Genomic DNA, 114,586 nt, shown 5'->3' on the forward strand with positions numbered 1-114,586 from the left:
GGTCGGGCCAGGTGCCGCCGAGGAAGCCGGTGCCGAGGTAGTTGAAGGACTGGTTCTTGCCGAAGGCGGTCGCGCTCTTGATGGAGATGGTGCCCGTGCGGGAGCCGACCTTGGCGTTGTCCAGGTAGAGGGACTGGGAGTTGCCGGCCGCGGACAGCACGACGTGGTGCCACCTGCCGTCCGCGACCGAGGCGGACGACACGATCGGGTTGATGCCGCCGCTGTACCAGAACTCGGCGTTCAGCTTGCCGTCGCTGCCGACGTAGATGGACGGCGTGTAGAAGCCCGCCGCCTGGCCCGAGCCGATGGGCTGGGAGGCGTAGGAGTAGAGGACCCCCGGTCCGGCGGACGTCTTGAACCACAGCGAGATCGCGCCGGAGTCGGTGTCGTTGCCGAGGTTCTTCGGGAGGGAGACGTCGGAGGTCGTCCCGTTGAAGGTGGCCACCTTCGCGGAGGAACCGGTCAGCGGGCCGCCGCTCTGGCCGACGGTGACGTTCTCGTACGTGGCGTTCGTCGTGCCCTCGTTGGCGACGACCGCGTCCTTGGCGGTGGTGCCGGAGGTCTCCGACAGCGGCCAGAAGGCGTGCGGGTCGAGGTCGAGCGCCGCGTTCTGGTAGCCGGAGCCGGTGGTGTAGCCGTATGTCGTGCACTTCGTCGTCGACAACGGCGAGCACACCTTGGTGAGCTGGTCGCCGGTGTAGCCGTAGGTCCAGGTCTGGACGGTGCTCGTGTCGCCGGCCGTGACCGGGTCGGTGACGACGGTCGCCACGTGCGCGGCGAGCGCCCCGGACGGTGTGGACCAGGTGAGACCGAGGGAGCGGCCGGAGACCGCGGAGGTCATCCTGGTGATGTGACCGCTGGTCCAGGTGAGGGTGAGGGCACGGCCGTTGGCGTCGGTGACGGAGGTCAGTCCGTAGGCGCCGGAGCCCAGGGACTGGGTGAAGGTGTAGAGGGTGTCGTCCTTGTCGGTGAGGGTGTAGCCGCCGGTGACCGACTTGAAGGTGGCGAACCGTCCGTTGCCCGCGGTGAAGGTGCCGTCGCCGTTCTTGCCGTATCCGGCCTGGGAGCCGTCGGGGTAGGTGACCTGCACGCTGGCGACCGCGCCGGACGCCGTGTACTGCTCGGTGGCCCGCGCGTCGAAGATGCTGGACCAGCCGGCGCCGAAGGCGCCCGTCCAGCGCGGGTCGCGGGAGTTGTAGTCGCGGTCGACGTCCAGGGAGGGGCCGACGACGGAGATCGAGGCGTCGGTGTCGGAGGTGGTGTAGTTGCCGATGGACGCGTCGAAGCCGTGGTCGCTGCTGTTCTGGGACAGGCCGGAGGTGATGACGGTCTGCGGGACCTGGATCGACATCTCGTAGGGGTCGGCCGGGGAATACAGGTTGGTGGCCGAGTCGTAGGCCTGGACGGTCCAGCTGTAGTTCTTGCCCCAGGCCAGCTTGCCGGAGGGGACGGTCCAGTCGCCGGTGGAGACGAGCCCCGAGTCGGCGACCTTGGTGCCGGAGGCGTCGTAGACGCGGAAGAGGTACTGGTTGCTGCTGCCGGAGGTGGAGTTGGCGCCACCGGCCCAGGCCGTGAACTCGGGGGTGGTGGTGCCGACGACCGCGTTGTCCGCCGGGAACTGCTCGTACAGCTGCGGGGCGGTGTTGCCGGTGTAGGTGACCTCGATCCAGGGGCCCTTGCCCGGGTCGTTGAAGGAGCCGAACTGCTTCCAGTGCAGGGCGTCGGTGGTGGACGCGTAGACGGCTAGGCCGTGGTCGGCGGTGGAGCCGCTGAACCAGCCCTGGATCGCGGAGGTGGAGAGGGAGACGCTCACCCAGTCGCCGACGCTGCGGTCGCCGCCGGTGTTCGCGCACGCGTTGGGGACGCTGGGGGTGGCGCTGCCGATCGACGACCCCTTGGAGGGACCGGGGTAGCTGGTGACGCCCTCGGGGGTCCAGGCGCTGGTCACGAGCGCGACGTCGAAACGTTCCGGCGCCGTGCAGGTGGACGCCCAGGTGTCGAAGAGGTGCAGGGTCGCGGCGGTGACGGTGGCGTTGCTGCCGTCCCAGGCGGTGTCCCAGTGGTTGACGAAGCTGTTCGCGGAGTGGGTGCCGGAGTCGTAGGAGCCGACCTTGATGGTCTGCTCGTAGGAGTGGTCGATGTTGTTTCCGGAGCCGGACTCGGCGTAGGTGGTGGTCCAGCCGTCGTCGACGGTGGGGTCGACGGTGACGGGGAAGACGCGGTGGCCGTCGTGCAGCCAGCCGGCGTCGAGGGTGATCTCGAGCGCGTAGCCGTCGCCGCTCTCGACGAGGTGGGTGGTGACGGCGTGGGTGGTGGCCGGGTCACCGGAGCGCGGGTTCACCCTGGAGTCGTAGGCGTACGCCGGGGGGATGCGCTCGACGGTCTTGCCGGAGGAGTCGCGGAGGTCGATCCAGCCGCCGTCGTCCTGGCTGGGCGTGAGGCCCTTGAGGGTGAGGGGGAAGGTCCAGGTGTTGCCCGCGTCCGCGTCGTCGAGGACGACGGACTCCTTCATACCGGTGGCGGTGGGACGGAGCTTCAGGTCGGTGCCGGGGAGGACCTGGTCGTAGGTGACGGTCGAGCCGTCGGCGGTGCCCCTGACGGGGGCGGCGCCGCGCAGGGCGTAGGCGACGCGGTGCGACGCGTCGGTCGCGAGGGAGGCGAGCGCGGGGTCGGTGGCCTTCGGCGCGAAGTCGACGTCGAGGGAGTTGGCCCTCTCGTACCAGCGCCCGTCCGGCCCGGCCCGTACGTCCACGTCGATGGGCGCCCATCGGCCCTTGCCGACCTGGTAGTTCACCGGGTTCTGGGAGATCCGGCGGGTGACGGACCCGTCGGCGTTGTCGTAGACGGTCTCGGTGCGCGTGGACTTGGTGGCGCTGCGCTTGCTGGTCTTGGCGTTGAACCCGGCGGCGCCGGCGCTGCGGCCCTTCGGGGTGGCCGGCTTGTGCGCCTGGTAGGCGGGGAGTTCGCCCTTCGCCCTGCCGGGGGCGTGGCCCTCGCCGCGGTGGGCGGCGGTCACGGCGGCGGAGACCTGGTGACGGCGGCCGGCCGCGGTACCGGACTGCTGGTGCGGCAGCTTGCCCCAGTGCGGGTCGGTGAACCAGTGCGCGAAGGAGGCCAGGCTCATGCTCGGCAGATCCACGCTGCCGAGTTCGAGTCCCTCCGCCACCGCCTGGTCCGTGGTCAGCATCAGGGCGAGGGAGGTGAGCAGGAGCCCGGCCAGGAATCTGAGGACGCGGCGGGAACGGAAAGCGCCGACCGGCCGTCTTGAACGGTACGAAGACCTGGAGTGACTCGAACGGCTCAGCAGCCGGAAGCGCAGCACGACGCGGACCCCCACCAGCGATCGGAAAGCGACACAGAAGCGCGCCGATCATGCCCGCTGTGAACAGACTGTGGACAGGCTCACGGCGCGATCTTGTCTCCCCCTTGACCGGCCCTTACTGAAGCTGACCGATTTGCTGAGCCCGGTCCGTTTGCGCCCTGTGAACTCTTTACCGGCTCATCGGTCCCTTCGCACCAAGTGTTCACACCGGGGGCCCTGTTCAAAGAGCGTGCCGCATCCACACATTCGGCTCGACGTACACCGCGTAGTCCCGTTCCGGCTCACACCGCACCGGTACCAGCGCACCGGGCACCTCGATGTCGCCCCGGGTGTCGAAGGGCAGCCCGGTCCAGCGGCGCCACTCCGCCAGCGAGGCGGACACCGTCATCGACGCCGGCGCCACCCGCTCGATGCTCGCCCCGGCCCGGGCGTGCACCCTCAGCCACGGGTCGTACGGCAGCCCGTCCTCCCGCACCCGGCGGGCGTACTCCTCGATCGGGGTGTGCGGTTCCAGATGCTTGGCGTTCGGCCGGACCGGCGCGACGACCTCGCCGAACCCCTTCGCCCGGGCGCCCTCCCGCATCGCCGCCAGCATCCGCCCCGACAGCCCCAGGCCCAGGGCGTGCGGGGCGACCACGATCGAGATCGCGCTCACCGTGTCCGGCCGCGCCCCACGCCGACGGTCGGCGAAGGCCCAGGTGAGCACCTCGTCCCAGCCCCGGGCCGGCAACTCGCCCCGCCCCTCGGCATGCAGCACGAAGGGCACGCTGTGGGCATGCGCGACGACCTCGCCCCGCTCGTCCCGCGCGAACAGCACATGCTCCGGGAACTCCACCGGGATCTGCCCGTAGTACGCGTTGCCCACGGGGTCCTGGATCGTGAACTCCGGCCAGGTGTCGGGCATCTCCCGAACCGGCCCGAGCATCTCCGGACACTCGGCGAGACTGGCTATCTTCCATTCCATGAGGTCACGGTAGGCCGACGAACGAGCAGGCGGGAACGGGTTTTCCGGTGGCGCTCACCCCGCGTGGAAGCGTCCCGGCGCGTTCGTCGGGTTGCCGCCCGTGGGGAGCTTCTGGTTCGGGCAGGACGAGAGGACCTTCTCCATCGCGGACTTCTCCGCCGCGGTGACCCACAGTCCGTACTTCTTCTTCACGGCGACCTGCGCCGCGACATACGTGCACCGGTAGCCCTTGTTGGGCGGCAGCCAGGTCGCCGTGTCGCCGTCACCCTTGGAACGGTTGGTGCTCGCGTCGACCGCCAGGAGGTTCAGGGGATCGTTGGCGAGGGCTATCCGCTTACTGGCGTCCCAGTACTTGGCGCCCTTCTGCCAGGCGTCGGACAGCGCGACGACATGGTCGATGTCGACCTTGCTCGCGCCACGCCGGTACGTCACGTCCTTGCCGGAGTAGGGGTCCGACTCCAGCACGCCGTAGGACACCTTGCAGGAACCGCCGGTGAACCTCACCTTCTCCAGGTCGCGTTTCAGGATGTCGTCGCGGGTTATCTCTATCGCCCTCATCCATGTGATGCACATGAGGCACAGCCGTAACTCATTTCTGTCCCTCGCTGTTATCAGTCACACCATGAGGCACATGAGTGACATCGGAGACAGGGAGCAGATCCCGTGACGTTACGCACAGAGAAGGCCGTATCGCCCACCACCGGAGAGACCACCTGGCTTTTGGTCGACGAGGAGACGTACGCGCCTCATCCCGAGGCCCGCGAGTTCTCCCTGTATCTGCGTGGAGCCGGTCGATCGCCACAGACACAGCGCGCGTACATCCCCAGAATCGGTCGCTTCCTCAACTGGTGCGCGGAGCGAGGCACCGACTGGAAGACCGTCCGGCTCGGCGACATGAGCCTGTTCAAGTTTCACATCGAACGGACACCGACACGCCATGGGCGGCCTCCGTCCGGCAAGACGGTCAACGCCACACTCACTGCGGTGTGCGAGTTTCTCCGCTTCTGCGCGGTCCAGGGCCGTGTGGATCACGAGGTCGCAGCGCGTCTCAGCGAACCGCGCTTCCTCACCCATGCCCCGGCCGGCTTCGACCCCGGCGAGGGTGGCCAGCATCTGATGGTCAAAGCCCGTGTCCTCAAAACGCCGGAGATCGAGCGGGCACCACAGACTCTCACCGGTGCCCAGATGGATCAGATTCTCGATGCCGCTCGCACCGCGCGTGACCGGCTGCTGCTGACCGTCCTGGTGGAGGCGGGCCTCCGCATCGGCGAAGCCCTCGGGCTGCGGCGTGAGGACATGCACCTACTCCCGGACTCCACACATCTCGGCTGCCGGACCGGTGGCGCCCACCTGCACGTCCGCCCCCGCCAGGACAACGAGAACGGGGCACGCGCCAAGGCCGGCCGGCACCGTGCGGTGCCCCTCGCTCAGAACGCCGTTCACCGGTACCGCGAGTATCTGGCCGAGCGGGAAGACGTTTCCGGAGCGGCAGGCTGTGACTACGTATTCGTGAATCTCGTCGGCCGCTGGGCGGGCCGTCCGATGTCGTACTCGAACGCAAAGCAGGTCATCGAGCGCATCGGTGACCGTTGCGGCCTGCGCGCCCGGCCGCACATGATGCGGCACACAGCCGCAACCCGCTGGATCCGCAGTGGCGTGGCGCCCGATGTCGTACAGACCTTGCTGGGGCATGCGTCGTCGGCCAGCACCGCTGTCTATCTCCACGCTCAGGACGAGGACCTTCGATCGGCCGTCGACAGCCTCACCCTGGAGATCGCGCGATGACATCGAGCACCGTGCTCGCCTCGGTTCCCTCGCAGTCAACCGCGCTCACCGACTGGTCCGCCTGGCTCGCAGAACGCCTCGCTCCCGGTTGGCGAGCGACCGAATGGGATCCGACCAAGGCACTGTTCACAGCTGATCCAGACAATCCGACGACCCACGTATTCACCTGCGTAGTCGCGGCTTGCTCCACGCACGTCGGAAACAACGGCAGTCGCTGCGACGCCTGCCGCAAAGCCCGTCTCCTCAGAGGAAATCCTGCGGACTTCGACACGACGTACACCCCGGTGGTGGCTCGTCGACGGCCGAACGTCACGGACGGAGTGAAGCCAGGGGTCTCCCAGTTCTCTTTGGCACAAGTTTCCCCAGCCGTGCGACACGAGATTCTGTATGGGCTTCAGCAACGCGACGACGCTGGAATCAGCCTCGTCCCCCAACGCATGCGCCGCATTGTGGCCGACCTCCCGCAGGAGCTCGACTCCCTCCTGAGCCTTGGCTCCGGCTTCTCCTCCGAACTCCCCGCTGCCGCCAGAGGCGTTCTCAACGACGTCCTCCTTCACATCCGACGTGCCCGGGCAGAATTCGAAGGCGCCGACCCCACCTCGGGCGACGTCTGGGAATGCGCGCTGGTAGGCCTCACGGCGGGGCGGGGAAGGAAGTACAAAGCCGTTCACGGCGTGATCGATTTCCGACCCGTGCGACAGACGTGGCTGCGGGATCTCGTCAAGGAGTACGGGCGCGCTACGCGTCCCGATGTTCTGGAGCTGAGGCAGACCGTGTACGCCGCGACGATCGCGTCGGCCGCGCTGTCTCACCGCCCCGAGGGAGACGCCCCTGAGCGGCTGTCGATGGCGGACATGAACGCCGTAGTGGACCACTTCCGCGTCACCAAACGCCCCGAGGACGGGCACGACCACTCGACAAGCCACAGGCGAGCACTGCTGCGGCGCTGGCGTGCGTTCCTGGAGTTCGCCCGGCAAGCCGGGATGATGGACCACATCCCCGGCGGGTTCGCCGTCAATCCCCGCTTTCACACCATCGCGGCGATCGAGGTGACCGAGGACGACATCGGCCGAGCAGTTCCCGAGCATGTCATCGCCCAACTCGATGCGCACATCGACCTGCTGGGCAGTTCCACGGCCTACGAGAGCGGCGGTTGGACCACTGCTGACTTCGCCCGTATGTACCAGGTGGTCTACACAGTCCTGAGGGACACAGGTCGCCGACCGGGCGAGGTCACCAGCCTGCGGCGGGACTGCCTGGAGTGGATCGACGGCAAACCGACGCTGATCTACGACAATCACAAACGGCGCCGCCACGGCCGCCGCCTGCCGATCTCCGAGAGCACCGCCCGGGAGATCGGGGCCTGGCAGAGGGAGCTGGAGGCTCTCCCTCCGGTGCCGGCCTGCACCCAGTGGCTGTTCCCCTCCCCCGGTCAACGCAACCGCCCCCGCCGTCGCCACCTCACCTCGGCGCAGTTCTGCAGCCGCATCTTCCGCATCTGGGTCGACGAGCTCATCCCCGGCATCTGGGACGAGCGCCTGGACGACAACGGCGAACCACTGGCATACGACCGCACCAAAATCGTCCCCTACGGCTTCCGCCACGCCTACGCCCAGCGTCACGCGGACGCCGGAACCCGGCCGGACGTCCTCCGGGAACTCATGGACCACCGGTCGCTGGACGTCACCATGGGGTACTACAAGGTCTCCCTCAGCCGGAAACAGGAAGCCGTGCGAACGGTCGCGGCGCTCGCCGTCGACCGGCACGGGGAATCCCGTGGCTTCAGCGACCCACTGGCCTACGAAGTGGAGAGCGTCGGGGTTCCGTACGGCGGCTGTACCGAACCGAGCAACGTCAAGGCCGGAGGCGGGCACTGCCGCATCCGCTTCCAGTGCGCCGGCTGCGACTTCTACCGGCCCGACCCCTCCTACCTACCGGCCCTGGAACAGCAGATCGCGGACCTGCGGGCAGACAAGGAGGCCGCTCTGGCGATGGAGGCCGCGGACTGGGTTGTTCGCAATCTCGACGACCAGATCCGCGCGTACTCGAAGTCGGCCGACGAGATGCGGAGGAAGCTCGACGCGCTGCCCGCCGAGGAGCGCGCAGTCGTCGAATCCGCCTCACGCGAGCTGCGCAGGGCCCGCTCCGCAGCGGCCTTCGTCCCCTTGCAGGCACTGACAGCACGGAGCCCCGAATGAAGAGTCCCGCCGCTTCAGGCCCCAATGACCGGAACTCACGGGTCGAGCGCCTGCGCGCCAGCCGCGCCAAGGACAGCGAGGAGAAGACCAGGCGGGCGCTCGATGCAGTGGCCGGCCTTCTCCGCTCGGGACGGCGTATCACCGTCAGCCAGGTGGCGCGGGACGCGGCGGTGTCCACGTGGTTCGTCTACAACCAGCCCCAGGTGCACCAGGCCGTTCACGACGGCATCACCGCCCAGCGAGAGCAGGTACCCCAGGGCGCCCCCGTTCCGGCGGCGCGGCAGGTGTCCCCTGCCGGGCTGCAGACGGACCTCGCCTTGGCACGCGAAGAGATCAAGGATCTCAAGAAGGAACGTGACCGGCTCTTGAACCGGGTCCGGCTGTCTCTCGGTGCCGAGTTGGACGGAGTGGACCAGAACGCGCTGACCCAGCGGGTGCAACAACTGGAGCAGCGGAACACCGCCGTGAACGAGGAGCTGTCAGAGGCCAGAAGTCGGATCGCCGCCCTGGAGGGCAGGCTGAGTGAGACGGAAGACGATCTCACCGCCGCCCGGGCCAGTCTCCGCCGCGCCATGCGGGCTGTTCCGTCCCTGTAGCCCGCGCTCCGCCCCCGCTGCTGTCCGACCTGCGTGTCGCCTGCCCGGGCAGCCGCGGGGGCGAACTCTCCGATTTAGAAGGGAGGTTCGGTGGAGAGCAAGCCGGTCGAGGTGGGTGTATCCGGCTCGTTCTTGCGTTGCTGAAGCAGTACGACAGCGTCTTCGATGCGGCCCAGGTCAATGAGGTGGCCCGCCAGCAGACCGCTGTTGGCGGGGGCGTGCCGTTCGAGGACGGCGACGGCCTCCTCGGTCCGACCAGTCTCGGCGAGAAGGTCGGAGATGGTCCAGGCCGCGTACCAGGTGTCACCCTCGGGGTGCGCCCGCGCCTGCTCGATTGCCTCATCGAGCAGGCCATCGTCGGCCATGAGACGAAGCCGCAACCTGAAGAAGTCCCAATCCTCTTCGCCATCACGGCGATCCTTGAGAGCGTCGAGGCAGGCCAGACCATCCCGAGCGCGGCCGTGGTCGGAGTACAGGGTGCACAGCGTGTCGACGAGCCAGTCCTCCGCGCCGCCGGGTGAGTCCACAAGCACGCGCATCACCTCGATCGCCTCGTCGCCCCGGCCATGCCAAGACAGGAGCTGTGCCAGTTGGACCGCACCATGGCACTCGCGGACTGGTGAGTCACCCGGCTGCCGGTACACGGCGATCGCGCCTTCCACGTCGCCGCGCTCCTCTAGCGCCTCGGCCAAACGCCGCGCGGCATGACCGAGGTACTCGGATGCCGCGTACGCACGCAGTTCCTCGATCCGATCGTGCCTCGCCAGCAAATCAGCCAGCTGGTCGTGATTGTTGACGGAGGTGATGTGCTGCCGGGTGTGCAGCAGGGCGATCGCTTCGTCGATGCGGCCCTGACGTTCGCGGATCGTGGCAAGCAGCCCGATTGCCATGTCGGGGTCGAGACCTCGGCAGCACCATGGGCTGTCACACCGGTGCTGATCCGGGATCCGGGCGGCCAGCAGCGCAGCAATGTCTTCGTCCCGACCTGCTCCCTCGGCGATGTCGACCAGGGCTGTGGCAAGGAACCAGTCCTCGACCCCGGCGCTCAGCCGACTGATCGCCTCGTCCGTACGTCCGTGCCGGGCCAGCAGCCGCGCGAAGAACTCGAGCGGAAGCCCTCCGACCTCTGTGTACGGCCGGGCCAGGATGATCGCCTCCTCAGCCCGCCCCCAGCTCTCCAGTAGTTCCGCCTGGGCCTGGGCGGCCGGCCACCAGCGCGTGGCGACGTACGGAGCAAGCACCTCCAACGCCTCGGCCCGCCGACTTTGGTCGCCGAGCAGCCGCGCCCACTCCCGCGCGCAGAACCACTCCCCACGGCCGGCCTGGAACTCCACCTCCTCCGTGTGACCCAGCTCAAGAAGTCGGGTGACCAGGAGCGGAGGAATGCAGCCGGACAACGTCCGGGTCCGGTAGTCAAGATCAGCAGCGTCCACGGCAGTGCACCCTAGCCACCACCTACGACACCGCTATCAGTCGTCGCACTGCTTCAGCATCATGTCCTTGTCCGCCGTCGTCACCGCAAGGTCGTACTTGAGGACCACCTGCGCGAAGCGGATCGCGTAAGAGCACCTCACCTGCTTGTCCGGGGGCAGCCAGGATGCCGGTCCCGAATCGCCCTTGGCCGAGTTGGCCCGGCCCTGGACCGGGATCAAATTGAGCACGTCGTTGGCGAACTGCTCGCGCTTGCTCTTCGGCCAGCGCGACGAACCCATCTGCCAGCTGTACGACAGTGGCACCACGTGGTCTATCTGCACCTCGGAGGCCTGCTGCTTGCGCCACTCGATGGTCGTCCCGGTGTACGGGTCGTGCAGTGTCATGGCGATGACCACACAGTCGGAGCCGCTTCGAAAACGAAGGTTCTCACCATCCCGATGAATGAGATCATTTCGAGTGTCACACCCGTTCCTCGCGAGCGGCACCCCGTCGGCCGTGTCCATCCACGCGTAGCCGAACTTGTCGCGGTCGTAGCCCGTCTTCGGTCCCCGCCCCTTCGTGGTCAGCGCCTCGATGAGCTTGCGGGCCGCGGCCTTGTCCGCGTCCGTCGTCACCGGAGCGAGCCCGGGCTTCGTACCGTCCGGGTTCTCGAGCGGACTGACCGCCCGCCCGTCCGGCGCAGCCGGCCCGGACCCCGCGGAGGAGCCATCTTCACCGAGTCCCTCACAGCCTGAGACGAGAAGCACGGCAGTCGCCGCCACCGCCACCCCACGGAAGCAGCGCACGCTAAGCGCCCCCCTGTGACTCACGTGCCTCTCAGTGAGCACAACTCACCATCCCCTCCATGAGCTGCGAAAATGCCTCAGCCACCCGGCGAAGCATAGAGATAACGCGGGTGTCACAGCCGTTCGAGTCCGTGTCCGCCCACGGCGTGCCGAACTTGTCGCGCTCGTAGCCGGTCTTGGGCGCGCGTCCCTTCACGGTGAGCGACTCGGCGGCCGTCAGCGCCGCTCCCCCGCTCGCCGTCGCCCCCGCTCCGGCGGAACCGTCTCCCGCGATCTCGGGCGTACAGCCGACGGTGACCGCGGCCACCGTGCCCATCAGCATGGCGGCGCTCGCCGCCGCACCCCTCAGACGCATCCCGAGCGCCCCTCCCCTTGCCGGCCCGCTGCCACCCCGCACAGGGCGGTTTCCCCGCCGGACGCTGGTGCACACCGTACCTACGGCGTGCGACGGCATCCGGGGGGTCCGGACCACCACCGTCTCCCCGTGGGCATCCTTCACATCCCGGGAATGCCGTCGGTGATGAGTCACCCTCGGAAGGAGCTCCGGTTTTTACGACCCCAGCACCGTTGCCAGGAACTCCCCCACCCAGCCCAGCAGGTCCCGTCCGACCAGCGGCTTGCCGCCGACCTTCGCGGTCTTCGGGCGGGGTACGAGGATCTGGTGGACGGCCGGCTTGATGACGGAGCCGGGGTACAGGCGCTTCAGGCGCAGCTCCTGCGACTCCCTCAACTCCACCGGAGCGAAGCGGATGTTGGTGCCCTGCAGGACGATCTCGCCGACGCCGCACGCGCGTGCCAGCATGCGCAGACCCGCGACCAGCAGCAGGTTCTCCACCGGCTCGGGCAGCTTGCCGTAGCGGTCGACGAGTTCCTCGCGTACGGCCTTGATGTCGTTTTCCGAGTTGGCGGAGGCGATGGCCCGGTAGGCCTGGAGGCGCAGCCGCTCGCCGGGGGCGTAGTCGTGCGGGACGTGTGCGTCGACGGGCAGCTCGATCTTGACCTCGAGCGGGGGCTCCTCCTCGATCTCACCGGTCTCCAGCTGGCGCCGGTAGTCCGCGACGGCCTCGCCCACCATCCGGACGTACAGGTCGAATCCGACGCCCGCGATATGGCCGGACTGCTCGCCGCCCAGCAGGTTGCCCGCGCCGCGGATCTCCAGGTCCTTCATCGCCACGTACATGCCCGCACCCATCTCGGTGTGCTGGGCGATCGTCGCGAGCCGCTCGTGGGCGGTCTCCGTGAGGGGCTTCTCCGGCGGGTAGAGGAAGTAGGCGTAGCCGCGTTCCCGGCCCCGGCCCACGCGGCCGCGCAGCTGGTGCAGCTGGGACAGGCCGAAGGTGTCGCCGCGCTCCACGATCAGGGTGTTCGCGTTGGAGATGTCGATGCCGGACTCGACGATCGTCGTCGAGACGAGCACGTCGAACTTCTTCTCCCAGAAGTCGACGACGACCTGTTCGAGCGCCGACTCCGACATCTGGCCGTGGGCCGTCGCGATGCGCGCCTCGGGGACGAACTCGCGCAGGCGGGCGGCCGCGCGGTCGATCGACTCGACCCGGTTGTGGATGTAGAAGACCTGGCCCTCCCGGAGGAGTTCGCGGCGGATGGCGGCGCCGATCTGCTTCTCCTCGTACGGCCCCACGAAGGTGAGCACCGGGTGGCGCTCCTCCGGCGGGGTCGTGATCGTCGACATCTCGCGGATGCCGGTGACCGCCATCTCCAGGGTGCGCGGGATGGGGGTCGCGGACATCGTCAGGACGTCGACGTTCGCGCGGAGCTTCTTCAGCTGCTCCTTGTGCTCGACACCGAAACGCTGCTCCTCGTCGACGATGACGAGACCGAGGTCCTTGAACTTCGTCTCCGAGGAGAACAGGCGGTGGGTGCCGATGACGACGTCCACGGACCCCTCGCGCAGGCCCTCCAGGACCGCCTTGGCCTCGGTGTCCGTCTGGAAGCGGGACAGGGCGCGCACGTTCACCGGGAACTGCGAGTACCGCTCGCTGAACGTGCCGAAGTGCTGCTGGACGAGGAGCGTCGTCGGGACGAGCACGGCGACCTGCTTGCCGTCCTGGACGGCCTTGAACGCGGCGCGGACCGCGATCTCCGTCTTGCCGTAGCCGACGTCGCCGCAGATCAGGCGGTCCATGGGGACCGTCTTCTCCATGTCGTCCTTGACCTCGGCGATGGTGGTGAGCTGGTCGGGGGTCTCCGCGTACGGGAAGGCGTCCTCCAGCTCGCGCTGCCACGGGGTGTCCGCGCCGAAGGCGTGACCGGGGGCCGCCATACGGGCGCTGTACAGCTTGATCAGGTCGGCGGCGATCTCCTTGACGGCCTTCTTCGCGCGCGCCTTGGTCTTGGTCCAGTCCGCGCCGCCGAGGCGGTGCAGGGTGGGCGCCTCGCCGCCGACGTACTTGGTGATCTGCTCCAGCTGGTCGGTGGGGATGTAGAGGCGGTCGCCGGGCTGGCCGCGCTTGGCGGGGGCGTACTCGACGACCAGGTACTCGCGGGTGGCGCCCTGCACGGTGCGCTGCACCATCTCGATGTAGCGGCCCACGCCGTGCTGCTCGTGGACGATGTAGTCGCCCGCTTCCAGGGTGAGCGGGTCGATGGTCTTCCTGCGGCGCGCGGGCATGCGCGCGCCGTCCTTGCCGGCCGCCTTCTGGCCCGACAGGTCGGTCTCGGTGAGGACGGCGAGGCGGAGGGCCGGGTCGACGAAGCCGTAGTCGATCGAGCCGCAGGAGACGTGGACGACGGAGGGGCCGAGTTCGGTCAGGTCGGCGTCCAGGCGGGCGGCGACGCCCTCGCCGCCGAGCACCTCGACCGTGCGGGCCGCCGGTCCGTGGGCCTCGGTGACGAAGACGACGCGCCAGCCGTCCGCGAGCCAGCCCTTGGTGTCCGCGAGGGCCTTCGCGGTGTCGCCGCGGTAGGTCTCGGGGGCGTGCATGCCGAGCTGGAGGGTGTCCGCCTCCAGCTCGAGGTCCGCGGCGAACGGCGACACCGACCACCACATCATGTCCAGCTCGCGCGCGCGGTCGCGGACGTCCGCGATCGACCACAGGGAGGCCGCGCCGACGTCGATGGGCGCCTCGCCGCCGCCGGCCGTCGCCGCCCAGGACGCCTGCAGGAACTCCTGGGAGGTCGCCACGAGGTCCGCGGCACGCGTGCGTACCCGCTCCGGGTCGCACACGACGGCCATCGCGCCCTTGGGCAGGACGTCGATCAGCAGCTCCATGTCGTCGACCAGGACGGGGGCGAGGGACTCCATGCCCTCCACCGCGATCCCCTCGGCGATCTTGTTCAGGAGCTCGCCGAGTTCCGGGTGCTGTTCGGCGAGGGCACGCGCGCGTGAACGGACGTCGTCGGTGAGGAGGAGTTCGCGGCAGGGGGGCGCCCACAGGCCGTGTTCGGCCACCTCCAGGGAGCGCTGGTCGGCGACCTTGAAGTAACGGATCTCCTCGACGTCGTCGCCCCAGAACTCGACGCGCAGGGGGTGTTCCTCGGTGGGCGGGAACACGTCGAGGATGCCGCCGCGTACGGCGAACTCGCCGCGCTTCTCCACGAGCTCCACGCGCGCGTAGGCGGCGGCCGCGAGGGCTTCGACGATCTCGTTCAGGTCGGCCTGCTGCCCTGTCCTCAGGGCCACCGGTTCCAGGTCGCCGAGGCCCTTGACCTGGGGCTGGAGGACGGAGCGTACGGGCGCCACGACGACCGAGACCGGGCCCGTCTCGGGGTCGTCGGGGCGTGGGTGGGCCAGGCGGCGCAGGACGGCCAGGCGGCGGCCCACGGTGTCGCTGCGGGGGCTGAGGCGTTCGTGCGGGAGGGTCTCCCAGGAGGGGTACTCCGCGACGCCGTCCGGGGGGAGCAGTGAGCGCAGGGCCGCTGCAAGGTCCTCGGCCTCGCGGCCGGTGGCCGTCACCGCGAGGACCGTCCGGCCGGTCTCGCGGGCGAGGGCGGCGATCGCGAAGGGGCGGGCCGCCGGGGGGCCGACCAGGTCGACATGCATGCGGTTGCCGTCCGCGGCCGCGGGGATCGCTTCCGCGAGGGCGGTGTCCTTGACGACGGCGTCGAGCAGACCGTGCAGGCTCATGGAGGGGGCTTTCCGTCCGAGGGGTCGGGGGCTTCGGGTAGGGGTGTAGCGGGTCGGGTGGGCAACGCGAAGGGCCCGACGCGTGTCACGGGCCGGGGGTGTCCAGGGTACGACTTGGCCACGCGGTGTGCCCGGGGCTGTGGACAACTCCCGGTGCACGGTCACCGCGTCTTGTCCACAGGCGCGGCGGCGCCCCGGACTGATCGATAAAGTGCGTCGGAGCGCGGAACGTGTGACGGGGACGAGGGGGAACTGTGCAGGACTCAGGAGGATCGGCGGCCGGGGGATCCTTGCCGGAGACTCCCGCGGAGGTTTTCCGCCGCATGGAGGCCTCGTACTCGCAGGCGTCGACGGGCCGCCCGCGCAGCATCCACGAGGGCTTCTCGGTGCTCGACTTCGAGCTGCGTTTCCTGGCCCTTCTGGCAGCGATGACCGTGCGCGCCGCCGGGCAGGCGCCGGCGGTGGTCGGCCGTTCCCCCGGCCTCGGCGAGTGGGTCGGTTACCTGAAACTCGCCCGTCAGCAGCTGGACGGCTGCGGGACGGTGCCGGCCGACCGCGTGGGCCAGGCCGTCGCCAGGGCCCTGGACCTCTACACGGACGGCGTTCCGGGAGCGCCCAATCTCAAGCAGCTGCGCGACCACCTCAGCCATGGGGGACCGCTGCCCACCGGTGAGACGGAACTGGCCACGCTGGACGGCTTGGTCCATGCCATCGCCGACGCCGTCGTGGAGTCCCTCGGCGACGCGGAGCTGTCGGTCCGGCGGGCCGACTCCGGGGAACTGCGGCCATCGTTCGTCTGGGCCGGGCACGAGGTGGCGCTGTGGCCGTTCCTGTACGCGGAGCCGAACGGCGTCTGGCATCTCTTCTCCAGGTTCGTCGGCGCTCAGCCCACCTTCCTCCGTTTCGGCGGTGGACCGGGGAGCGGTTCACCCTCCGGCGAGGCGGTCCGGGCCGCGCTGCATCCCCTCCTCAAACCGAAGAAGACGGACCGCACACGGGCCGACTTCGTCAGGGACGTCGAGCAGGATCTTCGCGGCTTCGCCGATGACGACTCCGAGCCCGTCTACGCCGACCACGACCAGGGCTTCGAGTTCTACTGGGACAAGGCGACCGGTGAGGGCACCGGAACCCAGCCCCGCCGGGACTACTTCCGGCTGGGCCCCGACTACGCCCGCCAGTGGCGCGCGGAGTCCGGCTGGGTCCCCTACTCCGATTACCTGCGCTCCCTGGCCAACTGGCAGGTGGTCGCGACTCGTCTGCGGCAGAAGCTGGAGCAGCTGGAGAACCAGCTGGCGAAGGAGGAACACGACACTCTGGGCTGGGCCTCCCGGGAACACCGGATCACCCGGATGGCCAAGGTCGTCGTCTCCGACATGGACGGCAGCGACGCGCAGCCCGCCCGTACCTTCGCCGAACTCATCGACGGCGTCGACGAGTACCTCCAGGCCGATCGCGGCCAGACGCAAGTGGTCTTCATCAACGGCGAAGCAGGCATCGGCAAGACCAGGGCGATGCTCGACGCCGCGAAGACCCGTACCCGGGAGGTCGAACAGGCGCTGCAGGCGGGCCAGCCGTCGGACAAGGCCCTCTTCCTGTACGTCCGGTCCACCGGCCAGGTGCTCGACAGTCTCCGCACCGTCGTGGACAGCGCCGTCGCGTCGACCCGGAACCTCACCGACAAGGGCGTGAAGGCCCTGTGCCGCAACGGGCTGATGACCCTGCTCATCGACGGGTTCGACGAGTTGCTCGGTGGAGTGGGGTACAGCGACGCGATCGGGTCGCTCCGGCCCTGGCTCGACGAACTCGGCGGCCGAGGCGTGGTGGTGGTGTCGGCTCGCTCCTCCTACTACATGGGTCAGTACCGCTCCAGCGTCGAGCGCGCCAACGAGCAGGGCATGCCCTACGTGCGCCACCGCGTCGCAGCGGTGCAGCGGTGGTCGCCCGAGGACGTGGCGGCGTTCCTGGACGAGTACGGGGTGCCGCCCGAGAGTCTGGCCCGGCTGTCCGAGGGCGACCGCCACCTGCTGGGACTGCCGTTCTTCGCCCACGCGCTCGCGGAGATGACGCTCGATCCGGAGGAGGGCGAGATCACCGGCAACACGCTCGCCGAGCGACTGCTCACCAAGTATGTGGCGCGCGAGGAACGCAAGTTGGTGATGGGGCAGGGGGACGCCGCCCTCCTGAGCAGTGCCGAGTTGCGGCGTATGTTCGAGTACGTCGCGGAATTCATGGCGAGCCGCGAAGAGCGCGAGGCGGACATCGGCGAACTGCAGGACGCGGCCGAGCTGGCCATCGACGACGAGTTGTCCAGTCGGCGCCATCTCAAGCAACGGCTGCCCGTGCTCTGCGGACTCGCCGCGGCTTCGGACGACACGTCCGCCTCACGTTTCCGTTTCCAGCACGAGCTGTTCTTCGACCAGTTCCTGGCCGGCGCCGCGAGCCACTACCTCCTGGACGGGAAGCGCTCCGTGTTCCAGGCGATGCTCAAGCAGTCCCCCTGGCGCTCGGCCACCGTCACGGGAGTCGTCACCGCGGCCGGAGCGCAGCGTGTCGTCCAGGCCGTCGCCGACTTCGCGCCCCGCCTGCGGCGCACACAGGAGCAGATCGAGTCCACGGTGGCGGCCACCAACCTCGGCGCCCTGTGGTCGGCCGTCATCGACGAAACGGGCCGCATGCCGGAGGCGGACCTGCTCAACGCCGTCTTCGCGGACGAACTCGACCTCTCGCGGGTGCGTGGCGTGAACTCCCGCATCGCCGGATGCGAACTCTCGGGGCTGGTGCTGCCTGCGGCGGGAGGCTGGTCCCTGCGGCTCGAGAACACCAGCGTCAAGAAGATCAGGGTGACCGGCTCGCCCGCCGACCTGGCCGGACTGCGCGGCGTGCGCCACGCCGATCTGGTGGAACTGCAGCTGCCCAACGAATTCCTCTACCGCAGGGAGCGCATTCTCGAAAAACTGGAGCACTACGGGGCAGAGGTCGTCGACGCCGAGGGCAGGGACAAGGCCCTGCCGCCCGTCGAGGCGCTGGCCGCACGCCACTATCTGACCACCATGGCACGGCGCGTGGAGAAGTCCGTCATCCTCCGCAGCGACCACCAGCCGGAGGACAACCGGCTGAAGTGGGCTCAGGAGTACGGCCCGGACGTCTGGAAGCGATTCGTCAAGGAGCTCCTGGACTCGAAGCTGGCCTCGGACGATCCGTTCTCGGCCAGCGGGGAACGCAAGGTCCGGCTCCGGCTGAAGTGCAGCGCCGCCGCGATCCTCGCCAACGACGGGACGCGTCCCGGAACGCGGGAGTTCTGGAGCCGGCTCGAAGGGAACTGACCCGGAAGGCGGACGACCCGGCGCCGAGAAGCCCCCCGTGGCTTCTCGGTGCCGGGTCGGTTGTTCGCGGTTGGTCGGTCAGTCGGTCGCGATGGCGTTCAGGACGTTCATGCGGCCGGCCCGGAAGGCGGGGATCAGGGCGGCGAAGAGGCCCACGAAGGCCGAGCCGATGAAGACCCCGGTGATGGTCGGCCAGGGGATCTCGAGGACGTTCAGGCCCTCCAGGGCGAGGAGCTGCTGGGCGGTGGCGCCCCAGCCCATGCCCAGGCCGAGGCCGAGGAGGGCGCCGAAGAGGGCGATGACGACCGACTCCATGCGGATCATGCGGCGGAGCTGACGGCGGGAGAGGCCGATGGCCCGCATCAGGCCGATCTCCCTGGTGCGTTCCACCACCGACAGGGCCAGGGTGTTCACCACTCCCAGGATCGCCACCACGATCGCGAGGGCGAGAAGGCCGTAGATCAGGTTCAGGAGCTGGCCGATCTGGTCCTTGAGCGCCTGCTTGTAGTCGGTCTGGTCGCGGACCGTGTACTGGGGGTAGTCGTGCAGGGCGGATTTGAGTGAGGTGTAGGCCGTGTCCTGCTGACCGTCCTTCGCCGTGGCGAAGACCAGCTGGTCGAGCGGCATCCTGTCGGCGGGGACGTACTTCGCGACGGTCGCGATCGACGCGTACATCGCGCCCTTGTCGATCACGACGTCGTCACTGGTGATCGCGCGGACCGTGAGCGTCGCGGTGGTGCCGTCCTTGAAGTCGACGTCGACCTTCGAGCCGAGCTCGAGGCCGTGCTCCTTGGCGAAGCCCTCGAAGACGGACATCGAGTCGGGCCGGTAGGCGTCCGCGAGGTCACCGGCCACCGTCTCGGTGCGCAGGTCCTTCGCGTACGTCGGGTCGGCCGCGTTGACGGTCTCCTTCGCCGACGTCTTGCCGTCGGGGGTCTTGAGGTCGGCGTCCAGGACCTTGTACTCGGTGACGCGCTCCAGGCCCGGCGTGGACTTCACGGCTTGCACGGCCTGCGGGGTGATCTGCTGGCCGCCGTCGTTCTGGATGATGAAGTCGGTGCCGACGGACTTGTCGAGCTGCTCGGTCGCGGAGGCGACCATGGAGGAGCCGACCACCGACAGGCAGGCGACCAGCGCGAGACCGATCATCAGCGCGGCGCCCGTGGCGCCGGTGCGGCGCGGGTTGCGCAGGGCGTTGCGTTCCGCCATGCGGCCGACGGGGCCGAAGGCCCTCAGCAGGACCGCGCCCAGGATCCGGACCACTCCGCCTGCCAGCAGGGGGCCGATCACCACGAAGCCGATGAGGCTCAGCACCACCCCCATGCCCAGCCACATCGAGCCCTCGCTCGCCTTGTCGGCCGACCCCGCCGCATAGAGGCCGTAGGCGCCGGCGCCGGTCAGCAGCGCGCCCAGCACGGCCCGTACGGCTCCGGCCTTGGCGTCGGCGGGGGCGCCCGCGTCGCGCAGGGCGGCCATCGGGGAGACCTTGCCGGCGCGGCGGGCGGGGAGGTAGGCCGCCAGGACCGTGACGACGACGCCGAGGACCATGCCGATCACCGGGGTCGTCCACGCCACCGTCAGGTCGTCGGTGGACAGGTTCATGCCGGTCATGCCCATGAGCTTCATCAGGCCGACGGCGATGCCGACGCCGGCGCCGACCCCGAGGACCGAACCGACCACGCCGAGGAACAGTGCCTCGGCCAGCACCGAGCGGTTGACCTGACTGCGGCTGGAGCCGATGGCCCGCATCAGGCCGATCTCGCGGGTGCGCTGGGCGACCAGCATCGAGAAGGTGTTGATGATCAGGAAGATGCCGACGAGGAAGGCGATCCCGGCGAACCCGAGCATCGCGTACTTCATCACGTCGAGGAACTCGCCGACGTCCTTCTGGTTGGCGTCGGCCGTCTCCTTGGCGGTCTGCACCTTGTAGCCGGTGCCGATCTCGGCCGCGACGTCCTTCTTCAGCTGTGCGTCGCTCACCCCGGCCGCGGCCGTGACGTTGACGTTCGTGTAGACGCCCGTCTCGCCGACCAGTGTCTGCTGGGCGGTCCTCGTGTCCAGGTAGAAGATCGCCGCGCCGGGGTTGGTGACGGTGAAGGTGGCGATGCCGGAGATCCTCGCGGTGTGCGTGCCGACCGCGCTGATCACGCCGATCTCGTCGCCGAGCTTCAGATGGTGCTTGTCGGCGGTGTCCGCGTCCACCACGACCTGGTCGGAGCCCTTCGGCGCCGCACCGGAGGTGATCTTCATGGTGCGGGCCTCGTTGGCGTTCCAGCTGCCCACGATGGTCGGCGCGCCGCTGGACGGCGACAGGTTGTCCTTGTCGGCGTCGACGACGGTCACCGCGCTCGAGAAGACGGACCCCTCGGCCGACTGCACGCCCCGCGCCTGGCGCACCTTGTCGAGCACGGAGGCCGGCATGACCGGCGGCTTGCCGTTGCCGGAGGTGGTCTCACCGGTGTCCGAGGCGTCCTGCGCGCTCACCGTCACATCGGAGGAGGTAGCCGCGAAGAGTTTGTCGAAAGTGGTGTTCATGGTGTCGGTGAACACCAGCGTCCCGCAGACGAACGCCACCGAGAGCAGGACCGCCACGGCCGACAGGGCCATACGTCCCTTGTGCGCGAAGAAGTTGCGCATCGAGGTCTTCATGACGGTCATGACGTACGCCCCCGCGCGTCGAAGTCCTTCATGCGGTCGAGGACGGTGTCGGCGGTCGGCTTGAACATCTCGTCGACGATCCGGCCGTCGGCGAGGTACAGCACACGGTCCGCGTAGGAGGCCGCCACCGGGTCGTGCGTGACCATCACGATGGTCTGGCCCAGGTCGTCCACCGAGCGGCGCAGGAAGCCCAGGACCTCGGCGCCCGCGCGCGAGTCGAGATTTCCGGTGGGCTCGTCACCGAAGATGATCTCCGGGCGGGCCGCCAGGGCGCGGGCCACGGCGACGCGCTGCTGCTGTCCGCCGGAGAGCTGGGTGGGGCGGTGCTTGAGCCGGTCCGCGAGGCCGACGGTCTCCACGACCCGGTCCAGCCACGCCTTGTCGGGCTTGCGGCCGGCGATGTCCATGGGCAGCGTGATGTTCTCGATCGCGTTGAGCGTCGGCAGCAGGTTGAACGCCTGGAAGATGAACCCGATCCGGTCCCGGCGCAGTTGGGTGAGCTTCTTGTCCTTCAGGCCGGTGATCTCGGTCTCGTCCAGGTGGATCTGGCCGCTCGTCACGGTGTCGAGACCGGCGAGGCAGTGCATCAGCGTGGACTTGCCGGACCCCGAGGGGCCCATGATCGCGGTGAACTGGCCGCGGGCGATGTCCACGTCGACGTGGTCGAGGGCGACGACGCGGGTCTCGCCGGACCCGTACGCCTTGACGACCTGCCGCGCCCGCGCGGCGACGGCCGTACGCCCTCCAGTGCCCCCGTGCCTGGGAATGGTTACAGCCGAAGTCACGGTAAGTCTCCAATGTCGGAAGTGGGTGAGTCACGCTCCGCCTCGGTGGTGGCTGAGTGGGGAAGAGCGCTACGTCGAAGAGTCTGGCGGCGGGAGAGGGTCCGGCGCGCTGGGGCCGGGACCCGTCTTCTCGGGGGGTTAACCCCACCCTCCGCCGCTGGGGCTGGCCACCCCCAGCGGCGTAAAGCCAGGTTAAGGAGGCACCCCGGGCCGTCTCGTCCTCCGCCGGTACGACACCTCCCCGAGACGTAGTACGGAGGTTCCCCTAGGGGCTCTCCACCGCCGGGTGGAGCGTCTCTCGGGGCTCCCTCCACCCTTCGGCCCGACCAGGCTCCACCCTGCCGCGACGTGAGGGTCAAGTGGGAAGCTGCTCCTCGGCAGATGGATGCAGGGGGAAGGAATCCGCGTGGGCGGGACGAAACCGGCGATACGGCAGTCAACCGAGCGCACCGCGCGGCACCGGCGGGGTGCCGTCGTCGCCGCGCTCATGCTCTCCATGGCGCTGGCCGCCCTCGACTCCACCGTCGTCTCCACGGCCGTACCGCAGATCGTCGGCGACCTGGGTGGGTTCTCGGTCTTCTCCTGGCTGTTCTCCGGCTATCTGCTCGCGGTGACGGTCACCCTGCCCGTGTACGGCAAGCTCTCCGACACCTTCGGCCGCAAGCCGGTGCTGGTCGTCGGCGCCTCGCTGTTCCTCCTGGGCTCGCTGCTGTGCGCGCTGGCCTGGAACATGGGGGCGCTGATCGCGTTCCGGATCGTGCAGGGTCTGGGCGGCGGGGCGTTGCAGGGCACGGTGCAGACGCTCGCCGCCGACCTGTACCCGTTGGCGGAGCGTCCGAGGATCCAGTCGAAGCTGTCCACGGTGTGGGCGGTGTCGGCGGTCGCGGGGCCGGGCATCGGCGGGGTGCTGGCGGCGTACGCGGACTGGCGCTGGATCTTCCTCGTCAACCTCCCCATCGGGGCGGCGGCGTTGTGGCTGATCGTCCGTCATCTGCACGAGCCGCACAGGGAGTCCGCGGGGAAGGCGGCTGCACGCGCGCGTGTCGACTGGGCGGGTGCGCTGGCCGTGTTCGCGTGCGGCGGGGTGCTGCTGACCGCGCTGGTGCAGGGCGGGGTGGCCTGGGCGTGGCTTTCGGTGCCGTCGTTCGCGCTGTTCGGTGCGGGGCTGGCGCTGGCCGGGCTCGTCGTCGTCATCGAACGCCGGGCGGCGGAGCCGATCATCCCCGGGTGGGTGTGGCGTCGCCGTACGATCGCGGCGGTCAATCTGGCGCTGGGCGCGCTGGGGCTGCTGATGGTGGCGCCGTCGGTGTTCCTGCCTACGTACGCGCAGGCGGTGCTGGGGCTGGGGCCGGTGACCGCCGGGTTCGTGCTGTCGGTGTGGACGCTGAGCTGGCCGCTGTCCGCCGCGCTCAGCCAGCACGTCTACCGGCGCATCGGCTTCCGTGACACCGCGCTGCTCGGCATCGGGGCGGCGGCGCTGGTCCTGGTGGCGTTCCCGCTCCTGCCGTATCCCGGCGAGGCCTGGCAGCCGACGCTGCTGATGCTGCTGCTCGGCGCCGCGCTGGGGCTGTTCCAGTTGCCGCTGATCGTGGGGGTGCAGTCGACGGTCGGCTGGTCGGAGCGCGGTACGACGACGGCGTCCGTGCTGTTCTGCCGGCAGACCGGGCAGACGATCGGCGCGTCGGTGTTCGGCGCGGTCGCCAACGGAGTGCTGGCGGCACGACTGGGCGGCGCGGGCGACCTGGACTCCGTCACCCGCGCGCTCGACGCCGGCACTGCGCCCGAGTCCGTCCGGCACGCCGTCGCGAGCGCCGTGCACGCCGTGTATCTGGGAGCGGCGTGCGCGGCCGCGCTCGCCTTCCTGGTGCTGCTGTGCGTGGCACCGCGGCGCTTTCCGGTGCTCGACGACCACGAGGGTCTGCCGTCACCCAAGGCTGGGGGTTAACGTCGGTAACACCGCAGGTCAGCGCCCTGGTCGTACAGTAAGCGCATACCGACCGACCAGTTTGGTGAAAACACTTCGCGCTGGGCGTACTCCCGAGTAACGTGCGTGGCTCGCCCCCCCACCTCCCTGCGGTCCGCCGCCACGGACCCGAGCCGCGCAAGGAGCGGGATGTCCCACGACCCGTCACGTCCTCATCGGTACCAGCCACCACCCTCGTCCCCCAGGACGTACCCCTGGCAGCCGCCACCGCCCGCACCGGCCCGACACCCCGCCCACCACACCCCGCTGGGCCACCACAGCGACCTGCGCGTCCTGCGCGGCGCCTACCGCCGCCAGCGGCGCGTGGCGACGCTCACCGCACTCGGCTACTTCGTGCTCTTCCTGGTCCTCTCCGCGTACGCACCGTCCCTGATGACGGCCACCGTCACCACCGGACTGCCCGCCGGACTGCTCCTCGCCCTGATCCAGCTTCCCGTCGCCTGGCTGGCGATCGCCGTCTACGAGCGCACCGCCCGACGCCGGGTCGACCCGCTCGCGGACCGCATCCGCCGACAGTCGGAGATCGACTCGAGACGGGGGACGACCCGATGAGGGCCGCTTCCCTCACGGAGTTCAGCGGCGACGCGCAGACCATGTCCCTCGTCGCCTTCACCGCCGTCGCCACCGTCACCCTGCTGCTGTGCGTGATGACCGGCCCCGACCGCGACGACCTCGACGAGTTCTACACCGGCTACCGCTCCCTGTCCCCGCTGCGCAACGGCCTCGCCATCGCCGGCGACTACATCTCCGCCGCCACCGTCCTCGGCACCGGCGGCGTCATCGCCCTGTGCGGCTACGACGGCGTCGTCCTCGCCCTCAGCACGGCCCTGTCCCTGATGCTGCTGATGTTCCTGCTGGCCGAACCGCTGCGCAACGCGGGCCGGTTCACCATGGGCGACGCGCTGGCCCGCCGGATGCCCGGCCGCGCCGTACGGATCACGGCCTGCGCGGTCACCCTCACCGCACTGCTGCCGATGATGCTGGTGCAACTAGCAGGAACCGGACAGCTCCTCGCCTTCATCCTCGGCTTCTCCGGCGACGCCGTGGAGACCGGCTGTGTCGTGGTGATGGGCGCGCTGATGATCAGCTACGCGGCGATCGGCGGCATGAAGGGCACCGCCCTCATCCAGATCCTGAAGATCGTGACACTGCTCGGCTCCGGCACCGCCGTCGCCCTCGTCGTCCTCGGCCGCTTCGACTGGAACCCGGGCGCCCTGTTCGACGCGGCCGCCGAGGGCAGCGGCGTCGGCGACGCCTTCCTGCGCTCCGGCCTGGAGTTCGCCGACGGCCCCTGTCCCCGCCTCGACATGATCACCGCGCAGCTGTCGGTGGTCCTGGGCGGCGCCTGCCTGCCCCACATCACCATGCGCATGTACACCGCCTCCAGCGCCCGCCAGGTGCGCCGCTCGCTGTCCTGGGCGGTGTCGGGGGTGGCCGTGTTCGTCCTGGTCATCACGGTCGTCGGATTCGGCGCCACGGCCCTGATCGGCCGCGCGGTCATCGCCCGGGCCGACCCGCAGGGCAACACCGCCTATCTGCTGGGCTCCCGGGCCGCCCTCGGCGCGGACGTCTCCACGGCGGAGACCCTGCTGTTCACGACGGTCACCACGGCGATCTTCCTCACGGTCCTCGCCTCGGTCGCCGGCATGATCCTCGCCTGCGCCAACTCCCTCGCCCACGACGTCTTCGCCACACGCGCGCGTGAGACGTCCCCGCGCCGCGAGATGCTGCTGGCCCGTCTGTCCGCGCTGGCCGTCGGCGTCCCGACGATCCTGCTGGCCACCCAGGTCCAGCACCGCAGCCTCCAGCCGCTGGTCACCCTCTCCTTCTGCCTCGGCGCCTCGGCCCTCGCGCCCGCCCTCGTCTACAGCCTCTTCTGGCGCCGCTACACCCGAACGGGCCTCCTGTGGACCCTCATCGGCGGCACCCTGGCGGTCCTGCTGCTGATGCCGGGCACGAACCTGGTCTCCGGCTCGCCCGTCTCCGCCTTCCCCGAGGCCGACTTCAACTGGTTCCCCTTCACCACCACCGGCATCCTCACCGTCCCCCTGGGCTTCGCCTTCGGCTGGCTCGGCACCCTCGCCTCGGGCCGGCGCGGCGCCGAGGAACAGCGCCGCCAGTACGAGGCGGTGGAGGGATGGATCCTCGCCGGGGCGACGCGCAAGGGGAACTGACGTTCACTCCGCCGGGCGGCCCGTCAGGGCCTGCAGGCTGTCCTGCACCTGATCCATGTGCGCCCGCACCTCGTCCGAGCGCTCGCCGTGCTTGCGCAGCACCCGTTCCGTCTCCTGGGCGATACGGTCCTCCCGGAGGCGGGCCTCGGAGAGGATCTGGGCGGCACGCGCGCGTGCCTCCTCGTCGCGCCGGCGGGACGCCTCCTCGGCCGCGGCGACCTCCCGCTGCGCCTCCGCAAGGGCCTCCTCGGCACGGGCCATCGCCCGGGCGTGGTTCGCCTCGAGAGCGGCGACCCGTTCGGCGGCCTCGCGCTCCATCGCGGCCCACTGCTCGGCCTGCTCCTTCTTCGGTTCGACGAGCAGGCCGGAGGTCTTCCTCCGCACCTCGCGCAGCTCCGCGAGCGCCTCGCCGCGGAACTCCTTCACCTTGCGCCGGGCACCCACCCGGATCCCCTGGGCCTCGGCGCGTGCGGTGAGCAGCCGCCGACGGGCGTACTCCTCCGCCTCCGCGCGGATCGCGTCCGCCTGTTCCTGCGCCACCCGGCGCACCGTCGCAGCACGCTCCTCGGCCTCCGCGACCTCCTCCGCCGCCTCGCGCCGCGCGTTTTCGCGCACCGCCGCCGCCTCTTCCTGGACAAGCCGGAAGACGCTCCGGGCCCCCTCCCCGAGGCTGTCGTACGTCTGCGGCCCGAGCCCCTTCACGGCCTCGCGCAACTCCTTGACCTCGCCCACCATCTCCTTGGCGAGAACGGTGAGCCGAGCGACCCGCTCCCAGGCGGCGTCGCGTTCGGCGGAGAGCGCGGCGGTGAAGGCCTCGACCTCCTTGGGCCGGTAGCCGCGCCCGAGAACGGTCGCGAACCCCGGCGATGACACCCGTGCGCTGCTCATGCTGTAGCCCCTCTCCACCAGACGGACGCGAAATAATGATTTCCCGCATATCTTGATGTATAGGACTTAAGTGTTCATAACGCGACACTCCGGACACGGGGGGCGGGCCGTCCCGCACACAGAAGCGGACACTCCCGCACACGAAAGGGCCGGGCCCGGTCATACGACCCGGCCCGGCCCTCGACACCCGCGGTGTCAGCGGCGCGTACGCCTCACAGCAGCCCGTCCCACATCTGCTCCAGCAGCACCGACCACCAGCTCTCCGGCGAACCCAGCGCCGCCGGATCCAGCGAGGCCAACTGCGCCTGGAAATCCACGGTCCAGCGACCCGCCTGCTCCTGGTTCAGCCCGAACCGCAGCCGCCACATCCGCCCCAGCAACGCGAGGCAGCGCGCGAACTCCGGCAGACCCGTGTTCACGAACTGCGGCGGTACGGACACCCCGCCCGGCCCCGCCTCCACCGGCACGGCGACGATGTTCGCCGTCCCGTACTGCACACAGAGCGCCTTGCCGAAGTCGCTGCCCATGACGAGATAGGAACCCGCGTCCGGCGCCGGCTGCACACCCCGCTCCGCCGCCAGCTCCGCCAGCGTCGGCACCGGCCGCCCCGGCTGGGCCTGCGCCCAGAAGAACGGCCCCATGTCCATCGGCAGACCCGCCACCACCAGCGTGTGCGCCACCACCGGCGGCACACCCTGCCGCGACACCGCCGCCTGCTCGAACCGGAAGACACCCGGACCGAACACCGCGCCCAGCTCCTGCGCGATCCCCTCCGGCGCGATCGGCGGCGCCGGCTGCACCGGCGGCAACGGCGCCCGCACCGGCGCGGGCCTCGCGGGGCCGTCGGCCACCTGGTGCAACTCGCCCTGATGCGCCAGCAACTGCTGCATGCCCTGCTGCCGGCTCGCGTGATCCGTGCCGTACGGCGCGATGCTCGCGAGCCGCGCCTGCGGCCACTGCTCCCGGATCATCCGCGCACAGTACGCACCCGGCAGCTCGCACGACTCCAACTCGGTGTGCAGCTCCAGCACCTGGTCCGGCGGCACATTCATGGCCCGCAGCTCGTGGAAGATCTGCCACTCCGGGTGGGGCGTACCCGGCGCCGAACGCCGGATCAGCTGCTGCTCCGACCCGTCCTGCGCGCGATAGCGCAACACGGCCTGGTAGCCCGGACCGACCGTCGGCATCCCCTGCTGCTGCGGAAACCCGTACGCCGCCGGCTGCCCGGCACCGGGCACGCCCGGCGCGGGCATCGCACCGGGCGGAGGCATCGCACCCGGCGGCATGCCCTGAGGGGCGCCCGGAACGGCACCGGGGGCGCCGGGCATCCCCGGGGCGGGCGGGGGCGGAGGCGCGCCGGGGGCGCCGAGCGGGGGCCCGACCGGCGCGCTCTGCGCGTGATGAGCACCACCCTGCGCACCCTGCGCCCCTGGACCGCCCGGCGCATGGGGCGCACCCGGAGCACCCGGAGCACCCGGCCCCATCCGGCCAGGGTCGGCAAGCATCGTCGGGGCCTGGTGAACGCCACCGGGAGGGGTGCCCCCTGGCGGGTTCGGCCCAGCGGGCGGGTTCGGCGCACCAGGAGCACCCGGAGCACCCGGAGCACCCGGGGCCTGCGGCGCACCACCCGGACCGTCCGGCCCCAGAGCCGACACCATCTGCGTGGGCACATAACCCCCCGCCGCGGCCCCGGGCGCACCCTGACCGGGCGGCGGAGGCGGAGGCGTGGTGCCCGGCCGGGCACCCGGCGCACCCGGCGCACCCGGCGGGGGCGGAGGCGTCGCCCCACCACGCGCACGACGCGGAGGCGGCGCCGCCTTGCTGGTCGCGGCGTCGGCGATGTCACCGGCGTTCGGCGCGAGCGGCCGCCCCGGCGCACCCGGCCCCTGCGGATACCCGTAGGAGGCCGCGGCCGGACCGGCCGACGGCATGCCCTGCGGACCACCCGAAGACGGAGCCCCCGGCCCACCCGGAGCACCGGCCCCCCGCGAAGACCCGTACGACGACGACTCACCCGGCGACGAAGGCGCGGGCGGAGGCGTAACCCCCGGCCCCTGCGGATAACCGTACGAGGACCCCGCCGGCCCCTGCGGCGGCGGAGGCGGCTTAGCCCCCGACCCGGCAGCCGGAGCACCGGCCCCGGACACACCCGGCCCACCCTGCCCCGGCCCCTGCGGATAACCGTACGAGGACCCGGCCGGCCCGCGCGGCGGCGGAGGCGGCGCGCTCCCCGGCGCATTCCCCGCCCCGGGCGCGCCCGGCTCGTCCAGTGCCGGGGCGACCGCCGTCGGCGGGAGCTGGCTGCCGCCCTCCATCAGCGCCGTCTCGGCGTCCGGCAGACCCCCGGACGGCGGCACCTGGCCAGGACCGCTCAACTGCGGCGAGAAGACCGTCGCCGGCAGCGGCACGGAACGGTCCTCACCGGCGTCGCCGTTGGTGTCCGTGCCCGCCCAGGGCGTGGCCCCGGCAGGCGCCACCGCCCCGGAACCCCCGGCCCCCGTCGGCACCCCTGCCTGCGTCTCGGGCAGCCCACCCCCCGGCACCCCGGCCTGCGTCCGTGCCAACGACGGATCCGGCGTCACCCCACCGGCACCACCCGTACCAGCGGCAGCGGCAGCGGCACCCGCAGAATCCCCCCGCCGCTCCCCGATCCCCAACTTGTCCGCCGCCTCCTGCAACCACTCCGGCGGCGACAACAAGAACGACGTCTGATTCAGATCCACCCGAGCCGCAGGCGCCGGCACCGCGTCCCGCGGCTCGTCCGGACGGCCGTACTCCTCCTCGTACCGGCGAATCACCTCACCCACCGGCAACGCGGGCCACAACGTGGCCTCCCCGCTGTCCCGGGCGATCACCAGCCGCTGCGCACCCCCGTCCGACCGCGGACCCTCCGCACGGTCCTCCGCCCACACCACGAACCCGAGCTCGAACTCCCGCACCCGCACCTCACGATGCTGGTACGCCGGCACATCCCCGTTGATCCACTCTTCCGCACGCTCCTGCGCCTGCGCGAACGTCACCATCGCCGAACTCACTCCCCCACGCCGACGGACGCCACGGACACCGCACGCGCGAACCCGCCGTCCACCATCAGATTCGCCACCGTCTCCAACTCCGGCGGATTACCGGCCAACCGCGACAAGAACACATCGAAGTCCTCACCGCACGGCAACAGCAACCGCCCCGTACGCTCCGCAGGCGACCACCCCGGATCAACGTCCCGCACGTCGTCGTACGCGCAGAACCACACCGAACCGGCACGCTCGCCCCGCACCTTCACGGCCAGCAGCCCGCCCTGCACGAACCCGACGCACAGATAGTCCTTCGTCAGGTGGTCCCGCAGACACTTGTTGACGTACACGAGATCATTGACCGCCGCCTCGTCCCGCACCGTGAAGAACGGCTGGTCCACCAGCAGCCCCAACTCCGCGTCCAGCGCGGCACCCACAGGCGCACACCCGCCCGCCGCCTTCAGGAACGACCGATACGCCCCCGGCAACCGGTACCCCAGGTCCTCCTCGACCCCCTGCACCTGCTGCTCCGTCACCGCACCACCCGACTTCGGCAACCCGAAATGCGCCGGACGCGTCTCCTGCAACGGCCGCGTCCCCCGCTTCGACTGATCCACCACCGACGTCGCCAGACCACCGTGATGCCGCAACAACGCCTTCACCTCGACCGGAACCAACTCCAGCCGCCGCGAACCCACCACGTGATGCCACGTCCAACCATGCGGAGTCGCCACATTCGGCACCGTGTCCCACAACTCATGACCCGAAGCCGCCAGCGCCGCATTCGCCGACACGTAGTCCGTCAGCCGCAACTCGTCGACCCCGAACCCCTCCGGCGGCTCCGCGATCTCCGCGGCCGCCCGCGCATACGGCGAGAAATCCGGGTAACCCCGCTCGTCCACCCGCACCCCCCTCGGGTGCCGTGCGGCCCGCACCGGATCCGGGAAGTGCACGACCTGCCCGGCATAGGCCGCGTTGGGCGGCGCGGCTTGCTGCCCGAGCCGACTCGTCGTCATGGCGGTTGCCCCCTGCGGCACTCTGGTACGGACCGCAGCGGCCGGTTCCGCTCCCGGATCCGACCCACCACGCCCCGTATCGACTGTCTCCAACGGTCTCCAACACGCGCCCACCGCGCGCATCACGGTGCCGACAGCCTATGCGGTACGACGACACGGGTCACCGGCCCTCCACTTCCGGCCCCCACTTCCGTGACCAGCCGTCACCCCACCCTTACGGACCGCCCAAACACGGGCGTGTCGCACCGCCCCAGCTTCCGCACCAGCAACACCATTTGGCACTCTGTGACCTCCGAGGGCACGCTCGGGAGGGGATGACGATCATGAACGCAACACAAACGGGGCAGCACAACGGGCCACACACGGCCACAAGCGGCGACCCCCGCTCCGGCGACCCCCGCATCGGCTGGTCCACCACCGAAACCCCCCACGCCCCCACCCTCCGCCACCGCCGCGACGGCATACTCCCCACCATCGCCGCAGCCCTCTCCGTCCGCGGCGCCACCCTCACCGGCACCGCCGCCCGCGGCGACCAGCCCCCACCCCTGCACCACCTCGTCCAGGACTTCCTCGACACCCTCACCAGCGGGGAACGCGACCGCTTCACCGGCCGCTGCGCCGAAGCACTCCTCATCTCCCGCCACATCGCCGCCGCCGACGCCGCCCGCAGCAGACGCGCCGCCCGCAAACCCATGACCAACGGCGAAGCCCGCAGAGCCCTCAAACAGGCAAAACTCACCGCCCGCCGCATCCGCGAGGACGGCGACCCCCTCCACGGCAGCTTCGCCACCCCCTGCCGCGCCTGCACCGCCCTCAGCGCCCACTTCGGCGTCCGCATCGTCGACCCGGAAGCGACCGAATAAGCCCCACGGCCGCCCTCAGCACCCCGCACAGCTCGACGAACGACGAACGAAGGCCGATGCACCCCGACCACCGCACCTCCACCACCCGCTTCCCCGTCCCCGTCGACGCCGCACTCCGCGCCGCAGGCTGGCACCCCGGACGCTGGGACATCAAACAAGCCGAGATCTGGGCCGACACCCTCCGCGACCACACCTCACCCGCAGGCCACCGCCACGCCGTCTTCCCCGCCGCCGTGGAAGCCTGGGCCGAATTCGGCGGCCTCACCATCACCCCCACCGGACCCGGCCGCCAAGTCGCCCCCACCCCCCTCCACCTCGACCCCCTCCACGGCCTCCACATGGCCCGGACCCTCGCCGACCTCGGCCGCGCCCTCGACACCGACGTCAGCCCCCTCGGCACCGAGACCGACACCCACTCCCTCCTCGCCATCGACGCCGAAGGCCGCGTCTACGCCCTCGACCACACCGGCGACTGGTACCTCGGCCCCGACATCGACCAAGCCCTCGGCGCCCTCGTCTCCGGCATCGAACCCGTCCGCCTCACCGCGGGGTGACCCCCGCCACGACCTTCACGACGCCGGAATCACCGCCGACACCCGAAAACCCCCCGCCTCCGTCGGCCCCGACACAAACACCCCGCCCAACGCCACCACCCGCTCCTTCATCCCCACCAGCCCGTTCCCCCCCGACGGCAGCCCCGCCGAACCGGCCGACCCCACCTCCGGCGGCGGCTCGTTCTCCACCTGCATCGCGATCTCCGCCACCCGATGCGCCAACCGCACATGCGTCTTCGCCCCCGCCGCATGCTTGTGCACGTTCGTCAACGCCTCCTGCACCACCCGGTACGCCGTCTGCTCCACCTCCGCCGCATACGGCCGCACCTCCCCCTCCACCGACAGATCCACCACCATCCCCGCAGCCGCCGACTGCCCGACCAACTCCTCCAGCTCCTCCAGAGACGGCCCCTCCCCCGACTCCTCCACCACCCGGGAAGCCGCGGCCGCCGCAGCCACCCCCACCGCCGCCAACGGCACCGACGCCGACCGCTCCCGCGGCCCACCACTGCGCAGCACCCCCAGCATCTCCCGCAACTCCGTCAACGCCTGCCGCCCCATGTCCCCCACCAGAGCGGCATTCCGTACGGCCTTCTCCGGATCCTTGCGAGCGACCGCCTGCAACGCCGCAGCATGCACGACCATCAGACTCACCCGATGCGCGACCACGTCGTGCATCTCCCGCGCGATCCGCGTCCGCTCCTCACCACGCGCCCACTCCGCCCGCTCCTCCGCCCGCTCGGCCAGCAACTGCAACTCCCGCTCGAGACTGTCGGCCCGCTCCCGCAGGCTCTCCATCAGCCGCCGCCGAGCACCCACGTACAGCCCCAGGAGCAGAGGCGGCGCCGTCAGCCCCAACGACGTCGCGATCGCGGCGAACGGAATGAACCAGTCCCCGACCGTCAGACGCCCCTGGTCCATGCTCTGCCGAACCCGCACGAACGTCACGATCAACGTCCCCACCAGCTGCATCCCCGCCAGCGCGCCGATGATCCGACGCGGGAACTCCGTCGCGGCGAGCGTATACAGCCCGACGATCCCCATCAGGAACCCCATCTGGGCCGGCGTGATGGCGATCGCGACCAGCACGACCGCGATCGGCCACTGCCTCCGCACCACCAGCACGGACCCGGCGAGCAACCCGAAGACAACCCCCGCCGCCACCGGAATCCCCGCGTCCCGCGCGAACGGCACCCCCTCCACCGCGCACTCCACGGCAGACGCGGCGGCCAGACCCATGTCGAACGCGGCGCTGCGCCACCTGCCCCACCACAACGGCCCCCTCCGGGCCGTCGTGGTCTCTTCCCCCGTCGTGGTCATGCCCCCAGCCTACGGGCGCGACCCCCACCCTTTCCGGCGAGTTTCGCCGACCGTATCCGGGCACTTTCCCTCGAACAGGTGAACCGCGACTGTTCGACCCCGGAACCCGTCATTCCGCCCGGACGGTATGCGTATGGCACATTCACGTGGCAAGTACGCGGACTTCGAGGGGTTGCGGGAGCGGGCGGTGGCGTTGCGGCGGGAGGGCTACAGCCTCCGGCAGATCCGCGACGAGCTGAAGATCTTCAACAACGACATCCTCAACAGGCTGGTGAAGGGGGAACCGCCGCCGGAGTGGACGAAGCGCCCGAACGCGAAGGACGACCTGCGGGCGAAGGCACGCGAGCTTCGGCTCCAGGGGTGGACATACGACCAGATCGAGACGGAGCTGGGCTGCTCGAGGAGCTCGGTGTCGCTGTGGGTGCGGGACCTGCCGAGGCCGGACCGGAGGCGGACCCCGGAGGAGGCCTCGGCGATCGCACGGCGCGGCTGGGAAGCGAAGCTACGCGTCAAGGACGAGGAGCGACGACGCACGAAGGAAACCGCCAGGAAGGCGATCGGCGACCTGTCACCGCGGGAATTGTTCCTTCTGGGTGTAGGCCTGTACTGGGCAGAGGGCGGCAAGGACAAGCCGTATGAACGCCGCGAGAACGTCGCCTTCGTCAACAGTGACCCCGGGATGATCGAGGTTTTCCTCGCCTGGCTCCGCCTGCTGGGCGTCGAGCGCGAACGCCTGCGCTACTGCGTCATGATCCACGAGACCGCCGATGTCGCCGGCGCCGAGCGCTACTGGGCCGACCTCGTCGGCGCCGACCGCTCCAGGTTCAACAAGACGACCCTCAAGAAGCACAATCCCAAAACCGTCCGCAAGAACATCGGCGACTCCTACCGCGGTTGCCTGGTCATCAAAGTCCTCAAGGGTGCCGACTTGTACCGTCGCATCGAGGGCTCCTGGTACGGCATAGTGGAGTCCGCACGCGAAGCCGATCAACGAAATCGGGCATAGCGGGCAAACCGTCCCGGATCGTCTAAGGGCAGGACAAACGGTTTTGGTCCGTTGAATGAGGGTTCGAATCCTTCTCCGGGAGCCCACGACACACAAATCCCTGGTTCGGGCCCTGACCTCGCAAGGTCAGGGCCCACTCTCATGTCCCCCAGGAAACGCCCCGGTATCCTTCGGATGTCCCCACCTTCTCCACAGCCGAAGGGCAACTTCCGTGAGCGCCATTCGCCCGGCAGCCGTCGTCGTTCTCGCAGCGGGTGAGGGCACCCGTATGAAGTCGGCCACACCGAAGGTCCTGCACGAGATCTGCGGCCGCAGCCTCGTGGGGCATGTACTGGCCGCCGCCCGTGAGTTGGCCCCCGAGAACCTGGTCGTGGTCGTCGGGCACGCCCGGGAGAAGGTCACCGCCCACCTCAGCGACATCGACCCGGGCGTCCGCACCGCCGTCCAGGAGGAGCAGAACGGCACCGGGCACGCCGTCCGCATCGCCCTCGAACAGCTCGGGGGCGGCATCGACGGCACGGTCGTGGTCGTGTGCGGGGACACTCCCCTGCTCACCGGCGCCACGCTCTCCGCGCTGGCCGCCACCCACCACACCGACGGCAACGCGGTCACCGTGCTGACCGCCGAGGTGCCGGACGCGACCGGGTACGGGCGGATCGTGCGGGACGAGACCGGTGCCGTCACCGCGATCGTCGAGCACAAGGACGCCACCGACGCCCAGCGGGCGATCCGTGAGATCAACTCCGGGGTGTTCGCGTTCGACGGCGCGCTGCTGGCCGACGCGTTGAAGAAGGTGCGGACGGACAACAGTCAGGGTGAGGAGTACCTCACGGACGTCCTCGGGATCCTCCGGGAGGCCGGTCACCGGGTCGGGGCGTCCGTCGCGGCCGATCACCGCGAGATCGCCGGCATCAACAACCGGGTGCAGCTGAGCGAGGCGCGCCGGATCCTCAACGACCGGCTGCTGACCGCCGCCATGCTGTCCGGCGTGACCGTGATCGACCCGGCGACGACGTGGGTCGATGTGACCGTCGCCTTCGGGCAGGACGTCACCGTGCACCCGGGCACCCAGCTGCACGGTTCCACGCGTCTGGGCGAGGGCTCGGAGGTCGGCCCGAACTGCCGGCTCAAGGACACGGTCGTCGACGCCGGCGCTCGTGTCGACACCACCGTCTCGGACGGCGCCCACATCGGTCCGAACGCGACTGTCGGGCCGTACGCCTATCTCCGGCCGGGTACCCGCCTGGGCGCGAAGGGCAAGATCGGTACGTATGTGGAGACCAAGAACGCCGCCATCGGGGAGGGCAGCAAGGTGCCGCATCTCTCCTACGTCGGTGACGCGACCATCGGTGAGTACACCAACATCGGGGCCGCCAGCGTCTTCGTGAACTACGACGGGCAGGCCAAGTACCACACCACCGTCGGGTCGCACTGCCGTACGGGTTCGGACAACATGTTTGTGGCCCCTGTCACGGTCGGGGACGGCGCGTACACCGCCGCCGGGTCCGTGATCACGAAGGATGTGCCGCCCGGTTCGCTGGCCGTGGCCCGTGGTCAGCAGCGGAATATCGAGGGCTGGGTGGCGCGCAAGCGTCCGGGCAGTGCGGCGGCGAAGGCTGCCGAGGCGGCCTCCCAGCAGGGCGAGAGCGAAGACTGACCGGAAACGCGTGCGTCGAACACGGCGTACCGTGATAGGTGCACACCCGCACCCCACCAGCTGAGACGGCCCGTCGCGCCCAGCGGCGAGGTCTCTCGACACCCAGCTGAGACACCTCTGAGGAGACAGTGCTGTGACCGGGATCAAGACGACCGGCGAGAAGAAGTTGATGTTCTTCTCCGGCCGCGCCCACCCCGAGCTTGCCGAGGAGGTCGCCCACCAGCTGGGTGTCGGGGTCGTCCCGACGAAGGCCTTCGACTTCGCCAATGGTGAGATCTACGTTCGTTACCAGGAGTCGGCGCGTGGTGCGGACTGCTTCCTGATCCAGAGCCACACGGCTCCGATCAATAAGTGGATCATGGAGCAGCTGATCATGATCGATGCGCTGAAGCGGGCTTCGGCGCGTTCGATCACCGTGATCGTGCCGTTCTACGGCTATGCGCGTCAGGACAAGAAGCACCGTGGCCGTGAGCCGATCTCGGCCCGTCTGATCGCGGACATGATGAAGACGGCGGGTGCGGACCGGCTTCTCACGGTCGATCTGCACACGGATCAGATCCAGGGGTTCTTCGACGGCCCGGTGGACCACCTCTTCGCGCTGCCGCTCCTCGCGGACTACGTGGGCAGCAAGGTGGACCGTGCGAAGCTGACCGTGGTGTCGCCGGACGCGGGTCGGGTGCGGGTGGCCGACCGCTGGTGCGACCGGCTGGGCGCGCCGCTGGCGATCGTGCACAAGCGGCGTGACAAGGACGTGGCGAACCAGGTGACGGTCCACGAGGTCGTGGGTGAGGTCGAGGGCCGGGTCTGTGTGCTGGTCGACGACATGATCGACACGGGTGGGACGATCTGTGCGGCGGCGGACGCGTTGTTCGCGCACGGTGCCGAGGACGTCATCGTGACGGCGACGCACGGTGTGCTGTCGGGGCCGGCGGCGGACCGTCTGAAGAACTCGAAGGTCAGTGAGTTCGTTTTCACGAACACGTTGCCCACTCCGGGTGAGCTGGAGCTGGACAAGATCACGGTCCTGTCCATCGCGCCGACGATCGCGAGTGCGGTGCGTGAGGTGTTCGAGGACGGTTCGGTGACGAGCCTGTTCGACGAGCAGTGAGTCCTGTGGCGGCTGCTTCTGCTTGATCGATTTCTGTGCGGCCTCCCGTGCCGAGTAGACTGCTTCAGTTGCTCGGCGAGGGAGGCCGTACTTCCGTCTCCGGATGTTTCCGGACGGGGTGTATGGCGGTCCGTTATCGACGCGCTCTTCGTAGCAGGCCGTTCGTGGCCGGGTGACCACGTCCGTTCCAGCTTCTACGAGGAGTGATCATGTCCGAGGTCAAGATCTCCGCCGAGACCCGTTCCGAGTTCGGCAAGGGCGCCGCCCGCCGTATCCGCCGTGACAGCAAGGTTCCCGGTGTTCTCTACGGTCACGGTTCCGACCCGATCCACCTGACCCTGCCGGGGCACGACCTGCTGCTGGCGCTGCGTACGCCGAACGTGCTGATCGCGCTGGACATCGACGGCAAGACCAACGAGCTGGCGATCCCGAAGTCGGTGCAGCGTGACCCGATCAAGGGCTTCCTGGAGCACGTGGACCTGCAGCTGGTCACGCGGGGCGAGAAGGTCACGGTCGAGATCCCGGTGCACACCGAGGGCGAGCTGGCCCCCGGTGGCAACCTGCTGGAGCACGTCCTGAACGCGCTGCCGGTCGAGGCCGAGGCGACGCACATCCCCGAGTCGGTCACGGTCTCCGTCGAGGGTCTGACCGCCGGTGACTCCGTCCTCGCCAAGGACATCACGCTGCCGAAGGGCACGACGCTGGCCGTGGACGCCGACGCGGTCGTCCTGCAGGTGCTGGCCGCCCAGGCCGAGGAGGCCCCGGAGGGCGAGGCCGCCGAGGGCGAAGAGGCTGCCGAGGCCTGAGCCGCGTAGGTTTCGTAGCGGTACATCGGCTTCAGCCGCTGCTCCCTCCGGGGGCAGCGGCTGCTGCATAAGGAGACATGGACGTGACCACCCCTGCCAATGAGCCCTGGCTGATCGTGGGCCTCGGCAATCCCGGCCCCGAGTACGCGATGAACCGGCACAACGTGGGGTTCATGGTGGCCGATCTGCTGGCCGAGCGGATCGGGGGGAGGTTCAAGCGTGCCGGGAAGGCGCAGGCGCAGGTCGTCGAGGGGCGGATCGGGCCGCCGGGGCCCGCGAGCCGGCGGGTGATCCTGGCGAAGCCGATGTCGTTCATGAATCTGTCGGGGGGGCCGGTGAACGCGCTGCGGGACTTCTACAAGGTGCCGACGGCGAACGTGGTCGCGGTGCATGACGAGTTGGACATCGATTACGGCGTTCTGCGGCTGAAGCTCGGTGGTGGGGACAACGGGCACAACGGTCTGAAGTCGATGACGAAGGCGATGGGCGCGGAGTATCACCGGGTGCGGTTCGGGATCGGGCGGCCGCCGGGGCGGATGCAGGTGGCGGATTTCGTGCTCAAGGACTTTTCGTCGGGGGAGCGCAAGGAGCTGGACTACTTGGTGGACCGGGCGGCGGACGCGGTGGAGTGTCTGGTGCTCGAGGGGTTGGAGCGGGCGCAGAGTACGTACAACTCGTGATGTGTCGCCCGTCGAGGTTGACGGGTCGCTCGGGCGTGGCGAATGATCCCGGCCATGCCTGCCACAGCAGCCTCGTCCCATCGTCGTAAGGGTGGCTCTCCCTCAGCCCGTCAGGCCTCTGTCGCCACGTTGCGGTTCGGGCGGCTCGCGGCGATGGGTGTGGTCGCCGTGTTGATCCTGTTGGCGGGGGTGTGGGGGTCGTGGGGTACGGCGCAGCAGGTGATGCTGACGAAGGGGCGGGAGCGCGGCACGGTCGAGGTGACGCGGTGTGGTGAGGAGACGTGTTCGGGGCCGTATACGCCGTTGTCGGCGGGGTCGACGGCGCGTGCGCGGGTGGTGATCGAGAGGTCGGTGGCGGTCGAGAAGGGGCGGACGTACACGGTCGTCGTGAAGCCGGACGGTGATGAGGTGGTGCGGTCGGGTCCGGCGGGGGTGTTGTACGCGTGGGTGCCGCTCGGTGGTGCGTTGTTGCTGGCGTCGGTGGTGGTGGCCGGTGGGCTGGGGCGGGCGCGGGTGGGGTGGGTGCTGGCGGGGTCGGGGGTGGCGTTGTTGACGGCGGCTTTTGTGATGATCTGAGGGTGTTCGGCGTCCTTCTTTTCTGTGGGAGACCATCTGTTGTCTGTTTGTGATTGACCTAGGGTCAGTGTGGGCAGGAAGCTGAGCCGCCCCCTCCACATCTTCTCTTTCGTCACTCGAAGATGGACTTGCCTCATGCGTACCCTCTCCCGCGTCGGCGTCGTCGCCGTCGCCTCCTCTGCGGCGCTGTTCCTGGCCCCCGCCGCTCATGCGACCAATGGCGACAACGGTGATGTGAAGACCCACAACTCCTCGACCGGCGAGTTCGACCAGCGCGATGAGCCGAAGGTGTGCTCGTTCTATCTGGACGCCTTCAATTTCGACGGTGTGCAGAAGGTCGTCTGGCACATCGAGGCCTGGGCGGACAACGACGTCGAGAGGGGCGAGACCGTCGAGACCGGCTCGCTCGCGCTGGACGCGAACGGTCACGGCCGGACCCAGGACATGTCGCTGCCCGACGGCCAGTACAAGCTGTTCTGGAAGTTCGACGGCGAGAACGGGGCCGCGAAGCACAAGGTGTTCAAGGTGGACTGTGAGGAGGAGGGCGGCGGCGGTTCCTCGCCGTCGCCGTCGGTCTCCGTTTCGGCGTCCGCGTCCGAGTCTGCTTCGTCGTCGCCCTCGGCGAGTTCCTCGGCCTCCGCGTCTGCGGATCCGTCGGGTTCGGCGGGGTCGACCCCGTCGGCGGCGTCCACCCCGCAGGGTGGCGGCGGTGATCTCGCCGAGACGGGCAACGGCGCGCCTGTCGGTGCCCTGGCGGGTGTCGCGGCCCTGCTGCTCGGCGCGGGCGGTTACCTGGTGGTGCGGCGGCGCCGGGCCTGACGTACGGCGTGCACAAGGGGGTGCCCCCGAGCTTCGTAAGGGCTCGGGGGCACCCCCTTGTGTGCGGTGGGGTTCAGCCGGTGTTGCGCAGGCCCGCTGCCACGCCGTTGACGGTGAGGAGGAGGGCGCGGGAGAGGAGGGGGTCGGGTTCGGCGCCGGCGGCGGCCGCGTCGCGCTGCCGCTTCAGCAGGGTCACCTGGAGGTAGGAGATGGGGTCCAGGTAGGCGTCGCGGATGGTGAAGGTCTGCTTGAGGACGGGGGTGGCGTCGAGCAGTTCCCGTTCGCCGGTGATCTTGAGGACTTCGGCGACGGTGAGTTCGTGTTCGGCCTTGATGCGGTCGAAGACGTGCTTGAGGTCGTCGGGGACGAGGGTGTCGACGTAGTGCTGGGCGATCCGCAGGTCGGTCTTGGCGAGGGTCATCTCGACGTTGGAGACGAAGTTGCGGAAGAAGTGCCACTGCTCGTGCATCTCGTCGAGCACGGTGTCGAGGCCGGCTTCGCGCAGGGCCTTGAGGCCGGAGCCGACGCCGAACCAGCCGGGGACGATCTGCCGGGACTGGGTCCAGCCGAAGACCCAGGGGATGGCGCGCAGGCCGTCGAGGCCGGCGCCGGAGTCGGGCCTTCTCGAGGGACGGGAGCCGAGGTGGAGGTCGGCGAGCTGGTCGACGGGGGTGGAGGCGAAGAAGTAGGCGGGGAGGTCGGGGTCCTCGACGAGGGCGCGGTAGGCCGCGTGGGCCGCGTCGGATACGACGTCCATGGCGGCGTCCCAGCGGGCGAGGGCCTCGTCGGACTGGCGGGGGGCGGTGTGCAGGGCGGAGGCCTGGAGGGTGGCGGCGACGGTCAGTTCCAGGTTCTCCCTGGCCAGGGAGGGGATGAGGTACTTGTCGGAGATGACCTCGCCCTGTTCGGTGACCTTGATCTCGCCTTCGAGGGTGCCCCAGGGCTGGGCGAGGATGGCGTCGTGGGAGGGGCCGCCGCCGCGGCCGACGGTGCCGCCGCGGCCGTGGAAGAGGCGGAGCCGGACGCCGTAGCGGTGGGCGACGTCGCGCAGGCGGCGCTGGGCGCGGTGGATCTCCCACTGGCTGGTGGTGATGCCGCCGAACTTCGAGGAGTCGGAGTAGCCGAGCATGACCTCCTGGACGTCCCCGCGCAGGGCGACGAGGCGCCGGTAGGAGGGGTCGGAGAGCATGTCCTCGAGGATGGTGTCGGCGGCCTTGAGCTCGTCGGTGGTCTCCAGGAGGGGGACGATGCCGATCTTGGCCCAGCCGGCGTGCAGGTCGACCAGTCCGGCCTCGCGGGCCAGGACGGCGGCGGCGAAGACGTCGTCGGCGCCCTGGCACATGGAGATGATGTACGACTCGACGACCTCGGGTCCGAAGACCTCCAGGGCTCGCTTGACGGTGAGGAAGACGCCGAGGGTCTTCTCGCCGGCGGCGTCGACGGGCGCGGGGGTGGGGGCCAGCGGGCGGCGTGAGCGCAGCTCCTTCGCCAGCAGCTTCGTCCGGTATTCGCGGGGCATGTCCGCGTACCGCCAGGACTCCTCGCCGAGGCGGTCGAAGAGCTGGCCGAGGGCGTGGTGGTGGGCGTCGGCGTGTTCGCGTACGTCCATGGTGGCGAGCTGGAGGCCGAAGGCGGCCAGGGTGCGGATGGTGCGGTTCATGCGGCCGTCGGCGAAGAGCCCGCCGCGGTGTTCGCGCAGGGAGGTCTGGATGAGAGTCAGGTCCTGGAGCAGTTCGCTGGTGCCGAGGTAGTCCCGGCCCGGCTCGTGGGGGGTGCCCTTGGCGAGGCGCTGCTTGGTGTTCTCCAGCTTCTGGCGGATGCAGGTGGCCTTGAGGCGGTAGGGCTCCTCGGCGTTGAGGCGCTTGTACCGGGGGCTGATCTCGGGCAGCCGCTCCAGGTCGGTCTTGAGGGACTCCAGGAGGTCCTCGGTGGCGCCGGTGTAGCGGATGGAGTTGGAGAGGAAGCCGCGGAGTTCGTCGATCGTCTCCAGGGCGTCGTTGATGCCGTGTTCGTGCTGGAGGATGAGGACGTCCCAGGTGACCTGTGGGGTGACGTTGGGGTTGCCGTCGCGGTCGCCGCCGATCCAGGTGCCGAAGGTGAGGGGGCGGGTGTCCTCGGGGAGCCTGACGCCGACGCGCTCGAGTTCCGCGGTGAGGTCCTCCAGGACGTCGCCGACCGCGTTCGCGTGCAGCTCGTCGAGGTAGTAGATGGCGTTGCGGGCCTCGTCGGCCGGTTCGGGGCGTACGACCCGGAGTTCGTCGGTCTGCCAGACGAGGTCGATGTTCTCGGCGAGGCGGGTGTCGTAGCGCCGGCGGTCGGACTCGATGACGGGGGTCTCCAGAAGCGCGGCGATGCGCCGGAGCTTGTTGAGTACCGACCGGCGCGCGGCTTCGGTGGGGTGTGCCGTGAACACCGGGCGGACGTTCAGGTGGCGGACCGTCTCGCGGACGTGATCGGGGTCGGCGTCCTTGAGGCGGTCGGCGGTGCGGGCGAGGAGGCCGCCCTCGGCGGCGCGCCTGGCGCGCAGTTCGCGGCCGCGGTGGACCTGCTCGGTGACGTTGGCGAGGTGGAAGTAGGTGGAGAAGGCGCGGACCAGCTTGGCCGCGGTCTCCAGTTCGGTTCCGCGCAGCAGCTCCGCGGCGGCCTCGCCGTCCTCGCGGGTGAGGCGGCGGACCTTTTCGACCAGGTCGAGCAGCTCGGGGCCCTCCTGCCGGACGAGGGTCTCTCCGAGGAGGTCACCCAGCCGGCGGATGTCGGCGCGCAGCGCTGTGCTGGTCGTCGTTGTGGTGGCCTGGCCATGGTCGTCGGCACTGCTCACAGGTGCGGCTCCTTGCAGTGTTGAAGCTCGTCTGAGGCTCGTCTGGCGGGGAACCCGGGGCCATCCCTCGCGGCGGGCGCCGCATACGGGCCGTACATCCGGGAAGAAAACAGAGCGGACCGCGCTGTCCGACCGCCTCCAAGGATAGGTGGCGGGCGGGACGCGCAGACTTTCGGGCTCTTGCCGCAGAGCAAGGCACTGCCATACTTACGATGCCGTAGGTTACGGAACCGTAGGAAGCTGTACGAAGCCGACTGCGTGTGGTTGCCGTGACCCTGCGACCTGCCACACAACCCTCGAAACCCCACAGGGGACGCCCATGACCACGAGCTCCGATGTGATCGACGACGCCCCGAAGGCGAACGACGGCGCTCCGCTTCCCTCCGCGACGCTCGGTGGCGAGCAGAAGCGCTCGCTGGAGCAGATCACTCTTCTCCTCTTCATCACCGTCCCGTTCCTCGCGTTGCTCGCGGCGGTGCCGCTGGCGTGGGGGTGGGGGGTGAGCTGGCTGGACCTCGGTCTGCTGGTCTTCATGTACTTCCTCGGCTGCCACGGCATCACGATCGGTTTCCACCGCTACTTCACGCACGGTTCGTTCAAGGCGAAGCGGCCGCTGCGGATCGCGCTGGCGGTGATGGGGTCGATGGCCGTGGAGGGGCCGCTGGTCCGCTGGGTGGCGGATCACCGCAAGCACCACAAGTTCTCGGACGCGGAGGGCGACCCGCATTCGCCGTGGCGGTTCGGGGAGACGGTTCCGGCGCTGATGAAGGGCCTGTGGTGGGCGCACATCGGCTGGATGTTCGACGAGGAGCAGACTCCGCAGGACAAGTACGCACCGGATCTGATCAAGGATCGGGCGATCCGGACGATCTCGCGTCAGTTCATTCTGTGGACGGTGGTGTCGCTGGCGCTGCCGCCGCTGGTGGGCGGCCTGGTGACGATGTCCTGGTGGGGTGCGTTCACGGCGTTCTTCTGGGGTTCGCTGGTACGGGTGGCTCTGCTGCACCACGTGACCTGGTCGATCAACTCGATCTGTCACGCGGTGGGCAAGCGGCCGTTCAAGTCGCGGGACCGCTCGGGCAATGTGTGGTGGCTGGCGGTGCTGTCCTGCGGTGAGTCCTGGCACAACCTGCACCACGCGGACCCGACGTCGGCGCGGCACGGGGTGGAGCGGGGACAGATCGATTCCTCCGCCCGCTTCATCCGGTGGTTCGAGATGCTCGGGTGGGCGTACGACGTGCGCTGGCCGTCACGCTCGCGTATCGATTCGCGTCGCAACTCGGGTGAGGACGGCTCCCGGCGCCGGAAGGCGACCGCGAAGACGGCATGATTGACGCCGTGGCGACCGACTCGAGCAGTACTCCCAGTCCCAGCGGCGAAGCGAAGCCGCGGCGCACCCGGCGCACCCGGATGACGGGGGCCGAGAGGCGCCAGCAACTGCTCGAGATCGGTCGCACGCTGTTCGCGGCGAAGGGTTTCGAGGGCACGTCGGTGGAGGAGATCGCGGCGAAGGCCGGGGTGTCGAAGCCGGTGGTGTACGAGCACTTCGGTGGCAAGGAGGGGCTGTACGCGGTTGTCGTGGACCGCGAGATGCGGCGTCTGCTGGACATGGTGACCAGCTCTCTGACGGCCGGGCACCCGCGTGAACTGTGCGAGCAGGCGGCGTTCGCTCTTCTGGACTACATCGAGGAGTACACGGACGGTTTCCGGATCCTGGTCCGGGACTCGCCCATCCCGCAGTCGACGGGTTCCTTCGCCTCTCTCATCTCGGACATCGCGACGCAGGTGGAGGACATCCTGGGCCGCGAGTTCAAGAGCCGGGGCTTCGATCCGAAGCTGGCGCCGCTGTACGCGCAGGCCCTGGTCGGAATGGTCGCGCTGACCGGCCAGTGGTGGCTGGACGTGCGCCGCCCGAAGAAGGCGGAGGTGGCGGCGCATCTGGTGAATCTGGCGTGGCACGGCCTGGACGGGCTGGAGCAGAAGCCTCGTCTGATAGGTCACCGCAAGAGCTGAGCCGGCGCACAGGTGTGGGCCCCCGTCCGCTGAACTCAAGCACGGCACGGGGGCCCTTGTTCTTACTCATGTCCTCAGTGCTTGAAGACGTCCTCAGTGCTTGAAGACGTCCTTCGTCTTCTCCTTGGCCTGGCGTGCGTCGCCCTTGGACTGGCCGCCGCGGCCCTTGGTTTCGGCCCTCAGGTCGCCTGTCGCCCGGCCGGTGACCTCCTTGGCCTTGCCCTTGATCTGTTCCTTCTTGGCCTTGGCCTTCTCTTCCTTCGCCACGCTGATCACCCTCCGTCGTGTGACGTGTCCCGAGTGGCCGTCGGGGCCGCATTTCAAACGCGGGGCTCCAGGAACTCCAGCCGGTTGCCGACGGGGTCCCGGGCGTAGAAGCGGTCGTGGCCCGGGAGGTGGTCGTCCCAGGTGATGTCCACGCCGTGGGACTCCAGCCGGGCGGCGTACGCCGCGATGCCGGTGACGCGGAGGCCGGGGTGGGCCTTTCCCGACGGCCGGAAGGTCTTCTCGACGCCGATGTGCAGCTGCACCGTGCCGGCCCGGAACCAGCGGCCGCCGCGCGCGGCGAGGACCGGTGGCTTGGGGATCTCGGTCAGGCCGAGGGCGTCGACGTAGAAGGGGCGCAGGAGGTCCTCGGAGCCGGGCGGCGCGGCGAGCTGGACGTGGTCCACGGCGACGATCATCACGCCGCCTTCGTGGCCACCGCGAACAGGCGGCGGAACGGCAGGACCGTGCCGTAGTCGTGGCTGGGGTAGGCCTCGCGGAGCAGGTCGCGGTATTCGGTGACGAAGGCGTCGCGGGCTTCGGGGTCGTCGGCGAGGGCGTCGAGGGCGGGGCGCAGGCCGGTGCCCTTCACCCAGTCGAGGACGGGGTCGGCGCCCTGGAGGACGTGGTGGTACGTGGTCGTCCACACGTCGGTCGCGCAGCCGAGGCGGGCGAGGCGGTCGAGGTAGACGCCGGGGGCGTGCACGGAGTCCTCGTGGCGCAGGACGTGGCCGAGGCGGGCCTTCCAGCGGGGGGTGTTGCCGAGTTCGCGCATGAGGGCGTGCAGGGGCGCGTCGATGTTGTGGGGGACCTGGAAGGCGAAGGTGCCGCCGGGTGCGAGGCCGTCGATCCAGGCGGGGAAGGCGTCGAGGTGGCCGGGTACCCAGTGGAGGGCGGCGTTGGAGACGAGGAGGTCGTAGGTCTCTGCCGGCGTCCAGGTGGCGAGGTCGGCGTGGGCGAAGTCGAGGCGGGGGCCGGCGTGGGCCTGGGCGTCGGCGAGCATCTGGGGGGAGTTGTCGTAGCCGGTGACGCGGGCGGTGGGCCAGCGGTCGGCGAGGACGGTGGTGACGTTGCCGGGGCCGCAGCCGAGGTCGGCGATGCGTGGCCCTGCGGGCGGTTCCGCGGGCAGGTCGGGGACGCGGGCGAGGAGGTCGGCGAAGGGGCGGGCGCGGTGGCCGGCGTGACGGAGGTACTGGGCGGGGTCCCAGGAGGGGTTGGTCGTCATGGTCGTAGCCTTCCCGCGGGATTTATCTTGACGTCAAGAGACTAGGCCGGGAATTGGCTCGACTTCAAGAAACTTGACATCAAGAGACTTCACGTCGACACAACCACTACACTGATCGCCATGGAGGACGAGGTCGATCGGTTGGTCGCAGCGTGGCGCCGGGAGCGCCCGGACCTCGACGTGGAGCCGCTGGAAGTACTCAGCCGGGTGAGCAGACTGGCCCGGCACCTGGACCGGGCGCGCCGGCTGGCGTTCTCCGAGCACCAGCTGGAGCCGTGGGAGTTCGACGTCCTGACGGCGCTCAGGCGTGCGGGCGCCCCGTATCAGCTCTCGCCGGGGCAGCTGCTGACGCAGACGCTGGTGACCTCGGGCACGATGACGAACCGTATCGACCGGCTCGCGAAGAAGGGCCTGGTGGAGCGGCTGCCGGACCCGAGCGACCGGCGTGGTGTGCTCGTCCGCCTCACGGACGACGGCAAGGACCGCGCCGACCAGGCCCTCGCCGGTCTGCTCGACCAGGAGCGGGCCATCCTGGCCGAGCTCTCCCACGCCCAACGCGGCGAACTGGCCGGCCTGCTACGCCAGCTGACCGCCCCGTTCGACAACATCCCCGGCTAGGTCGACCGGCCCGACGCCCGCCCGGCGGGCCAGGGCGACCGCGGCGAGGGTGGAGTGGACGCCGAGTTTGCCGAGGACGTTCTGCATATGGGTGCGGACGGTGTGCGGGGAGAGGAAGAGGCGCTCGGCGACGGCCTTGCGCCCCAGGCCCGCCACCATGCACCGGAGCACTTCGCGCTCCCTCGGGGTGAGGGACTCGACGAGGCGTTCGCTCTCGGTGCGGTGCTTGCGGGCGGCCGTCAGCTCCCGCAGGACGCCGGTGAGCAGGGCGGGCGGGAGGTGGGTCTCCTCGCGCAGCACCCCGCGGATGACGGTCAGCAGCCGCGACAGCGAGCAGTCCTTCGCCACCCAGCCGGAGGCGCCGGCCTGCAGGGCGAGAGCCGCGCGGCGCGGGTCGTCCTTCTCGGCGAGGACGACGACCCGGATGTGCGGCTGCGTGCCGCGCACCCCGGCGACCAGGGAGATCCCGTCCACGAGGCCGTCCTCCCCCACCTCCTGCACGGGCACGGCCGGCCGTATGCCCGGCAGAGCGCCACCGAGGCCGACGCCCAGATCGGCGTCGACGAGCAGCACGTCGTAGCGGCGCCCCTCGGCGGCCGCGCGCTCCAGGCTGCGCAGCGCCGCCGGGCCGCTGCCGGCCGCGGAGACGTCGACGTCGGGCTCGGCGGCGAGCGCCGCGGCGAGCGACTCGGCGAAGATACGGTGATCGTCGACGACCAGGACTCGGATACGAACCACGAAACCCCCTTCCCCAGGCTCCTTGCCGGAGCAGGGGATACCCCAAGGTTCTGAGACGGAGAACGACGACCGGCGCGGATACGACGCCCGCGGGGGGTGCCGCTGCCGCACGGCCGCCGCCGTGCAGAGACTGCTACCCCCACCGCGGGCGCCGTACCCGACTGTCTCGCCCCCTGATCAGCACCGGCCCCCACCGGTGCTGTTCATCAGGGTAGGGCTGTGGGCGGGCAGCGGAAGGCAAATGACAGAACTGGTTGGCCAGCGCGTTTATGGTGTGCCGCATGTTTCGAATTGAGACAGAAGTCGACAGGAGCCGGCGCGATCTTCTCCACGCGCGGCTCCGCGACACCAACACAGCCGCCTCCCCGGTCCTGCGAGCCCTGCGCGGCACCCCCGCCGAACGGGAGTCCCCGCTGCACGTGTGGGCGTCGGACGCCACCGGCGAGCTGGCCGGCGGCCTGGTGGGACACACCTGGACGACCTGGCTGCACGTCACCTACCTCTGGGTCGACGAAGTCCACCGCGGCATCGGCCTGGGCACCCGCCTCCTCACCGAGGCGGAGCGCGTCGCCTCCGAGGAACGGGGCTGCCGGCACGTACGCCTGGAGACCTGGGACTTCCAGGCACCGGAGTTCTACCGGCGGCTCGGCTACGACGTGGTGTGCGTGATCGAGGACTATCCGCCGGGGATCACGGAGTTCACGCTGACCAAGCGGCTGGGGTGAGACCGTCGAAGAGGCCTGAAAAGCCGTCGGCCCCGCACGGATGTACGGGGCCGACGAGGGGCACGGGAACTGCTCAGCTCACCCGCCGGGCCCCCGCCGAGGGCACCGCCTCGAAGACACGGGGGGCGGTGTGGCCGGCCGCCGCGAAGGCCTCTTCGATCGCCTTGGTGAGGGTGTCGACGTCGGCGGCCTCGGCGAGGACGATCGCCGATCCGCCGAAGCCGCCGCCGGTCATCCGGGCGCCGAGGGCCCCGGCGGCGACGGCGGTGGAGACGACCAGGTCCAGCTCGGGGCAGGAGACCCGGAAGTCGTCACGGAGTGAGGCGTGGCCCTCGGTGAGGACCGGGCCGATGGCGCGGGTGTCGCCCGACTCCAGCAGCGCCACCACCCGCTCGACCCGCTCGTCCTCCGTCACGACGTGGCGGACCAGGCGGCGGACCTCCTCGTCGTCCAGACGGGCGAGCGCCGCGTCCAGGTCGGCGTACGGGACGTCCCGCAGCGCGTCGACGCCCAGCAGGGCCGCGCCCTTCTCGCAGCCGGCGCGGCGCTTGCCGTACTCGCCGTTGCTGTGGGCGTGCTTGACCCGGGTGTCGACGACCAGCAGGCGCATGCCCTCCGCGGCCAGGTCGAAGGGGATCTGCTTCTGGGCGAGGTCGCGGGTGTCGAGGAACAGGGCGTGGCCGGCCTCGCAACAGGCGGACGCCGTCTGGTCCATGATGCCGGTGGGGGCGCCCACGTAGACGTTCTCCGCGCGCTGGCACAGGCGGGCGAGCTGCCAGCGCTGCAGGCCGAGGTCGTAGAGGTCGTTGAGGGCGAGGGCCACGACGACCTCCAGGGCCGCCGACGAGGACAGGCCCGCGCCGGACGGGACCGTCGAGGTCAGATGGATGTCCGCGCCGGTGACCGGGTGGCCGGCCTCGCGCAGGGCCCAGACGACACCGGCGGGGTACGACGTCCACGCCTCGTCCGTCTCCGGGGCGAGGTCGTCCAGCCGCAGCTCTGCCACGCCGCCCTCGATGTCGGCCGAGTGGAGCCGCAGGATGCCGTCGTCGCGCCGGGAGACCGCCGCGAGCGCCTCGTGCGGCAGGGCGAAGGGCATCACGAAGCCGTCGTTGTAGTCGGTGTGCTCACCGATGAGGTTGACGCGGCCGGGTGCCGCCCAGACGCCGTCGGGTTCCGCCCCGTAGAGCGCGACGAAGGCTTCCCGGACCTGGTGCTGTGCCGCCACTACTGCTCCCTTGCGATGTGCTGCGCGAACTCCCAGGCGTCCGCGACGATGCCCGCGAGGTCCGCGCGGGACGGGTTCCAGCCCAGCTGTTCGCGGGCGGTGGCCGCCGAGGCGACCAGGACGGCCGGGTCGCCGCCGCGGCGTGGGGCCACGACCTCGGGGATCGGGTGGCCGGTGACCTTGCGGACGGTCTCGATGACCTCACGGACGGAGAAGCCGTTGCCGTTGCCGAGGTTGCAGATGAGGTGTTCGCCGGGCTGGGCGGCCTGGACGGCGAGCAGGTGGGCCTCGGCGAGGTCGGCGACGTGGATGTAGTCGCGGACGCAGGTGCCGTCCGGGGTCGGGTAGTCGTCGCCGTAGACGGAGATGGCCTCGCGTCGGCCCTGGGCGACCTGGAGGACCAGCGGGATGAGGTGCGACTCGGGGTCGTGGCGCTCGCCCTGGGCGCCGTACGCGCCCGCGACGTTGAAGTAGCGCAGCGAGACCGCGCCGAGCCCGTGGGCGGCCGCCTCACCCGTGATCATGTGGTCGACCGCGAGCTTGGTGGCCCCGTAGGGGTTGGTCGGCTTCGTGGGCGCGGTCTCGACGATCGGGACCTGTTCCGGCTCGCCGTAGGTGGCGGCCGTGGAGGAGAAGACGAGCGTGCGCACGCCGGCCTCGCGCATGGCACCGAGGAGGGCCATGGTGCCGCCGACGTTGTTGTCCCAGTACTTCTCCGGCTTGACGACGGACTCGCCGACCTGGGAGGACGCGGCGAAGTGGAGGACCGCGTCGAAGGAGGAGTCCAGCCACTTGCCGGCGTCGCGGATGTCGCCCTCGATGAACGTGGCGCCGGCCGGGACGCCCTCCCGGAAGCCGGTGGTCAGGTTGTCGAGGACGACGACCTCGTGGCCCGCCTCCAGCAGGTGCTGGGCGACCACGCTGCCGACATATCCGGCGCCTCCGGTGACCAGGTACTTCCCGCTCATGAACTCGCTACCTCTCGCAGTCGCTCGGCCGCGCGCTCCGGTGGCACGTCGTTGATGAAGACGTTCATGCCGGATTCGGAGCCCGCGAGGAACTTCAGCTTGCCGGACGTCCGGCGGATGGTGAAAAGCTCGAGATGCAGCGCGAAGTCGTCGCGGTTGACGCCCTCGAACTCCTCCAGCTGACCGAACGGCGCCTGGTGCCAGGCGGCGATGTACGGCGTCGGAGGCTCACCCTCACCGAAGATACGGTCGAAGCGCCTCAGGAGTTCCAGGTAGACCCTGGGGAACTCGCTGCGCGCGTCCTCGTCCAGGCCGAGCAGGTCGGGCACGCGGCGCTTGGGGTACAGGTGCACCTCGTACGGCCAGTGGGCGGCGTGCGGCACGAAGGCGACCCAGTGTTCACCCTCCAGGACGACCCGCTCGTCGGCGAGTTCACGCTCCAGGACGGCGTCGAAGAGGTTCTCCCCGCCGGTGGCGTCCTTGTGCGCGGCGACCGAACGCAACATCAGGGCGGTGCGGGGGGTGGTGAACGGGTAGGCGTAGATCTGCCCGTGCGGGTGACCCAGGGTCACACCGATCTCGGCACCGCGGTTCTCGAAGCAGAACACCTGTTCAACGGAGGGCAGATGCGACAGTTCGGACGTCCGGTCCGTCCACGCGTCGAGGACGAGTCGCGCCTGCTCCTCGGTGAGGTCGGCGAAGGACGCGTTGTGGTCGGAGGTGAAACAGACCACCTCGCAGCGTCCGGAGTCGCCGGCCAGGGAGGGGAAACGGTTCTCGAAGACGACGGCGTCGTACGACGAGTCCGGGATCTCGCTCAGCCGCTCGCCCTGGGAGGGGCAGAGCGGACATTGGTCGGCAGGCGGGTGGTAGGTGCGCCCCTGCCGGTGCGACGCGATCGCGACCGAGTCGCCGAGCAGCGGATCCCTGCGCACCTCCGAGGTGGTGACCGTGCGGTCCAGCGGACGGCGGTCCACCGCGTCGCGCACCGAGTCGTCCCGCAGGTCGTAGTAGATCAGCTCACGACCGTCGGCCAGCCGGGTCGAGGTCTTCTTCACCGCGACTCTCCATTGCCAAGTCAAGACATCAAACAGAACCGAACACATAGAAACACAAATCCGCGCAGTAAGAAACCCTCACAACCAAACAAAGACCACCAGACAAGGTGAGCTCCGGATGCAGACCCCCACAGATCCTCTGTACCTGGCGGCCGAGCTGCGGCTCCCCACGAACGCGCTCGACTACACGATCCTCGGCATCTACTTCGTCGTCGTGCTGGGCATCGGCTTCGCCGCCCGCCGGTCGGTGAAGACCAGCCTCGACTTCTTCCTCTCCGGGCGCTCACTGCCCGCCTGGATCACCGGCCTCGCCTTCATCTCGGCCAACCTTGCCGCCACCGAGATCCTCGGCATGGCCGCGAACAGCGCGCAGTACGGCGCGTACACCGTGCACTGGTACTGGATCGGCGCCATCCCGGCGATGGTGTTCCTGGGGCTGGTGATGATGCCGTTCTACTACGGCAGCAAGGTCCGCTCCGTGCCCGAGTTCCTGCTGCTCAGGTTCGACAGGGGGGCTCATCTGCTGAGCTCGATCCTGTTCGCCTTCGCGGCGATCCTGATCGCGGGCGTCAACCTGTACGCGCTGGCGATCGTGGTGGAGGCGCTGCTGGGCTGGCCGCAGTGGGTGGCGATCGTGGTCGCCGGCTTCTTCGTCCTGGCGTACATCACCCTGGGCGGCCTCTCCTCGGCGATCTACAACGAGGTGCTCCAGTTCTTCGTGATCCTGGCGGCGCTGATCCCGCTGTCGGTGCTGGGCCTGAAGAGGGTCGGCGGCTGGGGCGGCCTGACGGACAAGCTGACCGCGACGCACGGGGACGACTTCGTCACGGCCTGGGGCGGCACCGGCATCGGCAGCGCGAACCCGCTGGGCGCGAACTGGCTGACGATCGTGCTGGGCCTCGGCTTCGTCCTCTCCTTCGGCTACTGGACGACGAACTTCGCGGAGGTCCAGCGCGCGCTGTCGGCGCGCAACCTGTCGGCCGCCCAGCGCACTCCCCTGATCGCCGCCTATCCGAAGATCTTCATCGTGTTCCTGGTGATGATCCCGGGGCTGGTGGCCGCCGTCCTGGTGCCGAAGATCGGCACGAGCGGCTCGGACCTGCAGTACAACGACGCGATCCCGTACCTGATGGCGAATCTGCTGCCGAACGGGGTGCTGGGCATCGCGGTGACGGGTCTGCTGGCGGCGTTCATGGCCGGCATGGCGGCGAACGTGTCGTCCTTCAACACGGTGTTCACCACCGACATCTGGGCGAAGTACGTGGTGCGCGGCCGCGAGGACGCCTACTACGTCCGCTTCGGCCGCCTGATCACGGCGATCGGTGTCATGGCCTCGGTCGGCACGGCGTTCCTGGCGTCGTCGTTCTCGAACATCATGAGCTACCTGCAGACGCTGTTCAGCTTCTTCAACGTCCCGATGTTCGTGGTCTTCATCGTCGGCATGTTCTGGAAGCGGGCGTCGAAGAAGTCGGGCTTCTGGGGCCTGCTGGCCGGCACGACGGCGGCGATGATCAACTACTTCGTCCTCTACAAGCAGGACATCATCGGCATCCCCTCCGACCAGGGCGCCAACTTCGTCTCCGCGATCGCGGGCTTCGTGGCGGGCGCGGTGGTGATGGTGGCGGTCTCGCTGTTCACCGCGCCCAAGCCCGAGGAGGAGCTCCAGGGCCTGGTCTACGGCACCCGCTCCCCCGGCATGGCCGAACCGCCGGCCGCGGGTGACGACGCCTGGTACCGCAGGCCGGCGCTGCTGGGCTGGGGGGCCGTGATCCTGGCGGCCGCCTGCTACATCCCGTTCTCGTTCTGAGCCCCGTCGCGATTCGCGCGTACCGAGGGAGGATGGAAAGACCATGTCCGAGCAATTCGAGCCCGACGAGCGGGCCACGGCGGCCGAGCGGCTGCGGCGGGCGGGATACTCCGAGGCCGACGTCCAGCGGGAGGTCACCGAGCTGGAGGAGAAGTCCGAGACGGCGGCCCGCATCTTCGACCTGCGCCGCATCATCGGCGGCCTGTTCGTGCTGTACGGCGTCATCCTGACGATCACCGGCATGACCGACAGCGACGCGGAGATCGACAGGGCCCAGGGCATCAACATCAACCTGTGGACGGGCCTGGGGATGCTGGCCCTCGGCCTCTTCTTCCTGCTGTGGCTGTGGCTGAGGCCGGTCTCGGCTCCGGCGCCACGCCTGCCGTTGCCGGAGGAGGAGCTCCCCGAGTGACCGGGGCGGCTTCCCGTGGATCACCGCGTCTCGTCCGGGGATCCATGGGGCAGGGGGCCGGCGCGGTCCAGGAGGCCCGTGCGGGCCGCCAGGGCCGCCGCTTCCAGACGGGAGCCGACGCCCAGTTTCATCAGGACCCGCTGGACGTGGGTGCGGGCGGTGGAGGGGGCGATGCCCATACCGGAGGCGATCAGGCGGGTGTCCTCGCCGTCGGCCACGCGGACCAGTACCTCGATCTCTCTGGGGGTGAGCATCTGGAGCAGGCGCTGGCCCTCGTCGTCCGGCTGGGCCGCCGGGTTCAGGAGTTCGCTGAAGGCTCCCTGCAGGAGCTGCGGGGCCACCGCCGCCTCACCCGCCCTCGCCTTCATGATCGCTCGTTCCACGCCCTCGATGCGCTCGTCATGGCGTACGTAACCGGAGGCGCCCGCGGCGAAGGCGGCGGCGATGCCCCGGGGGTTCGGCACCGGGCCCAGGACCAGGACCGCCACCTGCGGGCGCTCCCGCTTGATGCGGACCACGGGGTCGAAGATGCCCGGCTCGGCGGGGGTCGCCGTACCCAGCAGGCACACCTCGGGCGCCCGGGTGATCACCAGTTCCGCCGCCCCCGCGGCGGGCGCGGCCGCGGCGAGCACCCGGTGCCCCCGCAGTTTCAGTGCCGAGGCCAGCGCCTCGGCGAGCAGGCGGTGGTCGTCGACCACCATCAGCCGCACTCCCATCGAGCAACCCCCCAGTCCCGCCACGGAACACGACATGCCTGGCACGACAGACAAAAGGCGCCCCCCGGCACCCCGCCTTTCATGCCCCCGGAAGCTACACGCTTGTTCGACGTTGCGCTCCCCCTACCGGTGAGAAGTGCCCGGATCGCCGAAATTCCTCGCATCCGAGGTTGACTAGCGGTAAGTGAACGGCCCCGCCCCTGAAGAGGGACGGGGCCGCGGGGCCTGTCGAGCCGGTCAGCTTCCCGTACCGAAGGCGATCGCCAGGTACTCCTTGCCGCTGCCGGTCGGCTCGTCGGCGTACGTGCCGGCCATGTACAGCCGGCCCTGCGAGTAGAGGATCTCCGAGTACTCGGGGGACATGGCGCTCTCCATCTCCCGAGCCTCCTCCGAGTCCGGGTTCTCCAGCAGCGTGGTCTGCTCGAACGAGGTGCCGTCGATGCTGACGACCTGTCCGCCCTTGTCGTACGGCGGCTCCTTGTACGCGATCACGTTGCCGCCGTCCATGCGCAGCGGGGAGATCGTGTAGTCGGTGCCGGAGTCGGCGCGCTGGCCGGTCTGCTTGCCGGTGCCCAGGTCGAAGGCGACGATCTCGTTGGCCCTGCCGCTGTCGCCGGTGTCCTTCTCCTCGGTGGCGATGTAGAGGCGGTCGTTGCCGACGGCCAGGCCCTTGCACGCCTCGGGCAGGTCGATGCTGTCGCACTCGGCGGCGTACTCGTCGCCCGGCGCCGAGATGCGGGTGCGCAGTTCACCGGTCTTGTTGTCGATGGAGAAGAAGTCCGAGATGCCGCTGCCGTCACCGGCGCTGTCGCCGACGTCGGCGGCCACGACCAGCGGGTCCGTCGAGACGACTCCGGCGTACTCGATGTCGGTGGCCATCTTGTACTCGGACAGCACCTTCCCGGAGGCCGGGTCGATGGTCTGGATGTGCAGCTGCGGCGCGTCGTAGGAACCGCACTTGCGGACCGCGACCAGCTTGGCGCCGCCGCCGTAGCCGGCGTCGTAGCAGGTGTCGGACGTCTTGGGAGCCCAGAGCTGCTTTCCGGTGGCGATGTCGAAGGCGGCGCCGCCGTCGGTGCTGCCGACCGCGACCGTGTTCGCGCTGACGGTGACGTTGTCGAAGTCGATCAGGTCGTCACCCGAGTTTGCGGTCTTCGTCCACAGCTGCCGGCCCGCGGTGAGGTCGATCGCCGCGATCTGGGAGCAGCCGGCCGTGGAGTCCTTCGGGGGCATCTTCGGCTGGAAGACGATCGCGGTCCGCCCGTCCTCGTTGGTCTGGCGGCTCGCCGCGCACACCGGGCCGGGGAGCTTGACCGTCCAGAGCTTGGTGCCCTTGTCGCGGTCGTAGCCGACGATCTCGGCGACACCGGTCTTCACATAGGCCTTGTCGGTCAGCCAGGAGCCGTCCACGGCCACGCTGTCGTCCTTGCCGACCGTGGGCATGGGCAGTTGGAAGAGGGCCTTGGCGCCGGTGTCGGCGGGCGCCTTCTCGCTGCCCTTGGCGGTGCCGCCGCCCTTGTTCTCGTTCCCGCCGGTGCCGCCGGAGGCGGTGGGGCCGTCCTGCTTGCCGTCGCCCCCGGAGGACTTCGCGTACCAGACGCCGCCGCCGACGATCAGCGCGATCGCCGCGACCGCCGCCACGATGATCACCATCGAGGCGTTCATCCTGCGCTTGCCGCCGGGCGCGGTCTGCTGCGGCTGCAGGGGGACGGTGGGGTGCCCCGGGTAGCCCGGCTGGACGGGGGAGACCGGCTGGCCCGGGTAACCGTGGCCGGGGTGGCCCGGGTAGCCGTGGCCCGGCTGGCCGTACGCGGGCGGCTGCGGGGCCTGTGGGGCGGCGGCCGGATAGCCGTAGCCCTGGGGGGCCTGCGGGTAGCCGTAACCGGGCTGGGGCGGACCGGCGGGCGGAGGCGCCTGCGGGGTGCCGTGGCCGCCCTGGGGCGAGGTGTCCCGGGGCTGCTGGGGCGGGCCGAAAGCGCCCTGCTGCTGCGGAGGTTGGTGCTGTGGCATGCCGGAACCTCCCTGCGGGGGCTGGTTCGGCGGCGGGGGCGGTGGGGGCGGCGGCTGGGTCATGGTGTGGTTCACCTCGGCGGGACGCTCGGGGACGACGGGGCTGCGGTCGCAGACCGGGGAAGGGTGTCGGGGGATCCGGCCGGGCGCGGACGGCGGCGGCGGATCGGCCGGGCCGCACGGCCGGCGGGATCCGGCCGGGTGGGGACGGCGGTCGCCGGTCCGCCCGGCTCGCCCGGCTCACTTGCCGTAGGCGAGCATCAGCTTCTCCTTCCCGTCGTCCTCGCCGTTCAGCTGGGTGGAGGAGAGGTAGAGACGGCCGTCGATCCAGGCGCGGTCGCCGTCGTAGAAGCCGTCCTCGATGTCGATCGTGCTCTCGGGCATCTGCAGCAGCGTCGTCGGCGTATGGGCGGATCCGGTCGTGGGGATGGACACCACCCGGCCACCCGCCTCGGAGGACGGCTCCACGTACGCGACGAGCTTGCCGCTCTCGGTCTTCATCGGCACCATCGCCTCGTCGGTGGGCGACTTCACGCGCCACTTCTCCTTGCCGTCGGCGAGGCCGATGGCGACGATCTCGTTGGCGCCGCTGGTCGCGTCCGTAGGCAGGTAGAGGGTGTCGGCGTCGACCGCCGTGCCGAGGCAGCCGGTGAGGTCGGTGTCGAAGAGGGCCCAGCCGCAATCGGGGTCGAAGTCCTCGTCGACGGCGACCTGCGAGCGGAAGGTGCCGTCCGCCTTGAACGTGGAGATGTTCCAGGTGTTCTTGTCGTCGTTGGTGCTGTAGACGACCAGCGGGTCGAGGGAGTACACCCGCTCGACCGACCACCCCTTGTCGAACTTCTGGGTCCACTTGACCTTGCCGGTCGCCGGGTCCAGCTCCTGGAGTTCGTCGTGCTCGTCGGCCTTCAGGGCGGCACAGGACGACACCATGACCAGCCGGGCCCCGCCCGCGAACGCCGACGGGAAGCAGGCGTCACCGTACTTCTGCTTGTCGTACAACTTCTTGCCGGTGCGGACGTCGTACGCCACCCCGGACTGCGAGCGGGCCACCATCAGCGTGTTGCCCGCGACCGACAGCCCGATGCTGCTGCCCACGCTGTCGAAGAGCTGACCGTCCGGGACCTCGGCGGTCCAGCCCTTGGCGCCGGTGGCGAGGTCGATCTGCTGGAGCTTGTTGCACTGGGCGCGGTCGCTGACGCCGCTCATATAGGCGACGACGATCTTGTCGTCGGCCGTCTTCTGCGAGGTGACCCCGCAGATCTTCTGCGGGAACGTGATCGGGTCCCAGGTCGGCTTCCCGTCGCCCACGTTGTAGGCGACGACCTCCTTGTACGCGGCCTTCACCGCGGTCTTGGACGTGATCCACATTCCGGGTGCGTCGGCGCCGTCGGCGGGCGCGTCCGGTGCCTCCTTGTACCAGAGCACCTTCGCCTCGCCCGCCTTGCGGCCCGCGTTGAGGTCCTCCGGGTCCGAGCCGCCGTCGCCGCTGCCGTCACCGGGGTTGACCGGGCTGTCGCTCGCGTTCGGCTTGTCGTCGCTGGGTCCGGCGACCGGCTTCTTGCCGCCGTCGTCGCCGCTCGTGACCGCGAACACGGTCCCGCCGATCACCAGCAGCGCGGCGACCGCCGCGCCGACGACCAGCGCGGGGCGCCACGTGAAGGGGTTGCGCGAGCCGGAGCCGGGGGGCGGGGTGCCGGGGGCGCCCGGGAACTGCGGCGGGGGCGGGTAGCCGTAGCCGGGCTGCTGGTAGGGGGCGGCCTGCCGGCCGTAGGGGCCGGGCGTGCCGTACGGTCCCGGCTGCGCGGGCTGCGCGTACGGTCCGGGCTGCTGGGGCGGGCCGTACGGTCCGGGTGCGGCGGGGGCGCCGTAGGGTCCGGGCTGCGGCGGGTGGCCGTAGCCGGGCTGGGGCGGCTGCGCGGGCGGCTGGGGTGCGCCGAAACCGCCGGGCGGCGGGGCCTGCGGGGGCTGGTCCTGGGGCGGCTGGTTCTGGGGCGGCTGGTTCTGAGGTGCTCCGAAACCACCCTGGTGCGGCGGCTGATTGGGCGGCTGAGCCATCAGCGTGTTCCCCCTTGTCACCAGTTTTCGGCCACGCCCCGAGGTTGGTGACGGCCCCCGAGTCGTCGTCAGAAAGTTCTCAGACGGCCCTTTGTATCACTCGGGACTGACGGCCCACGGGCCGATCCACCCTCGTTCCCAAGGGAGGACCGGCCCGTGATGCCGTTGTTACGCGCCTTCACGCGCCCTTCACGCGTCCTCGGCGAGTTCCAGCCAGCGCAGCTCCAGTTCCTCCCGCTCGCCCGCCAACCCGCGCAGTTCGGCGTCGAGTTCGGCGACCTTCGCGAAGTCGGTGGCGTGGTCGGCGATCTGGTTGTGCAGCTTGGACTCCCGCTCGGAGATCTTGTCCAACTGGCGCTCGATCCGCTGGAGTTCCTTCTTCGCGGCGCGCTGGTCGGCGGCGCTCTTCTCCGGGGCGGGCTTCTGCGCGGCCGCCGGGGCGGAGGCGGCCGCGGCCTCCTCCATGCGCTGGCGTCGCTCCAGGTACTCGTCGATGCCGCGCGGGAGCATGCGCAGGGTGGCGTCGCCGAGGAGGGCGTAGACGCGGTCGGTGGTGCGCTCGACGAAGAACCGGTCGTGGGAGATGACGATCATCGAGCCGGGCCAGCCGTCGAGGACGTCCTCCAGCTGGGTGAGGGTCTCGATGTCGAGGTCGTTGGTCGGCTCGTCGAGGAAGAGGACGTTGGGCTCGTCCATCAGCAGGCGCAGGAGCTGGAGGCGGCGACGCTCACCGCCGGACAGGTCGCCGACCGGCGTCCACTGCTTCTCCTTGTTGAAGCCGAACGTCTCGCACAGCTGTCCGGCGGTCATCTCGCGGCCCTTGCCGAGGTCGACGCGCTCGCGGACCCGCTGGACGGCCTCCAGGACCCGCAGGCCGGGGTCGAGTTCGCCGACCTCCTGGGAGAGGTAGGCGAGCTTGACGGTCTTGCCGACGGTGACCCGGCCGCCCGCGGGCTGCGCCTCGCCCTCGGTGCGGGCGGCCTCGGCCATGGCCCGCAGCAGGGAGGTCTTGCCGGCGCCGTTGACGCCGACGAGGCCGATGCGGTCGCCGGGGCCGAGGTGCCAGGTGACGTGCTTCAGCAGCACCTTGGGGCCGGCCTGGACGGTGACGTCCTCGAGGTCGAAGACGGTCTTGCCGAGCCGCGAGGACGCGAACTTCATCAGCTCGCTGGTGTCCCGGGGCGGCGGCACGTCCGCGATGAGCTCGTTGGCCGCCTCGATCCGGAAGCGCGGCTTCGACGTCCGCGCGGGCGCGCCGCGCCGCAGCCAGGCCAGCTCCTTGCGGACCAGGTTCTGCCGCTTGACCTCCTCGGTCGCGGCGATGCGCTCGCGCTCCGCGCGCGCGAACACGTAGTCCGAGTAGCCGCCCTCGTACTCGTGGACGTCGCCGCGCTGGACGTCCCACATGCGCGTGCAGACCTGGTCGAGGAACCAGCGGTCGTGCGTGACGCAGACGAGGGCCGAGCGGCGCGCCTGGAGGTGCCGGGCCAGCCAGGCGATGCCCTCGACGTCCAGGTGGTTCGTGGGCTCGTCGAGGACGATCAGGTCCTGCTCGTCGATGAGCAGCTTGGCGAGCGCGATACGACGGCGCTCACCGCCGGAGAGCGGTCCGATGACGGTGTCCAGGCCCTGCGGGAAGCCGGGCAGGTCGAGGCCGCCGAACAGTCCCGTCAGGACGTCCCTGATCTTGGCGTTGCCCGCCCACTCGTGGTCGGCCAGGTCCCGGATGACCTCGTGCCGTACGGTCGCGGCGGGGTCCAGCGAGTCGTGCTGGGTGAGGACGCCCATGCGCAGCCCGCCGGAGTGGGTGACCCGGCCGGAGTCGGTCTCCTCCAGCTTGGCGAGCATGCGGATCAGCGTGGTCTTGCCGTCGCCGTTGCGACCGACGACACCGATCCGGTCCCCTTCGGACACGCCGAGCGAGATGCCGTCGAGGAGCGCACGGGTGCCGTACACCTTGCTGACGTTCTCGACATTGACCAGATTGACGGCCATTTCTCTCCTGCCCGGGGGGTCGATCGACCCTCCAGGGTAGTCCGGCGGAGCACCCGGCCTTCACACACCGGTCAGGGCCGACGGCGGGGTCCGGGGACGGCGGGCTCCCGGACGCTCGCGTCGGCGGGGCCCGGGAACGCCCGTCGCCCCGCCGTTCGGTGCCGGCCGCAGCTCCCGCGCAAGCCCCTTCACACCGCCCGCTCAGGGGTCAGGACGCGGACACGACCGTCGCCCCCGGCGCCGGACCCGACGTCACCCGCACGCTGCGGCACGTGCCCGAGGCCGTCAGCCCCTCCGCGATCCTCGCGGCGGCGGCGGGGTCGCGGGCCAGGAAGGCCGTGGTCGGGCCCGAGCCCGAGACGAGGGTCGCCAGCGCCCCGGCCGCGCGGCCCGCGGCGAGGGTGTCCGCCAGCTCGGGGAAGAGGGAGAGCGCGGCGGGCTGAAGGTCGTTGGAGACGGTGGCCGCGAGCGCGTCGGGGTCGCCCTTGGCCAGCGCCTCGAGGAGGTCCCGCGACGCGACCGGCTCCGGGATGTCGAGGCCCTCGCCGAGCCGGTCGAACTCGCGGAACACCGCCGGGGTCGACAGCCCCCGCTCGGCCAGGGCGAACACCCAGTGGAACGTCCCGCCGACCTCCAGCGGCGTCAGCTTCTCGCCGCGCCCGGTGCCCAGGGCCGCCCCGCCGACCAGGCTGAACGGCACGTCGCTGCCCAGCTCGGCGCAGATCTCGAGGAGCTCGTCCCGGGACGCCCCCGTACCCCACAGTGCGTCGCAGGCCAGCAGCGCGCCCGCGCCGTCCGCGCTGCCGCCCGCCATGCCGCCGGCGACGGGGATGTCCTTGGCGATGTGCAGGTGGACGCGGGCGTCCCGGTCGTAGCGCTCGGCGAGGGCGAGTGCCGCCCGTGCGGCGAGGTTCGTGCGGTCCAGGGGGACCTGGGCTGCGTCCGGGCCCTCGCAGGTGACGCGCAGCTCGTCGGCCGGGGTCGCCGTGACCTCGTCGTACAGGCCGACGGCCAGGAAGACGTTCGCCAGGTCGTGGAAGCCGTCCGCGCGCGCGGCGCCCACCGCGAGCTGGGCGTTGACCTTCGCGGGCACGCGCACGGTGACGCTCACGCGGCGGTCTCCTTGTTGTTCTTGGCGTGCTCCGCGATGCGGGCGAACTCCTCGACGGTGAGCGACTCGCCGCGCGCCTGCGGGGACACCCCGGCGGCGACCAGGGCCGCCTCGGCCGCCGCCGCCGAACCGGCCCACCCGGACAGCGCGGCCCGCAGCGTCTTGCGCCGCTGGGCGAAGGCCGCGTCGACGACCGCGAAGACCTCGCGCTTGGACGCCGTGGTCTTGATCGGCTCGGTCCTTCTCGTGAGCGAGACGAGCCCGCTGTCGACGTTCGGGGCGGGCCAGAAGACGTTGCGGCCGATGGCGCCGGCCCGCTTGACCTCGGCGTGCCAGTTGGCCTTGACGGACGGGACGCCGTACACCTTCGAGCCGGGGGCGGCGGCGAGGCGGTCGGCGACCTCCGCCTGGACCATCACGAGGGTGCGCTCGATGCTCGGGAAGGTGTCGAGCATGTGCAGCAGCACCGGCACGGCCACGTTGTACGGCAGGTTCGCGACCAGTGCGGTCGGGGCGGGGCCCGGCAGTTCGGCCACGTGCATCGCGTCGGAGTGCACCAGCGCGAAGCGCTCCGCGCGCTCCGGCATGCGCGCCGTGATCGTCGCGGGCAGGGCGGCGGCCAGCACGTCGTCGATCTCGACGGCGGTGACGCGGTCGGCGACCTCCAGCAGGGCGAGCGTGAGGGAGCCCAGGCCCGGGCCGACTTCGACGACCACGTCGTCGGGGCGGACCTGTGCGGTGCGGACGATACGGCGGACCGTGTTCGCGTCGATCACGAAGTTCTGGCCGCGCTGCTTGGTGGGGCGTACACCGAGGGCGGCGGCGAGTTCGCGGATGTCGGCGGGGCCGAGGAGGGCGTCGGGGGCGGGGCTGCTCACGGGACAAGGGTACGGGGGCGCGGTGGGCGCGGTTGCCCGGTGGCCGCGCGGGCTATCCGTGCAGGTGTGCCCCGCAGTGCGGCCAGGGGCTCGCGCCCCGGCGTACGTACAGCTTCTTCGCGCGGAGCGTCTGTTCTGCCGCGGGGGCGTCCTGGGGGCGGCCGGTGCCGCCGAGGGTGTGCCAGGTGTGGGTGTCGAACTGGTAGAGGCCGCCGTAGGTGCCGGAGGGGTCGACCGCGTTGGGGCGGCCGCCGGACTCGCAGGCCGCGAGCCCCCGCCAGTTGAGGCCGTCCGCGCCCCGCACGGACCTCGGCAGGGGCTTGGTGCCGACCTTGACCACCTGGGCGCGCGGCTCGCGCACGACCTCGGTCCTGGTCCGCCTCGGTTTCTGCCGTACGCCGTTGACGGTGCGCAGGGAGTACGTGATCCGCCGCAGCCCCGGCTGTCCGGCCCGCTCCACGACCTCCGTGCCCTTGAAGAGGGAGGGGTCGTCGGTGCGCCGCACGTCGAACGGGATCGGCTCCTCACGGACCTCCTTGGTGCCGGTGATCCGCAGGACGGTGACCGTCTGCCCGTCGCGCGGGAAGCTGCCGGGCGCCACGGAGGTGGTGTCCTGGCCGCGCAGGGTGATCCCGGCCTCCTCGACCGCCTCGGCCACGGTCGCCGCGTTGGTGCGGATGGTGCGGGCCCTGCCGTCGGCCATGACCGTCACGGCGCGCTCGGTGCGCACGTCCAGCGCGAGCCCCTCACGCCCGATGCGCCGGGAGCGCGCGAGCGAGAGGTACGCGCCCTCCGCGCGCACCCCGAACTGTTCGAGCGCCGCCTCCACCGTGTGGGCCGTCGTCCACAGCTGGTGCCGTTGTCCGTCCAGGGTGAGCCGTACCGGACGCCCGTAGCGCACCGCCACCTCGTCGCCACTGGACAGGGTCGCGCCCGGGCCGGGCGCGACCACGTCGTGCGCGCCGACCGCCACGCCCTCGTCCGCCAGCAGCTCGGTGACGTCGTCGGCGAAGGTGTGCAGCGTGCGCGCCTTGCCGTCGACGTTCAGCTCGACGGCCTTGTCCTCGGCGACGAAGGCGGTGGTGCCGCCGGCGAGGAATGCGACGACGAGGGCCTGCGGGAGCAGTCGGCGCACGGTGGAGTCCTGGCGCTCGGCGGACCGCGCCCTGCGCCGGCGCGCGGCCCGCCCGTCCGTCCCCGCGGGCATCGCTGCCCCCAGCTGGGGGAACAACGGTTTCGGCAGCTGGAGCGTCTCGGGCGGCGGGGCCTCCTCGTACGCGGGCCGGTACGGGTCGTCGTAGGGCGGCCGTTCCTCGTACGCCCCGGGGGCCGCGTACACGCCGTAGGCGAGCGTCTCGGCGTTGTGCAGGTCGACGTACGGTCCAGCGCCGCCGTACGGCTCGTACTCGAGGTACTGGGAGTTGCTCACGCCGACACGCTCCAGGGACGGGGTCCGGATCGGGCCCCCAGAACCTAGCGGAGGGACCGTCACTCTCCAAAGCGACGCGGCTACCCAGAGTTGTGTTCGAACAGGTCAGTAGTCGAACGCCCGTGCGGTGTTGACCGCGAGCGCCGTCGCCAGGGTGTCCTCGTCGACGCCTCGTACGGCGGCCATGGCGCGCACCGTGACGGGGACCAGGTAGGGCGCGTTGGGCCGGCCGCGATAGGGCGCCGGGGTGAGGAAGGGGGCGTCGGTCTCCACCAGGAGCAGCTCCAGCGGGGCGACGGCGAGGGCGTCGCGCAGGTTCTGGGCGTTCTTGAAGGTGACGTTGCCGGCGAAGGACATGAAGTAGCCGGCGCGGGCGCAGGTCTCCGCCATCTCGGCGTCACCGGAGTAGCAGTGGAAGACGGTGCGCTCGGGCGCGCCCTCCTCCTTCAGGACCCGCAGGACGTCCGCGTGGGCGTCGCGGTCGTGGATGACCAGCGCCCTGCCGTGCCGCTTGGCGATCTCGATGTGGGCGCGGAAGGAGCGCTCCTGCGCCTCCTTGCCCTCGGGCCCGGTGCGGAAGTAGTCGAGACCCGTCTCGCCGACGCCCTTGACCTGGGGAAGCGCGGCCAGGCGGTCGATCTCGGCGAGCGCCTCGTCGAGCGCCGCCGCGCCCCCCGGCTCACGCGCTCCCTGCCGGGACCAGCCGTCGGGGTCTCCGTGCACGATCCGCGGGGCCTCGTTGGGGTGCAGGGCCACCGTGGCGTGGACGTTCTCGTGCGCGGCCGCCGTCTCGGCCGCCCACCGCGAGCCCCGTATGTCGCAGCCCACCTGCACCACCGTGGTCACACCCACCGACGCGGCCTTCGCGAGGCCCTCCTCCACCGTGCCCGACTGCATGTCGAGGTGGGTGTGGGAGTCGGCGACCGGCACCCCGAGGGGTGCCGGGAGCGGCGGCGCGGCGTTCTTGTCGGCGTTCGAAGGCATGCCCCGATCCTACGAAAGAGGCACGCCCGCCTGCCCGTGCGTTCCGCTCAGCTCGCCCTGCGGTGGAAGGGGTGCAGGAGATCGGAGAGGTGCCAGTGGTGCGGCTCCTTCGGCTCCGGCGCCGCGTCGGCTTCCTGATGGCGGGTGCGCTGCGCGGCGACGCGCACCGAGGAGACCCGCCCCGGCTGCATGATCCGTACGACGTGGTTGTCGCAGTTGGGGCAGGTGGGCCTGCTCAACGGGGAGGGCACCACCTGTCCGTTCGCCACGTACCTGACGAACTCATGGCCGTCGCCCGCTGTGTGGTGCTCGATCTCGTACGACTGTTCCCAGCCGTGCCCGCAGCCCATGCAGGCGAAGGAATACGACTCGTTGACCACGGCGGTCGCCCCGTTGCGAAGGCCGGTGTGCCCTGTGATCTCACTCATGGCCAGCTCCTGTTGTCCGCTGGAGGGGACCGTCGGGTCCCGCAACCCAGTGGACGCCTCACCGTGAGGCGAATGCATCCGACCTGTGCACTGTTGAAGCCGATTTGGGCGTCCCTTGCCCTAAGGCCCGGCCCCCTTTGCCCGCACATGGGGCGCACGCTCATACGACATGCGCCCTGCTCAGAGCGGGTGTGAACCCTCTCACACTCCCTCTTCCCCCTGTGTCACAACTCCCCCGCGTTCTTCGCCGCCACCACCGCGTCGAACACCTCGCGCTTGGGCAGTCCGGCCTCCGCCGCGACCGCCGCGATCGCCTCCTTGCGGCGCTCGCCGGCCTCCTCGCGCACCCGGACCCGCCGCACCAGTTCCGCCGCGTCGAGCTCCTCGGGCCCGCGCTCGGGCGCCCCGGAGACGACGACGGTGATCTCGCCGCGCACGCCCTGCGCCGCCCACTCCACCAGCTCGCCCAGCGGGCCGCGCCGGACCTCCTCGTACGTCTTGGTCAGCTCCCGGCACACGGCGGCCCGCCGGTCCGTGCCGAACACCTCGGCCATCGCGGCCAGCGTGTCGTCGAGCCGGTGCGGCGCCTCGAAGTACACGAGCGTGCGCCGTTCCTCCGCGACCTCCCGCAGCCGCGACAGCCGCTCCCCCGCCTTCCTCGGCAGGAATCCCTCGAAACAGAACCGGTCGACGGGCAGCCCGGACAGCGCGAGCGCGGTGAGCACGGCGGACGGACCGGGCACCGCGGTCACCCGGATGTCCCGCTCCACGGCCGCCGCGACCAGCCGGTACCCCGGGTCGGAGACCGACGGCATCCCGGCGTCCGTGACGAGCAACACGCGCGCGCCGCCGAGCAGCTCCTCGACGAGTTCGGGCGTACGGGCCGACTCGTTGCCCTCGAAGTACGACACGACACGCCCCTTGGGCGTCACGCCCAGCGCCTGCGACAGCCGGCGCAGCCGGCGCGTGTCCTCGGCGGCGACGACATCGGCACCGGTCAGCTCCTCGGCGAGCCGCGGCGGCGCGTCGGAGACGTCACCGATGGGCGTACCGGCGAGGACGAGGGTTCCGGGGGTGGTTCCGGACGGGTTTCCTGGGGCGACTGTCACGTTTCCATCCTCGCAGGGGGCGGGCCCTACCCGATCGAGTAGGGCCCATGCACGGGACTCACACAGACCTGTTCCCTACGATGGCGCGGTGACCAGTACCGCGTCCTCCATGGACTCCACGGGCTCCACTGACCACCGGCCCGCCCAGACAGCGCACGACGACGGGCACGACCTCGTGCATGACCGGAGGCCGTCGTCGTGGCAGCAACGGCTGCGCCGGTTCGGATACGCGGCGGAGCCGGTGGGCGACGTCCGGGAGCGGCTGGTGCCGCCGTACGTGCAGCCGAGCCCCCGGTTGTGGCAGACGCTGGGGCTGCCGCCCGTGTGGGTGGACCGGACCGTGCGCTGGTCTGGCTGGGGCGGTCCGCTGCTGGTCACGCTGTTGGCGGGCGTGATCCGGTTCTGGAACCTGGGCAATCCGAAGCGGGTGATATTCGACGAGACGTACTACGCGAAGGACGCGTGGGCGCTCGTCCACCGCGGTTTCGAGGTCAACTGGGGCAAGAACGCCAACGACCTCATCCTCTCCTCGGGCGGTCATGTCGGCATTCCGACGGACGCGGCGTACGTCGTGCACCCGCCGGTCGGCAAGTACGTGATCGGTCTGGGCGAGCTGATGTTCGGGTTCGACCCGTTCGGCTGGCGGTTCATGACGGCCCTGCTGGGGACCCTCTCCGTGCTGCTGCTGTGCCGGATCGGCCGCCGGATCTTCCGCTCCACGTTCCTGGGCTGCCTCGCGGGCGCGCTGATGGCCGTGGACGGACTCGCCTTCGTGATGAGCCGCACCTCGCTGCTCGACGGGGTGCTGATGTTCTTCGTGCTGGCGGCGTTCGGCTGTCTGGTCGTGGACCGCGACAAGGCGCGGGAAAGGCTCGCGGCGGCCCTGCCGCCGGACGTGGACGGCCGCCGCCGCCCCGACGCGCACATCGCGGAGACCACGCGCCTCGGCCTGCGTCCCTGGCGCTGGGCGGCCGGCCTGATGTTCGGGCTGGCCATCGGCACGAAGTGGAACGCGCTCTACATCATGGCCGCGTTCCTCCTCATGACCCTGCTGTGGGACGTCGGCTCCCGCAAGGTGGCGGGCGCCCGCCACCCCTACCGGGCGGTACTGAAGCACGACACGGGCCTGACGTTCCTTGCCACCGTCCCGGTCGCCCTCGTCACCTACCTGGTGTCGTGGACGGGCTGGATCCTCTCCCCCGCCGACGGCTCGGGCGGCTACTACCGCAACTGGGCGGCCACCGACGGCAAGGGCGGCAGCTGGACGTGGCTGTTCCCGGACTGGTGGCGCAGCCTGTGGCACTACGAGCACGAGGTGTACGAGTTCCACACGCACCTGACCTCGCCGCACAACTACCAGTCGAACCCGTGGAGCTGGCTCGTACTGGGCCGCCCGGTCTCGTACTTCTACGAGTCCCCCTCGCCCGGCACGGACGGCTGCCCCACGGACGCGGGCGGGAAGTGCGCGCGCGAGGTCCTCGCGATCGGTACCCCGGTCCTGTGGTGGGCGGCCTGCTTCGCGATCCTGTACGTCCTGTGGCGCTGGCTGTTCCGCCGTGACTGGCGCGCGGGCGCGATCGCCTGCGGCATCGCGGCCGGGTACCTCCCCTGGTTCATGTACCAGGAGCGCACGATCTTCCTCTTCTACGCCGTCGTCTTCCTGCCGTTCCTGTGCTTGGCGGTGGCGATGATGATCGGCGCCCTCGTCGGCCCCCCGGGCTCCTCCGACACGCGCCGCGTGGCGGGAGCGACCGGGGCGGGCGTCCTGGTTCTGCTGGTCGCCTGGAACTTCATCTACTTCTGGCCGCTGTTCACGGGCCAGGCGATCCCGATCGACCAGTGGCGGTCACGGATGTGGATCGATACGTGGGTCTAGGCCTGCCCGAGTGGGAGCGGCTCGGTGCAGGTGCGGGGCCGTCATTCTGGTCAGCAGCCCGTGTTCACGTATGTGGTTGGACACCCAGGGCTAACGATTCCGGAAACTGGGGCCCCGCGCATCACTCTTTGCGCTTACTGTGAGCCGAAGCAGGGGGTTTCTGAACGCGTTCAGAAAGGCCCGTACGGGTTCAACGGGGAGGGGTCGCACATGCGTAAGGGGGCAAAGGCGGCGATAGTCGGCTCGGTGCTCGCCGTGATGGTGGGCGGGGCCGGCTATGGCGCCTTCAACATCGTGAACGCGCTGAGCGGCGGCGGAGGCGGCGATTCGGGGGCGGACGGGGGGCCCGCGCCGGTGCGGACCGGGCCGCCGAGCGCGTCCGAGGTGAAGGACACGACCACCAAGTTCTTCGCGGCCTGGGAGAAGGGCGAGGCCGCCACGGCGGCCGACCTCACCAACAACGCGCAGAAGGCGGAGCCGCTGCTGACCTCGTACGGCGAGAGCGCGCACATCACCCAGGTGAAGATCACACCCGGCGCGGCGGCCGGGAACAGCGTGCCGTACACGGTCAGGGCAACGGTGTCCTACGGGGGCAAGTCGAAGCCCCTCGACTACAAGAGCGAGCTCACCGTGGTCCGCGGGGTCACCACCGGGAAGGCGCTGGTGGACTGGCAGCCGTCGGTCGTCCATCCCGAGCTGAAGGACATGGACGACACCCTGGTCACGGGCGAGGCGTCGGCGCCGCCGATCGAGGCCGTGGACCGCGACGGCAACGTGCTGACCAAGGAGAAGTACCCGTCGCTCGGGCCGATCCTGGACGAACTGCGCTCCAAGTACGGCGACAGGGCGGGCGGTACGGCGGGCATCGAGCTGGCGATCCGCCACGCCACCCCGGACACCGCGGACACCCCGCTGCTGACCCTGGCGAAGGGCAAGGCGGGCAAGCTGCCCACCACGCTCAGCGCGGGCGTGCAGGCGGCCGCGGAGAAGGCGGTGAAGAAGTACGCCGAGTCGTCGGTGGTGGCCGTCAAACCGAGCACCGGCGAGGTGCTGGCGGTCGCCAACAACCGCGCCGACGGCTGGAACGCCGCGTTCCTCGGGGAGGTGGCGCCCGGCTCCACCATGAAGATCATCAGCGCGGCCACCCTCATCGACACCGGCCTCACCACCGCGAACGGGCCCGCGCCCTGTCCGCCCACCGCCGTCTCGGAGAGCCAGACCTTCCACAACATCAAGAACATGCCCCCGAACGAGAACGCGACCCTCTCGGAGAGCTTCGCCCGCTCCTGCAACACCGCGTTCGTGAAGTTCGCCGACGAGGTGAAGGTCGACTCCCTCACCAACGAGGCCAGGGACCGCTTCGGCATCGGGCTCGACTGGAAGACCGGCATCCCCTCCTTCGACGGCTCCGTCCCCGCCTCCGGCGGCCCCGACACCGCGGCCAACCTGATCGGACAGGGCCAGGTCCAGATGAACCCGCTGAACATGGCCTCGGTGACGGCGACCGCGATGACGGGCGCCTTCCGCCAGCCGGTGATCGTGCCGCGGAGCCTCGACGACCGTGAACTGGCACACGCGCGGGGACTGTCGGCGAGCACCGTGGCGCAACTGCGCGCCATGATGAACCGCACCGCCACCAGCGGCACCGCGGCCGGTGTGATGTCCAGGCTGAGCGGCCGCATCGGCGCGAAGACCGGCTCCGCCGAGGTCGACGGCCAGACGAAGTCCAACAGCTGGTTCACCGGGTACCGCGACGACGTGTCCGCCGCGGCCATGGTCCAGGACGGCGGCCACGGCGTCGACGCGTCCGGCCCGATCGTCGCGGAGGTCCTGCGGGCCGGATGACGGATCCCCCAAGCCGCCGGTTCAGGTCTGTAACAGGTGGGTGGCTGACGTCACACGTGACGTCACCCCCACAGCACGGGACTCTAGGGTGGTTGCCGTCGTTGGGGTGAGTGAGGGCAACGAGGGCAGCGGGGCGTGGGCGGCAGGGGGCCCCAGCCCCTGGGGATCCGGAGGATCAGGGCAGTGGGCAAGAGAAGGCGCGTCGACGAGCGGCGCAGCAAGCGGCGGCCCGCCGTCGTCGGCGGCATGATCGCCGTCGTCGTCGGCGGTGCCGGGTTCGGTGTCTACGCCCTCTACGACGGCGGTGCCGCGGCCGAGGACGGCTCGGCGGGGAAGAAGCTGGTCGTCAAGAGCGGCCCGCCGTCGGCGGCCGAGGTCACCAGCACCGCGCAGACGTTCCTGACGGCCTGGCAGCGGGGCGAGGTGACGCGGGCGGCCGCCGTGACCGACGACTCCACCGCCGCCTCCGCCCTGCTCACCGGCTACACCAAGGACGCCCACATCACGGACGTCACCCTCACGGCCGGCACGCGCACCGGCGGCAAGGTGCCCTTCTCCGTCAAGGCCACGGTGACGTACAAGAAGGTCAGCAAGCCGCTCTCGTACGAGAGCGCGCTGACCGTCGTACGGGCGAAGAACGGCAAGCCGCTGGTCGACTGGCACGCGTCCGTGGTGCACCCCGCTCTGGCCGACGGGGACACCCTGGTGACCGGTGAGGCGGGCGACCCCCCGGTCAAGGCGCTGGACCGCGACGGCGGCGAGATCACCGCGGCCAAGTACCCGTCCCTGGGCACCGTGCTGGACGGACTGCGCGAGAAGTACGGCAAGAAGGCGGGCGGGACGGCGGGCGTCGAGCTGCGGGTGGCGCGCGGCAAGGCGTCGAAGGCGAAGAAGTCCTCCGACAAGACGCTCCTGGAGCTCAGCAAGGGCACCCCGGGCACGGTGAAGACGACGCTGAGCCCGACCCTGCAGGCCGCCGCCGAGCAGCAGGTCGCGAAGACCGCGCGCGCGTCCGTCGTCGTCCTGCGCCCCTCCACCGGCGAGATCCTCGCCGTGGCGAACACCAACCACGGCTTCAACACCGCCTTCAACGGCTCCCTCGCGCCCGGCTCCACGATGAAGGTCATCACGTCGTCGCTGCTCATCGAGAAGGGGCTGGCGTCGGCGGACAAGGTGCACCCGTGCCCGAAGACGTTCACCTACGGCGGCTGGAAGTTCCACAACGACGACGACTTCAAGATCACCGGCGGCACCTTCAAGGCGAGCTTCGCCCGCTCCTGCAACACGGCCTTCATCAGCCAGGCGCCCGACCTGGACAACGACAGCCTGACCAAGCAGGCGCAGCAGGTGTTCGGCCTGTCGATGAACAACTGGGCGATCGGCGTGCCCACCTTCGACGGCTCGGTGCCGGTGCAGTCGGCGGCCCAGATGGCGGCCTCCCTGATCGGCCAGGGCGGGGTGCGGATGAACCCGCTGAACATGGCGTCGGTCGCCGCGACGGTGAAGTCGGGCGCCTTCCACCAGCCGTACCTGGTGTCGCCCTCGGTCGACGACCGCGCCGTGGCGACGGCCTCACGCACGATGTCCTCGGCCACGCTGTCGCAGTTGCGGGAGCTGATGAACTACACCGCCGCGTACGGCACCGCCGCCGAGGCGATGTCCGGGCTGGGCCCCGACGACGGCGCGAAGACGGGCTCGGCGGAGGTCGACGGCCAGTCCAAGCCGAACGGCTGGTTCACCGCCTACCGCGGCGACCTCGCGGCGGCGGGTGTCGTCCAGGCGGGCGGCCACGGCGGCGACACGGCGGGCCCGATCGTGGCGTCCCTGCTGCGGATGGGCGGCTGAGCGCGGTCAGTGGGTGACCGGCTGGCCCGCCATGTAGGTGCGGCGCAGGAAGCGCAGGAGGGCCTTCGACTCGAACTGGACGACGGACACCCCGTGCGCGGAGTGGAACTCGACCACGGCCTGGACGCGGCCCAGCGGCCACACGCGGACGTCCCCGGTGCCGACGGGGGCGCGCAGGCCCTGTTCGAGGAGCGCGCGGGGGAAGGTCCACTCGTGCCGGCCGGGGAGGCCGACGCGCACCGAGCGGGGGTCGTCGTCCGGGTCGTAGCGCAGGACGACAGGGACGGCCGCGTGTTCCTCCGTGAGGGGGTCCGCGTCGGTGACGATGTGGGCTCGCGCGTACTGCTCGATTACGGACATCGACCGGCCCTCTCACTCTGCGTGATCTGTGGGTGAGCTGTGAGCTCGACCCCCTCCCAATGTCGCATATTTTCCGGAATGCGCCCTTCCGAGGCAGGGCTATCTCACATGTGCGATACACAGGAAACGCACGAGCTTCTCGCTCTTGCGAACTATTCGCATTAAGCCACTATCATCGAACGGTGCACGTACCCGACGGATTCATCAACGCCCCGACCTCCGCCGTGACCGGAGTCGTCGCCGCGGGCGCCATCGCCGTGAGCCTGCGCGGCGCGCGCCGTGAGCTCGACGAGCGGACGGCACCGCTGGCCGGCCTGGTGGCCGCCTTCATCTTCGCCGTGCAGATGCTGAACTTCCCCGTCGCGGCGGGAACCAGCGGCCATCTGCTGGGCGGCGCGCTCGCCGCGATACTCGTGGGCCCCTGCACGGGTGTCCTGTGCGTGTCCGTGGTCCTGCTGATGCAGGGCATCCTCTTCGCCGACGGCGGTCTCACCGCGCTCGGCGTGAACATCACCGACATGGCGATCGTGACGACGGTCGTCGCGTACGCCGTCTTCCGCACCTTGGTGAGGATCCTGCCGCGCACCCGACGGTCCGTCACCGCCGCGTCCTTCGTCGCCGCCCTGCTGTCCGTGCCCGCCGCGGCCGGGGTCTTCACGCTCCTCTACTGGATCGGCGGCACCACCGACGTGGCGATCGGCAAGGTCGCCACCGCGATGGTCGGTGTGCACGTCCTGATCGGCATCGGCGAGGCCGCGATCACCGCGCTGACGGTGGGCGCCGTGATCGCCGTACGGCCGGACCTCGTGTACGGGGCACGCGGCCTGCGGCGGAAGCTCCAGTTGCGGGTGAACGGCGCCCTCGTCGACGCGCCCGCGCCCGACGGGGCGCGCACGGCGCCCGTGGCGGCGCGCACCTCCCGCCGCACCCTGTGGGTGACCGGTCTCGTCACCTCCCTCGTCCTGGCCGGCTTCGTCAGCTTCTACGCCTCCGCGAACCCCGACGGCCTGGAGAAGGTCGCCGCCGACCACGGCATCGACAAGAAGGCCGAGAAGCACGCGTCCGCCGACTCCCCGCTCGCCGACTACGGCATCAAGGACGTGACCGACGCCCGCCTGTCCGGCGGCCTCGCGGGCGTGATCGGTGTCGGCGTGACCGTCGTCGCGGGCAGCACCGTCTTCTGGGCGGTCCGCCGGCGCCGTACGGCCGACGCGTCCCCCACCGCCGTAGAGAACGTCTGACGGCATGGGTGCCGGACACGCGCACAGGCTCTACCGGCACGGGCACTCGCCCGTGCACGGTCTGCCTCCGCACACGAAACTCGCCGCGGCCTTCGCCTTCGTGGTGGTCGTGGTGTCGACTCCGCGGGAGGCGATGTGGGCGTTCGGCCTGTACGCCGTCCTGCTCGGCTGCGTCGCGTACCACGCGCGCGTGCCGGCCGGCTTCCTGCTGAAGCGGCTGCTGATCGAGGTGCCGTTCGTCGCCTTCGCCGTGCTGATGCCGTTCGTGGCGGAGGGGGAGCGGGTGGACGTCCTGGGGCTGTCGCTCAGCGTCAACGGCCTCTGGGGCGCCTGGAACGTCCTCGCCAAGGGCACCCTCGGTGTCGCCGCCTCCGTCCTCCTGGCGGCCACCACGGAGCTGCGGGAACTCCTCCTCGGCCTGCAACGCCTGAAACTGCCGCCTCTGCTCGTGCAGATCGCGTCCTTCATGATCCGCTACGGCGATGTCATCACCGACGAGATGCGGCGCATGCGGATCGCGCGCGAGTCGCGCGGTTTCGAGGCGCGGGGCGTCCGGCACTGGGGGGTGCTCGCGAAGTCGGCGGGCGCCCTCTTCATCCGCTCCTACGAGCGCGGGGAGCGGGTGCACCTGGCCATGGTCAGCCGGGGGTACGCCGGTTCGATGCCCGTGATCGACGAGGTGACCGCGTCCCGGGCGCAGTGGTCGTACGCACTCGCCCTCCCCGTCGCCGCCCTCGTCGTCTGCGTGTTGGGATGGGTGCTGTGACTCCTTCTCTCGAGGTCTCCGGCCTCGCCTTCGCCTACCCCGACGGCCACCAGGCCCTGTTCGGCGTGGACTTCTCGATCGCACGCGGGGAACGGGTGGCGCTGCTCGGACCGAACGGCGCCGGCAAGACGACCCTCGTGCTGCACCTCAACGGCATCCTGACCGGCGGCGCGGGCACGGTGACGGTCGCCGGACTGCCCGTCGGCAAGCGGCACATGGCCGAGATCCGCCGCAAGGTCGGCATCGTCTTCCAGGACCCGGACGACCAGCTGTTCATGCCGACGGTGCGCGAGGACGTGGCGTTCGGGCCGGCGGCGGCCGGACTGAAGGGCGCCGAGCTGGAGGAACGGGTCGACCAGGCGCTCGCGCGGGTCGGCATGTCCGGGTTCCGGGACCGGCCGCCGCACCACCTCTCCTTCGGCCAGCGCCGCCGGGTGGCCGTCGCGACGGTGCTGGCGATGGAGCCCGAGATCCTCGTCCTGGACGAGCCGTCCTCCAATCTCGACCCCGCCTCGCGCCGCGAACTCGCGGACATCCTGCGCTCGTTGGACGTCACCGTCCTGATGGTCACCCACGACCTGCCGTACGCCCTGGAGCTGTGCCCGCGCTCCCTGATCCTCAGCGAGGGCGTGATCGCGGCGGACGGACGCACCGGCGAGCTGCTCGCCGACGACACCCTCATGCGCACCCACCGCCTGGAGCTGCCCTTCGGCTTCGACCCGCGCTCGGTGACAATGGGCGCGTGACGAACCAGGAGACCGAGGGCTCGCTGCTGCTCGACGACCAGCTGTGCTTCGCGCTGTACGCGGCCCAGCGCGCGGTGACGTCCGCCTACCGCCCGCTCCTCGACGAGCTCGGCATCACCTATCCGCAGTACCTCGTGCTGCTGGCGCTGTGGGAGCGCGGCGAGACGACCGTGAAGGCGCTGGCCGACGCGCTCCGGCTCGACTACGGCACGATGTCTCCGCTGCTGAAGCGACTGGAGGCGGCGGGGCTGGTGCGCCGGGAGCGCGCGGCGCACGACGAGCGCTCGGTGCTGGTCAGGTGCACCGGGCGCGGCGAGGAACTGCGGGAGCGCGCGGCGCGCGTGCCCGGCGCTCTGCTCGCGGCGACAGGGCTGGAGGCGGCGGAGGTCGTGCGGTTGCGTGAGGAGTTGTGGGGGCTCGCGGAGAGGGCGCACGCGGCGGCGAACCGCACGCGGTAGCCCCGAGCCGGGGTTACCCGTGGTTACTACCCCCTGGTAGCCGCACGCCTCCGTACCGGCCGGTACCTTGTGCACGATGTAATCGGGCAAGTTTCTGGGGGAGGTCCCGCCGTGACCGAAGACACCGCCGTCGACACCCGTCCGACGAAGATCATGTACGTCGCCGAGGCGACCGCGCACGGAGGCCGCGACGGGTATGTGACCAGCCAGGACGGGCAGATCGAGCTCAAGGTGGCGATGCCGCCGGCGCTGGGCGGCGACGGCAACGGCACCAACCCGGAGCAGCTCTTCGCGGCCGGCTACAGCTCCTGCTTCCACAACGCGCTGATTCTCGTCGGCAACCGGGCGGGCTACGACCTGACCGGGTCGACGGTGGCCGCGAAGGTGGGGATCGGCCCGAACAAGAGCAAGGGCTACGGGCTGGCCGTCGCCCTCAGCGTCTCGCTCCCCGTCATGGACGCCGGCCTCGCCGCGAAACTGGTGGACGCGGCGCACGAGGTCTGCCCGTACTCGAACGCCACCCGCGGCAACATCGACGTGACGATCCTGCTGGGCTGAGGAATCCCAGGCCGCATGCCTGTGTTTCACTCACTGTCACAAGCGAGGGAGAGGACCCGTCGTGGAAGTGGTCGTGAACGGCACGGTGGCCGACGGGTTCGAACCGGTACGTGAGGCGTTCGCGGGGAACTTCGCGTCCCTCGGGGACCGCGGGGCGGCGGTGGCCGTCTACCGGGACGGCCACAAGGTCGTCGACCTGTGGGCCGGGACGCGGGACGTCGACGGCGCGGCTCCCTGGGAGCACGGCACCGCGCAGATCGTGCGCTCCGCGACCAAGGGCGTCGCCGCCGCCGTACTCCTGCTGCTGCACCAGCGCGGGCAGCTCGACCTCGACGCGCCCGTCGGGGCGTACTGGCCCGAGTACAAGGCGGCGGGCAAGGAGCGGACGCTGGTCCGGCATCTGCTCGCGCACCGCGCGGGTGTGCCCGTCCTGGACCGGCCGCTGACGCCCGCCGAGGCGGCCGACCCCGACCTCGGCGCGGCCGCGGTCGCGGCGCAGGCGCCCGCCTGGGAGCCGGGGACCGACCACGGGTACCACGCGCAGACGTACAGCTGGCTGACGGGTGAGCTGGTGCGGCGGGTCACGGGCCGGGGCATCGGCGAGTGGATCGCCGACGAGATCTCCGGGCCGGTCGGCGCCGACCTGTGGCTGGGGCTGCCGGCGGCGCAGAGCGCGCGCGTGGGGCGCGTCGGGCAGGTGGACGCGCCGACGCCGGCGGGGGGCTTGCGGGCCCGCCCCAAGCGGTCCGTCGCCGACGCCTACGCCGACCCCCGTTCCCTCACCCGCCGCGCCTTCGCCGCGATCACCCCCCTGCCCGACGAGAACGACCCCGCCTACCGCGCGGCCGCCCTCCCCGCCTCCAACGGCATCGCCACCGCCGACGGTCTGGCCCGCTTCTACGCCTCGCTGATCGGCGAAGTGGAGGGCGGGGTGCGGCTGTTCACACCGGAGACGGTGGAGCTGGCGCGCGCCGAGGAGTCGCGGGGACCCGACCGGGTGCTCGTGGTGAACACCCGGTTCGGCCTCGGCCACATGCTGCACGGCGGGGCGTCCCCGCTGCTCTCCCCCGCCTCCTTCGGCCACCCGGGCCGCGGCGGCGCGCTCGGCCTCGCCGACCCCGACTCCGGTATCGCCTTCGGCTATGTGACCAACGGCTTCCGGACGAGCGTCACGGCGGACCCGCGGGCCCAGGCACTGCTGCGGGCGCTACGGACGGCGGCCACGGGTTGAGCCGTGTACCTCGTCATCCGTTGATCTCCACATGTTGATCGCTACATGTTGATCTCGATACGTTGCCGTATATGCGTTGATCCCTACACGTTGATCTTCAGCCAGTTGATCCTCAGACGTTGATGGGATGAGACGTCCGGCCCGAGGCGTCGTCGATCTCCCCGTGGGCCTTGGTCAACAACTGCATGGCGAGTTCGTTGAGGGCGCGGGCGCCCGCGATCTCCTCGCCGACCCGGGGCTGGTTGGCGTCCACCCGGTGCCGGCTGGCGTGCCCGTGGGCCCGTACCTCGGTCCCGTCGGGCAGACGGACCAGCGCGGCCGCGCTCGTGTGCTGATCGTCCTCCTTGAACTCCAGCTCGACGTGCCATCCCACAGCGGTGTGCATCGTCATGTCGATCACCTCCGGAACTCCTGCTTCCAGGGTGCTCCTTCGGGCGGGCGACCGCACCCACGCGGAGTCAGGACAACAGAACCGTGCTCTCCGGTACGTCGATCCCGAACTCCTCGTCGCAGATCCTGCGCGCCTCCGCCTCATCGGTGAGTTCCCGCTCGGTGACGGTGCCGTCGGCGCGGACGCGCACGAGACGGCGGCCGTCGAGGAAGAGGTGGCCGTCGGGGGTCAGGTGCTGGATGCGGGGGCGGCTTCTGAACGGGGAACGGGGGTGGGTGGCGATGTGCCAGTTGGCGACCTCGAAGTCGGGCTTCTCGAAGGGTGCGAGGGTGAAGACGTACTGCGCCTGCCAGACCGCTCCCGTACGGAACTCCAGGGCCCACAGTTCCAGTGGCCCGCGGCGGGGAACGTGGACGAGCCGGTGCCGGCGCCCGCCGACGGCGTACTCCTCGCCCACGGCCAGCGGAATCGCCTCCAGCAGCGCGCCGGGGGAACCGAAGCCGACGTCGGCGAGGTGAGGACGTCCCGGCTGGCCGGGTACCTCGACCAGCAGCACCATGTGCGTCAGCGGCCGGTCCTCGACGCGCCCCCCACCCAGGACGACCCGCGCCGCCAGCCGCGTCACCCCGAGCCCGAGCGCCACCAGGGCACCCGCGAGCAGCGTGTTCTGCTCGAAGCAGTAACCACCGCGCCGTCCCCGTACGAGCTTGGCGACCAGGTCGCCGAGCGCGAGGGAGGGGACGACACCGCGCACCGGATCCAGGTTCTCGAAGGGAAGGGACCGGACGTGGGCCCGATGCACCCCCCGAAGGGTGGCCGCGTCCGGTCGGCGGTCGCCGCCCCAGCCGATGCGCCGGAAGTAGGCGTCCAGGTCGTCGGGCGGCAGGCCCATCGTGTCGGCGATCACGATCTCGCCGGTCAACCGGCGTGCAGCATCAGGCCGATGCCGAGGACCAGCAGGCCGGCGGCGGCGACGCGGGGCGCGCCGAAGCGCTCCTTGAAGAACAGGGCGCCGATCGCCGCCCGGTCGGGCCGCCGCCCGCGCAGCCCCCACAGGGCGACCCCGGTCAGTCCCGCGCAGGACAGCGCGATGCCGGCGGCCGCCCAGCCGTCGGGGACCTCGTGCGCGAAGACGGCGGCGAGGACGGTGACGACGAGGGGCGCGGAGCCGCGGGCGATGGGATAGGCCTGACCGAAGTCACCGAGCCGGAAGGACCGCATCAGCAGGGCGTAGTAGGCGATGTGGATGACGGCGGAGGTGAGCAGGTACGGCCATGCCGCGGCCGCCGGAAAGTCGACGAAGGGCGCGAGGGCGAGCCCGATGAGCATGCCCCCGCCGGAGATCAGCGTGAAGCCGACCAGCTTGTCGGTGATGCGGTGGGCGATGGCGTTCCAGCCGGCGTGTGTGACCGCGGCGAGCAGAACGGCCGCCGTGACCTGCAGCGTCACGAGGTGCGCTCACGGACGTCCACGAGGGTGGCGGCGGCGTGTTCGACGAGGGCGTCGGGGGCGATGGGGAACACGGCGTGCGGATTCCCGGCGGCGGCCCACACCACGTCGTGCGCGAGCAGACTCCGGTCGGCGAGGACCCGGGTGCGCGTGCGGTGCCCGAACGGCGGCACGCCCCCGATGGCATACCCGGTCGTCTCCCGTACGACGTCGGCGGCGGCCCTGGTCACCTTCTGCGCCCCGAGTTCCTTCCGCACCAGCTCGACGTCGACCCTTGAGGCCCCGTCCATCAGCACCAGCACCGGCTCCCCGTCCGCCGTGAAGACCAGCGACTTGCAGATCTCGCTCAGCCCGCACCCGATCGCGGCGGCGGCCTCGGCGGCGGTGCGGGTCGCGTCCGGGAAGCGGCGGACCCGGGAGTGCAGGTCCTCGAGCCCGAGGTCGTGGAGGGCCTCGACGAAACGGGGATGGGCGCCGGCAGTCGTCGTCATGCAGGGCACGCTAGCGGTCGCTGCAAGGGCCACGCGACGTGGTTACGGCAGGGGATGGTCCGGTTCCGGGGCGTCGAACCGAGTGCGCGAGGACTCGATGTGACCGAGGTGCCGCTGGGTCCAGGCACACATCCCGTCGACCGTGGCCCGCAGCCCCTTGCCCGGCTCGGTGAGGGTGTATTCGACGCGTGGCGGCACGGTCGGATGCACCTTCCTCGCCACCAGGCCGTTGCGTTCCAGCATGCGCAGGTTCTGGGTGAGCATCTTGTGGCTGACGCCCTCGACCTCCTTGCGCAACTCGTTGAAACGGAGGGTGCGTTCGCCGAGGGCCTCGATGATCAGGAGCGCCCACTTGTTGGCCACGTCCGAGAAGATCTCGCGGGCCAGGGAGTCCGCGCGCCTGAGGTCCGCCACTTCCTCCGGCGAGCCGCTGAACTGCTTGGTCACTATCAGGTTCTCCAGTCACCAAAAAGTGCGTTCTTCCGTGTCAGAGTCCACTCTCCTATGGTTCCCCAGTAACCACAAGAGAGCACGGAAGGCAGAGCAACATGCCCATCACCCTGGTCAACCCGAGCGGACTGCCGAAGATCGACGCCTACCGGCAGGTGTCGGTCGGGACCGGTTCGAAGCTGGTCTTCCTGGCCGGGCAGGTCGCATGGGACGCGGACGGCGCCACGGTCGGCGAAGGCGACCTCGCCGCGCAGGTCGAGCAGTGCTACGTCAATGTCGGCATCGCCCTGGCCGAGGTGGGTGCCTCCTTCGACGACGTCGCGAAAATGACCGTGTACGTCGTCGACTGGACGCCCGACAAGATGCCGCTGTTCCTGGAGGGCGCCGGGCGGGCGTTCGCGAGGCTGGGCGTCACGCCGGTCCCGCCCGCCACGCTGCTGGGCGTCGCGGCCCTGCACACCCCCGAGCACCTGGTCGAGATCGAGGCCACCGCGATCCTCGACTGAACGCCGTCGTCACACTCGCCAGTTGCCGGAGTACTGGATGTGCAGACGGGCGGGCACCTGGCGCCGCGACTGGGCGTGCGGCCGGCGGCCGGTGCCGAGTTCGACGCAGAAGTGCCCGGCGTTCGGGTGGCGGTGCGGATACGACGGGGCCTCGTCGACCAGGCCGCGCAGCGCGGTGCCGTGTTCACGGAACGCGCGGGAACTGCCCACGACGAAGAGGGTGTGCGCGGCGATGTCGAAGGCGAGGTGGTCGCGGTACTCGCGGTGGTGGCGCCTGTCGTGGTCGATGGCCGCCTCGTCGGGGAAGTCCTGGTCCGGGGTGGTCGCGGTGTGGGGCTTGCCGGCACCGAGGCCGGCTCGGATCCGCTTCCACGACGCGGTCGGAAACTGCAGGCTGTGGTGGACCAGGACCAGGTCCAGCGAGACCGGAGCGCCGTCGCCGACGACGCCCTCGGGGGCGGGGTAGGCCCGGATCGGCAGGTACACCAGCGATCTGGCGGACCGGGTGGCCAGCGCCCACAGGGCGACGAGCCGGGCCGCGCCGTCCCGGTCGGCGTACATCGACAGCCAGTGCCGGTCGTCGCGCAGCGCCAGCCGTCCGGGGGCCGGGTCCGCCCGGATCACCCGGAACTCGTCGCCACCCAGCCGGACGTGGTGTATCCGTACCCGAGTGCTCATTCCCCCACGCTCCTGAACCGGTGGAGTTCCGGCGTACGCATATCCCCCGCGCTTTCTCGATGAAGGCCGGGGATTTCCCCCGGCGTGAGCGCCTGAGCCCGGATGGTGCCATACCGCAGGGACGAAAAACGGCGGCGCGCCCGACCGGGAAGGTCGGACGCGCCGTCCTCTAGGCACGATGCTCAGCCGCTACCGGCCCCAGCTGCCGTGGCGGTCTCCACCGTGGTGGCGGTCACCACCGTGGCGCCAGTCGCCGCCGTGGTGGCGGTTTCCGTCGTGGTGGTGGCGGCGGTGGCCCCACGACTCCTCGTCGACGAGGCGGTCGCGGTCGTTGCGCAGGGTGGCGGTGTCGGAGCGGTTGTCCCACACCTCCCGGTGGCGGTCCTGGAACAGGTCGGTTCGGGTGTCGTGGCCCTCACCGGTGTGGATCCGGACGGTGCCGCGGGGGGCCAGGCGGTAGTGGCCGAAGGTGTAGGTGTCGCCGTCCTCGTTCGACAGCTCCCACCCGTCCAGGTTGATCGCGTGGCGGGTGGTGTTGGTCAGCTCCACCCACTCCTTGTTCAGGGAGTGGTTGGAGCGGTCGTCACGGCCCGGCGCGTCGTACTGCACGGCGCTGATCTCCACCTTCGGCCGGTCGAAGCGCGGGTGGCCGGCGGCGGACGCCGGGAACGCCACGGCCCCGATCACGGCAGCGGCCGCGAGCGAGGCGGCGGCCAGGCTACGGGCGGAAACAACGGAAGCGGACACAAGGTCTCCTTGCTTTGTGCGGGTCGCGACCACATCGGCCGCAGAACCCACACTTGACCACCACACGCGTCCCCGAGTGCCCGATTGGCGCCTGACGTTACGAATCATCCATATTTCGGTGACAGTCGGATTCTCTGTCCATCTATGTACTGAACGCACTGAGTCGTTGTCACATCTACCCTCCCGGCCCTCCCGCGGATCGCGCCTCACCCGAAAGTGGGTCACAACGAAAGAAGCCGGTGAGGGCACCCCGTCCCCACGGAGCCCTCACCGGCGGTCTTTCAGAAGCGGTACGTCAGGTGCGTACCAGCTCCTTGTCCTCGTCCCGGGGCGTGGTCCCGGTCCGCGCGCGCAGCCCCTCGCCCTCGACGTCCACGTTGGGCAGGGCGCGGTCCAGCCACTTCGGCAGCCACCAGGCCTTCTTGCCGAGCAGGGCCAGAACCGCCGGGACGATCGCCATGCGGACGACGAACGCGTCGAAGAAGACGGCGATCGCGAGGCCGAAGCCGATCATCTTGATCATCGACTCGCTGGAGCCGATGAAGCCGGAGAAGACGGCGATCATGATGACCGCGGCGGCGGCGACGACCCGGGCGCTGTACTTGAAGCCGGTCACCACGGCCTGGCTCGGGCTCTCGCCGTGGACGTACGCCTCGCGCATGCGGGTCACGAGGAACACCTCGTAGTCCATCGCCAGACCGAAGACCACACCGACCAAGAAGATCGGCATCATCGACATGATGGGGCCGGTCTCCTCGACGCCGAGGAGGCTCGCCAGCCAGCCCCACTGGAAGACCGCGACGACGGCGCCGAGCGCGGCCAGCACGCTGAGCAGGAAGCCGAGGGCCGCCTTCAGGGGCACGAGGATCGAGCGGAAGACGACGATCAGGAGCAGGAAGGCGAGGCCGACCACCAGGGCCAGGTACGGGACCAGGGCGTCGGTGAGCTTCTGCGAGAAGTCGATGTTCATCGCGGTGGTGCCGGTGACCAGCACCTTCGCGTCCGTGTCGGCCGTCACGCCGGCGCCGACGCCCCGGATGGTGTGCACGAGGTCCTCGGTCTGTTTCGAGGACGGCTTGGAGTCCGGGATCACCGTGATCATCGCGGTGTCGCCGGCCTTGTTGAAGGTCGCGGGGGTGACGCTCACGACGCCCTCGAGGTCCTTGACCTCGTCGGTCACCGCGGTGGCCGCGGACTGGGGGTCCGCGCTGTCCTTGGCGTCGACCACGAGCATGAGGGGGCCGTTGAAGCCGGGGCCGAAGCCCTCGGACAGCAGGTCGTACGCCCGGCGCTGGGTGGTGGACGTCGGCTGGGAGCCGTCGTCGGGCAGGCCCAGTTCCATTTGGGTGGCCGGGAGGGCGATCGCGCCCAGGCCGAGCACGCCGAACAGCAGGACGGCCACCGGGCGGCGGATCACGAAGCTCGCCCAGCGGGCGCCCATGTTGGGCCTGGCCGCAGCCGGTTCCTCGGCCTTGCGGCGGCCGAGCAGCCTGCCCTTCTCACCGGCCGGACGGACCATGCGGCCCGCGTGGCCGAGCAGTGCCGGGACCATGGTGAGGGCGATGAGGACCGAGATGACGACGGTACCCGCCGCCGCGAGACCCATCTTGGTCAGCATCGGCACGCCGACGACCGAGAGACCGGCCAGGGCGATGACCACGGTGAGGCCGGCGAAGACCACCGCAGAGCCCGCGGTGCCGGTGGCCCGGCCGACCGCCTCCTCGCGATCCCTGCCCTCGGCCAGTTCGGTCCGGTAGCGGGAGACGATGAACAGCGCGTAGTCGATGCCGACCGCGAGGCCGATCATCAGGGCGAGGGTGGAGGTGGTGTCGCCGAGGTCGAGCGCGCTGGCGAGGGAGGTGATGGTGGCGACGCCGATGCCGACCCCGATGATCGCCGTCAGCAGCGGCAGTCCGGCCGCGACGAGCGAGCCGAGGGTGACGACGAGGACGACCGCGGCGAGGGCGAGGCCGATGATCTCGCCGGTGGCCTCCTGCTCGGCCTGGGCCTGCAGGGCGTCACCGCCCATCTCGACCGTCAGGCCGCTGTCCTCGGCCTTGTCCGCCGTCGCTTCCAGGGCCTCCTTGGAGGAGTCCTTCAACTCGACCGCCGAGACCTCGTACTTGACCGAGGTGTAGGCGACCGTGCCGTCCTTGCTCACGGCGTTGGTCGTGTACGGGTCGCTGACGGAGACGACCTCGGAGCCGTCGCCGAGTTCCTTGACGGTCTTCTCGACGGCCGCCTTGTTGGCGGCGTCGGTCATCTTCTCGCCGTCGGGCGCCTTGAAGACGACACGTGCGGTGGCGCCGTCGGCGCTGGCTCCGGGGAAGCGCTGCTCCAGCAGGTCGAAGGCCTTCTGTGCCTCCACGCCGGGAATGGAGAAGGAGGATGAGCCGGCGGCCGGCGCGGAGGCCGCGCCGACGCCCGCGATGGTCAGCAGGGCTATCCAGATCAGGGCGACGAAGTGCCGTCGCCGGAAGGCGAGCCGGCCGAGTTTGTAGAGGAACGTGGCCACGGAGGCGTACTCCCGGTCAGGTCGTGTGATGGTCAGGGCAGGGGTGATCAGCCCGGCGGGGAGGCAGGGGTGATCGGCCCGACGACGTGAGCGGTGACGTCAGGTGGAGGTGGCGACCGCGGGGACGGTCAGGAGGTGGTGGTGGGTGCGCCGAGGGCGGGGAGGACCACGGCGTCGATGTAGGCAAGGAGGAACGCCTGTGTCGGCGGCTGCTCGTCGAGCATGTTGCGGGCGGCGAACGCGCCGATCATCATGTGCGGCACGAACGCGATCGCCGGGTTGTCCGCACGGATCTCGCCCCGGTCGATCGCCCGCCGCAGCACATGGCGGAACTCCGCCATCTCCGGCTCGACGAGATACTCCTTGAACGCCTTCAGCAGGTCAGGGTTGGCATGCACCGCCATGGCCAGACCCCGCATCAGCGCGGAGTTCTGCTCCATCTCGCAGTCGTCCGAGCGCAGGGTGAGGGCGTGGAGATCCCCTCGCAGCGACCCGGTGTCGATGTCGCCGATGGAGACGGGCTTGTCGTGCCGGACCGCCTTCGCGACCAGTTCGGCCTTGCCGCCCCACTGCCGGTAGAGCGTCGCCTTGCTGGAGCGGGTGCGAGCGGCGACGGCGTCCATGGTGAGGGCGTCGTAGCCGACTTCGCGGAGCAGATCGAGCACGGCCCGGTACAGCTCGGCCTCGCGCTCAGGGGTGATCCGACTGCGACGCGCCGTCGACATCTCAGTCATTCCGCTCACCTTCCCACTCCGAACGACACGGTTTCGTTTGCGTACAGAACGAATGTAGCGCAGGCAGTCTCGAAACGAAACTGTTTCGTACGTGTGCTGGATCACGCCGCCCCGAATGTCATAAGTTGCTCCGCTCCATCCCACGGGCGAAGCATGGGGAGGTGAGCTATCTGCGCCTGCCCCATCTCAGCGGTGACCTCCTGTGCTTCGTCGCCGAGGACGACCTCTGGCTGACCCCCCTCGACACCCCGGGCCGCGCCTGGCGGCTCACCGTCGACCGCGCCAAGGCCGGACACCCCCGCTTCTCCCCCGACAGGCTGCACATCGCGTACACGAGCTGGCGAAATCTCGTCCCCGAGATCCACCTGGTGCCGGTGGACGGCGGGCCCGGGCGGCGGCTGACCTACTGGGGCAGCCCGGACACCCAGGTGTGCGGCTGGACCCCGCCCGACGGGGACAACGGCGGCGACATCCTCGCCGTCGCCTCCCACGGCGAGCCCTTCTCCTACTTCACCTGGGCCTACAAGGTGTCCACGGACGGTTCGCCCGGCCGCAAGCTGCCCTGGGGCCCGGTCACCGACATCCAGGTCGCCGACATCGACGGCGAGCGCAGAACGCTGCTGCTCACGGGCACCCCGCCGCACGAACCCGCCGCCTGGAAGCGTTACCGCGGCGGCGCCATGGGCCGGCTCTGGCTGCACGGGCGGCGACTGCTCGAAGGCCTCGACGGCCACCTCGCCTCTCCCCTCTTCGCCGGCGGCCGTATCGCCTTCCTCTCCGACCACGAGGGCGTCGGCAACCTCTACTCCTGCGCCTACGACGGCTCCGACCTGCGCCGGCACACCGACCACGACGCCTTCTACGCCCGCCATGCCGCCACCGACGGCAGCCGGGTGGTGTACGAGTGCGCCGGGGACCTGTGGATCGTCGACGACCTGGCCGCGGACTCCGAGCCGCGCCGCGTCGACGTACGGATGGGCGGGCCCAGGGCGGGGCGGCGGCCGTACCAGATCCCGGCGGCCCAGCACGTGGACGGCCTCTCCGTCGACGAGACCGGGCGGGCCAGTGCCGTCGTCGTCCGCGGAAGCCTGTACTGGCTGACGCACCGGGACGGGCCAGCCCGCGCGATCACCGACACGCCCGGCGTGCGGGTGCGGCTGCCGGAGATGCTCGGCTCGGGCGGACAGGTCGCGTACGTCACCGACGCGGACGGCGCGGACGCCGTCGAGATCGCCTACCTCCCGCGCGCGAGCGGCGACCGCGAGCCCCGGCGGCTGGCCTCCGGGGAGCTCGGACGGGTCCTGGAGATGGTGTCGGACCCGGACGGCGAGCGGCTCGCCATCGCCTCCAACGACGGACGGCTGCTGCTCCTGGACGCCACGGAAGACTCGAACGGCGAGGTCACCGAACTGATCTCGTCCGTCAACGGGCCCGTCCGCGACCTGGCCTTCTCACCGGACGGGGGCTGGCTGACGTGGTCGCATCCGGGGATCGGGCGGACGCTGCGGCAGATCAAGATGGCCCGGATCCCCGGTGGCGGGCCAGGGGACGGGCTGATCATCGACGTCACCAACGGGCGGTTCGAGGACGAGAACCCGGTGTTCACGCGGGACGGACGGTATCTGGCCTTCCTGTCCTGGCGGGGCTTCGACCCGGTCTACGACGTCCACACCGGGGACCTCTCCTTCCCGCTCGGCTGCCGCCCGTACCTCGTACCCCTCTCCTCCGCGACCCCGTCCCCCTTCGCGCTGAACCCGGAGGGCCGCCCGGCCGCGGGGGGCCTGGACCCGGTGGACGAGGACGAGGGCGGCGGCGACGGGACGGTGACCGTCGAGGTGGAGGGGCTGGAGAACCGGGTCACCCCCTTCCCGGTCACCGCCTCCAAGTACTCGGCGCTGTGCGCGGTCGCGGGCGGCGGTCTGGTCTGGCTGCGCTGGCCGATCTCGGGCGCGCTCGGCGAGACCTTCGCCAATCCGGACGACATGAGCGGGCGTCCGACGCTGGAGTACTTCACCATCAGCAAGGCGAAGAAGTCCGAACTCGTCGCCGACCTCGACTGGTTCGGGGTCAGCGGGGACGGGACGCGGCTGGTCGTGGTCGACGAGGGCGATCTGCGGGCGGTGCCGTCGAGCGAGTCCGGCGACCTCGACACGACGGTCTGGATCGACCTGCGGCGCATCATGCACGAGGTGGACCCGGGCGCCGAGTGGAGTCAGGCGTACGAGGAGGCGGGCCGGCTGATCCGCGCCTACTTCTGGGATCCGGGGATGTGCGGGATCGACTGGGACGCGGTGCTGGCGCAGTACCGGCCACTGGTCGAACGGGTCGCGTCGCCGGACGAGTTCGCGGATCTGCTGCGCGAGGTGCTGGGCGAACTGGGCACCTCGCACGCGTACGTCACCGCCGCCCGCCGCAACGAGGGGCCGCCGCACTACCAGCGCCGGCAGGGTCTGCTGGGCGCCAACTTCGTACGGCGTGACGGCGGCTGGACGGTGAAGCGCATCCTGCCCGGCGAGTCCTCGGACTCCAAGGCTCGCTCGCCGCTCGCGGGCACCGGGATCCGCGAGGGCGCCGTCCTCACCCACGTCGACGGCCGCCCCGTGGACCCGGTGGCGGGGCCGTATCCGCTGCTGGCGGGGGCGGGCGGTACGACGGTGGAGCTCACGTTCACTCCGGCGGAGGGCGAGGCGGGGCGCGCACGGCGCGTGGCGGTAGTACCGCTCATCGACGAGCGCCCCCTGCGCTACCAGGACTGGGTGGCCAAACGGCGCGAGGTGGTCCGGGAGTTGAGCGGCGGCCGGTGCGGCTATCTGCACATCCCCGACATGGGAGGTTCCGGCTGGGCGCAGTTCAACCGCGACCTGCGCATGGAGGTGTCCCGGCCCGCGCTGATCGTGGACGTGCGCGGCAACGCGGGCGGTCACATCAGCGAACTGGTCGTCGAGAAGCTGACCCGCACGATCCTCGGCTGGGACCTCACCCGGGACGCCCAGCCGGTGTCGTACGCCTCCAACGCGCCCCGCGGGCCGGTGGTGGCGCTCGCCGACGAGGCGACCTCCTCCGACGGCGACATGATCACGGCCGCCTTCAAACTGCTGGAGCTGGGTCCCGTGGTCGGACAGCGCACCTGGGGCGGCGTCGTCGGCATGACGGGGCGTCACCAGCTCGGCGACGGCACGATCATCACCGTACCGATGAACGCGGCCTGGTTCGACGCCTACGGCTGGTCGATCGAGAACCGCGGCGTCCTCCCCGACGTGGAGGTCCTGCGCACCCCGCTGGACTGGGCGGAGGGCCGACACGCCCAGTTGGCCGACGCCGTCCACCTGGCCCTGGACCTCCTCGACACCAGCCCTCCGGCATCCCCACCGGACCACAGCGGCGTACCGGACCGTTCCCGGCCCGCACTGCCTCCGCGCGGGTAGGGCCTTCAAGGGGTGCGGGGAAGACGGCCCCCGTCATCCGTCCGGCCAGGTGCCGGCCTTGTGCCTGCGCTGCCGCATCGGCAGCACTCCGCCATGTACCGGCGTTCGTACTGCTCGTCGGTGGCGTAGGGACGGGTCGTGCGTCGGTCAGGATGCGGGCCTCGCGGGGGCGGAGCTTCGCGACGCTCGCCGGCTCTTCACCCCACTTGCTTGCGGGATCGACCAGATAGCGGAAGTTCGGACGAGGATCGAGCCCTCTCGCTGACGCGCTACCGGGGTGGAACGGTGTCGTAGTCGTGCCGGGCCTGCTCGACCTTGTCCAGGTTGCCGGCAGCCCATTCGGCGAGGTGCGCGAAGAGTGGGGCCAGGCTGCGGCCCAGCTCGCTGATCTCGTACTCGACCCGTGGGGGGACCTCGGGGTGGTACGTACGCACGACCATGCCGTCGCGTTCCAGCTGACGCAGCCGCTGGGTCAGCACCTTTGGTGTGATCGTGCCGATCCGTCGTTCCAGCTCGACGAACCGTTGCCGACCGTGCGTGTGGAGAGTCCACAGGATCGGCGTGGTCCACCGGCTGAACACGATGTCCACGACCGCACTGGTCGGACAGGCGAGTTCCGGTTCGCTCGCAGCGGTCGCCACCCAGTCGGCGTCGCCGGCCATACACATCCCCTCGGGATAGTCACTTTCCTGTAGGTACCTACTATATCGACGGTGTTAGCGTCCCCGTGTCGCCCGGAGAGCAGCTCTCCACAGCGGCCCCGCCCGCTCGGGCGGCGACAACCATGCTGAATCGACACGGGAGTTGTTCATGTTCGTAGTGACGGGGGCGACCGGTAACGTCGGCCGATCGCTCGTGCAGGCCCTCGCGGCAGCCGGTGCGCAGGTGACCGCGACATCCCGGGGTATCTCGGACGCGGACGTGCCGGAGAACGTCCAGTACACGCAGGCGGACCTGATCGATCCTGAGAGCCTTCGGCCCGTTTTCGACGGGGCCGACGCGCTGTTCCTGCAAAGCGGCGGCCCCAGCGCCCACCAGCTGAGCCCACAGGACATCCTCGACGTCGCCAAGGCCGGCGGCATCGGGCGGGTCGTCCTGCTGTCCTCCCAAGGAGTCGCGACCCGACCGCATTCGGCCTCTCACGGGGACCTGGGACGAGCCATCGAGGACGCCGTCCAGCAATCAGGCATGGACTGGACGATCCTGCGGCCCGGAGGCTTCAACTCCAACGCGTACGCCTGGGCCGAGTCGGTCCGCGCCCGAAGGACCGCCGCCGCGCCGTTCGCCGACATCGGCCTGCCGACCATCGACCCGGACGACATCGCCGAGGTCGCCGCCACCGTCCTGCGGGAGGACGGCCACGCCGGACAGATATACGAGCTGACCGGCCCCGCCCTCAGCACGCCCCGCCAGCGGGCCGAGGCGATTGCCGACGCACTCGGCGAACCCGTCCGGTTCATCGAGCAGACCCGCGACGAGGCCCACGCGCAGATGCTGCGGTTCATGCCCGAGCCCGTGGTCGAGACCACGCTGACCATCCTGGGTGAGCCCACCCCCGCCGAGCAGCGCATCAGCCCCGACGTCGAGCGGCTCCTCGGCCGCGCGCCCCGCACCTTCGCCGACTGGGCCCAGCGCCACATCACCGCCTTCCGATAGGCCCTGCGTCCTCGTCGTCCGATGGAGGCTGTCTCGCCTCGCTCCGCCAGTTCTCCGCCCTCGGCAGTGGGACAACTGCTCAGGCCACCGGGCGTATTCGATCGCCGGTCTTCTTCCGGAGTGCGGCTTCCAGCCGGTCGCGGGCCTCGGTCTGGGCGGCAATCCGTTGTCTGAGGACCGCCAGCCGTTCCAGCGCGACCCGCAGGCCCTTGTCCGTGGGCGGTGCGGCAGCCACATCGCCGTCCAGGCATGGCAGGAACACGCGCACGTCATCCAGGGTGAGCCCCGCGGCCAGCAGGTAGCGGATGTTGCGGACCCGCACCACGGCTCGCTCGTCGTAGATGCGGTAGCCGTTGGGGGCCCGTTCCGAGGAGATCAGTCCGGCCTGCTCGTAGTGCCGTGGCATGGCAGGCTGAACCTCGATCATCTCCGGCGTCAGCGTGCCGAGGGCGCCGCTGCGCACTATGCCGGCGTTGTTGACCAGCACGTCCAGTCGGCCGTGTGTGTTCAGCACGGCCTGGATGATCCGGTCGGGCTCGGCCTCGGCGGTGATGTCCGCGACCAGCGGCGTGATCCGGTCGTGCCCGGCAGCGGTCTCCTAGAGCGGCTCGGCCCGCCGCCCGATCGCGACCACGTGGGCACCATCGGCGGCGAAGGCGCGGGCGCTGGCCCGGCCGATCCCTGTGCCTGCTCCGGTGACGGCGACGACCCTGCTGCTCTGCGATGCGGTGCTGTCCATGCCGGTCATCGTGCAGCCCTGCCGCCGGCGGCAAGGTCAAGCAGCCATGGCAGCGTTTACCACCTGAGCCTGAGCAGATCGGGCCGGTGACGGGGCGCGAACGCGGCGAGCGGACACAGCGGACATATCCAGGGCCGGGCCGGACACGGGGGTTCCCGCCGGTGCGTGCGGGCCGTTGAGCGGGCCGGCGCACGCGGCGACGAACATCGCGCCTGACGGTGGGCGCTGCGGGCAAGGGAGACGAACGCAGGGTGCCCTCCAGGAGAAGGGCACCCCACATCAGCGGAGGCCGACGTCAGACGTCGTAGTCCTGGTCGAGCCGGTCCTCTTCCTCGCGCCGCATCCGCTCCGTCTGCTCGTCGGTCTCACGGCCGCGGCCACGCTGCTGGGTCTGCTCCTTGGCCTGCCCGGCCTTCTGCTTGGCCTGGTGCTGCCGCTGCTGGGACTGGTCCTGCATCTTGTCCTTCATACCCATGTGGGTTCACTCCTGTAGGAGATGAGGGGGGTTGGGGCCCCGTGGTGGGGCCTCGACCAGATTCACACGGGAGGACATCCAGCGCATTTCGATCAACTACGCTGCGTAGCGCGTGCCTCTTCGTCGGCCGCCCCGCCCGCTCCCACCAACCCCGTCCGCATGCCCTGCAACCTGGGCGCGAACCGTTGCATCTCACGCCGGCCCACGGTGCCGATGATCCCCGGCAGACAGCCACGCACACCCTGCATGCCCCGCAGCCACCACTGTCCGTACACATGGGACGAGCGCCGCTCGATGCCGGCGACGATCCGGTCGACGGCCGGCCCGAGCGGATACGTCTTGTTCGACGGCCACGGCAGCCGCTGCCGCAACTCCCGCATCACCTCGTCCTGGTCGGCTCCGCGCACCATGTCGGTGTCGGTCCAGGACAGGTAGCCCACACCGACGCGCACGCCCCGGTGTCCGACCTCGGCGCGCAGGCTGTGCGCGTACGCCTCCACGCCCGACTTGGACGCGCAGTACGCGGTCATCATGGGGGCGGGGGTGATGGCGGCGAGGGAGGCGATCTGGAGCAGATACCCCCGGCTCTCCATCAGCACCGGCAGGAAGGCGCGGGCCGTGACCGCCGACCCGATGAGGTTGACCTCGATGACCCGGCGCCAGGCGTCGGGGTCGGAGTCGACGAAGGGTCCGCCGGTGGCCACACCGGCGTTGGCCACCACGATGTCCACCTTGCCGAAGCGCTCCTTCACCTCCGCCGCGACCCGGGTCATCGCCTCGTGGTCGGTGACGTCGGCGTACCAGTGGCCGCTGTCGCCGTGCAGCCGGCCGGAGACCTGCTTGAGCACGTCCGGCTCCAGGCCGACCAGCGCGACCTTCGCGCCGCGCGCGGACAGCTTGCGGGCGAGCAGCTCACCGACGCCCCGCGCGGCGCCCGTGACGACGGCGACCCGTCCCTCGAGGCCGACCTTGCTCATGCGCCCTCCTTCAACTGCGTGTAGGTGCTGACGAGTTCGCGGATTCTGCCGGTGACCGGCCCGGGTGCCTCGACCGGTGTCATATGGCCGAGGCCGGGCAGTTCGGTGACGCCCAGGGAGTGGGGCAGGGCCGCGGCCAGCCGGTGGGCGTGCACCGGCGGGGTCAGGCGGTCGGCCGTCCCGACGAGCACCGCCGTCGGGACGCTCAACTCCCGTACGGCGTGGTCGAGGTCGAGCAGGCTCAGGACGTGCGACCAGGCGTACCGCACCCGGCGCGGGCAGGCGTGCACGATCCGTGCGCAGGTCTCCACCAGGTGCGGGGCCGAACCGGCGCCCATGGTGGCGTACTTGAGGATCCGCTTCGCGACCGGCGTGACCGGTCCGAGGGGTGCCCTCGACCCGAGGACGTGCCGGGTCAGCCAGTTCCGCAACCGGCCGGGCCGCAGGGGTACCACGGTGGATTCGGCGACCAGCCGCGAGGCACCCGTGCTGCACAGCAGGACGGCGGCGGCGTGCTCCCGCATCCGGGGGCGCGCGGCGGCGGCCAGCACCGTCATGCCGCCCATCGAGTGCCCGGCGATCACGGCCTTCTCGCCGGGCGCGAGGGTGGCCTCCAGCACGGCTTCCAGATCGTCGGCGAGGGCGTCCGTACTGCACGTCGGGCTGGGGGGTGTGCGGCCGTGACCGCGCTGGTCGTAGGCGATGACGCGGTGGTCGGCGGCGAGGTCGCGGATCTGGGCCGCCCAGAAGGCGGTGGAGCAGGTCCAGCCGTGCGCGAGGACGACGGCGGGGGCGGTCTCGGGGCCGTGCACCTCGACGTGCAGGGGGCTTCCGTCGGCGGAGACGGCGGTCAGTTCACGGTAGGAGCTCATGCCGTCACCTCGTCCTTCCTGGGGTCCGTCGTACGGGCGGGCACGCGCAGGATCTCGTACTCCGCGAGGTCCACCCGTCGGGTCGCGCGCCGGAACGCGCTCGTCGTCCCCGGCCAGATGGTGGTGTTGCGGCCGCTCGCGTCGAGGTACCAGCTGGTGCATCCTCCCGTGTTCCACACCGTGCGCTTCATACGGTCCTGCACGCGCCGGTTCCAGGCACGCACGGCGCTCGGGCGGGCGTCGAGGGCGGCGCGGCCGCCGAGGACGTCCAGCTGGCGGAGGTAGTCGGCCATGTAGTTCAGCTGGGACTCGATCACCAGGATCATGGAGGAGTTCCCGAGCCCCGTGTTGGGTCCGATGATCGTCATCCAGTTGGGGAAGCCGTGCGCCGAGGCGCCGCGCAGGGCCTCCATCCCGTCCTTCCAGCTCTCCGCGAGGGTCCGCCCGTCGGCACCCACCACGCGCTCGGCGATCGGCATGTCGGTGACGTGGAAACCCGTACCGAAGACGATCACGTCGGCCTCGGCCTCGCTGCCGTCGGCGGCGACCAGCGTGGAGCCACGGATCTCGCTCAGCCCGCCGGTGACGACGTCCACGTTCGGCTGGGCGAGCGCCGGATAGTAGGTGCTGGACAGCAGGATCCGCTTGCAGCCGATGCGGTAGTCGGGGGTGAGCTTGGCGCGCAGGGCCGGGTCCTTGATGGCCCGGGCCATGTTGCGCCGGGCGAGCTGCTCGACGAAGCCGAGTTCGTTCGGGTGCTTGGTGAACGCCTGGACCTGGAGTTCGCGGATTCCCCAGAGCAGTCCGCGGCGCAGCTGGGTGGTGAAGGGGAGAGAGCGGTGCAGCGCGCGCTCGGCGCCGCTGATGGCCCGGTCGACGCGGGGCATGACCCATGGCGGGGTGCGCTGGAAGAGGGTCAGCCGCGAGACGCTCGGCTGGATGGCGGGCACGATCTGGATCGCGGAGGCGCCCGTGCCGACCATGGCGACCCGCTTGCCGGTGAGGTCGTGGTCGTGGTCCCAGCGGGCCGAGTGGAAGACCTTGCCGGGGAAGGTGTCGAGTCCGGGGACCTCCGGGATCTTCGGGTCGGACAGCGGGCCGGTCGCGGAGACGACGACATCAGCGAAGTACCGCCCGCCGCCGGTCTCGATGTCCCACCGCAGTTCCTGCGCGTCCCAGGTCATCCGCAGGACCTCGGAGCCGAGGCGGAGATGGGACCGGAGACCGAACACGTCCGTGACACGCTCCAGATAGGCGCGGATGTGTTCCTGCCCGGAGAAGGTGCGCGGCCAGTCGGGGTTCGGCGCGAAGGAGAAGGAGTACAGGTGGGAGGGCACGTCACAGGCGCACCCCGGGTAGCTGTTGTCCCGCCAGGTGCCGCCGACGCTGCCGGCGCGCTCCAGGACGACGAAGTCGGTGATCCCCTCCCGGCGCAGCCGCACGGCGGCCCCCAGTCCGCCGAACCCGGACCCGATCACCGCCACCCGTACGTGTTCGGTCATGTGCCGACACCTCCTGCCGCGCGAGTCTGCGCGACCCTGCTCGACTCTGCCAGTGAACACTGGCGCAGTCGGACTGTAGAGCAGCTCCGTACTGAGCGGTAGGGGCCGGGAACGGGACGTTTCACATCAGCGGCTGCCGCCACGGGCACCCCTTGGTTCGACATAGGCTTCCGTCGTGGCGGACAAGCGCGAATACCGGACGGAGGAGCTGGCCAGCAAGGCCGGCATCACAGTGCGCACCCTGCGCTTCTACCGCGAGCGCAAGCTGCTCGCGCCACCCCGCCGCGAGGGCCGTATCGCCTGGTACGACGACCATCACCTGGCCCGCCTGCGCACCATCGCGGCGCTGCTGGAACGCGGCCACACCCTGACCGGCATCGCCGAGCTGGCGGACGCCCTCGACCAGGGCCAGGGCGTCGCCGAGCTGATCGGCGTCGGCGGCCCCACCGAGGAGGAGCCGATCCGCCTCACCCCCGAGGAACTCGCCGCCCGCTTCGAGGGCCAGGTCACCACCGAGAACCTCGCCGCCGCCCTCGACCTCGGCTACCTCGCCACCGACGGCGACGAGATCGTCCACATCAGCCGCCGTCTGCTGGACGTCTCCGCCGCCCTGGTCCGCGAGGGCATCCCGCTCGCCGAGGTCCTGGCGGCGGGCGCCCGCGTCCGCGAACACGCCGACGCCCTCGCCGAACTCTTCACCGACCTCGTCCTGCGCCACGCCACCGAGGAGGACCTGCCCCGCCTGCGACCGCTGGCCAGAAGCGTGGTGGAGGCGGAACTCTCCCTGGCGCTGGACCGGCGGTTGCGGCCGGATCACGGTCAGAGGTCGTAGACCACCGTCACCGGCGCGTGGTCCGACCAGCGCTCGGCGTGCGTCGCGGCCCGCTCCACGAGCCCCTTGACCGCCTTGGCCGCCAGACCGGGCGTCGAGACGTGCAGGTCGATCCGCCATCCCGAGTCGTTGTCGAACGCCCGCCCACGGTACGACCACCAGGTGTATGGCCCCTCCAGATCCGGGTGCAGGGCACGTACGACATCCACGTACCCTCCGGCCCCGGGGCTCAGGACCTGGGTGAGCCAGTCCCGCTCCTCCGGAAGGAAGCCGGAGTTCTTGGTGTTGGAGCGCCAGTTCTTCAAGTCGGCCTGTTGGTGGGCGATGTTCCAGTCGCCGCAGACCAGGACCTCGCGGCCGTCGGCGGCGGCGCGTTCGCGCAGGTCCTTGAGGTGCGCGAGGAATTCGGCCATGAAGCGGACCTTCTCGTCCTGGCGTTCGGTGCCGACCTCGCCGGAGGGGAGGTAGAGGGAGGCGACCGTCACACCGGGCAGGTCGGCCTCGACGTAGCGGCCGCTGCCGTCGAACTCGGTCGAGCCGAAGCCGATCCGGACGGCGTCGGGTTCGCGGCGGGTGTAGAGGGAGACGCCCGCGCGGCCCTTCGCGGCGGCGGGGACGTGCGTGACGTGCCAGCCCTCGGGCGCGCGGACCGGCTCGGGCAGCTGCTCCGGCTCGGCGCGCACCTCCTGCAGGCACAGCACATCGGCGGAGGTGTCCGCGAGCCACTCCACGAAGCCCTTCTTCGCGGCGGCACGCAGCCCGTTCACGTTCACGGAGGTCACAGTCAGCACCCGCGCACGATACCTGCACACTGGACGTCGTCCAGAAAAGAGGTTTTCTCGCTAAAATGCATAGAAGTACTGTGAGCAGCATGAAGATACGCCGCGTGTCCTTCGACCACCCCGATGCCGTCAAGCTCAACGACGAGGTCCAGGCGGAGTACCACGAGCGCTACGGCGACGGCGGTGACTCCACGGTCATGGAGGCGTCCGAGTTCGAGCCGCCCCGCGGGGTCTACTTCATCGCGTACGACGAGGGCGACCGGCCCGTGGCCACCGGCGGCTGGCGCAGCCAGGACGCGAACGGCGAGGGCAACGAGGACGGCGACGCCGAGCTGAAGCGGATGTTCGTGGTCCGGGAGATGCGCGGGCGCGGGCTGGCTCGGCGGATCCTCACCGCGCTCGAGGAGGACGCCCGGGCGGCCGGGCGGCTGCGGATGGTCCTGGAGACCGGCACCAAGCAGCCGGAGGCCATCGCCCTGTACACCTCCAGCGGGTACGAGCCGTGCACCAAGTTCGGCTATTACCGCGAGTTCGAGGACAGCCGGTGCTTCGCCAAGCCGCTCGTCCCCTGAGCCGGTTCAGCTTCTGAGGTACGCCAGCACCGCCAGGACCCGCCGGTGGGTGTCGTCGGCCGGCGGCAGGTCTAGTTTCGTGAGGATGCTGCCTATGTGCTTGCCGACGGCCGCCTCCGAGACCACGAGCGTTCTGGCTATCGCGCCGTTGGACTTCCCCTCGGCCACCAGCGCCAGCACCTCCCGCTCGCGTGCGGTCAGCCGGGCCAGCGGGTCGCGGCGGCGGCGCAGCAGTTGTCGTACGACTTCCGGATCGACGACCGTGCCGCCGGCCGCGACCTCGTGCAGGGCTTCCACGAACTCCTCGACCTGGCCGACGCGGTCCTTCAGGAGGTAGCCGACGGCGGTGCCGTCGCCGGAGTCGAGGAGCTCGGCGGCGTAGGCCCGCTGGACGTACTGACTGAGGACGAGGACGGGCAGACCGGGCCGCTCGGCGCGCAGCCGGACCGCCGCGTGCAGGCCCTCGTCCTGGAAGGCGGGGGGCATGCGGACATCGGTGACGACCACGTCGGGCGCGTGGTCCGCGACCGCGCCGAGGAGCGCCTGTGCGTCGCCGACCGCCGCGACGACCTCGTGGCCGAAGCGGGTGAGCAGGGCCGTCAGGCCGTCGCGGAGCAGGACGCTGTCCTCGGCGAGGACTATGCGCAGGCCGTTTCGCTCTGTCGGCTCGGCTTGTCCGGGGCGCTCGGCTCGCAAGGGATCTCCACACGCAGCAGGGTCGGCCCGCCCGGCGGGCTGGTCACGGAAAGTCTTCCATCCAGCACTGACACCCGGTCGGCGAGACCGGTGAGGCCGGTGCCGCGCGCGCCGTCGGCGCCGCCGCGGCCGTCGTCGGTCACCTCCAGGACCAGCCGCCGTCCGTCCCGGAACTCCTCGAACTCCGCCCGTACGCGCGCGCGTGCCGCCCCGCTGTGCCGGGCCACGTTGGCGAGCGCCTCGCGGACCACGAAGTAGGCGGCGGCCTCCACCGCCTGCGGCAGCCGGACCGCCGGCAGCGCGAACTCCACGTCCACGGGGACCGGCGAGCGGTCGGCGGCGTCGGCGACGGCCGCCTCCAGGCCGTAGTCGGCGAGCACCTTGGGGTGGATGCCGTGGATCAGCTCGCGCAGTTCCGCGAGGGCCGCGCCCGCCTCCTCGTGGGCGCGCGTGAGCTGTGCGGCGAGCGGACCGCCGGGCGGGGCGTCGAGCCGGGCCAGGCCCAGGGTGATGGTGAGGGCGACCAGCCGCTGCTGGGCGCCGTCGTGCAGATCGCGCTCGATCCGGCGCCGCTCCGCCTCGAACGCGTCGACCAGTCGCGCGCGGGAACGGGTGAGTTCGACGACCCTGGTCTGCGCGTCGCCGTCGGGCGGGGCGACCAGACGGCGGGTCAGGGCAGCGCGCGCCCCGGCTGCCGCGCCGAGGGCGTACGCTCCCGCGGCCAGCAGCAGTACCCCGAGCGCGGCGGCACCGCACGCCATGGGCTGACCGGTGACCGTCCACACCTTCAGCACCTTCACCTCCCGCCCGCCACCCACCGTCGCCAGCAGCAGCGGGGTCGCGATCATCACCAGGGGCGAGACCAGGGCCAAGGTCAGCAGGAGCGCCTCCGCCGGCCAGAGGAGGCAGGCGGTCAGGAGGGTGTGGCCGAGCTCGCGCCAGGTGGCGCGCTCCCGCAGCCGGGTGATGAGCCAGGCGCGCACGCCGGGCGTGCGCGGCTCGATGTGCGCGCTGGGCACCCGCCCTCCATCGACCAGGCGGAGCCTTCGCCGCTCGAAAGCGGCGAAGGGCAGCCCGGCGAACACCGTGACCGCGACGAGCGGCAGCCCCACGAGAACGACCGCCAGGACCCCGCCGGTGGTCACCCACACCCCCAGCCCCACCAGGACGAAGGCTCCGGTGACCGCCCCCGTCAGCAGATAGGCGGCGGCGCGCCAAGGCCACGGTGAAAGCAGGTAGCCCGGGCGGGAGAGGGCCTGCCACACGTTCCGGGGGCGTCGGGGATCCATGCCGATCACCGTAGGAGGGGGAACGCGGGCGGACCATCCCCCCAGGCCGAGAGCCGGGGGTATGGCTGTCCCTACCCCAACTCTCGCTCCTGCCCGAACGACCGGACCGGCCCTCCCACGGTTTCGTTGCGCCATGACCACCGAACACGCCGTCCGACTCACCGCCCTACGCAGGCGCTACGACTCCACGGGCGCCGGGGTGACCGCGCTCGACGACGTCACGCTCGCCCTCCCCCGCGGCTCCTTCACCGCCGTCATGGGCCCGTCCGGGTCCGGCAAGTCGACGCTGCTGCAGTGCGCCGCCGGGCTCGACCGGCCGACCTCCGGGTCGGTGCGGATCGCCGGCACCGAGCTGACCGGGCTGAGCGAGCGCAGGCTGACCCTGCTGCGGCGGGAGCGGATCGGGTTCGTCTTCCAGTCGTACAACCTGCTTCCGGCCCTCACCGCCGCCCAGAACGTCGCCCTCCCGCTGCGCCTGGCCGGCCGCCGGCCCGCCAAGGCACAGGTACGGGAGGCTCTCGGCCAGGTCGGGCTCGCGGAACGCGCAGGTCATCGACCCACGCAGCTCTCCGGCGGCCAGCAGCAGCGCGTCGCCCTCGCCCGTGCCCTGATCACCCGCCCCGAAGTGCTCTTCGGGGACGAACCGACCGGCGCCCTCGACTCCACCACCGGCCGCGAGGTCCTGACGCTGCTGCGCACCCTGGTCGACACCCATGGCCAGACGGTCGTCATGGTCACCCACGATCCGGTGGCCGCCTCGTACGCGGACCGGGTGGTCTTCCTCGTCGACGGGCGGCTTCACGGGCAACTGGCGGGGGCGGGCGCGGAGCGGATCGCGGCGCGGATGGCCACCTGGGAAGCCGGGCGGGAGGCCGCCCCGTGCTGAGCATCGCCCTGCGGACCCTGCGCGCCCGCTGGACCGCCTTCGCCGGCAGTTTCGTGGCCCTCGCCCTGGCGGTGGGGCTGCTCACGGTGATGGGGCAGGCGCTGGCCGCCTCGCTGGACGCGCCGGAGCGGTTCGCGAGGGCGCCGGTGGTGGTGAAGGGGCGCGACACCCTGCGGGTGACGACCCCGAACGGGGTACGGACCGCGGCCTTGGTGACGCCGCGTCCGATCCCTGCGCCGACCGTCGCGGCGCTGCGCGCCCTCGGAAGGGTGACGGAGGATCGTTCCTTCCCGGTCCGGGCCGTCGGGTCCGACGGCGGCCCCGACGAGTTGGTGGGCCACCCGTGGGCCACGGCGCGTTTCGCCCCCTACGAACTGAGCGAGGGCCGTGCGCCCCGGGCGGCCGGTGAGGTCGTGACCACCGGGGACTGGGCGACGGTGGGCGACCGGCTGCGCACCGGGGACGGGCCGGTGCGGGTCGTGGGGACGGTACGCGCGCGTGGCTTCGAGGACGCGGTGTTCTACCCGGACGACCGGGCCGCCCAACTCTCCCCCGACTCCCGGCAACTGGTGGTGGAGGCGGACGCGACGGCCGTCCGCGCGGCCGTCGGTGACGGCATACGGGTGCTCACGGGTCCCGCACGTCGTCTCGCGGACCCCGACCCGGACCGTGACGCCGAGGCCCTCACCGCGCTGAACGCCCTGTTCGGCACGGCGGGCGGGGTGACCGCCTTCGTCTCGGTGTTCGTCGTGGCCTCCACGTTCGCCTTCGCGGTGGACCGGCGGCGCCGCGAGTTCGGGCTGCTGCGCGCCGCGGGCGCCACGCCGGGCCAGATCCGGCGGACGGTCCTCGCGGAGGCACTGCTCGTCGGCACGCTCGCCTCGGCGGCGGGCTGCGCCCTGGGCGCGTACGGCGCCCCCTGGCCGGCGCGGCTGGTGGTAGACGGCGGTCTCGCGCCGTCCTGGTACACGATCGGCGGCCGCCATGTCTGGCCGTACCATCTGGCCTTCTGGACGGGTCTGTCGGTCGCCCTGTGCGGTGCGGCCGCCGCGAGCCGGCGGGCGGGCCGAACCGCGCCGACGCAGGCGCTGCGCGAGGCGTCCGTGCAGGGGCGCGCGCTGACGCGCGGGCGCCTGTGGTGCGGTACGGCGCTGCTCGTCACGGCGTGCGCGACCCTGGCGTACGCCCTGCTGACGGACCCCGGCGACCTCCTGCACCGCAAGACGTACGTCAGCCGCCCCATGCTCCTCATCACGGCGGTCGCCCTGCTCTCACCCGCGCTGGTGCGCCCGCTGGTGCCCCGGCTGCCCGGGGTCATCGGGCTCCTGGTGCGCGAACAGGCGGCCACCGGGGTCCGCCGTACCGCCGCCGTGGCCGCGCCCGTGCTCGTCACCGTGGCACTGGCGGGCTCCCTGCTGGGCGCGACGGCCACCCTGAACGAGGCGCGGGCGGCGGAGGTACGGCAGCGGACGGCGGCGGACTTCGTGGTGACGGCGGACAGCGGTACGACGCTGGCGGCGGACGTGGTGGAGCGTCTGCGCCAGGTCCCCGGCGCCTCGGTCTCCGCCACTGCGGCAACGGCCGTGTACACCCTGGAGGACGGGGTGGCCCTGGTGAAGTCCGAGGCGCGGGCGGTCGATCCGGGGCTGCTCGAGGAGACCGTACGGCTGCCCGTGACGGCGGGACGGGTCGCCGACCTCGACGACGGTTCGATCGTGGTGACCGAGGAGTGGGCGCGGCACCGGGTGGGGCAGCGGGTGCGCGTATGGCTCGCCGACGGTACGGCCAGGTCGCTGCGGATCGCGGCCGTGCTGGCCACCGGTACCGGGGACGGCGGCGTGTACGTCGGCGCGGCCAACTCCGGTGGCGCGGGCGTGGACCGGGTCGACGTACGGGTGCGCGCGGGCGCCGGTCCGGGGGCGGTCGCGGCCGGGCTGCGGGCGGTCGGCGGGGTGCGGGTGCTGAGCACGTCGCAGTGGGTGGCGGCCGCCCGCCCGCAGACCAACCGGACGACGCGGCTCGGGGTGCTGCTCGTCCTGGGCATCGCGCTCCTCTACACCGGCATCGCGCTCGCCAACACCATGGTGATGGCGGCCGCCGACCGCCGACGGGAGGTGACGACACTGCGCTTGGCCGGCGCCACCCGTGCACAGGTCCTGTCGCTGACCGCTGCGGAGGCGCTGACCGTCGTCGCACTCGGCGGGGTGCTGGGCCTGCTGGTGACGGCCGTCAACCTGACCGGGATGTGGGGCGCGTTGCACCTCGTCTGCGCCCCGGCGACGATCGCCCTCCCCTGGCCGACCCTCGCCTGGACCACGGCGGCCTGCGCGGCGATCGCCGTGACTGCGGCGCTGATACCGACGGCAGTGGCCCTGCGCACTCGCAGATGAACACGATAGAGCCCCGTCGGTTTCCACCGACGGGGCTCTATGCTGCGTGGACCTGAGGGGATTTGAACCCCTGGCCCCCTCGATGCGAACGAGGTGCGCTACCGGACTGCGCCACAGGCCCTTGCAACGAGTGAAACTCTAGCACCCCGATCGGCGTGCTTGGAAATCCGTTCCCCGAGGCCGGGCGCGGGCCGACGGGCCTCTCATTCGTTGGCGGCCCGCGGGCGCTCGCCGTCCTCGTACTGGTCGAAAAGGGGGGTGCGCCCGCGTTCGCGGGAGCGGCGGGCGGAGGCCGCGCGACGGGCGTCGCTGCGTTCGTCGCCGTCCGCCGTCCGGTCCTCCGAGCCGTCCTCCGCGCGGTCCTCGGCTTCCGGCTCCGTGCCCCCGGCGTCGGCGGCGTCCGCCGTGTCCTGGTCCGGCACGACGGTGCTGGAACGGGCCGAGCTCCACGCGTCCGGTGCCCCGAGGTCCACGTCGGCCGTAGCCCGGGGGGCGACCGGCGCGGTCACATACGTCGGGAGCGGGACCGGCACCGGGTCCCAGCTGTCCCCGTGGGCGGGCCGGCGCTGCCGTTCGCGCTGCTGGTCGACCCACTCGGCGTGATCGGTCTGCTCGACGAGCGCCCTGCGGTCTGCGGCGAGGGCCAGCAGGCCCGGGTCGGTCTCCGGCTCCGGGCCCTCGTGCGGCTCCTCTGCGCCGGCGTCGGAGCCGGTGTCGGTGCCCGCGGCGGCCGATGCCGACGCCCGGCGGCGAGGCTGGCGCTCGCGGAGTCGCTGCGCGGCGACCTCGGCGCGTCTGCGGTCCATCTGGAAGGCGAAGCGCCGGCGCTCCTGGGCGCGCAGATACGCGATGTACGCGCTGAGCAGGATGGCGGGCACGCCGGGCGCCCAGAGGAACGCGAGGCCGCCGACGGCCGCGACGATCGCGCCGAGCGTGAAGGCGAGGAAGAGCATGACCGTGGTGCGCCTGCGGCGCGCGAGCGCCTTCGAGCGCTGGGCGCGTGCCGCGGCCGCCTGGGCGGCGGGGGTGGTGGCAGTGCGGCGGGCGGCCGGTACGCGGCTCTCGTGCACGGGCGCGGAGTCGGAGGGCACCTGGTCGCGCGTGGGCTTGGCGGCAGGCTCACGCGCCGGATCGCGCGCCGTCTCGGGGCGCCCTTGGCCGCGTTCCTGTCCTCGCTCCTGCACCGGCGCCTTGGCCTGCGGGCGGGTCGGGGGCATGGCGAAGGACCGGACGTCCACCGAGTCGGTGGCGGCGTCCGGGGCGTCGGCGCCCTGCTCCCCCTCCTCGGTGGAGCGCGCGCGCAGGTCCCTGGCGTACCGGCGCTCCATACCCGCCCGTCCGGACAGCAGCCGGATGGCTGTGCTGAAGCGTTCCGTCGGACGGGCCTCGTTCAGCTCGTCCTGCCTACGGAGCCACATCGGCACCAAGTAGGCGGCCCAGGCCCCGACAATGACTGCGTAGATGAGGCCGCTGCTGCTCACGCCTCACACCGTAGAGGGGTTTGCGTGAGGCCATCCGCCAATTGGGCCGGTGTGTCGCACGATCTGGCTGATATTTCGAGCTTTTTTTGCGACAGGTGCGATCAACCGATCATTTTCGAACGTGCATTCGGAGCTTTCGGGTCATTCAATTGGACGCGTTCTGGGAGCGTGCCCGCCGCCATCGGCTCAGGAGGCCTTCCGGCACTTCCTCCGCCGTGAGCGCGAAGACGAGGTGGTCGCGCCAGGCCCCGTCGATGTGGAGATAGCGGGGCCGCAGCCCTTCCTCGCGGAATCCGAGTTTCTCGACGACCCGGCGGCTGGGCCCGTTCTCGGGGCGAATGCAGACCTCGATGCGGTGCAGTCCGACGGTCCGGAAACAGTGGTCGACGACGAGTGCCACGGCCGTGGGCATCACTCCGCGGCCGGCCACCGCCTCGTCCACCCAGTAGCCGATGTGCCCGGAGCACATCGATCCCCAGGTGATCCCGGCGACCGTCAACTGTCCGACCAACCGTCCCCGGTACTCGATGACGAACGGCAGCATCCGGCCCGCATTCGCCTCGGAGCGAAGATGCCGGACCATCTGGCGGTAGGTCGGCCGGTGCGCGATCGGCCCGCTGGGCGCGGGCGGCGGGATGGTCGCCTCCCAGGGGCGCAGCCAGTCCCGGTTGCGGCGGTTCACCTCGCGCCAGTCCCGCTGGTCGCGCAGCTTTATCGGCCGCAGGACGATGTCGCCCTCCGTCAGTTCGACGGGCCAGGATGCGCCGTTCAGCTCGCACCCCCCGTACTGGCGGGTCTGGAGTGGTCTCCGCCCCTGATCTGGTCGACGGCGTGCTTCAGCAGCGGTTCCAGGACCGCGAGGCCGTCCTTCACTCCGCCGGTGGAGCCGGGCAGGTTGACGATCAGGGTCCGGCCCGCGACGCCCGCGAGGCCCCGGGACAGCGCGGCCGTGGGCACCTTCTCGCGGCCGTACGCCCGGACGGCCTCGGGGATGCCCGGCACCTCGTGGTCGATCACGCGGCGGGTCGCCTCGGGGGTGCGGTCGGTGGGCGAGATGCCCGTACCGCCGGTGGTGACGATCACGTCGTAACCGGCCTCGGCACCCGCCCTCAGCGCGGCCTCCACCGGGTCGCCGTCGGGCACGACCTGCGGGCCGTCGACGGCGAACCCGAAGCCCTTCAAGCCCTCGGCGATCAGCGGGCCGCCCCTGTCCTCGTACACGCCGGCGGCGGCGCGGTTGGAGGCGGTCACGACGAGCGCCCGGTACCCCGCGTCGGTGGCCGTGTCCGCAGCCGTCTGCGTGGTCATTCCCGACTCCAGTCGCCCGACTTGCCGCCCGTCTTCTCCTCCACCCGCACGTCCGTGATGACCGCTCCCTTGTCGACCGCCTTCACCATGTCGATCACGGTGAGCGCGGCGACGGAGACCGCGGTGAGCGCCTCCATCTCGACGCCCGTGCGGTCCGTCGTCTTCACGGTGGCGCTGATCTCCACGGCGTCGTCCGCGACCGACAGGTCCAGTTTCACACCGGAGACCGACAAGGGGTGACAGAGCGGGATCAGATCCGGGGTCCGTTTGGCGCCCATGATCCCCGCGATCCGCGCGGTGGCCAGCGCGTCGCCCTTGGGGACGCCTTCACCGCGCAGCAGCTCGACCACGCGGGGTGACACGAGGACGCGCCCGCTGGCGCGCGCGGTGCGCGCGGTGACGTCCTTGCCGGATACGTCGACCATGCGGGCGGCGCCCGCGTCGTCGATGTGCGTCAGTCGGTCCTGCGTACTCATGCTCTGTCGGCGCTCCCTGTCGGGCCTGTTGTGCGCGACACGGTACCCCCAACCAGGAGTGCTCAGCCGAGCAGGACTACCTCGACGTCGGTGCCCGGCTCGACGGACTCCACGTCCTCGGGGACGACGATCAGCGCGTCGGCGTGCGCGAGGGCCGCCACCAGGTGGGAGCCGGCGCCGCCCACGGGCCGCACGGTGCCGTCGGAGTGGGTGGCGCGCAGGAACTGTCTGCGCCCCTTCGGGGAGGTGAGCGCCTTGTCGGCGGTCAACCGCGCGCGCGTGGTGGGCCGGTGGACGTTTTTGAGACCCATGAGGGTGCGGATGGCGGGGCGGACGAACAGCTCGAAGGAGACGTAGGACGACACGGGATTGCCGGGCAGGGCCAGCAGGGGGATGTGGTCGGGGCCGATGGAGCCGAAGCCCTGGGGCTTGCCGGGCTGCATGGCGAGCTTGCGGAAGTCGATGCCGCTGCCCGCCTCGTCCTCGTCGCCTACGTACGACAGCGCCTCCTTGACGACGTCGTACGCCCCGACGCTCACGCCGCCGGTGGTGACGAGGAGGTCGGCGCGGACGAGTTGGTCCTCGATGGTGGAGCGGAGGGTCTCGGCGTCGTCGGTGACCGCGCCGACCCGGTAGGCGATGGCGCCGGCGTCGCGGGCGGCCGCGGTGAGGGCGAAGCTGTTGGAGTCGTAGATCTGGCCGGCGCTCAGCTCCTCGCCGGGCTGGACGAGTTCACTGCCGGTGGACATCACGACCACGCGCGGGCGCGGGTGCACCCGGACCGTGCCGCGGCCGATCGCGGCGAGCAGCGCGATCTGCGGCGGTCCCAGGACGGTGCCGGCCTCGAGGGCGCGGTCGCCGGCCTTCACGTCGCTGCCCTTCGCGCGCACGTGCGCGCGTGCCCCGGCGGGGCGGTACACGCGTACGTGCCCCGTCGCCTGCTCGGGGGCGAGGCTGCGGGCGCGCATCGCGCTGACGGGGCCCTCACCGAGGCCCCCGTCGGTCCACTCCACGGGGACGACGGCCTCCGCGCCGTTGGGCAGCGGGGCGCCGGTCATGATCCGGGCTGTCTGCCCCGGCCCCACGTACAGCAGGTCGGCGGCCTGCCCGGCGGCGACGTCCCCGACGACCTCCAGGGCCGCCGGGAACTCCTCGCTCGCGCCCGCGACATCCGCGACCCGTACCGCGTACCCGTCCATGGAGCTGTTGTCGAACGGCGGCAGGGAGACCGGCACCGTGACGTCGTCGACCAGGACGCACCCCTGGGCGTCGGGCAGTTGCAGCTCGATGGGTTCCAGGGGTCGGACGGTGGCGAGGATGTCCTCCAGGTGCTCGTCCACCGACCAGAGACGGTCCTGGCCGGTGGGGCGGGGCGCGGCGGTGCTCAAAGTGGCTACATCTCCTCGGTGACGTAACTGCGAAGCCAGGACCGGAAGTCCGGACCCAGATCTTCACGTTCGCACGCCAGTCTGACAATGGCACGCAGATAGTCGCCTCGGTCGCCGGTGTCATAACGGCGGCCCTTGAAGACGACGCCGTGCACCGGGCCGCCGGCCTTCTCGTCCTGGGCGAGCTGCTGGAGGGCGTCGGTGAGCTGGATCTCGCCGCCGCGGCCCGGTTCGGTCTGGCGCAGTACGTCGAAGACGCTGGGGTCGAGCACGTAGCGGCCGATGATCGCGTAGTTCGAGGGGGCGTCCGCCGGCTCCGGCTTCTCCACCAGGCCGGAGACCTTGACCACGTCGCTGTCGGGGGTGGTCTCGACGGCCGCGCAGCCGTAGAGGTTGATCTGCTCGGGCGCGACCTCCATGAGGGCGACGACACTGCCGCCGTAGAGCTCCTGCACCTCGATCATCCGCCGGAGCAGCGGGTCGCGCGGGTCGATGAGGTCGTCGCCCAGCAGGACGGCGAACGGCTCGTGCCCGACGTGCGGGGCCGCGCACAGGACGGCGTGACCGAGGCCCTTGGGGTCGCCCTGGCGGACGTAGTGCATGGTGGCGAGGTCACTGGACTCCTGCACCTTGGCGAGCCGACTGGCGTCGCCCTTCTTCTGCAGCGCCGACTCGAGTTCGTAGTTGCGGTCGAAGTGGTCCTCGAGAGGTCGCTTGTTGCGGCCGGTGACCATGAGGACGTCGTCGAGGCCGGCGGAAACGGCCTCCTCGACCACGTACTGGATCGCGGGCTTGTCCACGACCGGCAGCATCTCCTTGGGAGTGGCCTTGGTCGCCGGGAGGAACCGGGTGCCGAGGCCGGCTGCGGGGATGACAGCCTTGCTGATCCTGGGGTGAGACTGAGTCATGGCCGCAACCTTATCCGGTGGCTTTGAGAGGAATCTGTAGCTCCGGTTAATAAGTGTTCATTTGAGCGTATTGGAGCTGTGCGGATGCGACACCTGAGCCACGGCAACGGCAGACCGGACTCTGACAAACATATGTTGCGGCGAGGGTTCCTCGACGTGAGGAACAGGTTGACGGCGGACGACGTGCGGACGGCGGCCGCCGCTCTGGCCGGGAACGCCCTGGAACTGCCCGAGTTGGCGCACGCGCGCACGGTGGCGGCATATGTTTCCGTGGGTACCGAGCCCGGCACCCTCGCGCTGCTCGACGCACTGCGCGCCCGGGGCGTGCGTGTCCTGCTCCCCGCCCTGTTGCCGGACAACGATCTGGACTGGGCCGCCTACGCCGGTGCGGGCTCCCTGGCCCCGGTGCGGCACGGCGGGAGGATGGAGCTGCTGGAGCCCGTCGGCGAGCGGCTCGGCCCGGACGCCGTGACCGGCGCCGACGTGGTGCTGCTGCCGGGGCTCGCGGTCGACGCGCGCGGGATGCGCCTGGGGCGCGGCGGAGGGTCCTATGACCGTGTGCTGGCCCGCCTGGAGCGCGCCGGCGTACGGCCGTCGCTGGTGGTCCTCCTGTACGACACCGAGGTCGTCGAGCGGGTCCCCGCGGAGGCGCACGATCTGCCGGTGCGGGCCGTGGTGACGCCCTCGGGGGTGCGGCGCTTCCCCTGAGCCCCCACATAGGCTGGTGAGACCCACCGGAAAGGGGCCCTCCACGCGCGCGTGGAGGGCCCCTTTCCGGTGCTCACGGCTTGAGCACGAGGGTGTCGCTGGTGCTCTTGTCGACCGCCTTCTCGGAGAAGGACCAGTCGAGCAGTTCACCCTTGACCCACTTGCCGGTCTGGTCGGTGTAGTGGGCGCTGAAGGCGTGTCCCGAGGCGCCGGTGAGGTTGATCCACTTCGACTTGTCGAGGTCGTCGAGGTTGACCACCATGCGCATCGACGGCACCCATACGACGCCGTAGCCGCCGGCCGCGTTCCAGCCGGTCGCGTCGACCGCCGCCTCGCCGCCGCCGAGCCGCCACGGGCCGCGGTTGAGGATGTACTGCAGGAAATCGGGGCCGCTGGTGCCCAGCGTCTGGTTCTTCAGGAACAGGCGGTGCAGCCGGCCCCAGCTCCAGGTGTCGATGTCCTTGCCGAGCTTCGCGGTCAGCTCCCAGCGGGCGTCGATCATGGCGCGCTTGAAGAGGTCGTCGCGGTTGTGGACGGCACCGTCGCGGCCGCTCGCCGACCTGGGCGTCGTCCACCAGTCGCTGTCCGGCTTGTCCATGAGGTTGCGCACGACCTGGAACCAGCGGTCGCCGCCGTCCGGCTGCGCCTGGTCGGCGTCGCGCTGGCCGCACTCGCGGGTCTTGCCGGTGTCGTCGACGGGACTGGTGGAGTTGGCCGGGTCGACCCACAGGCACTGCCCCTCGACGCGCAGCTCCTTGGGCAGCTTGTTGCCGAAGGCGAGCTTGAGGATGTTGCGCCAGACGGCGTTGAAGTAGGCGGCCGCTGCCGAGTCGGCGTCCTGGGTGTACTCCCAGTTCTGCAGCAGGTCCTGGGCTTCGCGGACGTCCGGATCGTCGATGTTGATCTTCAGCAGCGTGGGGACGAGCTCCTTGGCGATCTCGCTGCTGTTGTCCATCTGCATCTGGCGCATGTCGTCGGTGGAGATCTTGCCGCCGCCCTTGATCTTCTGCTCGATCAGGTCGGTGATGCGCTGGCTGCGGGTGCCGTAGCCCCAGTCCGTGGTGAGCGTATAGGGGTACTTGTCCTGGTCGACGACGGCCTGGTTGGCGGTGACGATGAAGCCGCGCTCCGGGTTGTACTCGTAGGGCAGCTCATCGAAGGCGATGTCGCCGGTCCACTTGTTCTTGGAGTCCCAGCCGGCGACCGGGACCGAGCCGTCGTCGCCCTTCGCGCGCGTGGGGATCCTGCCGGGCAGCTGGTAGCCGATGTTGCCGTCGGTGTCGGCGTAGATCAGGTTCTGCGAGGGCACGTCGAACTGCTTGGCCGCGTCGCGGAAGTCGTTCCAGTCCTTCGCCTTGTCCATGGCGAAGACGGCGTCCATGGTGGTGCCGGGGTCCAGTGCGGTCCACTTCAGGGCGACGCCGTAGCCGTCGCCGCGGTCGGGGGCCGCGTTGTCGACGGTGGCCTTCTGGCCGACCTTGACGAGTTCCTTGCTGCGGTCGGACAGCAGGGGCATCTTGTCCTGGGTCTCCCGGACGACGATCTTCTTCGAGGACCCGTCGGCGACCTTGATGGTCTCCGTGCGCGTGGTGAAGGGCTTCACCTTGCCGTCGTAGAGGTAACCGTCGCCGGAGAGCTTCTCCAGGTAGAGGTCGGTGACGTCGGCGCCGGAGTTGGTCATGCCCCAGGCGATGTCCTGGTTGTGGCCGATGACCACACCGGGCATGCCCGCGAAGGTGTAGCCGGTGACGTCGTACTGGCACTTGCTGGAGACGGTGCGGCAGTGCAGGCCCATCTGGTACCAGACGGACGGCAGCGAGGCCGACAGGTGCGGGTCGTTGGCCAGCAGCGGCTTTTTGGTGATCGTGTACTTCCCGGAGACGACCCAGGAATTGGAGCCGATGCCGTTGCCGTTCACACCGACGGCGGTGGGGAGGCTGTCCAGGACGTCGTAGAGGCCCTCCAGCTGGCCCTGCAGGCCCGTGGTGTCCCCAGAAGTGCCGGAGCCGCTCGTCGTGCCGCTCGTGCCGCTCGTGGACGTGTCACCGGAGCCGCTCGCGCTGTCGCTCTGCTCGAACGCCTTGGTGAGCTCGTTGTACTCGCCCTCCTGGACGATGGTGTTCGACTCACCGTCGACCGTGTACGGGTACTCCGGGTACAGGTCGGCGATCTGCTGCGGGCCGAGGCGGCTCGTCATCAGGGCGCGGTCGATCTCGTCCTGCATGTTGCCGCGCAGGTCCCAGGCCATCGCCTTCAGCCAGGAGATCGAGTCGACGGGGGTCCACTCGGCCGGCTTGTAGTCGTTGCTGAAGCCCAGCGCCGCGTACTCCAGGGAGATGTCCTCGCCGTCCTTGCCCTTCAGGTAGGCGTTGACTCCCTTGGCGTACGCCTGGAGGTACTTCTTGGTGGAGTCCGACAGCTTGTCGTCGTACTCCTCCTTGGCGACGCGGTCCCAGCCCAGGGTGCGCAGGAACTCGTCGTTGTCGATCTGGCTCTTGCCGAACATCTCCGACAGGCGGCCGGAGGTCATGTGCCGGCGCACGTCCATCTCGTAGAAGCGGTCCTGTGCCTGGACGTAGCCCTGTGCCATGAACAGGTCCTCGTCGGAGGACGCGTAGATCTGCGGGATGCCATAGCTGTCCCGCTTCACGTCCACGGGTCCGGACAGGCCTTCGAGGGAGATCGAACCCTTGGTCTGCGGGAAGGAGGCCCGGACGGTGCTGATGGACCAGTAGCCGCCGAAGGCGAGGCCACCGATGACGGCCAGCACCAGTACGAGCACGATCAGACGGGCTTTGCGCCCCTTCTTCCTGCCGGACTTGCCGGGCTTGTCACCCGTTGTGGCGGTGGTGTTGGGGGGCATCGCTGTCCTTGCTGTCCTAACGCGAGCGGCAGGCGGTCCTGGAGTGCTGGAGCAACCATAGGCGCAGGGCCTCGCGCCACTTGACGCGGAGTAGGGAACCAGCACGGAAGGACGTTCGATCTTGCCTCGTCGAGCGTCAAGAAATCGTCAAGAGTTAGGTAAGGTAACGAAGTAGTTGGGTTCGAGGCGCGCAGCCTCGTGTCCCATGTACGTGTGCGCGCGAGTCGTGCGCGCCAGGGAAGGGAACTGCCGCTGACTGTCCACCACCTCAACCAGCTCTTGTTCGTCTGCTCGCTCGTCCTGCTCGTCGCCGTCGCAGCGGTCCGGATCTCCTCGCGCAGCGGACTCCCCAGCCTGCTCGTTTACCTGGGCATCGGCGTCCTCATGGGCCAGGACGGCATCGGGAACATCCACTTCAACAACGCCGAGATGACCCAGGTCATCGGGTATGCGGCCCTGGTCGTGATCCTCGCCGAGGGCGGCCTCGGCACGAAGTGGAAGGAGATCAAGCCAGCGCTTCCGGCTGCTTCCGCGCTCGCACTGGGCGGCGTCGCCGTGAGCGTCGGCGTCACCGCCGCCGGCGCGCACTACCTGACAGGGCTGGACTGGCGGCAGGCGCTCATCATCGGCGCGGTGGTGTCCTCGACGGACGCGGCGGCGGTCTTCTCCGTGCTGCGCAAGATCCCGCTCCCCGCGCGCGTGACCGGCACGCTGGAGGCCGAGTCAGGCTTCAACGACGCCCCGGTGGTCATCCTGGTGGTCGCCTTCTCCCAAGCGGGCCCGGTCGAGCACTGGTACATGCTGCTGGGCGAGATAGCCCTCGAGCTGGCCATCGGCGCGGCCATCGGCCTCGCCGTGGGCTGGCTCGGCTCCTGGGGCCTCCGGCACGTCGCGCTGCCCGCCTCCGGCCTCTACCCGATCGCCGTCATGGCCATCGCGGTCACGGCCTACGCGGCGGGCGCGCTCGCGCACGGCAGCGGCTTCCTGGGCGTGTACCTCGCCTCGATGGTCATGGGCAACGCGAAGCTGCCGCACTGGCCCGCCACGCGCGGGTTCGCCGACGGGCTCGGCTGGATCGCCCAGATCGGCATGTTCGTCCTGCTCGGCCTCCTGGTCACCCCGCACGAGTTGGGCGACGACGTGTGGCCCGCCCTTGTCATCGGCCTGGTGCTGACCATGGTGGCGCGCCCGCTGAGCGTGGTGCTGTGCCTGACGCCCTTCCGGGTGCCCTGGCAGGAGCAGACGCTGATGTCCTGGGCGGGACTGCGCGGCGCCGTCCCCATCATCCTGGCGACGATCCCCATGGTGAGCGGCGTCGAGGGCAGCCGCCGCATCTTCAACATCGTCTTCGTCCTGGTCGTCGTCTACACGCTGATCCAGGGGCCGACGCTGCCGTGGCTGGCCCACAAGCTGCGCCTGGGCGAGGACTCCGAGGCCGCCGACCTCGGCGTCGAGTCGGCACCCCTGGAGCGGCTGCGCGGGCATCTGCTGTCCGTCGCCATCCCTGAGGGCTCGAAGATGCACGGCGTCGAGGTCAACGAGCTGCGGCTGCCGGCCGGGGCCGCCGTGACCCTCGTCGTCCGCGACGGAAAATCGTTTGTCCCCTTGCCGTCGACCGTCCTGCGGCACGGCGACGAACTCCTCGTCGTCGCCACCGACCCCGTCCGGGACGCGGCCGAGAAGCGGCTGCGCGCCGTCGGACACGGCGGCAAGCTGGCCGGCTGGCTGGGCACGGGCGACCCGGGCCGAAGCGGCGCGCGTTAAATACGCGTTTCACACCGTTCACACCCCATGGGATCAGAGGCATCCCAGCCCAGAGTGCCCACTTTCACAGGCACACCGTCGGCACCCCCTGTACGATGAAGGTGCACCTTGATCGAACCAACTCTGCCTGACGCAGAGCTGGCGCGACCGTATGGCGGCCGGGACGCCTCTCAGTGACCCGGTATCTACCGCAGTAGCGCAAGAGGACAGCTCTCGGCGCCCCTCGCCCGCACAGTGGGGTCGCGCTACCAGGCGGCAGAAAGGCACGGGCCGTGGCATCCACGGTCACCTCCCGTCCGGGATACGGGCACCTGCTGCGCACCCGCGGCGCCTGGACGTTCCTCCTCCCCGGCTTCGCGGCGCGCCAGCCGTTCGCGATGCTCACCCTCTCCATCGTGCTGCTCGTGCAGCACACGACCGGCTCCTACGGCGCGGCAGGCGCCGTGGCGGCGGTCACCGGTGTCTCCATGGCCCTGTTCGCGCCCTACAGCGGCCGCCTGGCCGACCGCTACGGGCAGCGCGCGGTACTGATCCCCGGCGTCCTCTTGCACACGGTGTCGGGCCTGGCCCTCACGGCGCTGGCCCTGGCCGGCGCGCCCCTGTGGGCGCTGTTCGCGGCGGCCGTGCCCACAGGCGGCTCGGTGCCGCAGATAGGGCCCATGGTGCGGGCCCGCTGGGGCGTGACGCTCAAGGGCTCGCCCCTGTTGACCACCGCGGCGGCCTTC

96 protein-coding genes, 2 tRNA genes and 2 pseudogenes (2 of these 100 only partly in view) are annotated in these 114,586 nt (G+C 70.8%); 42 read left to right on the forward strand and 58 right to left on the reverse strand.

Going from position 1 to position 114,586, the window contains the following annotated elements; translation table 11 throughout:
* The 3 genes and pseudogenes from ACIBVL_RS22190 to ACIBVL_RS22200 form a co-directional block, all read right to left on the reverse strand.
* Positions 1–3,187: the beginning of a LamG-like jellyroll fold domain-containing protein gene (locus ACIBVL_RS22190; protein WP_399098982.1), read on the reverse strand. It extends 7,826 nt beyond the left edge of the window; only the first 3,187 of its 11,013 coding nucleotides appear in the window; the start codon lies at positions 3,185–3,187; its stop codon lies off the left edge, out of view.
* A 355-nt stretch (positions 3,188–3,542) separates the two neighbouring features.
* Positions 3,543–4,286: an N-acetyltransferase gene (locus ACIBVL_RS22195; protein WP_399098983.1), complete on the reverse strand. Its 744-nt coding sequence runs from the start codon at positions 4,284–4,286 to the stop codon at positions 3,543–3,545.
* A gap of 54 nt (positions 4,287–4,340) precedes the next feature.
* Positions 4,341–4,826, reverse strand: a pseudogene (locus ACIBVL_RS22200) (HNH endonuclease family protein); the annotation flags it as partial.
* A gap of 123 nt (positions 4,827–4,949) precedes the next feature.
* On the opposite strand from ACIBVL_RS22200, the gene ACIBVL_RS22205 reads away from it, so the two are divergent.
* From ACIBVL_RS22205 to ACIBVL_RS22215, 3 genes are read left to right on the forward strand one after another with little or no spacing between them, the layout of a single operon-like run.
* Positions 4,950–6,071, forward strand: a complete 1,122-nt coding sequence (locus ACIBVL_RS22205) for a tyrosine-type recombinase/integrase (RefSeq protein ID WP_399098984.1) — start codon at positions 4,950–4,952, stop codon at positions 6,069–6,071.
* Entirely contained in the window at positions 6,068–8,269 is a 2,202-nt protein-coding gene (locus ACIBVL_RS22210) for a tyrosine-type recombinase/integrase (protein ID WP_399098986.1), read from the forward strand. Before ACIBVL_RS22205 ends, ACIBVL_RS22210 begins: the two co-directional genes overlap by 4 nt.
* Positions 8,266–8,865, forward strand: a complete 600-nt coding sequence (locus ACIBVL_RS22215) for a DUF6262 family protein (protein ID WP_399098988.1) — start codon at positions 8,266–8,268, stop codon at positions 8,863–8,865. The genes ACIBVL_RS22210 and ACIBVL_RS22215 overlap by 4 nt, the downstream gene beginning before the upstream one ends.
* Positions 8,866–8,939: 74 nt before the next feature.
* On the opposite strand, the gene ACIBVL_RS22220 is transcribed toward ACIBVL_RS22215, so the two are convergent.
* The 4 genes from ACIBVL_RS22220 to mfd all read right to left on the reverse strand — a co-directional run bounded on the left by ACIBVL_RS22220 (position 8,940) and on the right by mfd (position 15,168).
* Complete coding sequence (locus ACIBVL_RS22220) at positions 8,940–10,298, reverse strand: tetratricopeptide repeat protein (RefSeq protein ID WP_399098989.1); 1,359 nt, start codon at positions 10,296–10,298, stop codon at positions 8,940–8,942.
* A gap of 36 nt (positions 10,299–10,334) precedes the next feature.
* Positions 10,335–11,060: an HNH endonuclease family protein gene (locus tag ACIBVL_RS22225; protein WP_399099487.1), complete on the reverse strand. Its 726-nt coding sequence runs from the start codon at positions 11,058–11,060 to the stop codon at positions 10,335–10,337.
* Positions 11,061–11,115: 55 nt separating this feature from the next.
* Positions 11,116–11,439 (reverse strand): hypothetical protein, encoded by a 324-nt coding sequence (locus ACIBVL_RS22230; RefSeq protein ID WP_399098990.1) that lies wholly within the window; start codon positions 11,437–11,439, stop codon positions 11,116–11,118.
* A 195-nt stretch (positions 11,440–11,634) separates the two neighbouring features.
* Positions 11,635–15,168 (reverse strand): transcription-repair coupling factor, encoded by a 3,534-nt coding sequence (mfd, locus tag ACIBVL_RS22235; protein WP_399098992.1) that lies wholly within the window; start codon positions 15,166–15,168, stop codon positions 11,635–11,637.
* 323 nt (positions 15,169–15,491) lie between these two features.
* Between mfd and ACIBVL_RS22240 the strand changes: the two genes are divergently transcribed.
* A complete protein-coding gene (locus ACIBVL_RS22240; RefSeq protein WP_399098993.1) occupies positions 15,492–18,491 on the forward strand; it encodes a hypothetical protein in 3,000 nt (999 codons plus the stop codon).
* Between the two features lie 78 nt (positions 18,492–18,569).
* Here the strand turns inward: ACIBVL_RS22240 and ACIBVL_RS22245 are convergent, their stop codons facing one another.
* Both ACIBVL_RS22245 and ACIBVL_RS22250 read right to left on the reverse strand, forming a co-directional pair.
* On the reverse strand, positions 18,570–21,149 hold the full coding sequence (locus ACIBVL_RS22245; protein ID WP_399098994.1) for an ABC transporter permease: 2,580 nt from the start codon (positions 21,147–21,149) through the stop codon (positions 18,570–18,572).
* On the reverse strand, positions 21,146–21,934 hold the full coding sequence (locus ACIBVL_RS22250) for an ABC transporter ATP-binding protein (protein WP_399098995.1): 789 nt from the start codon (positions 21,932–21,934) through the stop codon (positions 21,146–21,148). The genes ACIBVL_RS22245 and ACIBVL_RS22250 overlap by 4 nt, the downstream gene beginning before the upstream one ends.
* Before the next feature lie 406 nt (positions 21,935–22,340).
* Between ACIBVL_RS22250 and ACIBVL_RS22255 the strand changes: the two genes are divergently transcribed.
* The 3 genes from ACIBVL_RS22255 to ACIBVL_RS22265 all read left to right on the forward strand — a co-directional run bounded on the left by ACIBVL_RS22255 (position 22,341) and on the right by ACIBVL_RS22265 (position 26,092).
* Entirely contained in the window at positions 22,341–23,879 is a 1,539-nt protein-coding gene (locus tag ACIBVL_RS22255) for an MFS transporter (RefSeq protein WP_399098996.1), read from the forward strand.
* 168 nt (positions 23,880–24,047) lie between these two features.
* On the forward strand, positions 24,048–24,470 hold the full coding sequence (locus ACIBVL_RS22260; RefSeq protein ID WP_399098997.1) for a DUF485 domain-containing protein: 423 nt from the start codon (positions 24,048–24,050) through the stop codon (positions 24,468–24,470).
* Positions 24,467–26,092, forward strand: coding sequence for a cation acetate symporter (locus ACIBVL_RS22265; protein ID WP_399098998.1), 1,626 nt, complete (start codon positions 24,467–24,469; stop codon positions 26,090–26,092). The genes ACIBVL_RS22260 and ACIBVL_RS22265 overlap by 4 nt, the downstream gene beginning before the upstream one ends.
* Positions 26,093–26,095: 3 nt before the next feature.
* Here the strand turns inward: ACIBVL_RS22265 and ACIBVL_RS22270 are convergent, their stop codons facing one another.
* From ACIBVL_RS22270 to ACIBVL_RS22280, 3 genes are all read right to left on the reverse strand, one after another.
* Positions 26,096–26,980, reverse strand: coding sequence for a cellulose-binding protein (locus ACIBVL_RS22270; protein WP_399098999.1), 885 nt, complete (start codon positions 26,978–26,980; stop codon positions 26,096–26,098).
* A 212-nt stretch (positions 26,981–27,192) separates the two neighbouring features.
* A complete protein-coding gene (locus tag ACIBVL_RS22275) occupies positions 27,193–30,003 on the reverse strand; it encodes an SUKH-4 family immunity protein (RefSeq protein ID WP_399099000.1) in 2,811 nt (936 codons plus the stop codon).
* Between the two features lie 8 nt (positions 30,004–30,011).
* Entirely contained in the window at positions 30,012–31,007 is a 996-nt protein-coding gene (locus ACIBVL_RS22280) for an SMI1/KNR4 family protein (RefSeq protein WP_399099001.1), read from the reverse strand.
* Positions 31,008–31,321: 314 nt separating this feature from the next.
* Here ACIBVL_RS22280 and ACIBVL_RS22285 point away from each other — a divergent pair, with 314 nt between their 5' ends.
* Together ACIBVL_RS22285 and ACIBVL_RS22290 are read left to right on the forward strand one after the other, a co-directional pair.
* On the forward strand, positions 31,322–31,870 hold the full coding sequence (locus ACIBVL_RS22285; RefSeq protein WP_399099002.1) for a YwqJ-related putative deaminase: 549 nt from the start codon (positions 31,322–31,324) through the stop codon (positions 31,868–31,870).
* A 56-nt stretch (positions 31,871–31,926) separates the two neighbouring features.
* Positions 31,927–32,424: an SUKH-3 domain-containing protein gene (locus ACIBVL_RS22290; RefSeq protein ID WP_399099003.1), complete on the forward strand. Its 498-nt coding sequence runs from the start codon at positions 31,927–31,929 to the stop codon at positions 32,422–32,424.
* Between the two features lie 15 nt (positions 32,425–32,439).
* Here the strand turns inward: ACIBVL_RS22290 and ACIBVL_RS22295 are convergent, their stop codons facing one another.
* A complete protein-coding gene (locus tag ACIBVL_RS22295) occupies positions 32,440–33,744 on the reverse strand; it encodes a sensor histidine kinase (RefSeq protein WP_399099004.1) in 1,305 nt (434 codons plus the stop codon).
* 133 nt (positions 33,745–33,877) lie between these two features.
* On the opposite strand from ACIBVL_RS22295, the gene ACIBVL_RS22300 reads away from it, so the two are divergent.
* The 8 genes from ACIBVL_RS22300 (at position 33,878) to ACIBVL_RS22335 (ending at position 40,396) form a co-directional block, all read left to right on the forward strand.
* Positions 33,878–34,750: a hypothetical protein gene (locus ACIBVL_RS22300; RefSeq protein WP_399099005.1), complete on the forward strand. Its 873-nt coding sequence runs from the start codon at positions 33,878–33,880 to the stop codon at positions 34,748–34,750.
* An 11-nt stretch (positions 34,751–34,761) separates the two neighbouring features.
* Positions 34,762–34,832: transfer RNA gene (locus tag ACIBVL_RS22305), tRNA-Gln, on the forward strand.
* A 129-nt stretch (positions 34,833–34,961) separates the two neighbouring features.
* Entirely contained in the window at positions 34,962–36,407 is a 1,446-nt protein-coding gene (gene glmU, locus ACIBVL_RS22310) for a bifunctional UDP-N-acetylglucosamine diphosphorylase/glucosamine-1-phosphate N-acetyltransferase GlmU (protein ID WP_399099006.1), read from the forward strand.
* 133 nt (positions 36,408–36,540) lie between these two features.
* Positions 36,541–37,515, forward strand: coding sequence for a ribose-phosphate diphosphokinase (locus ACIBVL_RS22315; protein WP_399099007.1), 975 nt, complete (start codon positions 36,541–36,543; stop codon positions 37,513–37,515).
* A gap of 209 nt (positions 37,516–37,724) precedes the next feature.
* A complete protein-coding gene (locus tag ACIBVL_RS22320; protein ID WP_399099009.1) occupies positions 37,725–38,321 on the forward strand; it encodes a 50S ribosomal protein L25/general stress protein Ctc in 597 nt (198 codons plus the stop codon).
* A gap of 77 nt (positions 38,322–38,398) precedes the next feature.
* Positions 38,399–39,001 carry an aminoacyl-tRNA hydrolase gene (gene pth / locus ACIBVL_RS22325; protein WP_399099010.1) on the forward strand — a complete coding sequence of 201 codons (603 nt, stop codon included), beginning with the start codon at positions 38,399–38,401 and terminating at the stop codon, positions 38,999–39,001.
* 42 nt (positions 39,002–39,043) lie between these two features.
* Positions 39,044–39,577: a hypothetical protein gene (locus ACIBVL_RS22330; protein WP_399099011.1), complete on the forward strand. Its 534-nt coding sequence runs from the start codon at positions 39,044–39,046 to the stop codon at positions 39,575–39,577.
* A 135-nt stretch (positions 39,578–39,712) separates the two neighbouring features.
* On the forward strand, positions 39,713–40,396 hold the full coding sequence (locus ACIBVL_RS22335; protein WP_399099012.1) for an LPXTG cell wall anchor domain-containing protein: 684 nt from the start codon (positions 39,713–39,715) through the stop codon (positions 40,394–40,396).
* A 73-nt stretch (positions 40,397–40,469) separates the two neighbouring features.
* Here ACIBVL_RS22335 and ppc read toward each other — a convergent pair whose 3' ends face one another.
* Complete coding sequence (gene ppc / locus ACIBVL_RS22340) at positions 40,470–43,214, reverse strand: phosphoenolpyruvate carboxylase (RefSeq protein WP_399099013.1); 2,745 nt, start codon at positions 43,212–43,214, stop codon at positions 40,470–40,472.
* A 319-nt stretch (positions 43,215–43,533) separates the two neighbouring features.
* Between ppc and ACIBVL_RS22345 the strand changes: the two genes are divergently transcribed.
* Both ACIBVL_RS22345 and ACIBVL_RS22350 read left to right on the forward strand, forming a co-directional pair.
* Complete coding sequence (locus ACIBVL_RS22345; protein ID WP_399099014.1) at positions 43,534–44,544, forward strand: acyl-CoA desaturase; 1,011 nt, start codon at positions 43,534–43,536, stop codon at positions 44,542–44,544.
* Positions 44,541–45,227 carry a TetR family transcriptional regulator gene (locus ACIBVL_RS22350; RefSeq protein WP_399099016.1) on the forward strand — a complete coding sequence of 229 codons (687 nt, stop codon included), beginning with the start codon at positions 44,541–44,543 and terminating at the stop codon, positions 45,225–45,227. The genes ACIBVL_RS22345 and ACIBVL_RS22350 overlap by 4 nt, the downstream gene beginning before the upstream one ends.
* Positions 45,228–45,320: 93 nt before the next feature.
* Here ACIBVL_RS22350 and ACIBVL_RS22355 read toward each other — a convergent pair whose 3' ends face one another.
* From ACIBVL_RS22355 to ACIBVL_RS22365, 3 genes are read right to left on the reverse strand one after another with little or no spacing between them, the layout of a single operon-like run.
* Entirely contained in the window at positions 45,321–45,494 is a 174-nt protein-coding gene (locus ACIBVL_RS22355) for a CsbD family protein (RefSeq protein WP_399099017.1), read from the reverse strand.
* Between the two features lie 53 nt (positions 45,495–45,547).
* Positions 45,548–45,910, reverse strand: a complete 363-nt coding sequence (locus tag ACIBVL_RS22360) for a glyoxalase (protein ID WP_399099018.1) — start codon at positions 45,908–45,910, stop codon at positions 45,548–45,550.
* Positions 45,910–46,716, reverse strand: coding sequence for a trans-aconitate 2-methyltransferase (locus tag ACIBVL_RS22365; RefSeq protein WP_399099019.1), 807 nt, complete (start codon positions 46,714–46,716; stop codon positions 45,910–45,912). The genes ACIBVL_RS22360 and ACIBVL_RS22365 overlap by 1 nt, the downstream gene beginning before the upstream one ends.
* Positions 46,717–46,836: 120 nt before the next feature.
* Here ACIBVL_RS22365 and ACIBVL_RS22370 point away from each other — a divergent pair, with 120 nt between their 5' ends.
* A complete protein-coding gene (locus tag ACIBVL_RS22370; protein WP_057600602.1) occupies positions 46,837–47,334 on the forward strand; it encodes a MarR family winged helix-turn-helix transcriptional regulator in 498 nt (165 codons plus the stop codon).
* Here ACIBVL_RS22370 and ACIBVL_RS22375 read toward each other — a convergent pair.
* Entirely contained in the window at positions 47,293–48,072 is a 780-nt protein-coding gene (locus tag ACIBVL_RS22375; protein WP_399099020.1) for a LuxR C-terminal-related transcriptional regulator, read from the reverse strand. The genes ACIBVL_RS22370 and ACIBVL_RS22375 overlap by 42 nt on opposite strands.
* 281 nt (positions 48,073–48,353) lie before the next feature.
* Here ACIBVL_RS22375 and ACIBVL_RS22380 point away from each other — a divergent pair, with 281 nt between their 5' ends.
* Entirely contained in the window at positions 48,354–48,797 is a 444-nt protein-coding gene (locus ACIBVL_RS22380; RefSeq protein ID WP_399099021.1) for a GNAT family N-acetyltransferase, read from the forward strand.
* 73 nt (positions 48,798–48,870) lie between these two features.
* Here the strand turns inward: ACIBVL_RS22380 and galK are convergent, their stop codons facing one another.
* The 3 genes from galK to galT are packed head-to-tail and all read right to left on the reverse strand — an operon-like array spanning position 48,871 to position 52,051.
* Complete coding sequence (gene galK, locus ACIBVL_RS22385) at positions 48,871–50,025, reverse strand: galactokinase (protein ID WP_399099022.1); 1,155 nt, start codon at positions 50,023–50,025, stop codon at positions 48,871–48,873.
* Positions 50,025–50,993, reverse strand: a complete 969-nt coding sequence (gene galE / locus ACIBVL_RS22390) for a UDP-glucose 4-epimerase GalE (RefSeq protein WP_399099023.1) — start codon at positions 50,991–50,993, stop codon at positions 50,025–50,027. Before galE ends, galK begins: the two co-directional genes overlap by 1 nt.
* Complete coding sequence (galT, locus tag ACIBVL_RS22395) at positions 50,990–52,051, reverse strand: galactose-1-phosphate uridylyltransferase (protein WP_399099024.1); 1,062 nt, start codon at positions 52,049–52,051, stop codon at positions 50,990–50,992. The genes galE and galT overlap by 4 nt, the downstream gene beginning before the upstream one ends.
* A 118-nt stretch (positions 52,052–52,169) precedes the next feature.
* Between galT and ACIBVL_RS22400 the strand changes: the two genes are divergently transcribed.
* Positions 52,170–53,858, forward strand: a complete 1,689-nt coding sequence (locus ACIBVL_RS22400; protein ID WP_399099025.1) for a sodium:solute symporter family protein — start codon at positions 52,170–52,172, stop codon at positions 53,856–53,858.
* Between the two features lie 43 nt (positions 53,859–53,901).
* Entirely contained in the window at positions 53,902–54,270 is a 369-nt protein-coding gene (locus ACIBVL_RS22405; RefSeq protein ID WP_399099026.1) for a hypothetical protein, read from the forward strand.
* A gap of 20 nt (positions 54,271–54,290) precedes the next feature.
* On the opposite strand, the gene ACIBVL_RS22410 is transcribed toward ACIBVL_RS22405, so the two are convergent.
* The 10 genes from ACIBVL_RS22410 to rsmI form a co-directional block, all read right to left on the reverse strand.
* Positions 54,291–54,986 (reverse strand): LuxR C-terminal-related transcriptional regulator, encoded by a 696-nt coding sequence (locus ACIBVL_RS22410; protein ID WP_399099027.1) that lies wholly within the window; start codon positions 54,984–54,986, stop codon positions 54,291–54,293.
* Between the two features lie 237 nt (positions 54,987–55,223).
* Complete coding sequence (locus tag ACIBVL_RS22415; RefSeq protein ID WP_399099028.1) at positions 55,224–57,059, reverse strand: PQQ-binding-like beta-propeller repeat protein; 1,836 nt, start codon at positions 57,057–57,059, stop codon at positions 55,224–55,226.
* A 177-nt stretch (positions 57,060–57,236) separates the two neighbouring features.
* Positions 57,237–59,051 carry a PQQ-binding-like beta-propeller repeat protein gene (locus ACIBVL_RS22420; RefSeq protein ID WP_399099029.1) on the reverse strand — a complete coding sequence of 605 codons (1,815 nt, stop codon included), beginning with the start codon at positions 59,049–59,051 and terminating at the stop codon, positions 57,237–57,239.
* 189 nt (positions 59,052–59,240) lie between these two features.
* Positions 59,241–61,046, reverse strand: a complete 1,806-nt coding sequence (locus ACIBVL_RS22425) for an ABC-F family ATP-binding cassette domain-containing protein (protein WP_399099030.1) — start codon at positions 61,044–61,046, stop codon at positions 59,241–59,243.
* Positions 61,047–61,254: 208 nt separating this feature from the next.
* Positions 61,255–62,157 (reverse strand): 4-(cytidine 5'-diphospho)-2-C-methyl-D-erythritol kinase, encoded by a 903-nt coding sequence (locus ACIBVL_RS22430; protein WP_399099031.1) that lies wholly within the window; start codon positions 62,155–62,157, stop codon positions 61,255–61,257.
* On the reverse strand, positions 62,154–63,035 hold the full coding sequence (gene rsmA, locus ACIBVL_RS22435; RefSeq protein ID WP_399099032.1) for a 16S rRNA (adenine(1518)-N(6)/adenine(1519)-N(6))-dimethyltransferase RsmA: 882 nt from the start codon (positions 63,033–63,035) through the stop codon (positions 62,154–62,156). The genes ACIBVL_RS22430 and rsmA overlap by 4 nt, the downstream gene beginning before the upstream one ends.
* Positions 63,036–63,087: 52 nt before the next feature.
* The gene (locus tag ACIBVL_RS22440; protein WP_399099033.1) at positions 63,088–64,464 is read right to left on the reverse strand and encodes a ubiquitin-like domain-containing protein; all 1,377 of its coding nucleotides are present in this window, start codon (positions 64,462–64,464) and stop codon (positions 63,088–63,090) included.
* Positions 64,465–64,569: 105 nt separating this feature from the next.
* A complete protein-coding gene (locus ACIBVL_RS22445) occupies positions 64,570–65,448 on the reverse strand; it encodes a TatD family hydrolase (RefSeq protein WP_399099034.1) in 879 nt (292 codons plus the stop codon).
* A 47-nt stretch (positions 65,449–65,495) separates the two neighbouring features.
* On the reverse strand, positions 65,496–65,876 hold the full coding sequence (locus ACIBVL_RS22450) for a hypothetical protein (protein ID WP_399099035.1): 381 nt from the start codon (positions 65,874–65,876) through the stop codon (positions 65,496–65,498).
* 224 nt (positions 65,877–66,100) lie between these two features.
* Positions 66,101–66,985 (reverse strand): 16S rRNA (cytidine(1402)-2'-O)-methyltransferase, encoded by an 885-nt coding sequence (gene rsmI, locus ACIBVL_RS22455; RefSeq protein WP_399099036.1) that lies wholly within the window; start codon positions 66,983–66,985, stop codon positions 66,101–66,103.
* Positions 66,986–67,073: 88 nt separating this feature from the next.
* On the opposite strand from rsmI, the gene ACIBVL_RS22460 reads away from it, so the two are divergent.
* From ACIBVL_RS22460 to ACIBVL_RS22470, 3 genes are all read left to right on the forward strand, one after another.
* Positions 67,074–68,861 carry a dolichyl-phosphate-mannose--protein mannosyltransferase gene (locus ACIBVL_RS22460; protein WP_399099037.1) on the forward strand — a complete coding sequence of 596 codons (1,788 nt, stop codon included), beginning with the start codon at positions 67,074–67,076 and terminating at the stop codon, positions 68,859–68,861.
* 210 nt (positions 68,862–69,071) lie between these two features.
* Positions 69,072–70,706 carry a penicillin-binding transpeptidase domain-containing protein gene (locus ACIBVL_RS22465; protein ID WP_399099038.1) on the forward strand — a complete coding sequence of 545 codons (1,635 nt, stop codon included), beginning with the start codon at positions 69,072–69,074 and terminating at the stop codon, positions 70,704–70,706.
* Positions 70,707–70,889: 183 nt separating this feature from the next.
* Positions 70,890–72,551 carry a penicillin-binding transpeptidase domain-containing protein gene (locus ACIBVL_RS22470; RefSeq protein WP_399099039.1) on the forward strand — a complete coding sequence of 554 codons (1,662 nt, stop codon included), beginning with the start codon at positions 70,890–70,892 and terminating at the stop codon, positions 72,549–72,551.
* Between the two features lie 6 nt (positions 72,552–72,557).
* On the opposite strand, the gene ACIBVL_RS22475 is transcribed toward ACIBVL_RS22470, so the two are convergent.
* Entirely contained in the window at positions 72,558–72,911 is a 354-nt protein-coding gene (locus tag ACIBVL_RS22475) for an SsgA family sporulation/cell division regulator (protein ID WP_399099040.1), read from the reverse strand.
* A 182-nt stretch (positions 72,912–73,093) separates the two neighbouring features.
* On the opposite strand from ACIBVL_RS22475, the gene ACIBVL_RS22480 reads away from it, so the two are divergent.
* The 6 genes from ACIBVL_RS22480 (at position 73,094) to ACIBVL_RS22505 (ending at position 77,911) form a co-directional block, all read left to right on the forward strand.
* A complete protein-coding gene (locus ACIBVL_RS22480; RefSeq protein WP_399099041.1) occupies positions 73,094–74,152 on the forward strand; it encodes an energy-coupling factor ABC transporter permease in 1,059 nt (352 codons plus the stop codon).
* A gap of 4 nt (positions 74,153–74,156) precedes the next feature.
* A complete protein-coding gene (gene cbiQ / locus ACIBVL_RS22485) occupies positions 74,157–74,918 on the forward strand; it encodes a cobalt ECF transporter T component CbiQ (RefSeq protein ID WP_399099042.1) in 762 nt (253 codons plus the stop codon).
* Complete coding sequence (locus ACIBVL_RS22490; protein WP_399099043.1) at positions 74,906–75,664, forward strand: energy-coupling factor ABC transporter ATP-binding protein; 759 nt, start codon at positions 74,906–74,908, stop codon at positions 75,662–75,664. The genes cbiQ and ACIBVL_RS22490 overlap by 13 nt, the downstream gene beginning before the upstream one ends.
* Positions 75,661–76,122 carry a MarR family winged helix-turn-helix transcriptional regulator gene (locus tag ACIBVL_RS22495; protein ID WP_399099044.1) on the forward strand — a complete coding sequence of 154 codons (462 nt, stop codon included), beginning with the start codon at positions 75,661–75,663 and terminating at the stop codon, positions 76,120–76,122. Before ACIBVL_RS22490 ends, ACIBVL_RS22495 begins: the two co-directional genes overlap by 4 nt.
* 111 nt (positions 76,123–76,233) lie before the next feature.
* Entirely contained in the window at positions 76,234–76,680 is a 447-nt protein-coding gene (locus tag ACIBVL_RS22500) for an organic hydroperoxide resistance protein (protein ID WP_399099045.1), read from the forward strand.
* A 67-nt stretch (positions 76,681–76,747) separates the two neighbouring features.
* A complete protein-coding gene (locus ACIBVL_RS22505) occupies positions 76,748–77,911 on the forward strand; it encodes a serine hydrolase domain-containing protein (protein WP_399099489.1) in 1,164 nt (387 codons plus the stop codon).
* A gap of 112 nt (positions 77,912–78,023) precedes the next feature.
* Here ACIBVL_RS22505 and ACIBVL_RS22510 read toward each other — a convergent pair whose 3' ends face one another.
* The 5 genes from ACIBVL_RS22510 to ACIBVL_RS22530 all read right to left on the reverse strand — a co-directional run bounded on the left by ACIBVL_RS22510 (position 78,024) and on the right by ACIBVL_RS22530 (position 80,692).
* Positions 78,024–78,296, reverse strand: coding sequence for a DUF1876 domain-containing protein (locus ACIBVL_RS22510; protein ID WP_399099491.1), 273 nt, complete (start codon positions 78,294–78,296; stop codon positions 78,024–78,026).
* A gap of 73 nt (positions 78,297–78,369) precedes the next feature.
* A complete protein-coding gene (locus tag ACIBVL_RS22515; protein ID WP_399099493.1) occupies positions 78,370–79,194 on the reverse strand; it encodes an arylamine N-acetyltransferase in 825 nt (274 codons plus the stop codon).
* A 26-nt stretch (positions 79,195–79,220) separates the two neighbouring features.
* Complete coding sequence (locus ACIBVL_RS22520) at positions 79,221–79,751, reverse strand: hypothetical protein (RefSeq protein ID WP_399099046.1); 531 nt, start codon at positions 79,749–79,751, stop codon at positions 79,221–79,223.
* Positions 79,748–80,242, reverse strand: coding sequence for a YbaK/EbsC family protein (locus ACIBVL_RS22525; protein ID WP_399099047.1), 495 nt, complete (start codon positions 80,240–80,242; stop codon positions 79,748–79,750). The genes ACIBVL_RS22520 and ACIBVL_RS22525 overlap by 4 nt, the downstream gene beginning before the upstream one ends.
* A 42-nt stretch (positions 80,243–80,284) precedes the next feature.
* Positions 80,285–80,692: a winged helix-turn-helix transcriptional regulator gene (locus tag ACIBVL_RS22530; RefSeq protein WP_399099495.1), complete on the reverse strand. Its 408-nt coding sequence runs from the start codon at positions 80,690–80,692 to the stop codon at positions 80,285–80,287.
* Between the two features lie 98 nt (positions 80,693–80,790).
* Between ACIBVL_RS22530 and ACIBVL_RS22535 the strand changes: the two genes are divergently transcribed.
* Positions 80,791–81,198 carry a RidA family protein gene (locus tag ACIBVL_RS22535; protein WP_399099048.1) on the forward strand — a complete coding sequence of 136 codons (408 nt, stop codon included), beginning with the start codon at positions 80,791–80,793 and terminating at the stop codon, positions 81,196–81,198.
* Between the two features lie 9 nt (positions 81,199–81,207).
* On the opposite strand, the gene ACIBVL_RS22540 is transcribed toward ACIBVL_RS22535, so the two are convergent.
* The 4 genes from ACIBVL_RS22540 to ACIBVL_RS22555 form a co-directional block, all read right to left on the reverse strand.
* Positions 81,208–81,876: a hypothetical protein gene (locus ACIBVL_RS22540; RefSeq protein WP_399099049.1), complete on the reverse strand. Its 669-nt coding sequence runs from the start codon at positions 81,874–81,876 to the stop codon at positions 81,208–81,210.
* Between the two features lie 189 nt (positions 81,877–82,065).
* On the reverse strand, positions 82,066–82,623 hold the full coding sequence (locus tag ACIBVL_RS22545) for a lamin tail domain-containing protein (RefSeq protein WP_399099050.1): 558 nt from the start codon (positions 82,621–82,623) through the stop codon (positions 82,066–82,068).
* 295 nt (positions 82,624–82,918) lie between these two features.
* Complete coding sequence (locus ACIBVL_RS22550; RefSeq protein WP_399099051.1) at positions 82,919–85,138, reverse strand: MMPL family transporter; 2,220 nt, start codon at positions 85,136–85,138, stop codon at positions 82,919–82,921.
* 128 nt (positions 85,139–85,266) lie between these two features.
* Complete coding sequence (locus ACIBVL_RS22555) at positions 85,267–85,872, reverse strand: TetR/AcrR family transcriptional regulator (RefSeq protein ID WP_399099052.1); 606 nt, start codon at positions 85,870–85,872, stop codon at positions 85,267–85,269.
* Positions 85,873–86,033: 161 nt separating this feature from the next.
* On the opposite strand from ACIBVL_RS22555, the gene ACIBVL_RS22560 reads away from it, so the two are divergent.
* Positions 86,034–89,297 carry a S41 family peptidase gene (locus ACIBVL_RS22560; protein WP_399099053.1) on the forward strand — a complete coding sequence of 1,088 codons (3,264 nt, stop codon included), beginning with the start codon at positions 86,034–86,036 and terminating at the stop codon, positions 89,295–89,297.
* Positions 89,298–89,566: 269 nt separating this feature from the next.
* Here the strand turns inward: ACIBVL_RS22560 and ACIBVL_RS22565 are convergent, their stop codons facing one another.
* Positions 89,567–89,965, reverse strand: coding sequence for a winged helix-turn-helix transcriptional regulator (locus ACIBVL_RS22565; protein ID WP_399099054.1), 399 nt, complete (start codon positions 89,963–89,965; stop codon positions 89,567–89,569).
* A gap of 142 nt (positions 89,966–90,107) precedes the next feature.
* Here ACIBVL_RS22565 and ACIBVL_RS22570 point away from each other — a divergent pair, with 142 nt between their 5' ends.
* On the forward strand, positions 90,108–90,953 hold the full coding sequence (locus ACIBVL_RS22570) for an NAD(P)H-binding protein (protein ID WP_399099055.1): 846 nt from the start codon (positions 90,108–90,110) through the stop codon (positions 90,951–90,953).
* Between the two features lie 79 nt (positions 90,954–91,032).
* On the opposite strand, the pseudogene ACIBVL_RS22575 reads toward ACIBVL_RS22570, so the two are convergent.
* The 5 genes and pseudogenes from ACIBVL_RS22575 to ACIBVL_RS22595 all read right to left on the reverse strand — a co-directional run bounded on the left by ACIBVL_RS22575 (position 91,033) and on the right by ACIBVL_RS22595 (position 95,518).
* Positions 91,033–91,701: pseudogene (locus ACIBVL_RS22575) on the reverse strand (SDR family NAD(P)-dependent oxidoreductase).
* 286 nt (positions 91,702–91,987) lie between these two features.
* The gene (locus ACIBVL_RS22580) at positions 91,988–92,167 is read right to left on the reverse strand and encodes a hypothetical protein (RefSeq protein ID WP_399099057.1); all 180 of its coding nucleotides are present in this window, start codon (positions 92,165–92,167) and stop codon (positions 91,988–91,990) included.
* A gap of 92 nt (positions 92,168–92,259) precedes the next feature.
* Positions 92,260–93,144: an SDR family oxidoreductase gene (locus tag ACIBVL_RS22585; RefSeq protein WP_399099058.1), complete on the reverse strand. Its 885-nt coding sequence runs from the start codon at positions 93,142–93,144 to the stop codon at positions 92,260–92,262.
* A complete protein-coding gene (locus ACIBVL_RS22590; RefSeq protein ID WP_399099059.1) occupies positions 93,141–94,016 on the reverse strand; it encodes an alpha/beta fold hydrolase in 876 nt (291 codons plus the stop codon). Before ACIBVL_RS22590 ends, ACIBVL_RS22585 begins: the two co-directional genes overlap by 4 nt.
* Positions 94,013–95,518: a flavin-containing monooxygenase gene (locus ACIBVL_RS22595; RefSeq protein ID WP_399099060.1), complete on the reverse strand. Its 1,506-nt coding sequence runs from the start codon at positions 95,516–95,518 to the stop codon at positions 94,013–94,015. The genes ACIBVL_RS22590 and ACIBVL_RS22595 overlap by 4 nt, the downstream gene beginning before the upstream one ends.
* A 175-nt stretch (positions 95,519–95,693) precedes the next feature.
* Between ACIBVL_RS22595 and ACIBVL_RS22600 the strand changes: the two genes are divergently transcribed.
* Positions 95,694–96,350 carry a MerR family transcriptional regulator gene (locus ACIBVL_RS22600; protein ID WP_399099061.1) on the forward strand — a complete coding sequence of 219 codons (657 nt, stop codon included), beginning with the start codon at positions 95,694–95,696 and terminating at the stop codon, positions 96,348–96,350.
* On the opposite strand, the gene ACIBVL_RS22605 is transcribed toward ACIBVL_RS22600, so the two are convergent.
* Positions 96,338–97,141 carry an exodeoxyribonuclease III gene (locus ACIBVL_RS22605; RefSeq protein WP_399099062.1) on the reverse strand — a complete coding sequence of 268 codons (804 nt, stop codon included), beginning with the start codon at positions 97,139–97,141 and terminating at the stop codon, positions 96,338–96,340. The genes ACIBVL_RS22600 and ACIBVL_RS22605 overlap by 13 nt on opposite strands.
* Positions 97,142–97,221: 80 nt before the next feature.
* On the opposite strand from ACIBVL_RS22605, the gene ACIBVL_RS22610 reads away from it, so the two are divergent.
* Entirely contained in the window at positions 97,222–97,704 is a 483-nt protein-coding gene (locus ACIBVL_RS22610) for a GNAT family N-acetyltransferase (protein WP_399099063.1), read from the forward strand.
* 6 nt (positions 97,705–97,710) lie between these two features.
* On the opposite strand, the gene ACIBVL_RS22615 is transcribed toward ACIBVL_RS22610, so the two are convergent.
* The gene (locus ACIBVL_RS22615) at positions 97,711–98,400 is read right to left on the reverse strand and encodes a response regulator (protein WP_399099064.1); all 690 of its coding nucleotides are present in this window, start codon (positions 98,398–98,400) and stop codon (positions 97,711–97,713) included.
* Positions 98,343–99,689, reverse strand: coding sequence for a sensor histidine kinase (locus tag ACIBVL_RS22620; protein ID WP_399099065.1), 1,347 nt, complete (start codon positions 99,687–99,689; stop codon positions 98,343–98,345). Before ACIBVL_RS22620 ends, ACIBVL_RS22615 begins: the two co-directional genes overlap by 58 nt.
* A 133-nt stretch (positions 99,690–99,822) precedes the next feature.
* Between ACIBVL_RS22620 and ACIBVL_RS22625 the strand changes: the two genes are divergently transcribed.
* Together ACIBVL_RS22625 and ACIBVL_RS22630 are read left to right on the forward strand one after the other, a co-directional pair.
* Complete coding sequence (locus ACIBVL_RS22625) at positions 99,823–100,575, forward strand: ABC transporter ATP-binding protein (protein ID WP_399099066.1); 753 nt, start codon at positions 99,823–99,825, stop codon at positions 100,573–100,575.
* Entirely contained in the window at positions 100,569–102,965 is a 2,397-nt protein-coding gene (locus ACIBVL_RS22630) for an FtsX-like permease family protein (RefSeq protein WP_399099067.1), read from the forward strand. The genes ACIBVL_RS22625 and ACIBVL_RS22630 overlap by 7 nt, the downstream gene beginning before the upstream one ends.
* A 47-nt stretch (positions 102,966–103,012) precedes the next feature.
* On the opposite strand, the gene ACIBVL_RS22635 is transcribed toward ACIBVL_RS22630, so the two are convergent.
* The 7 genes from ACIBVL_RS22635 to galU all read right to left on the reverse strand — a co-directional run bounded on the left by ACIBVL_RS22635 (position 103,013) and on the right by galU (position 108,526).
* A tRNA-Ala gene (locus ACIBVL_RS22635) sits at positions 103,013–103,086 on the reverse strand.
* An 82-nt stretch (positions 103,087–103,168) separates the two neighbouring features.
* On the reverse strand, positions 103,169–104,446 hold the full coding sequence (glpR, locus tag ACIBVL_RS22640; protein WP_399099068.1) for a gephyrin-like molybdotransferase receptor GlpR: 1,278 nt from the start codon (positions 104,444–104,446) through the stop codon (positions 103,169–103,171).
* Between the two features lie 145 nt (positions 104,447–104,591).
* Entirely contained in the window at positions 104,592–105,218 is a 627-nt protein-coding gene (locus tag ACIBVL_RS22645; RefSeq protein WP_399099500.1) for a GNAT family N-acetyltransferase, read from the reverse strand.
* Entirely contained in the window at positions 105,215–105,754 is a 540-nt protein-coding gene (locus ACIBVL_RS22650; RefSeq protein ID WP_399099069.1) for a molybdenum cofactor biosynthesis protein B, read from the reverse strand. Before ACIBVL_RS22650 ends, ACIBVL_RS22645 begins: the two co-directional genes overlap by 4 nt.
* Positions 105,751–106,230: a cyclic pyranopterin monophosphate synthase MoaC gene (moaC, locus tag ACIBVL_RS22655; protein ID WP_399099070.1), complete on the reverse strand. Its 480-nt coding sequence runs from the start codon at positions 106,228–106,230 to the stop codon at positions 105,751–105,753. Before moaC ends, ACIBVL_RS22650 begins: the two co-directional genes overlap by 4 nt.
* A gap of 62 nt (positions 106,231–106,292) precedes the next feature.
* Complete coding sequence (glp, locus tag ACIBVL_RS22660) at positions 106,293–107,618, reverse strand: gephyrin-like molybdotransferase Glp (RefSeq protein ID WP_399099071.1); 1,326 nt, start codon at positions 107,616–107,618, stop codon at positions 106,293–106,295.
* A gap of 5 nt (positions 107,619–107,623) precedes the next feature.
* Positions 107,624–108,526 carry a UTP--glucose-1-phosphate uridylyltransferase GalU gene (galU, locus tag ACIBVL_RS22665; RefSeq protein ID WP_399099072.1) on the reverse strand — a complete coding sequence of 301 codons (903 nt, stop codon included), beginning with the start codon at positions 108,524–108,526 and terminating at the stop codon, positions 107,624–107,626.
* A gap of 84 nt (positions 108,527–108,610) precedes the next feature.
* On the opposite strand from galU, the gene ACIBVL_RS22670 reads away from it, so the two are divergent.
* A complete protein-coding gene (locus ACIBVL_RS22670; RefSeq protein WP_399099073.1) occupies positions 108,611–109,234 on the forward strand; it encodes a 5-formyltetrahydrofolate cyclo-ligase in 624 nt (207 codons plus the stop codon).
* A gap of 73 nt (positions 109,235–109,307) precedes the next feature.
* Here ACIBVL_RS22670 and ACIBVL_RS22675 read toward each other — a convergent pair whose 3' ends face one another.
* On the reverse strand, positions 109,308–112,097 hold the full coding sequence (locus ACIBVL_RS22675; protein WP_399099074.1) for a penicillin acylase family protein: 2,790 nt from the start codon (positions 112,095–112,097) through the stop codon (positions 109,308–109,310).
* A gap of 213 nt (positions 112,098–112,310) precedes the next feature.
* Between ACIBVL_RS22675 and ACIBVL_RS22680 the strand changes: the two genes are divergently transcribed.
* Together ACIBVL_RS22680 and ACIBVL_RS22685 are read left to right on the forward strand one after the other, a co-directional pair.
* Positions 112,311–113,861 (forward strand): potassium/proton antiporter, encoded by a 1,551-nt coding sequence (locus tag ACIBVL_RS22680; RefSeq protein WP_399099075.1) that lies wholly within the window; start codon positions 112,311–112,313, stop codon positions 113,859–113,861.
* Between the two features lie 272 nt (positions 113,862–114,133).
* Positions 114,134–114,586, forward strand: partial view of an MFS transporter gene (locus ACIBVL_RS22685; protein ID WP_399099077.1) — the 5' end (the start) only. Its footprint extends 810 nt past the window's final position; the window shows 453 of its 1,263 coding nt (coding positions 1–453); the start codon lies at positions 114,134–114,136; its stop codon lies beyond the right edge, outside the window.

Origin of the sequence: Streptomyces sp. NPDC049687 (assembly GCF_044465285.1) — a bacterium.
GTDB lineage: Bacteria > Actinomycetota > Actinomycetes > Streptomycetales > Streptomycetaceae > Streptomyces.

Excerpts from the sequence above, each read along its gene's own strand:
- ACIBVL_RS22195 (WP_399098983.1), bottom strand. The coding sequence starts at position 4,286 with ATGGAATGGAAGATAGCCAGTCTCGCCGAGTGTCCGGAGATGCTCGGG.
- ACIBVL_RS22210 (WP_399098986.1), top strand. The coding sequence starts at position 6,068 with ATGACATCGAGCACCGTGCTCGCCTCGGTTCCCTCGCAGTCAACCGCG.
- ACIBVL_RS22215 (WP_399098988.1), top strand. The coding sequence starts at position 8,266 with ATGAAGAGTCCCGCCGCTTCAGGCCCCAATGACCGGAACTCACGGGTC.
- ACIBVL_RS22230 (WP_399098990.1), bottom strand. The coding sequence starts at position 11,439 with ATGCGTCTGAGGGGTGCGGCGGCGAGCGCCGCCATGCTGATGGGCACG.
- mfd (WP_399098992.1), bottom strand. The coding sequence starts at position 15,168 with ATGAGCCTGCACGGTCTGCTCGACGCCGTCGTCAAGGACACCGCCCTC.
- ACIBVL_RS22240 (WP_399098993.1), top strand. The coding sequence starts at position 15,492 with ATGGAGGCCTCGTACTCGCAGGCGTCGACGGGCCGCCCGCGCAGCATC.
- ACIBVL_RS22245 (WP_399098994.1), bottom strand. The coding sequence starts at position 21,149 with ATGACCGTCATGAAGACCTCGATGCGCAACTTCTTCGCGCACAAGGGA.
- ACIBVL_RS22260 (WP_399098997.1), top strand. The coding sequence starts at position 24,048 with ATGTCCCACGACCCGTCACGTCCTCATCGGTACCAGCCACCACCCTCG.
- ACIBVL_RS22265 (WP_399098998.1), top strand. The coding sequence starts at position 24,467 with ATGAGGGCCGCTTCCCTCACGGAGTTCAGCGGCGACGCGCAGACCATG.
- ACIBVL_RS22270 (WP_399098999.1), bottom strand. The coding sequence starts at position 26,980 with ATGAGCAGCGCACGGGTGTCATCGCCGGGGTTCGCGACCGTTCTCGGG.
- ACIBVL_RS22275 (WP_399099000.1), bottom strand. The coding sequence starts at position 30,003 with ATGGTGACGTTCGCGCAGGCGCAGGAGCGTGCGGAAGAGTGGATCAAC.
- ACIBVL_RS22280 (WP_399099001.1), bottom strand. The coding sequence starts at position 31,007 with ATGACGACGAGTCGGCTCGGGCAGCAAGCCGCGCCGCCCAACGCGGCC.
- ACIBVL_RS22285 (WP_399099002.1), top strand. The coding sequence starts at position 31,322 with ATGACGATCATGAACGCAACACAAACGGGGCAGCACAACGGGCCACAC.
- ACIBVL_RS22290 (WP_399099003.1), top strand. The coding sequence starts at position 31,927 with ATGCACCCCGACCACCGCACCTCCACCACCCGCTTCCCCGTCCCCGTC.
- ACIBVL_RS22295 (WP_399099004.1), bottom strand. The coding sequence starts at position 33,744 with ATGACCACGACGGGGGAAGAGACCACGACGGCCCGGAGGGGGCCGTTG.
- ACIBVL_RS22300 (WP_399099005.1), top strand. The coding sequence starts at position 33,878 with ATGGCACATTCACGTGGCAAGTACGCGGACTTCGAGGGGTTGCGGGAG.
- ACIBVL_RS22320 (WP_399099009.1), top strand. The coding sequence starts at position 37,725 with ATGTCCGAGGTCAAGATCTCCGCCGAGACCCGTTCCGAGTTCGGCAAG.
- pth (WP_399099010.1), top strand. The coding sequence starts at position 38,399 with ATGGACGTGACCACCCCTGCCAATGAGCCCTGGCTGATCGTGGGCCTC.
- ACIBVL_RS22330 (WP_399099011.1), top strand. The coding sequence starts at position 39,044 with ATGATCCCGGCCATGCCTGCCACAGCAGCCTCGTCCCATCGTCGTAAG.
- ACIBVL_RS22335 (WP_399099012.1), top strand. The coding sequence starts at position 39,713 with ATGCGTACCCTCTCCCGCGTCGGCGTCGTCGCCGTCGCCTCCTCTGCG.
- ACIBVL_RS22345 (WP_399099014.1), top strand. The coding sequence starts at position 43,534 with ATGACCACGAGCTCCGATGTGATCGACGACGCCCCGAAGGCGAACGAC.
- ACIBVL_RS22350 (WP_399099016.1), top strand. The coding sequence starts at position 44,541 with ATGATTGACGCCGTGGCGACCGACTCGAGCAGTACTCCCAGTCCCAGC.
- ACIBVL_RS22360 (WP_399099018.1), bottom strand. The coding sequence starts at position 45,910 with ATGATCGTCGCCGTGGACCACGTCCAGCTCGCCGCGCCGCCCGGCTCC.
- ACIBVL_RS22365 (WP_399099019.1), bottom strand. The coding sequence starts at position 46,716 with ATGACGACCAACCCCTCCTGGGACCCCGCCCAGTACCTCCGTCACGCC.
- ACIBVL_RS22370 (WP_057600602.1), top strand. The coding sequence starts at position 46,837 with ATGGAGGACGAGGTCGATCGGTTGGTCGCAGCGTGGCGCCGGGAGCGC.
- ACIBVL_RS22380 (WP_399099021.1), top strand. The coding sequence starts at position 48,354 with ATGTTTCGAATTGAGACAGAAGTCGACAGGAGCCGGCGCGATCTTCTC.
- galE (WP_399099023.1), bottom strand. The coding sequence starts at position 50,993 with ATGAGCGGGAAGTACCTGGTCACCGGAGGCGCCGGATATGTCGGCAGC.
- ACIBVL_RS22400 (WP_399099025.1), top strand. The coding sequence starts at position 52,170 with ATGCAGACCCCCACAGATCCTCTGTACCTGGCGGCCGAGCTGCGGCTC.
- ACIBVL_RS22405 (WP_399099026.1), top strand. The coding sequence starts at position 53,902 with ATGTCCGAGCAATTCGAGCCCGACGAGCGGGCCACGGCGGCCGAGCGG.
- ACIBVL_RS22410 (WP_399099027.1), bottom strand. The coding sequence starts at position 54,986 with ATGGGAGTGCGGCTGATGGTGGTCGACGACCACCGCCTGCTCGCCGAG.
- ACIBVL_RS22415 (WP_399099028.1), bottom strand. The coding sequence starts at position 57,059 with ATGACCCAGCCGCCGCCCCCACCGCCCCCGCCGCCGAACCAGCCCCCG.
- ACIBVL_RS22420 (WP_399099029.1), bottom strand. The coding sequence starts at position 59,051 with ATGGCTCAGCCGCCCAATCAGCCGCCGCACCAGGGTGGTTTCGGAGCA.
- ACIBVL_RS22425 (WP_399099030.1), bottom strand. The coding sequence starts at position 61,046 with ATGGCCGTCAATCTGGTCAATGTCGAGAACGTCAGCAAGGTGTACGGC.
- ACIBVL_RS22445 (WP_399099034.1), bottom strand. The coding sequence starts at position 65,448 with ATGCCTTCGAACGCCGACAAGAACGCCGCGCCGCCGCTCCCGGCACCC.
- ACIBVL_RS22450 (WP_399099035.1), bottom strand. The coding sequence starts at position 65,876 with ATGAGTGAGATCACAGGGCACACCGGCCTTCGCAACGGGGCGACCGCC.
- ACIBVL_RS22465 (WP_399099038.1), top strand. The coding sequence starts at position 69,072 with ATGCGTAAGGGGGCAAAGGCGGCGATAGTCGGCTCGGTGCTCGCCGTG.
- ACIBVL_RS22475 (WP_399099040.1), bottom strand. The coding sequence starts at position 72,911 with ATGTCCGTAATCGAGCAGTACGCGCGAGCCCACATCGTCACCGACGCG.
- cbiQ (WP_399099042.1), top strand. The coding sequence starts at position 74,157 with ATGGGTGCCGGACACGCGCACAGGCTCTACCGGCACGGGCACTCGCCC.
- ACIBVL_RS22490 (WP_399099043.1), top strand. The coding sequence starts at position 74,906 with ATGGGTGCTGTGACTCCTTCTCTCGAGGTCTCCGGCCTCGCCTTCGCC.
- ACIBVL_RS22510 (WP_399099491.1), bottom strand. The coding sequence starts at position 78,296 with ATGCACACCGCTGTGGGATGGCACGTCGAGCTGGAGTTCAAGGAGGAC.
- ACIBVL_RS22515 (WP_399099493.1), bottom strand. The coding sequence starts at position 79,194 with ATGGGCCTGCCGCCCGACGACCTGGACGCCTACTTCCGGCGCATCGGC.
- ACIBVL_RS22525 (WP_399099047.1), bottom strand. The coding sequence starts at position 80,242 with ATGACGACGACTGCCGGCGCCCATCCCCGTTTCGTCGAGGCCCTCCAC.
- ACIBVL_RS22535 (WP_399099048.1), top strand. The coding sequence starts at position 80,791 with ATGCCCATCACCCTGGTCAACCCGAGCGGACTGCCGAAGATCGACGCC.
- ACIBVL_RS22540 (WP_399099049.1), bottom strand. The coding sequence starts at position 81,876 with ATGAGCACTCGGGTACGGATACACCACGTCCGGCTGGGTGGCGACGAG.
- ACIBVL_RS22555 (WP_399099052.1), bottom strand. The coding sequence starts at position 85,872 with ATGACTGAGATGTCGACGGCGCGTCGCAGTCGGATCACCCCTGAGCGC.
- ACIBVL_RS22565 (WP_399099054.1), bottom strand. The coding sequence starts at position 89,965 with ATGTGTATGGCCGGCGACGCCGACTGGGTGGCGACCGCTGCGAGCGAA.
- ACIBVL_RS22570 (WP_399099055.1), top strand. The coding sequence starts at position 90,108 with ATGTTCGTAGTGACGGGGGCGACCGGTAACGTCGGCCGATCGCTCGTG.
- ACIBVL_RS22580 (WP_399099057.1), bottom strand. The coding sequence starts at position 92,167 with ATGGGTATGAAGGACAAGATGCAGGACCAGTCCCAGCAGCGGCAGCAC.
- ACIBVL_RS22585 (WP_399099058.1), bottom strand. The coding sequence starts at position 93,144 with ATGAGCAAGGTCGGCCTCGAGGGACGGGTCGCCGTCGTCACGGGCGCC.
- ACIBVL_RS22590 (WP_399099059.1), bottom strand. The coding sequence starts at position 94,016 with ATGAGCTCCTACCGTGAACTGACCGCCGTCTCCGCCGACGGAAGCCCC.
- ACIBVL_RS22595 (WP_399099060.1), bottom strand. The coding sequence starts at position 95,518 with ATGACCGAACACGTACGGGTGGCGGTGATCGGGTCCGGGTTCGGCGGA.
- ACIBVL_RS22610 (WP_399099063.1), top strand. The coding sequence starts at position 97,222 with ATGAAGATACGCCGCGTGTCCTTCGACCACCCCGATGCCGTCAAGCTC.
- ACIBVL_RS22620 (WP_399099065.1), bottom strand. The coding sequence starts at position 99,689 with ATGGATCCCCGACGCCCCCGGAACGTGTGGCAGGCCCTCTCCCGCCCG.
- ACIBVL_RS22625 (WP_399099066.1), top strand. The coding sequence starts at position 99,823 with ATGACCACCGAACACGCCGTCCGACTCACCGCCCTACGCAGGCGCTAC.
- ACIBVL_RS22650 (WP_399099069.1), bottom strand. The coding sequence starts at position 105,754 with ATGACCACGCAGACGGCTGCGGACACGGCCACCGACGCGGGGTACCGG.
- moaC (WP_399099070.1), bottom strand. The coding sequence starts at position 106,230 with ATGAGTACGCAGGACCGACTGACGCACATCGACGACGCGGGCGCCGCC.
- galU (WP_399099072.1), bottom strand. The coding sequence starts at position 108,526 with ATGACTCAGTCTCACCCCAGGATCAGCAAGGCTGTCATCCCCGCAGCC.
- ACIBVL_RS22670 (WP_399099073.1), top strand. The coding sequence starts at position 108,611 with ATGCGACACCTGAGCCACGGCAACGGCAGACCGGACTCTGACAAACAT.
- ACIBVL_RS22675 (WP_399099074.1), bottom strand. The coding sequence starts at position 112,097 with ATGCCCCCCAACACCACCGCCACAACGGGTGACAAGCCCGGCAAGTCC.